Genomic DNA, 89005 nt, shown 5'->3' on the forward strand with positions numbered 1-89005 from the left:
GATCGGGTATTGTTGATATTGCTGATCCCAGGATGAGTGGCGACGGGCAAAGAACTCTAAACGCGCCTGCGGGCTTTTAGCAAACTCGGCATCGTCTTTCAGTTTTTTTTCAAAGATGGATTTGAGTTCAGGGTTAGCCGCCAATTGTTCGCGTGCAACATCTTCCGCGACGTATGCTTCCATATATTCTTTTTTCTCGAAAGCATTATTGAAAAAACCCCATCTGACGAGTGCATCCGGTGCCTGTGGCTCAAATAGCGCGGCGACCAGCGCAGCTTTAGGTTGAGCAGAGGGAATAAATAAAGAACCTTTGCCAAAAGACGCCTGATCGTCAGTCCATTCCCCTTTTAGTTGCAGTGTTTGATGGCTTTCCGTTGACTGTGGTGACAATATCGCTTTCGTCGCGTTGAAGCGTTCTACTGCGATGTTGTTAAGCGCGTTGCCGAGTGATTGAAATTGTATTCCGTGAGTCCTTAATTTATGAATGACGATTCTGGCGTAGGATGCCGGAACAATATATCCCGCTTGCGGCATCGTGATGTAGGTATCAGGGATAATTTCATCGCGCAGTTTGACTTGCCATATTTGTGGCTTGCTTTCGTCGTATCTCGTCATTAATGCACCGGAAATTTCTGATGGCTTTCTGGTGTATGCATAACCCCGGAAATCAATCAGGTGAGATTTATCCGTCGTCTTGTAAGTGACAGGGACAGGTTTGCCTGCCATTTTTATTGAGCGTAAATCTGCTTCCGACGCGATTTTTTCCCATTCATTACCGTATCGTGCAACTTGTTCCAGAATGGAGGTGATCGTATTTTTGGTAATTCTGACCCGGGTCGCGTAATTTCTCCAGGAATGGGTTTCTACCAGTATGCCAAAGCGATTTCTTAATTGAAAATAGCCGTGTGAAAAGCGCGGTGCGGGTACTCCGTCAACAAATCCAGACGCTGGATCATCTTCCTTGTCAAACGACATGTAAAACGGTTGAGGCAAAGAGCCCGTTTTGCTGAGATCGGCCAGTACATTTTCCTGCAATTTTTTGCCTGCTGCTTTTAAGCCTTCATCTCCGGCGTGCAGCGGTTCCACCTGAACGGAAATGTCATGCTCAAATTTTGCCCCGTCAGTGACATGCAGATCAACGTTAACCAAAGGGTCCCAGTGATTGATCAGGCGCAGCATAGATTGCATTTCAACGGTATCTGCTTTGACGTAATCACGATTCAGATTGTAGTTCTGTGCCGTGGTACGCCATCCCATTTCTTCAGGCCCGCGCTGGTTTGGTCGATTCCAGCGACCAAACCTTTCATGTCCGTCAACGTTGAACACAGGAATGAAAATAAACACCTGTTTATCTAAAATGTCGTTTGTTGCCGTGTTGTCCAGTAACTCTCTTAAAGCAAGAAATCCAGCGTCCTTTCCATCAATTTCGCCTGCGTGAATTCCTCCCTGAATCAAGGTAACGGGAATATGCTTTTCTTTTGCAAGATAGGGGGTGAACGCATTTGTCCTGGTGGTGATGAGCGCCAGCATCGGACGGCCTTCTGGTGTTCGTCCGAATTCCTGACAACGGACTAGCTTAGGGTAATTTTTCTGGAAATTACGGCAGAGGGTTTCGACTTCATCGTAACGCCCGGTCTTTTGAAAGTTACTCTGTTCGGCAATCGTACTAAGATTTTCCGCTGCCAGGCAGATACTGCTGCTGAATAAAAATGTTAAATAAAATGGTAAACGTTTCATTGTGAACGAGAGTAAAAAATGGTCGGAACGATCTCTGCGCAAATACATGCAGGTGTCTGTTTCCTGAAAATCGGACAAACATGATGCTTGTACAGGTCTTTGCCCTTCGCAATCGCAAACCGACACGCAGGCTTCAACTGGCACCAGATACCTGGTCAATCATTGACAATACGTGCCTGCCACCACTTTGCTTTTGCAAGCAAATTCGGTTCAACTAAAGTTGTTAACCGGCGATTTTCCATTAAGCATTGCCCATTGACCCAGACATGACTGACTTGTTCCCGGCCCGCTGCATAAATAATCTGAGATACGGGATCGAAAACAGGTTGAGTTTCAATGGCGGAAAGATCGATAGCAATAATATCGGCCTGTTTTCCTGCAATCAGGCTACCTATCTGATCTTCCAGCCCCAGCGCTCTGGCACCTGACAACGTTGCCATCTCTAATGCTGAGTGCGCATCCAGCGCGGTGGGGTCATTTGACTGCGCTTTTGCGAGCAAAGCTGCTAAACGAAGATCACCCAGTAAGTCGAGTTTGTTATTACTTGCGGCACCATCAGTGCCTATACCGACATTGATGCCCGCCGCCTGCATTGCATGGATACGGGCGAAGCCTGAAGCGAGCTTCAAATTGCTGGCTGGATTGTGCGCAATGTGTACACCGGTACGGGACAACAGGGAAATGTCGTTATCGTCAGCATGCACCATATGCGCGGCGATCAGGCGATTGCTTAATAATCCTAGTTGATGCAGACGTTGCAGCGGCCTTATGCCGTGTTGTTTCAGGCTGTCACTCACTTCCTCTGCGGTTTCATGAATATGGCAGTGAATTCCCATGCCATGTTTTTCTGATAGTTCAATAATTTTTCTGAACGTATCATCTGCAACGGTATAAGGCGCATGGGGCGCGAGTCTGAATCCAACACCTTCCTGATTCGCAAATGCGGTTGATGCTTCAATCGCCTTATCCAGATATTCGCTCGCATTTTGTGCGAATCCGGTCGGAAATTCCAGAATACTGCAGCCGACTATTGTACGCATTCCTGCTTGAAGTCCCGCTTTCGCCACCGCCTGATGATGAAAATACATATCATTGACTGTGGTTGTTCCGCCACGGATCATCTCAGCCATTGCATACAGAGTTCCATCAAGTACAAATTCATCTGACACATGTTTCTTTTCTGCTGGCCAGATGTGGTGATTCAGCCAATCCATCAGAGCCAGATCATCTGCCAGACCACGCAACAGGCTCATGGCAGAATGGGCATGGAGATTGATAAAGCCAGGGGTCAGCGCATGCTCTTTCAATTCAATGTGCGTGGCGTCCTGATAACGCAGGCGTACATCTGATTCTGGGAGAACGGCTATGATTTTTCCGTTCTGCATTACCAGTGAATGGGCAAGCAACACAGTCGCTTTGGGTTCAACGGGAATCAGGTATTTGGGATGTAGGCAGGTAATTGATTTCATGGCATTCCTCTGAACGGGAAGGCCATTATATCGGGCGGATGAGCTTCGCTCAATTTACCGAGAGACGATCTGTTTTAGCTGCGTAAATAATGCAGTGAATGCCACTATGGCGAAGACTAACATCATTTCGCTGAATGGCGGTTCATAAAAAATACCGTCAGCAGAGCGGTATTTTTACTATGAGCATGTTTAATTCGGTAATTGTTTCGACAGCGCCTTCGTATTCGTCAGCGTATCGTTCAACACAGAAATCAGAAGCGAACGGGTTAATTGTGATTTAGTTGTGTAGCCATCTATTGCAAACTGGCTGCTGACTTTTTCTTCCGGCGCATAGCCCGGTTGACCAGTGCGTAAGATAATCCGGATGTCATTTTTCCCTAATTTGCCACGAACAACTTTGACCAGTTCCAGTCCCGCATCCACTGTTTCCATGACGACATCGAGTAAGATCAGAGACAGGTCGTCATTCTGAACAATCAGTTCTTCTGCCTCTTTGGCAGAGTAAGCATGCAGGAATTCCAGCGGACGACCATGAATACGAACACCATTTAACGCAAGTACGGTTGTTTCGTGAACGTTACTATCGTCGTCTGTAATCAGGATTTTCCATGGATGAACAGCAGTTCCCAGAGAAAAATTCGGTTCATCTTCTTCGAGAAAGTCGATGATGTCGTCTTGCGTCTCATCTGGCGACGAGGCATTTTTTCGACGGCAATAAGAAATAAAAAAATCAATATTGCATAGCGAGAGACGATCTTTCGTCTGTCTGTTGCCCATACCGTAATCGGTGCTTTCTTTTCGCAAGCCGGGCATGTGACTGTGTTGTTGTTCCATCAGTGCTCTCCCTGGTGCTTGAAAATATTCGTTTTCAGTTCTTATCTTATGTGAAGTGCCAATCTTTATCAATACTCTGATTGGCTGATGTTATTTGAGCCGAAACTTGTTGTAATAAGTCATTTATTTTTCTGATGTTGTTTGGCAAATGTTAGTATTCAACAGATTTAATACTGATTGAATGCAGGAATCATGACACGCTGCTGCGGTCATCGGGAAGCGAAAAATCCACCTTCTTGATTTGTATTAAAGGGGCGTGACGATTTCGGAGGATATTTAGTATTTTATGTTGCCGACAAACATGTTCTCCTTCAATGGCTTGTCAATCATTTTGTTTTTGTTGACGTCGCTGGCTCTGATTTTCCTGAAACCACCTTTTAAATTGCCACACCCCTTATCGCATTGGTGTGCAGCATATCTGTGTCTGGCTTGTGCTCAGGCACTGAGTTTCTCTCGCGTCTGGCCAGTGCTCACCATCGTACTTGAGAAAATTTTTCTATTCGGTTTTTCATTTCTTTTTTATCTTGGCCTGCGTACTTTTACGCAGAAAAAAAATGATCTGAAACCGCTCCTGATTGTATTTTTCTTTGCCAGTTACTGCCTTTTTTTCACGCATTTCTATCAGGCATCGCCATTGTTGGTATCACTGTCAGAAACGATTTTCCCTGTTTTGCTAATGTGTCTGTCAGCATTAACGGTACTGTCAATGCGCTTCCGCTTCGAGCAAGAGTATGGTCAGGGAAAGCACATCGCCTATTTGCTGTCTGGATTGTTATTTGCAGAGGCAATGTTGTTGCTCGGTTCTGTTTTTTATTCCGGACCGGCAGCAGAGCAGCTTGTTGTCGAGAATGTATTGCTTTGCATTCAGCTCGTATTAGCGTTTTCGACGATGGCGCTGATGTTGCGTCAATCAAACCAAGCTAGCAGCGGTCTCACAGGTTCGCAGCCTGAAACACAAAACCGTTTCAAAGAAGTGGCCGGATCTGAGGATCGTGTCGCTCTGTTTGAAACGGTATTTCAATTGGTTCCCGACACCGTAACAATTACCAGACTCGATACTGGTCAATATCTCGATGTTAATCGTAATTGGGAGCCAATGTCAGGGTATTCACGTGAGGAGGCCATTGGTCGTACCTCGACTGAATTGAATTTATGGGTCAATCCGGAACAAAGACGAGAACTCGTCTCACGTGTTGCACATGAGGCCGAAGTGAGAAATGTGCAAGCGGCATTTCGCCACAAGGATGGGCGCATATTTCAGTGCCGTATTTCAGGTACGCGTTTCAGCTTAAACGGATGTGAATATCTGATGCTGACTTCACGCAATATTGATACGGAAATAGCGACAGAAAATGCGCGCCAGATAGCTGAGACAATGTTGCGGGAAAATGAAAAAAAATATACCACGCTGTTTCAGTTGTCGCCCCTGCCTTTGGGATTAATTGATGTCAGTTCGCATCAAATGATCGAAGTCAATGACGCATGGTCGACGCAGTTTAAATTTGATCGTCGTCACGTCATCACAGATGTGCAGATGTGTGATTTCTGGGTGACTCCGGAGCAGCCTGATGCCGCTATCCGGTCTTTGTTGAATCATAAAGAGATAAATCAGATCGAAGTTGTGGTGAGAAACAGCGTTGGCGTTGATGTCATTTGCCTCATGTCTGCACGCCTGCTGGATATGAATTCAAAGACTGTATTTATTTTTTCTTTAATGGATGTGACGCGGCAATATCAGGTGGAAAAAGAAATTCGGGAGATGTCAGCGGAGTTAGAAATTCGCGTCAGGCAGAGGACTCAGAATCTGGAGGATGCGAACGCGGAATTGGCTTCCGTAGTGGAGTCATTGCGTCGGGCGCAGGAAAAATTGATACGCTCAGAAAAAATGGCGGCGTTAGGCTCGTTAGTCGCAGGCATTGCGCATGAACTGAATACACCCTTAGGGAATAGTGTGACGGTCGCCAGTACCTTGCAAGATCAGACCATGGAGTTTTCACAGACGCTGAGTAATGGGCAATTGAAGCGCTCGGCACTGAATCAGTACATTGAGGTAGCGACGCATGGAACTGAATTATTGATGCGGAATTTAAGTATTGCGCGCGACCTGATCGCCAGTTTCAAGCAGGTTGCCGTTGATCAATCCAGCAGTCAGCGCAGGGTTTTTGATCTTGCCACGGTACTCAATGAGATCATTGCGACGCTGTCTCCTATGTATAAAAAGGGACCGTACATTTTAAAAACGAATTTTGCTGAAAAAATCGAAATGGATAGTTACCCGGGGCCCTTAGGACAGATTCTGACTAATTTCGTGACAAATGCATTGATACACGCGTTTGACGGCAGAGATGATGGCGAAATGTCGGTGAATAGTCGCTTGCTGAATGAAAAACAGGTTGAGATTGTCTTTGCGGATAACGGCGTGGGTATTAGCGAAGCGGATCAAAAGCGAGTTTTTGATCCATTTTTTACTACCAGACTCGGACAAGGCGGATCAGGTCTGGGTATGCACATTGTCTATAATCTCGTGACGGATGTCTTAGGGGGAGAAATTCGTCTGCAAAGCAGACCTGGTGCCGGTACCAGTTTTACTTTATTGTTGCCTCTGGTCGCTCCTCACATATCACTTGAATCACTTGAAAGTGATGTCATCGCAATCCAATAGAGTCAGTCTTCCATTCTTATCAGTCCACCGGTCAAGGTTACGGCTGGATTTTTCTTTCTGGTGAACTTTATTTATTGCTATCGGTCTGAGGGAGGCAATTTTTATTAATCGCTTCATCTTTTCATTCCCTTATTTCTATGCGTACACCTGGCTTTCCATTAAGTGTTATTGCTGTCTCTATTCTGCTTGGATTCAATACTATCGCCATTGCTCAGGAGAGTAAAAATGCGTCTTCTGAGTCTGACTCTTCTAAGCTGCACAAAAAAGCGCCAGTAAAAGCTTTGGAAACACCGATGCAGAAGGTGGAAGTGCAGGGGGCCAAAAATTATGATGAACGTCGTCAGGACACTGCAACCAAGATCGTCGTGACACAGGAAGACATCGTTCGTTACGGCGATACTACGGTCGGTGACGTATTGAAGCGATTGCCGGGTATTACCATGGGCGGCGTGCAGGGGCGTGGTGGCGAGATCCGCATGCGTGGCCTGGGATCAGGTTATACGCAGATTATGCTAAACGGTGAGCCGAGTCCGCCGGGCTTTTCTCTGGATTCTATCTCGCCGGATCTGATTGAACGCATAGAGATTATCCGTGCCGCAACAGCAGAGCTAAGCACTCAGGCGATTGCGGGGGCAATCAACATTGTGCTGAAGCGCGCAGTGCAGACTGCACAGCGCGAGGTCAAGGTTGGCGCATCTGAAGACGGCGGTAAGTTTTCCGAGAATGTGAATCTGCAAATTTCAGATAAAGCAGGGCGTTATTCTTATTCTGTCTCCGGTAACTTCAATCATGGTCAATATGAACGGCCATCGACGATCGTTGAATCAGGGGCAGATGTCAGCGGCAAGCCGAATAAGCAAACCAGAACCGATCAGTTGGGCTGGGGGACATTTAACGGCATAGGCCTGTCACCGAGAGTGAATATCTCTTTGGCGAACGGTGATACGTTGACCAGCCAGAGCTTTGTGAATGCCAATCGCTTTGCCGGCTATACGAGCGAGACAAGCCTGCCATTACTCGAAAAATTACCGACCTATTTCAGTGATTTGCAGCGCATAGAATCTGATTTTGCGATGGTGCGTAGCGATCTTAATTGGATACATAAACTGGCTGACAGTGCCAAACTGGAAGTCAAATTCGGCCTGAATTTTAATCGCCGTAATTCAGATGTTGGCTTGCTGGGGTACGGTAAGGAAAAGAATCAGATATTGGACAGGAAAAGCACGTCTGACGCATCAGATAAAGGCTTTACCTCGACGGGTAAGTATTCAGCGCCGTTCGTAGAAGACCATGCCTTTGTTTTTGGTTGGGATGGCGCGTACAGCAAGCGTAATGAGCATCGCCTGCAGACGGATATCGTTGCTCCTGGCAGCAATCTGATTGCTTTGCCGCTCAATGAAACTTATGACGCAGACGTGACACGCGTCGCTTTGTTTGCGCAGGATGAATGGAATGTGACTAAGCAATGGTCGGTCTATGCCGGTTTGCGCTGGGAGGCAATTGAAACACGTAATCAGGGAACGGGCTATGATGAAGTTACCAATAAATCGAGTGTGCTGAGTCCGATATTACAGACGCTCTGGAAGATTCCCGGTAGTAAAAATGATCAGGTACGTCTTGGTCTGACACGTACTTACAAGGCACCAAGCAGCGGGCAGCTAATTCCTCGTCGCTACCAGTCGAATAATAATAGCGAGACGAGTCCTGACAGCATTGGTAACCCGAATCTGAAACCTGAGCTGGCATGGGGTATTGACGCGGCATTTGAACATTATCTTGCAGATGGTGGAACGCTGAGCGCCAGCGTTTACGTCAGAAAAATTGACGATATCATCCGTACTAAACTGGATCAGATCAACGGCATCTGGTTTACTACTCCAGCCAATGATGGTCAGGCAACGACAAAAGGGATAGAGTTGGATGGGAAATTTCCGTTGCGTTCAATCATGAGTGATGCGCCAGCGATCGATTTTCGTGCCAATCTCTCGTTGAACTGGTCTGATCTGAAAACGGTGCCGGGACCGAATAATCGCCTGGATTCACAAACACCAGTCAGTGCAAATATCGGGATGGATTACAAATTATCGCAAGTACCCCTGACCATCGGTGGCAATGCCAGTTATCAGAGTGGCGGTTTAGTACGGATATCTGCTGAACAAACCACGTATTCTGTTCCGAAACGGGTGTTGGATTTGTACGCACTGTGGAAATTTGATTCTAAGACCAATTTAAGAATTTCAGTGGCGAATTTGCTGCATCAGGATAATGTCTCATCCAATACCGTGGTTAACCAGTTGAATGGAACATCTCAACAAATTCGTTACACTCCAACCACGGTGGCTGTCAGGGCGATGCTGGAACATAAATTCTGAGGGCGCTAAAGACCTGAATTTGCTTTTGTGAAGAAAAACGCCGACGTTATCAGTCGGCGTTTTTTATTTCGCTTTACTGCGGCAAATGAAGGGCAGGTACTGGGTAGGCAGCGTTGTTTTATCTGCGCCTTTGATTGTCATTTTGTCCGGTGCCTGCGCATTAGCGCAGACCCAGGTTACCGGGACAACATGCGCATCTTCAACGACGGCCGGACGTAAAGAAAGCACTTTGCCTTTTATCGAATTACTGGCGCGATTACCGAAGGTAATATGAACGACACCTTCTTCCACGCTGACGTCGCTGACGAAATTATTGACGATTTTGTCGGAAGAGGGTAATCCTGCAGCAGCATTGTCAGTCGGGAATTTCTGCCCTGCGAGCCAGGCCATTTCTACCGGCTTCTTCGCCACATCAGCCAACGGCATCGCCGCTTCGATTTGTTCGCGGATGACTTTGTATAAATACGATGGGGCAGCCATCGCAGCAAGTATGCCGATGATCGCAATTACTGCCAGAATTTCTAATAGAGTGAAGCCAGATTGTTTTTTCATATTGCACGAAGACGACGGGGAATTTTCAGCAATATAAAGGAAAAACGCAGACTCGCGTAACGAATTCATGTGCGGCATCGGTTTTTTCCTGTTTTCAACTGATCTGCATGACACAATTTTTTCTATCGTTGATAATGCGTGCACTCTTTAATTGCGCTGATTTTTGTGCCTGCTTATGAATGATACCGTTCAATTTTTCGGTTTTACGACGACCTTGCTCGAATTACTGTCGTTTATTTTGTCGGTGGTAACCGTTGCGCTGAACATTCGCCAGATACATTGGGCCTGGTTATTCTCGATATTGTCTTCCGGTCTGTATGCCAGCGTATTTTTTGAGGCGCGGTTATATGGTGATATGGGACTGCAATGGGTCTTTATTATTGTTTCTCTGTGGGGCTGGTTTCTGTGGTGGCGAGGTATTGATGGAAGTAGCCAATTGCCGGTATCTGCACTCGGCTTTCGCGAGAGGGGGCTTGCCGTCATCGCATGGGGTCTGGGATTTGCGGCGTTGGCATGGTTTTTAAAGAGTTATACCGATACCGATGTTCCTCTGGCGGATGGCTTTCTGACCGCTGGCAGCTTGCTCGGGCAGGTTTTGTTGTCCAGAAAAAAAATTGAAAACTGGCTTATCTGGATTGTCGTTGATGTCCTGTATGTCGGTTTGTATATTTATAAAAACCTGATGCTGACCGCGGCCTTGTATGCGGTGTTTGTCATCATGGCGATCATAGGGCTACGCGCCTGGAGTAAAACATGTCAGCAGTAAAATCGAATGTTCAGCGTATCGCTATTTTAGGTGCGGAATCATCTGGTAAGTCTGTGCTTGCAGAGGCGCTTGCTCAGCGCTATCAGACTTTATGGGTACCCGAGTATTTGCGTGAATTTGTCGAAATGCAACAGCGCGTTCCGCGTGAAAGTGAGCAAGTGATGATTGCACGCACGCAGCTAGAGCGTGAGGATGCAATGGCGCCGAAGGCGAATGAATGGTTATTTTGCGATACCACACCATTGATGACTGCAATTTATAGCGACTATTATTTTTCTTCAGCTGGTGATGAGCTGATGGCGTTGGCAGATCAGCATCATTATGACTTCACCGTGGTGACGGCACCTGATCTGCCTTGGGTTGCAGATGGCCTGCAAAGAGAGTCACCTGCAGTGCGACAGGCAATTCATGAGCGCGTGTTGGCGGAACTTGAAGAGCGTGAAATTCCTCATTTACTGATAGAGGGAAGTCTTGCACAGCGAGTAGAACAGGTAGAGTTTGCCTTAACATTTCTCATGACATAAAAAATGCCGCTGAGACCAGCGGCATTTTTCTGTGTGATGCAAACAGCATCGGCATCGAAGCTTGATTCTGCTTACTGATTCTCCATCAGACCTTTCAGATGATCAGCTTTACCTGGGTGACGTAATTTCTTCATTGCTTTCGCTTCGATCTGGCGTATCCGTTCGCGCGTGACTTCAAATTGCTTGCCAACTTCTTCCAGTGTAAATTCGCTCGCGGTTTCAAGACCGAAACGCATGCGCAATACTTTCGCTTCGCGCGGGCTTAATGAATCGAGTGCTTCTTTCAGTTTTTGCTGTACCGAGGCTTGCATGGCGGCAGCCATCGGCGACATTGTCATACTGTCTTCAATGAAGTCACCGAGCTGCGAGTCACCATCGTCACCGATAGGTACATCCAGAGAAACTGGTTCTTTTGCGATCTTCAGAATCTCGCGTACTTTCACTTCCGGTAAGCCCATTTTTTCGGCAATCGCGGCTGGCTCAGGTTCGAGACCACTTGCTTGCAGGAGTTGGCGCTTGACGCGGTTCATCTTGTTGATGGTTTCTATCATGTGTACCGGCACGCGTATCGTCCGCGCCTGATCCGCGATAGCGCGGGCAATCGCCTGACGTATCCACCATGTTGCGTAGGTAGAGAATTTATAGCCGCGACGGTATTCGAATTTATCTACCGCTTTCAGCAGTCCGATATTACCTTCCTGAATCAGATCCAGGAATTGTAAGCCACGGTTCACATATTTTTTTGCAATGGAAATCACCAGACGCAAGTTCGCTTCCGTCATCGCGCGCTTTGCTTCGCTGGAACGTTTTTCACCGGCGATCATTTGCTTATTGATGTCGCGCAAAGCACTTAACGGCAGCTCAACACGTTCTTCCAGTTGGATGAATTTCTGTTGTAGTTCCCGTGCCGCGTGAATCTGGCGTGACAGGACTGCTGCATAAGGCTGAACCGATTGCATTTCATGTTCCAGCCACGCCGTATTGGTTGCATGTGTGCGCAGCATATCCACGAAATAGGCGCGTGGCATACCGCATTTATTCACCAATAGTTCCAGCATCTGCTTTTCAGTGTTGCGCAAATCCTTCATTTGTTTGCGCAAAGTATCGCAAAGCTTTTCTGCCGTCTTTACCGTGAAACGCATGCCTTGCAATTCGCGGGAAATCGCTTGCTGTGCAGCCACATAGGCGGTTGAGCCATAGCCATCCTTGGCTCGTGCAGCTTGCATGTCATTAAAACGCTTGGCGACAACCGCAAATTTTTGCAGCGACCCTGTCTTTAACTGTTGTAATTGTTCATCACTGATGCCGCCGACGTTATCGCTGACAGCGTCATCGTCGTCGTCAACCTCATCCGTGTCGTCGCCATCAGTTAGCAATAATGCCGACACATCATTTTCTTCATGATTGAGAAGACCATCAATGATGTCATCAATGCGTACTTCATCTTTTTCAATTTTTTCTGCGATCAGCAGAATTTCCCTGATCGTACCAGGACATGCGGAGATCGCTTGTACCATGTCTTTCAGGCCGTCTTCTATGCGTTTGGCGATTTCGATTTCACCAGTTCTGGTCAGCAGTTCGACGCCACCCATTTCACGCATATACATGCGCACAGGGTCGGTCGTGCGACCGAAATCAGAGTCAACAGTTGCCAGTGCCGCCGCTGCAACGGATTCGGCTTCATCATCGCTGACGACAATCGTAACATTATCTGTCAGCAACATCATTTCAGCATCGGGCGCTTTATCGTACACCGCAATGCCCATGTCATTGAGCGTGCTGATAACGTCCTGAATCATTTCCGGGTCAGCGACTTCTTCCGGCAAGTGATCGTTAATTTCAGCATGGGTCAGATACGAACGGTCTTTACCGAGGCGGATTAACTTTGTTAATTGTTTGCGATATTGTTCCAGTTGCTCTTCATTGAGCGCGCCGCTTGATTTTTTACTTTTTGCTCTGGCTGCCCGTTTCAGTTCTGCAGATTCAGCGGCATTCAGCGCTTGTATTTCGTCGTTTTCAAACTGAAATTCCGATGGTTTCCGACCACGTTTTGCAGGTTCCTTGCTACCGGATAAGACATAGTTTGACGTATCGATATTGCTGAACGCGGCTGCAGTATTCGCTACCGGCTCTGACTTAACCGGCGTTGCAACGATCGTCGTGGCTTTTGCCTGAATCGGAGTGGTTGATACTGGCGTCACATGTGTTGACAGTGCGGGTGCTCGCGGCGCGTCTGCAAATGCAGGTTTGTCAGCAATGCTGGCAGTGCGCAACGTAGCACTGATTGGAGCAGCAACTGGAGTTACTGGTTTTAGTGTTGTGACGGGTGCTGCCGGTGCAAATTTACCTGAGCCTATGCGTGCTTCGCGTTTTACCGTCGTCGGTGCCGGTTTCGCGCCAGGCTGATCTGACAGAAGCAATTTTTTTGCGACTTTGGGTTCTGTTTTGCGGATAACGGCGGCACGCGGCTTTGCAATGTCTGCGCCGGATAAAGTTTGCAATCCGGCTTTCAGATCAGCGCGAATTTCTGTTTTTAATTCTGGCTTTGCAGGCACTTCAGCTGTTTGCTCGGCGCGTGCTTCTGCATTGTCAGTAGTGGGCGGCAGTGTTTCTGCCGCGATGCTGGAGCTATCGACGACTACCAGTTCGGTTTCATCAAAAGGCATACTGCTCATTGCTTCGATGTCTTCCGCTGTTAACGCTTTTGCCGGCGCAATGATCGCTTCAGCCATGACGGGCTGCATGCGTGAACGGCGTTTCGTCACGACCATGACGGGTGCTGCTGGTGTGCTAATTTGAGGTTCTTCCATTTTTTCCGCTGTTGGCGTTGCAGGCGTTTCTGCGTTGGATGGCGCAGCTGCCGCAGCACGATTCAACTGCAGGGTTTTTTTACCCAGAGTGAGTGTGGCGCCAGTTTTTTGAGCGGGAATAGTTGAGTCAGTTAAGCTGGTTTTCATGTAACAAAGTCGAGTGCGACAACAAAGTCTTGTCAATAGTGTATGGCGATGGCAATGGTGATAATCTGTTGGTCGTCTGCACTGGCGATCAACGGTATCACGGATGAAAAAGCCCGCTGGTAAAAGCGGGCTACGCTGGTGAAAGCGATTCAATCATTTTTTGCTCAAACTGGTTCTCGGAAAGAGACGCGAGGGCGAGATTATCCTCGGCTTGGCACCGCTTGACAAGTTTTGTATGCGTTTCCTGAAAATAAAAATGAGGTGCGCATTGTAGCGTTTAATTCGCACCTCATGGGAGAACCTTGTGTTTAAAGGCTTTGCGGGCGGACGAGTAAAATCGGAATGGAAAAATTGTGCATATTTTTTAATTAATACCGATAATAGATGGAAAGAGAACCGCGCAGTGCTTGAGCTGAAATGAGATGTCGCAGGCATTCGGCTTTTATAAAAAAGATGGCTAATTTATTCTGAGACGCACCATGCTCAATCATCGTAATTTTTTAAACTGTATTTTGCTGGCGGGGGGAGTATTTGCTTTGCCTTCGCTGGCGCAGAATATTCCCGATACGCTGGCGCAGCGTTTGAAAGCATGCACCTCATGTCATGGTGCGCAGGGCAGGGCGGCGAGCGATGGCTATTACCCTCGCCTCGCCGGAAAACCAGAAGGATACTTATTACATCAGCTGAAAAATTTCAGGGACGGTCAACGCCGGTATCCACTGATGAATTCTCTGCTCAGTAACTTAAGTGATGTCTATCTTCAGGAAATTGCGGCTTTTTTTGCTGATCAGCACCCCCCTTATGCGTCTCCGCAGCCAACTGAGGCTAGCCTGGCAATAATGGTGCGTGGGCGAGAGCTGGTGATGGAGGGGGATCAGCAGAAAAAAATACCGGCATGTATTTCTTGTCACGGCGAAAAAATGACCGGAGTTGCTCCCTTTATTCCGGGCGTACTCGGTTTGCCACGAGACTATATTGTTGCACAACTGGGTGCCTGGCAGACCGGCAGCCGGCGCGCGCATGCGCCTGACTGTATGCGGCAGGTCGCGCAAAAGCTGGCACCTGCGGATATTGCTGCCGCATCCGCCTGGCTGGCCTCACAAACGGTGCCGGACAACGGGATTGCTGTCAGCGCTAAGGATATTCCTCGCTTTCGCTTACCTCTGCAATGCGGCAGCGTTTCTGAGGATAAGCAAATTAAATAGATAACAGAACCTGGTTATCTGGACTTGTGGATTTTGATGGCTATCGGTCTGGCCCTTTCATACATCATTGAAACGACGCAAGTAAAGTTTTACCACTTTGAATATCACAAGATGCGACAAGCTGATCGGAAAATGATGAATGCGATGCGAGTTGTTCTGGAGACGACCTCTGTATGAAGAAAATGCTTATCCGTTTTTTTGTTGTCGTGCTGTTCCTGCTGACGGGTATCAGTGTGTACGCTTACTTTGTCGGTTACAGGGTTGATGGGAATGCGTCTTTGGTGTCTGTCGGTACGTCGACCGACAGGGCGCTACTCATCCGTCGCGGTGAGTATCTGACAAGGGCGGGTAACTGTTTTGGGTGCCATACGGTCAAGGGCGGTGCTGCCTACGCTGGCGGCAGGATATTGCGTTCGGAATATGGTAATTTTGTTTCACCAAACATTACCCCGGATAGTCTCACCGGTATTGGGAGCTGGACTTTCAATGACTTCTGGCTTGCCTTGCATTTTGGTAAGGCAAAGGATGGACGGCTCTTATATCCTGCTTTCCCGTATCCTAATTACTCTCAGATAAGCAGAGCGGATGCAGAGGCGATGTTTGCCTTTCTGAAGACGATACCAGCGATCTCTCAGAAAAATCCGGATCATGAATTACGCTTTCCTTATAACCAGCGGCGTTTGCTGGCATTCTGGCGTGCCATGTATTTCAAACCTGCTGTATTTGCAGAAGATAAAACAAAATCTCCTGAGTGGAATCGAGGTGCATATCTGGTAAAGGGTTTGGGACATTGCAGTGCGTGTCATAGTCAGCGTAATGTTTTCGGTGCGAATGATGGGGTAAGTGATTTTTCTGGCGGGGAACTTCCGCAGAGTCAATGGTATGCGCCGTCCTTGTTGCATGCCAATGAAGCGCACTTGCAGAACTGGACGCAAAATGAGGCCGCGACTTTGCTCAAAACGGGCGTTAACCACAAATCTGTCATGAGCGGGCCGATGGCAGAAGTGGTCTTTGATAGCCTGCAATATCTGACCGATGCTGATATCAGTGCAATGACCACCTATTTACAGGCCATTCCAGTAACGAAAGCGGATAGCGTCAGTGCGCTTGATCAGGCGTTGAGCGAGCCTGATCGCAATGAACAAACGAAAAAGCAAATGATGCAGCAAGGCGCTGTACTGTATAGAACTCATTGCATGGATTGCCACGGTACTCAGGGCGAAGGATTTGCCTCTGTATACCCGGCGCTCAAAGGGAATCCTGGCTTGCAGATGAATTCACTTGCTAATCCTTTACTGGTAATACTTGCGGGAGGTTTTTCTCCTGTAACGCAATTAAATCCCCGACCTTACAGCATGCCACCATTTGGACCCGTATTAAGTGACGGCGAGGTTGCTATCTTGCTTAGCTACATCAGAAACAGTTGGGGGAACAAAGCTGCATTCGTGACTGCTGCAGAGGTCAATCATTACAGAACTGTGCCGATGGATTGACGTATGCCAAGCATCTTATCAACCTTAATATCTGGCGATGTAAAATAATGAATCTTATATCTTCGCCTGCAACCTTGACAGAAAAATGAGTATGCGGCGTTCATTGTTTACCCCAGCAATAGTGGTGATCGTGGCGACCAGCTTCAGCCCCTGTCTGCACGCGGAAAGCGCTGATCAGGTCGGCGTAATGCATTCCAGTGCTAGCGGTAAGGAAATCAGACTTGATACAACGCTGAATGCACGCCAGATTGTCAGTGCGATTCCCGCAGAATTTCTGCGCGAACGCTTTGAAGCCAGTGATACGAAAGGCCGTACGATTGCATATATGGCTTTCACCGAAGGTGATATCGGCGGTTTGATTTTTGTCGAAAATAAACTGACTGCACAAGTGTCAAAACAAGATGCGATGGCATTTTACAGTTGCCGAGGTTATGCAACTGCGGTGCAGCATCATTGGGCCAAGGATGCTGATATCTGGACAGAAACCTTGTTGGACGCCAGTGTTCCGATAAGCGACGTTGATCTGCACTTCACTGGCAAGTCGGGTTTGCGTAGCATTGTTGAAGTAGTCAATGATCCTACGTTGTCACAGGTCAGTTCTCTGGTCGATATGGGGACGAACCCTTTGAATATTTTTAGAAAACTGAGTTCTGCCTGGGACTCTTCGGTTGACCGGGATCATTTCCAAAAAACCTTGTTACGTTTAAAAAATGTGCTGACTGGCGCAAGTGAAGCTGAGGTTGCAGAGATTATCAAGCCAGAAGACGTGTCATTTGTGAGTGGTGGCTTAGTGATGGCTTATCCACGATTTTCTCTGGAATATTTTGTCAGTAACGGTGTGGTGAAGGTGGTTCAGCAACCATCTTTTTATCATCTGTCCAGAACTCAGGCGGCGTTGTTTTATGCGCCGAATGTCAGATGGGAGTTGTGTACACCGTCAGAATGGCGGAAGGCCATGCCCGAGGTGATCATGACGGATAGCCCTACGAAGAAATAGCCAGACAACCCCTGGAGAATTCTCTTTTTCAGCCTGAATCTGCATTCTCAATAAATAAAAATTGGCCTGATATCGACAGAATTGATTTAACACGGTTGATTGTGGTGATCGATTAAAGAGAATAGGGCGGATGTTTGCTTTGTTGCGTATTGGTAATGCCCTTGTCATGTCTTGAAGTTATTCTTTACCTTTGTTGTTTAACGATATATTGTTTATATTATTTTTAAGTTTTTTAATTGGGGGCTGAAATGGCTACGGTTACACCTAAAAAAGTAGTAAGTACTCCGCGAACGTCTGTTACTAAGAAAGTCCCGGTACAAAAGGTCGCTGCTGCATCAGCAGCAAAGAAAACGGTGGGTGTAAAAACAGTCGCCAAAGTGGAAGCTGTAGTAACACCATCGGCAAGAAAACCATCAACCGCGAAATCGCTTCCGCAGTCGGAAGAGAAGTTGAAAAAGCCGAAATTGGTACGTGACAGCTTTACCATGCCTGAAGCGGAATACGCCGTGCTTGGTCAGGTAAAAAAAGCTTGCCTGAAGGCTGGTATCGAAGTCAAAAAGAGTCAGTTATTGAGAATAGGCCTGGTTTTGCTCAATAACACAGATATTCCCAATCTCAGAAAGCTGATCAACGATTTATCTCCGCTGAAGGCTGGACGCCCTAAAAAAGAGAAGTAATTCCTGCTCCAGGCAGACGATTTCCTCTTCGTTCTGACTTATTGCGGCGCTGAAGACCGTTCCCGGATCTTCAGCGCCGTTGTATTTTTGTCTGTCATAAAACCGACATCTAACTGTCATCTTGTTGAAGTAATCGTCCTCTATTCTTCGTTCGTCGAATGAATGACATCTTGAGACTACACAAGGACGAGGAATGCGATTACTCACGATACCAGCGGATGCTAATCCCAGTTTTTCTAAACTCAATCTGAGTTTGGCGACGACCACAGAAGAGGTCAAAGAAGTTCAACGTTTGCGTTATAAGGTGTTCATAGAAAGTATGGGCCTGTCGGCGCTGTCCAATCCTGAGGGGCTGGATAAAGATGAGTTCGACACCTATTGTGATCACCTGATTGTTCGTGACAGCAAGACGCTGAAAGTCGTCGGTACCTACAGAATTCTTGGCCCAAATGCTGCGCGCGAGATGGGACGTTATTACTCAGAGACTGAATTTGATTTATCCCGGTTACAGAATATTCGAGGTAGTGTTGCCGAAGCCGGACGTGCCTGTATCCACCCTGATTATCGCAGTGGCGCCGTCATTATGCTGCTGTGGGCTGGCCTGGCCGCTTACATGCGTCGTGAACGTTGTTCGCACCTGATTGGCTGTGCCAGTATCAGTCTGACTGATGGTGGTCAGAATGCTGCGGCAATTTATCGTAGTTTATCGGCGAGTGATTTTTGTCCGCTGGAATATCGTGTGACACCGCACGTACCTTTTCCCCTAGACGAAATCGATACCAGCAATGTTGTTGCCAGAATTCCTCCTTTGCTCAAAGGGTACCTGCGGGCAGGCGCATGGGTGTGCGGAGACCCCGCCTGGGATCCTGACTTCCATAGTGCGGATTTGTTTGTGATGCTGCCATTGTCCAATCTGGATAATCGCTATGCACGTCATTACGGCACTGAGGAGTAAGCAGATTGAAGCCCGCTGACCAGTTCCTGAATAAGAAATTACATCATACGAAAAAGCGTGATATCACGCATTTCCGGACGATATGGATTTCAGATCTGCATTTGGGAACCAGCGGCTGCCAGGCGGCAAAACTGTTGGAATTTTTAAAAGCGACAGAATCGGAAACACTCTATCTGGTTGGCGATATTATCGACGGCTGGCAGCTCAAACGGCGCTGGTATTGGGATCAGACTCATAATAATGTAGTGCAGACAGTATTGAAAAAAGCGCGCAAGGGGACAAATGTCATTTTTGTTCCCGGGAATCATGACGAATCGATCCGCCAGTTCATCGACCTGGATTTTGGCGGTATCAAAGTGCGCGACGAACTGGTACATACAACCGCAAACGGTAAACGTATGCTGGTATTGCATGGTGACAGATTTGATGGTGTGATCGCCTGCGCCAAATGGCTAGCTTATGTTGGGGATAGTTTGTACACCGTGATTTTGAAATTCAATCAGGTGTTTAATAACTGGCGCGCCAGAGCCGGATTGCCGTATTGGTCGCTGTCGCAATACCTGAAATTAAAGGTAAAAAATGCGGTCAGTTATATCACTCAGTTTGAAGATGCGCTGGCCGAAGAGGCGCGTAGAAACGGGGTTGATGGCATTATTTGCGGGCATATTCACAAACCAGAAATACGTGATATCGGCGGTATCCTGTATTGCAATGACGGTGACTGGGTTGAGAGCTTATCGGCTTTAGTCGAAGATGCAAAAGGTGAATTACGTCTGATCACCTGGCATGACGTGATACATCCGACTGATAATGATGCGGCTGACAATATCGCTGATATTCAACTTGATGTCAGCGCAACGAGTGTCACGGTTTGATTTTTGCAAAGCCACGCCTTGCTGATTGTTTCTGGACTTTATAGCCGGGAGCCGGGCTTTACTGGAAATGTTCTCTCCTTCGTAATTGCCGTTATCTGACAACCAGATCAGGTGACATCACCGCTTTAAGATAGGTTGTTACCTCTTCCGCCTCGCGTTGTTTCTGCGATAGCCACCATACATTTCCTTTTCGTATGCTGTATCCCTGCGAGACGTGACCCAGTAAGTGTCCGGCGACCTGTCCCAGGCATGGCTGATGACCTACGATGACGACCGGCTCGCGGTTATTTGGCCAGTTGGCAATCCGCAGAATGTCTTGCGCTGATGCCTGTGGTCCCAGTTCAGGAACAATTTTGACTTTTCTGCCGCAAGCAACAAGGGCATCGGCAGTATCTCTGGTGCGTATCGTCGGGCTGACAAGAATACGGCATGTTTCAGGCAGCGTACTATCCAGCCAGTACGCTATTTTGCCAGCCTGTTTAACCCCTTTGCCTGTCAGCTTTCTGAATTCATCTGCTATTTCTTCGGTTGCCGGTTCAGCTTCCGCGTGGCGCCAGAGTATTAAATCCATTATTCGTCTTCCGAAGCTGACAATGATCCAAGTTGTTGCATCAGATATTGTTGTGCACAGAAGTTGGCCTGTTTGCTACGCGCTTTTTTGCGTTCATATTGACCATCAGAGCCAAGTACCCAAGCGTTGACATTGTCTTTCAAATAGGGATCCAGCCCTTCAGAAATGATGCGTTTCTTGAGGGATTTCTCCAATACCGGAAAAGCAACTTCGATCCGTCGGAATAAATTGCGATTCATCCAATCGGCGCTGGCGAGATGCACGTCATGCGCGAGGTCGTTGCGGAAATAATAAATCCGGCTATGTTCGAGAAAACGACCAATGACCGAGCGGACGCGTATGTTTTCTGATAAGCCGGGTACGCCGGGACGCAAGGCACATGCACCACGGATAATCAGATCAATTTTTACGCCATCTGCAGACGCTGCATACAGAGCGCGAATCACCGATTCATCCAGTAGTGCATTCATTTTTGCAATAATGCGGCCAGGCCGGCCTTCGCGTGCAATACGAGCCTCGTTACGAATGGCTTTGATGATTTGCGGTTGCAATGCAAATGGCGCCAGCCACAGGTATTCCAGTTTTTTTGGCTTGGTCAGACCTGTCAGGTGAATAAAGACTTCGTTCACCTCCGCCGCGATACCGGGATGAGCGGTTAGCAGGCCGAAATCTGTATAAAAACGGGTAGTCGATGGATGGTAATTGCCTGTTCCTAAGTGGGCATAATGTCTGAGAACGCCCGCTTCTTCACGCCGTATCACCAATGCAAGCTTTGCGTGTGTTTTTAATCCCACTACGCCATAGACGACTTGTGCGCCGGCACGTTGCAGTTTATCTGCCCAGTTGATGTTGGCTTCTTCGTCAAAACGCGCCATTAACTCGACGATGACGGTGACTTCCTTACCTAAGCGGGCAGCGGTAATCAGTGACTCCATCAGATCAGAGTTCATGCCGGTGCGGTAAATGGTTTGCTTGATCGCAACCACGTTTGGATCCAGCGATGCTGAGCGGATAAAGTCGATGACGGTCTGGAAAGGCTGAAACGGATGGTGCAGCAAGATATCTTGCTTGCGTAACAAGGTGAAGATGTCGGTGTGTGAATATTTTCCGATCGCTTTCGCCGAGAATGGCGGGAAGCGCAGACTCGGCTGTTTAACATGATCGACAATTTCGCTGAGGCGCACCATATTGACGGGACCATCTACGGGATACAGTCGGTCCTGATCGAGAGAAAATTGCTCCAATAAGAAGCGCGACAAATCTTCTGGACAGTTCTTTGCCACCTCCAGCCGTACTGCGGCTCCGAATTGTCTTGTTTGTAATTCGCCTTGCAATGCCTGACGCAGGTTTTTTACCTCTTCCTCGTCAACCCACAAATCGCTGTCGCGGGTGACGCGGAATTGCGAATAATTGATGACATCTCTGCCATTAAATAAATCTGCAATGTGGGAGTGAATCACCGATGAAAGTAAGCAAAAAGACTGACCGTCTACTGATAATTCATCTGGAAGTTTAATGATGCGGGGTAAAACCCGGGGTGCTTTAACAATCGCGATTGCAGTGCCGCGACCAAACGCGTCTTTTCCTGCCAGTGATACGATGAAATTAAGACTCTTATTAACGACTTGCGGGAAAGGATGTGCAGGGTCCAAACCGATTGGCGTCAGTAAAGGCCGCACCTCTCGTTCAAAATAAGATTTCACCCAGGCTCTTTGTGCGTCATTCCGCTCAGAGTGACGCAGCAGATGCACCCCTTTTTTGGATAGCTGCGGCAGAATTTCTTGATTCAGCAGTTCATATTGACGTTCAGTTAACTGGTGACATTCAGAGCTGATACGTTTCAGTGTTGACAGAAAAGCAGGGTGCTGAACCAGCTCTCCGTCAATTGTATTCTGTGCCAATAGACTGGCGACCCTGACTTCAAAGAATTCATCTAAGTTGCTGCCAACAATACATAAATACTTAAGCCGCTCAAGTAATGGAATGCTTTTGTCTTCAGCCTGAGCCAGCACACGCCAGTTAAATGCGATCTGCGACATTTCCCGGTCAAGAAAAATGGCGGCTCTGGAAGGTTCTGTGGAACTTGCTTTACTCGAACTGGCGCCCCGGGTCTGCTTGGTGTTCTGGGTGGCATCTTTAGGCGTGTCGCCTAAGCTATCCTCTTTGGCGTCACTGTCAGTTGTAGAGTTCATTACATCTTGATTCGGCATATGTGTTTGCGTGTCATAAAGACTGTCATATATATGTAACTCACTATTCTAGTGATATGGTGTGACAAGTTTATGACAAAAAATCATTATGAAATTAAATATTTCAGGGTTGTTTTGGTAAGTCATTATCTTGTCATAATTCGATTGTAAAGTCCGTCTCGTAGTAACGAATACCTGTTATTTAACCTTAGAGGTGAACATGCAAATCAATCGTGTCATTAAATCCCTGGTCGCAGCAGTTGGTGTGGCTGCTACATTCTCTGTTGCTCACGCAGCAGACATTACTGGTGCTGGCGCTACATTTCCTTACCCAATTTACGCAAAATGGGCTGAAGCTTACAAAAAAGCTACTGGCAACGGTCTGAATTATCAGTCCATCGGTTCCGGTGGCGGTATCAAGCAAATCAAGGCGAAAACTGTTGATTTCGGTGCTTCTGATATGCCTTTGAAAATCGAAGAGTTGGATGCTGAAGGGTTGATGCAGTTTCCTGCGATTATCGGTGGTGTTGTTCCTGTCGTGAATATCGAAGGTATCGCTCCAGGTAAATTGAAGATGACCGGGGATCTTCTCGCAGGCATCTACATGGGTAAGATTACTAAATGGAATGCAGCGGAAATCGTCGCGATTAACCCAGGCGTAAAATTGCCAGCGGAAGATATTACTGTTGTTCATCGCTCTGATGGTTCTGGTACCACATTCTTGTGGACAGATTTCCTGAGTAAAGTGAATGCAGAGTTTAAAACAGCAGTGGGCTCTTCTACTGCGGTTAAATGGCCTGTAGGCTTGGGCGGTAAAGGCAATGAAGGCGTTGCTGCCAACGTTCAACGTATTAAAAACTCAATCGGTTACGTTGAGTATGCCTACGTTAAAAAGAACAAAATGACTTACACCACATTGAAAAATGCGGATGGACAGTTTGCTGAACCTGATGATGAAAACTTCAAAGCAGCGGCTGCTGGCGCTGATTGGAATAAAGCGCCTGGCATGTATCTGGTATTGACAAATCAACCAGGTAAAATCACATGGCCTATCACTGGTGCATCCTTCATTCTGATGCACAAAACTCAGGCTGATTCTGCAAAGGGTAAGGAAGTTCTGAAATTTTTCGACTGGTCATTTAAAAATGGCGGTGCAATGGCTGCTGAATTGGAATACGTTTCTTTGCCAGCACCGGTTGTTAAGTTGATTGAAGAAAGCTGGAAAGCAAAAATCAAAGACGCGTCTGCAAAAGCGATTTGGTAATTGAAGTAATAAATGAAGTAAATGCGAAGTAAATACGGTTCACTGATTCGATTGATGAATTAGCAGAGCTATTTTAAGTGAGGCGATTCAGGCGTGTCCTGAGTCGCCTTTCGGTGGAAAGACACCTATGCCTACACCAACGTTTTCCGTCAATATGACAGCACCATCATCAAGCCAGAATATATCGAACGCTGAGAACACTCAGCCCGCACAACTGAGTGCCGCAAGAATGGCGGCAGTGATGCGTCGTCAACGCTGGCAAGATTTTTTCTTTCACAAGCTGACTCTGAGTTTCGCAGCGCTTGTTTTAGTTGTACTACTGGGTATTATTGCCTCGTTATTCCTGCGCGCGATTCCTGCGATGCAAGAATTTGGTTTTGCATTCATTACCACAATAGAGTGGGACCCGGTGAATGATAAATACGGCGGTCTGATCGCGATCGTCGGAACGCTCGCTACTTCTGTAATTGCTTTGCTGATTGCTTTTCCCGTCAGTTTTGGCATTGCCCTGTTTCTTACTGAAATTTGCCCGGCTTGGCTGAAGCGTCCGCTGGGAACTTCCATCGAGCTTTTGGCGGGGGTGCCGAGCATTATTTACGGCATGTGGGGTTTGTTTGTTTTTGCTCCGTTATTTTCCGAATATATCCAACCGGCTCTGGCCTCTACACTGGGTAAATTGCCAGTGATAGGCATTTTGTTTTCCGGTCCTATGATAGGGCTGGGCATTTTATCGGCGGGTGTGATTCTCGCGATTATGATTATTCCTTTCATTTCTTCCGTGATGCGGGATGTTTTTGAAGTCGTGCCACCAGTGCTGAAAGAGTCGGCGTACGGTCTGGGATGTACTAAGTGGGAAGTTGTCAGAAAAATCGTTTTGCCATACACAAAAATCGGCGTCGTTGGTGGTGTTATGTTGGGCCTGGGGCGTGCATTGGGTGAGACGATGGCGGTGACCTTTCTGATTGGTAACGCACATAAACTGTCTTGGTCCTTATTTGCTGCGGGTAATAGTATTGCCTCCACGCTTGCGAACGAATTCGCGGAAGCTGAAACAGTTTTGCATACATCATCTTTATTCCTGTTAGGTTTAATTTTGTTTGTGATCACCTTCATAGTGTTATCTGCCGCTAAATTGATGTTGCTCGGTTTGAGCAGAAAAGAAGGTACAAAATAATGGATATTTCTAAAGCTCAGGCAGCGCAAAATCCAGTGTATCGCCGCCGTTTGCTGGTACACCGGCTTGGCATCGCCTTATCCTCAATTGCGATGGTGTTTGGCGTATTTTTTCTGATGTGGATCCTCTTTACCTTGTTAATTAAAGGGTTTTCTGCGATTAATCTTGCCATGTTTGTTGAATCAACGCCGGCTCCGGGCAGTGATGGCGGTGGTTTGATGAATGCGATCGTCGGTAGTTTTCTGATGGTTGGTTCCGCAACATTGATTTCTACTCCGGTCGGGATTCTGGCGGGCATTTATCTTGCTGAATACGGCGATAAGAGCTGGTTCGGCGGTATCACCCGGTTTGTGACGGACATTATGTTGTCCGCACCTTCCATCGTGATCGGCTTGTTTGTATATGCCATTTATGTGGCTAACGTCAAACATTTTTCCGGTTGGGCAGGCAGCGTGGCGATTTCATTAATTGCGATTCCTGTCGTTGTCCGTACTACCGATAATATGTTGGGGCTGGTTCCTGCAAGTCTGCGCGAAGCTGCATTTGCATTGGGTGCACCTCGCTGGAAAGTTGCACTGCTGGTGAGATTGCGCGCAGTCAAAGCCGGTGTGGTGACAGGTATTTTGCTTGCTGTGGCCAGGATTTCCGGTGAGACAGCACCTTTGCTTTTCACCGCATTGAACAACCAGTTTTTCAGTGCCAACATGAATAGTCCGATGGCAAATCTTCCTGTCGTCATTTATTCGTATGCGATGAGTCCTTACGATAACTGGCGTGAACTGGCATGGGGCGGTGCATTACTGATTACCTTCAGTGTTCTGCTTCTGAATATTTTGTCGCGTACCTTGTTTAACCAAAAAACACAGCATTAATTCGAGCATCGATATGACTACTACTCCAGCAAATACACAGAAAAAAGCGATCGAGATCGACGGGCTGAATTTTTTCTACGGTACTACCCGTAGCCTGCGCGATATCAAATTGAATATTTTCGATAAAAAAGTCACTGCTTTTATTGGTCCTTCAGGTTGTGGTAAATCAACCTTGTTGCGCACCTTAAATCGTATGTACGATTTATATCCTGGCCAACGTGCAGAAGGTAAGATTATTTACAACGGCAAAAATATTCTCGATGCCGATCAGGATATTAATTTACTACGTGCCAAAGTCGGTATGGTATTTCAGAAGCCGACGCCTTTCCCTATGTCCGTTTATGACAACATCGCATTCGGTGTGCGTTTGTATGAAAATCTTTCTAAGGGCGAGATGGATGAGCGAGTTGAATGGGCTCTGAAAAAAGCGGCGATCTGGACTGAAGTCAAAGATAAACTAAATAAAAGTGGCTTAAGTTTGTCTGGCGGTCAGCAACAGCGCCTCTGTATCGCTCGCGGTGTGTCAGTGAAACCGGATGTGCTTTTGCTGGATGAGCCAACTTCTGCGCTGGATCCGATTTCGACCGTAAAAATCGAAGAGCTGATTAATGAATTGAAAGAGGAATACACGATCGCCATCGTTACGCATAACATGCAACAGGCGGCACGTTGTTCCGACTATACCGCCTATATGTATCTTGGTGAGTTGGTCGAGTTTGGCGAGACGGATCATATTTTCATGAATCCGGTCAAAAAAGAAACACAAGACTACATTACCGGTCGTTTCGGTTAATTATATTTATCGCGATTACAAGAATTCAGGAGAAACCTGTGACAGGCGAACACTCTTCAAAACAATACGACAGTGATCTGGAAACGATACGTTCCAAGGTCTTGTTGATGGGCGGTTTGGTAGAAAGCCATTTCCATGATGCGATGTCCTGTTTTCGTACAGGCAATGCAGAACAGGCTGAAATCGTCATTCAGTCTGATCTGGAAGTGAACCGGTTAGAGGTTGCACTCGATGACATGTGCAGCCAGTTGATTGTGAAACGTCAGCCAGCCGCAAATGATTTGCGTACCGTTGTCGCGACTGGCAAAGTGATTACCGACCTTGAGCGTATTGGTGATGAATCAACCAAAATTGCCCGTATTGCGAAAGAGGGCCAACTCAATCGGCGCAGCATCCCTATGTTTAACGGCCATGACACCGTTCGTGTATTGGCTGCCAGCGTCGCTGATATGCTGCACCAGGCATTGGATGTTTTTGCCCGGCTCGATGGTGAAAGAGCCGTTCAGCTGATTGCCCAGGACGAAATTATTGACAATGATTTCCGCTCCATTATGCGTAATCTGATTACCTTTATGATGGAAGATCCGAGCACGATTTCGTCAGCACTCGACACCTTATGGGTCGCAAAAGCGATAGAACGAATAGCTGATCACGCGAAAAATATTGCCGAATATACGGTTTACATTGTTGAAGGCAAAGATATCCGTCATTCGGATTATGTCGCTGTCAAACAAGATCAGAAACACTGAGAAATCAAATACAGATAATGGCTGCTGATACCACAATATTAATTGTCGAAGACGAACCAGCGATTGTTGAATTAGTCAGTTTTACCCTGCGTGCAGCAGGTTGGAATACTTTCGCCGTCAATAATACTGCCGAGGCGTGGGATTTTATTCAACGTCGCACTCCGCAGTTGATTCTGCTCGACTGGATGCTGCCTGACCAGAGCGGATTACGATTGCTTTCCAAAATCCGCTCTGACCGCCAGTTCAATGAAATTCCTGTCATTATGCTGACCGCGAAAAGTATGGAGGAAGATAAAATTGCTGGTTTGGATCATGGTGCAGATGATTACATCACAAAGCCATTTTCTCCTCGTGAATTGACTGCGCGGATGAAGGCTTTACTCCGCCGCAAGAGTCCTGAACACGCACAGACCGCACTGGCGGCAGGTAATGTCGTACTTGATCCGATTAGCTGTACCGTCAAAATTGATGATCAGAAAGTCGATATTGGCCATGCAGAATATAAATTACTGAAGTTTTTCATGGCACACCCCGAGCGCGTTTTTTCACGTAGCCAATTGCTTGATAAAGTCTGGGGTGATCACGTCGTGATTGAGGAGCGTACCGTTGACGTGCACGTTCTGCGTCTGCGTAAAGTCTTGAAATCTGCAGAGTCTCTGATTAAAACAGTGCGTAGCGTTGGTTATATGCTGTCTGAAAAGTAATGGGCTCTCGTTGTGGGCAGCCACTGAAATATGAAAAACAACCACATTCAACATAGTATGAATGTGGTTGTTTTTTATATTTGAAAGTAGTGTTATCAGTATCGGTACTTGTTTTGATCGGCATTGAATATTGTTTCTCAGTCAATCCGGTTTTGTGTACCATCATTTCTACCCAAAATTAAAAAAATATCAGGGATTTTCATGTCTCCACGTCTTGTTTTCTGGGTTTCCAGCTCTATTCGCGCCTTGCTTATTATCATTGCTACCGGTATCGCCGCATATCTGTGGGGGGCTGTAACCGGACTATTGCTTGGTTTTATAGCGATGTCGGGGCTGGTTCTGTTACAGCTTTTTTATCTGCAAAGACTGGCGGACTGGCTGGATAATCCCGCCAGTTCACGCTTGCCGGATGGCTGGGGCGCATGGACCGATATTTTTTCCCGGCTTTATAAATCGCGCAGGGGAGATGAAAAAAATCAGGCAGAGCTGACTGAATGGCTGGCACGTTTTCGCCAGGCAATGACGTTGTTACCTGATGGCGTCGTCATCATGGATGACGTCTTATTTCTTGAATGGTGTAATCCCGCTGCTGAAAGTCATCTGGGGCTGAGTCTGGCAAAAGACAAAGGAATGCGCGTCACAAACCTGGTGCGCACGCCCGAGTTTATGGACTACATTATTCTGGGACGCTATGAAACGCCACTGACGCTGTCATTTCGTGACCGTAAGCTGATCGCACATATTATTCCGTTTGAAAACCGGCGTCAGATTCTGGTGACGCACGACATTACAGAATCTGAACGTATTGATATGATGCGTCGCGACTTTATCGCGAATGCATCCCATGAGTTACGCACTCCTTTGACGGTCATTAACGGCTTTTTGGAAATTGCTTCTTTACAGCCGGATTTGGATATCACAATCCGCCATTCGCATCTGAAACTGATGACGGAGCAAGGCGAGCGTATGCAGCGCCTGGTGGAGGATATGCTGACATTGACACGCCTCGAATCCATGGATCACTTGTTACGTGTTGAAACCGTTGATATGCGCGGCTTGCTGGAGCAAATTTTGCAGGAAGCAGAGGCGCTTTCCGCCGGACGCCACCTGATTACACTGGAAATCGATGGTCCCGACATCCGTGGCAGCAAGGATGAAATACGCAGTGCACTGACTAATCTGGTGACAAACGCTATCCGCTATACACCAGAAGAAGGAAAAATTCATATCAGCTGGATCAACACTCCGCAAGGGGCGAAATTTTCTGTCACGGATAACGGTATAGGCATCAGTCCTGAGCACATCTCCCGTCTGACGGAGCGTTTTTACCGGGTCGATAAAAGTCGCTCGCGTGAAACACAGGGAACCGGCTTGGGATTGGCTATTGTTAAACATGTACTGTTGCGACATAAAGCGCAACTGCTGATCGACTCGACCCCCGGCGTTGGCAGCAAATTCACCGTGCAATTCCCCGCAAATATCGCTATCGAAGAGTAGTGGTCTGCTTGCTTTTGTCTATGACATTATTTATCCGGTGAAAGGATAAATTTTGTTATTCCCTATTTCTCCTGAATACAGATAAGTTAAACTCAAAACCGTTGCTGCCGACAGAAGTTGTGCAGAGGTTTTGCTGACCAGATGTACTCTGGGGGGATGTTTAATGGAAATGAACGTATTGGTGCTGGATGACGCACAAATCAACGTTACATTGCTGTGTTTGCTATTAAAGAAAATAGATAAATGTAAGTCGGTAAGTTTCAGTGAGCCGGGGGCAGCGCTCGCATGGTGCGCCAACAATGTACCCGACCTGATTATGGTCGACTACATGATGCCGGCAATGAATGGCATTGAATTTATCCGGCGTTTTCGTGAGCTGGAAGGGTGTCACGACATTCCCGTTCTGATGATCACCGCCAACAATGAACTCGAATTACGTTACCAGGCACTTGATGCCGGGGTGAATGATTTTCTGATCAAGCCTATCGATAAAATTGAGTTTCTCGCAAGAACCCGGAATATGCTGGCTTTGCGTAAAAGCCAGCGTTTTCTGGAGGACAAGGCGATGTGGCTTGATGAATCAGTAAAAAAGGCGACTACTGAAATTTTAGAGCGGGAAAGAGAAACTGTTTTTCGCTTGTCAAAAGCCGCCGAGTCACGAGATCCGGAAACCGGTGCCCATATTCTCCGCATGGCCAACTATTCGAAAATTATCGCCGAGCAATTAGGTTTGTCGTCAGAGGATCAACGCTTAATTCTGGAGGCAGCACCGATGCACGATGTCGGTAAAGTGGGTATCCCGGACAGCATTTTATTAAAGCCTGGCAAGTTGACACCAGATGAATTTTCTGTGATGAAGCAGCATACCCTGCTTGGCTATGAAATCCTGGCGGGTAGCTCGTCCAACCTGCTGACGACGGGTGCGGAGATCGCTTTGGCACACCATGAAAAGTTCGATGGTAGCGGTTATCCGAATGGGTTGGTTGGTGAAAAAATTCCCTTGTTTGCGAGAATCGTCGCCGTTGCCGACGTTTTTGATGCCCTGACATCTGAACGTCCGTATAAAAAAGCATGGAATAACGAAGATGCGCTTGCCCATTTACGTGATGGATCTGGCCAGCACTTTGACCCCTTATGCGTCGATGCCTTCTTTGCCGGGTTGGATAGGATATTGGCGGTCAAAAATCTGTACAAGGATGATTAGAATTAATAAAAAATGATTTTTTTCATAGCGGTCTGGCATGTTTGCGTACAAAAAACAGATATTATTTTTCGTATGAAACGTGCTGCTGTTCCCCTTCAATCAAAACCCTGCCGATAGATAATCAGATCATGATCAATACCGCGACTGCAAAGAGTATTTGATGCGACATATATTATCTTTGCTTCAAAACAGTAACTCGCTTGGTATACACAGTGAGGAGCAGCTAGAAACTGTGCTGGGAGAGCTGGAGCAATTGACGCAACTGTCAGACATGCCAGCGATGAGCGACAGTACGAGACAGGTGCTACGTGGCATGCGGCATTTTTTTGCCCAGATCGATCTGGACTACCAGCGATCAGATAGTGAATTGGCTGAGTGCAGGCAGCGTCTCAGGCCAAATTCAGATGCGTTATCGCACGCAAATGCCAGTTTGCAGCAGGAGTGTGAAAGCGGCAATCAAATTCCGCCGACCTTGAAAGCGACGAACGATCAATTATTTTTTTCATCGGGAAAAAGTTCTGATGAAAATATCAGTTCGGATAAGCTGAAGTCAGCGTTGACGGCGCTACAAAAACAGCAGTTTGCATTAGATCAGCATGCCATTGTCAGTGTGGCAGATTCCAGTGGTACGATCATTTATGTCAATGAAAAATTTTGCGAGATCAGTAAGTACGGTTCCGCTGAACTCATAGGGCAAAACCATCGTATCGTTAATTCCGGATTACATACGCTGGCTTTTTTTCAGAATATGTGGAGCACGATTACCAGTGGTCATGTCTGGCACGGGGAAATTCGTAATAAGGCAAAGGATGGTAGCTACTATTGGACAAATGCGACTATCGTTCCTTTTCTGGATAATCATCAGCGACCATATCAATATATTTCCATTCGCACTGATATCACGGAACAGTGGCGCTTACGTGAAAAGATAGAATCCAATCAGACGCTGATGCAAAACATGATGCATAACCTTGGACAAGGTGTGTACACGCTGGATGCACAAGGGGTATGTACGTTTCTTAACCCTGAGGCAGAGCGAATTCTGGGGCGGAGTCTGGTTGATTTGAAAGGGAAAATACTTCACGATCTGGTGCACTCTATACGTCCGGATGGTGCGCATGTTCAGAATCAGGATTGTCCGATACATCAAACAATCATGTCCGGTGAAGTATTTCGTTCTGATCTCGAATACTTCCAGCATCAGTCCGGCAGTCTTTTTCCTGTGTCGATAGTCGCATCGCCAATTATTGATCATGGCAAGATAGTTGGTTCCGTCGCTGTCTTTAAAGATATTTCAGACCGTTTAGCAACAGACCGGGCGCTTCGGGACAGTGAGGCAAGACAAAGGATGTTGCTCGACAATGCTGCTGACGCGGTGTTTGTTGCGAACACGAGTCAGCAATTGGTTTATGTGAATGATCTTGCCGCGAATATGCTGGGTTACTCCAGAGTCGGGCTGCTTGGCAGCAGTATGTATAACTTATTGCCGTTAGCAGACCGGGAGCTGGCGATACGCAATTTTTTGTGTCATATCTTGGAGGAGAAGCATCTCCGTGCCGAGATTACCTTGCTGAAAAAAGATGGGGATACCATCCCGGTTGAATTGAATGCCGCGCTTTTGCCTGATGGCAGCATCTATGGATCGTGCAGGGACATCACTGAGCGACTCCGGTTTGAGGCTGATCTGCTTCAGGCAAAAAATGATGCTGAGGCAGCGAATAAAGCAAAAAGCGAGTTTCTGGCGACAATGAGCCATGAAATCAGAACGCCGATGAATGGCATCATCGGAATGACGGAGTTGGCACTGGACACTGATCTCAGTGGTGAACAACGCGAATATCTTGAACTGGTTAAATTATCTTCCCAATCTTTAATGAGTATCATCAACGATATTCTGGATTTTTCGAAAATTGAGTCCGGAAAGATAGAGCTGGAAAGAATCGAGTTTTCTTTACGGGAATTGGTTGCTTCGTGTTTGAGGGCGTTGTCGCTCAGAGCGTCGGAAAAAGGCATAGAACTGGTCTATAAAATAGATGCGGCTATTCCGGAAATCGTGATCGGTGATCCTGGGCGCCTGCGTCAGATCATGACGAATCTCGTTGGTAACGCGATTAAATTCAGTGAAAAAGGTGAGGTGATTGTTGATGTCCAACTGGCACATGAAAACACGTCACGACTCGATATTTATTTTGCGGTCACGGATCACGGCATCGGTATTCCGGAAGCAAAACAAAGCAGTATTTTTGATGCATTCAGTCAGGCGGACACGTCAACGACGCGTAAATATGGGGGGACTGGCCTTGGCCTGACAATTTCATCCCGCCTTGTTCATTGTATGAACGGCTTGCTCGCGCTCAATAGCGAACCGGGGAAAGGGAGCACGTTTTACTTTACGATCAGCTTGGCAAAAGCTGAAAAAGATCGTGCTTCAAAACGAGTGGTGGATTTTGCTGGCATGACTGCGCTGATTGTTGACGACAATGCTGTTAATCGCTTATTTTTTTCCGATACGCTGAGAAAATGGAAGATAAAGCCCGTTGCTGCTACATCTGCAGACGAGGCGCTACGGTTGCTAACGCAGATGCAATCTGATGGGCAACATATCGATGTGATTCTGCTTGATGTCTGTATGCCCGGTATGAGCGGCTTCGAATTTTTGACCCGGCTTGCTTCAGAATATGAAGAATTAAAGTCTAAAACAGTGTTGCTTTCATCCGCAGGCTCGCGTGAGGGTTTCTTGGATTGCCAGGGATTAGGCATGACAAACTACGTTTTAAAACCTGTGAGTCAGTCCGAGCTTTACGATGCCATCAGTACCGTCGTGAAAGGTGAGAATAAAAAAACGACGGCGGGTGTTCAGGATCAATTGGATAGTACGCAATATTCTTCTCCGCCATTACGCATTCTGGTTGTCGAGGATAATCCGGTGAATCAGAAACTGATTCTCGCGCTCTTGAATAAATGGAGTCATATTGCTACTGTGGCAGAAAATGGTCTGGATGCGCTGTCGCAGTTTTCACGGCAACAGTTTGATGCCATTCTTATGGATATGCAGATGCCGAAAATGGGAGGTGTCGAGGCAACGCAACGTATCCGCGAAGCAGAACACTCGCATGACGATGGCCGACATACCCCTATCATTGCAATGACGGCCAACGCCATGCCCGGCGACTGGGAAAGATGTCATGAAGCGGGTATGGATTATTATTTATCCAAGCCCATCAAGGCGGAATTGTTAAGAGAATTACTGAAACAATTGGCGCAGAATACCAACGTGACCGCAGAGCAGGCACTGCAAAGTGCGAAAACTGACATGAATAACCTACCTTCAAACACAGATATGCCGACAGAAAACACATCATTTGATTATGAGGCGGCTTTACTGAATGCTGACACAGAGATCGTCAACATTATCGCCCATTCTTTTCTTGACGCCTGTGATCAGTACAAGGCAGAAATTACCGATGCCGTGGCGCGACAAGACAGCGAGTTACTGTATCGTTCTGCACACACACTGAAGGGGCTGGTTGGTAATTTTTGCGCGGTTCCGGTTGAGTCGCTGGCGAGGGAATTAGAGCATTTTGGTAAGACGAATGATTTGAGTATGGCCGCGGCAAAGCAAGTGGAATTGTTTACTCAACTGGATCAGATGAATACTGCCTTGAAAAAGTTTTTGGCGACAAACTGATGCAAAAGCTGAACATTATTTACACACATAGTTGATTGCAGCCCCGCCAAAGATCAGCCACAGCCACAAGCTCATGGCGAGCAATACTGGTTTTATTCCTGCTTGTCGCAAGGTACTGATTTTTGTACTTAAGCCCAAAGCAACCATAGACATACAGAGAATAAAATTATCGGTGTTCGTCAACACGGTTCTGATTCCAGTTGGAATGATCAATACGGAGTTGATTGCAGCAACGCCGATAAACATGAAAGCAAACCAGGGAATTTCTATTCTGCTTTCGCTGGCATCAGTTGGTGGTATTGCCTTCGTATTGCGTTTTTTAAGTATGCGCAATACGAATGGCAGCAGGAGCAGAAATGGTGCCAGCATCATGACCCTGAGCATTTTCGTGATGACAGCAGCATCGCCCGCCGAGTCACTCACGGCCTTGCCGGCAACAATGACTTGCGCAACTTCATGCATGGTCGAACCTACGTAAATACCAAAGCCAGATGTCGAAAGCGGAATGACCTGGACATGCCTGTTCCACTCAAAAACAAGTGGATACATCAACATGCTGAGGGTACCAAATATCATCACGCCAGAGATCGCAATACTGGCATCATCTGATTCTCCTTTAATCACTGGGCTCGTCGCCATGATTGCGGCCGCACCGCAGACAGAACTTCCCGCCCCAATCAAGACCGTTAATTTGTCGTCCAGCGCAAAGACTTTTTTTCCGAGAAATAAAGCGATGGCGAACGTTGTACCAAGGACGAGCGCGTCAATAGCGAATGCTGTGCCGCCGAGCTGTTGAATGTCCCTGAAACTCAGGCGTAATCCGTACATAATAATCCCGGCGCGCAACAATGTTTGTTTGGAAATCATCATGCCGTGATCCAACCCGCGATGCTGAAATATGGCATGGCTATTGCCCGCGATCATACCCAACAATATTGCGGTGGTCAGATTACTTAAACCATGGTTTTGCACCCAGACTAACTTGCTGAGCGACATAGCGATTGTCGCCAGTGTTGCGCATAACAGTAAGCCGGGAGCATATCTTCCCAGAGAAATCTTTTTGGGTGAGTTGGTTGAATCGGTGCGAATCATAATGATCTGTTTTTTTGTGAATGAGCGCAGAATATCGTTTTTTATTAAACTAATAAAACGAATTAATTTTGTATAATTAAACTAAAAAATAGGTTAATTTATGAAAATCAGTCTGCGTCAATTGCAAGTATTCGTTTCAGTGGCAGAGCAGGGCAGCACTATGGCTGCGGCGAATGCTGTCGCACTCTCACAATCGGCTGCCAGTGCGGCACTGAATGAGCTGGAACATATGCTCAACACGCAGTTATTTGACCGTGTCGGTAAGCGTTTGCTGTTAAACGACAATGGTCGTCTATTAATGCCGCAGGCGCGCCTGATACTCGATGCTGCAAATTCGATAGAACTGCAGTTTTCGTCGGGGGATGCCAACTGGTCGTGTATCCGGATCGGTGCCAGTACAACGATAGGCAGTTATTGCTTGCCGGCTTTGCTTGCTGCCAGTCCAGTAACTGATTCACAACTGACTGCTTTTGCTCGGCACACCATGTCTCATCCGCAGATGACCATCGCGAATACGGCCGATATTGTCAGTGCTGTCGCGAATTACGAAGTCGATTTTGGTTTCATTGAGGGGCCTTGCCATCGCGCGGATTTACTGGTTGAACCGTGGTTTGAGGATGAAATGGTCGTTGTTTGCTCACCGGAACATCCGTATGCGGCACAAAAGAATGGCAGCATCGGTATCAGGGAGTTGCGTTCTGCGTCCTGGTTGTTACGGGAGCACGGTTCCGGTACACGAGAAAATGTCGAGCAAGTGTTGTTGCCACATCTGAAAAACTTAAAACTGGCGGGCGAGTTCGGTACATCGGAAGCGATTATGCACGCGGCTGCTGCGGGTCTTGGGATCGCTTGCCTGTCACGTGTGGTAGTTGCTGATTTGCTGGCGCTGGGGAAATTACATGAACTGGAAACAAAACTTCCGCCACTGAAGCGTCATTTTTATCTGATATATAGTCCGCATAAACTATTGTCCCGGCATATACAGGATTTTTTGCAGTTTTGTCGTGGATGGCGACCCGAATAAAACGAAGCCACATCGTGATTGGATGTGGCTTCGTTTAATCATTCCTACAGATTGCGGCTTTGTTATTTGCTGATTGCTTTTGTGCGTTCCTGCAACCAGCTCAGCGCTGCGCCAGTGACTCTTGGTGTCAGTCGTGCCAGTACCGTTGAATGGTAAGTATTCAGCCAGTCAATTTCGTCATCACGTAACAAATTAACCAGGATGCAGCGTGTATCGATAGGGCATAAAGTCAGCGTTTCAAATTTCAGATAGTCACCGAACTCCGTTGTCACTGCAGGCACGGTCAACAGCAGATTTTCGATACGCACGCCCCATTGATCGGGACGATAAATACCAGGTTCATTGGACGTAATCATTCCTGCTTCCATTGCAGTATGGGCTTCCGCTAGTGCTCCTGAGATCGACTGTGGGCCTTCATGCACATTCAGGAAGTAACCAACGCCGTGGCCCGTTCCGTGACCGTAATTGATACCTTCCCGCCATATCGGTGCGCGCGCCACGGTATCCAGCATAGGTGATGGCGTACCGCGCGGAAACTGCATCTGCGACAGATTGATCATACCTTTGAGCACCAGCGTGAAATCACGTTTTTGCGCTTCAGACACCGTTCCTATCGGCATCACCCGGGTGATATCCGTGGTGCCATTCAGATATTGCCCGCCAGAGTCAATCAGTAACAGGCCGTCGCCTTCAATAGCGGCGTGGGATTCTGGTGTCGCGCGATAATGTGGCATCGCGCCATTACCATTAAATCCGGCAATCGTGCCAAAGCTGGGTGAGATGAAATGCGGCTGACGAGCACGTGCTGCGCAGATTTGCTCATCAATCGTGATTTCTGTGATCGTTTGTTTGCCCAGACTGGCTTCGAGCCAACTGAAAAATTCACACAAAGCGGCACCGTCCTGCTCCATCGCTTCCCGCACGAATTGGGCTTCTTCCGCCGTTTTTCGCGATTTGGCAAACACGGATGGATTGATCGCCTCAACGACGCGGACTGAAGCAGGAATAGCGTCACGAAAGCCGTAAGTAATGCGGCGTGGATCAATTAATATGCTGTCTGTTGCCGGTAAATGTCGCAGAGCACTTTGCGCCTCTGAATAATCCGCAATTTCTATTTTATCCAGAGCCAGAACCGCAGCGAGATCCTGGTCAATTTTTCCTTTGGAAACAAACAGCGTCGCTTTGTCTGCGCTGATCAGCGCATGTGCGACAAACACCGGGTTGTAACTGACATCGGCACCACGCAAATTGAATATCCAGGCGATATCATCCACCGTGGAGACAAAATGCCAATCTGCATCCTTTGATCGCATTTGTTCGCGTACCTGCGTCAACTTATCTTTGCGACTGATGACAGCAAATGGTGCTTTGTGTTCGTATACCTGAGAGAGTGGCAAGCCAGGGCGATCCGGCCAGATATCTTGCAGCAGATCTTTGCTGGTATCGAGCCTGACAGACTTTGCTTGCAGCGCAGATGTCAGTGCGCGGGCGGTTGCCAGACCGAGTACGAAGCCATCGGCACCGACGGTTTGTCCGCTCGTCAGATGTTGTGCCAGCCAGTCGATATGTAAGGTCGCGGCAGCAGAAGCGATTTTCATCATCTGTATGCCCGTTGGTGCCAGCTCTTTTTCGGCCTGACTCCAGTAACGGCTGTCCACCCACAAACCAGCGAAATCAGCCGTCACCACCAGCGTGCCGACCGAACCTGTAAAGCCTGACAGATACGTACGTCCTTGCCAGTGTTCAGGCAGATATTCGGATAAATGCGGATCAGCGGACGGGATGATGTAAGCATCCAGACTATGCTCTTTCATGGCTGCACGAAGTTGCTGTAGCCGGGCTGGAATAGGGGAAATCATTGCGGACGCTGCGTCGGTGTTGCTTGTGCTGATTATGCTGTTCATGAAGTTATTTCCGGATAGGGAGAGTATCAAGACATCAGATTTTGGTAAAAGTTCTTTGTCTGCATAGTGCAATGCGATCAGAAGAGGAGGATCAACGGACAGGTCAGTTTTTCAGAAAGCGACGCATGACATAAGGCGCTGGTTCGTGGGGATTGGCGTGAGCGTAGTCGAGTTCCGGAGCCAGTTCAAATTCGTATGCGGTGTATAAATCTAACAAGCGCGGCTGATCGGTTCTGACGCCTAGCCTGAGTTCCGTGATGCCAGCATTCTGTGCTGCATGGATGACTGCTTCCAGCAGATGTTGCGATAGCGACTGATTGCGAAAGGCCGGCAGTATGCCCATGCGCCGTATTTCCCACACATTCGTATCGGTGTCGAGAGCAGTCCAGCGGACTGAGCCAGCAGGCATATCATCGATCAACAGCACAAAGCCCCCGCCCTGGCATAAGTCGGCAATAACATCGTCCGCATTTTCATGGTGCCCGGCAGAGCTGGCGGCAACTTTATTTGCCCAGCAACTGCGGGTCAGATGCGCAATCAGTTGCGCATCTTCGGGGACTGCTTCGCGTAGAGCTATATTCATGCTGGCAGAAAAATTAACGGACGCGCATTCCTGGTTGAGCACCTGGCCAGGCTTCAAGAATGTACAGGCCGGGATTGGCTTTTTCGTCGGCCGCTGAGGCTGCCAGTACCATACCTTCGGACATGCCGAATTTCATTTTTCTTGGCGCAAGATTGGCCACCATCACCGTGAATTTTCCTATCAGCTGTTCTGGCTGATAAGCTGATTTGATGCCGGAAAACACATTGCGGGTGCGGCCTTCGCCTACATCCAGCGTCAGACGCAGTAATTTATCTGAACCATCGACGTGCTCGCAATTGATGATTTTCGCAATACGCAGATCCACTTTGGCGAAGTCATCAATTTTGATTTCTTCTGCGAGTGCTTCTATGTCGCTGGCTTTTTCTTCTGTAGCGGGGGCCGCATCTGCCACTGGAGCATCAAATAACTGATCAAAAATCTTGATATCGACACGTTGCATCAGATGTGCGTACGGATGAATTTTATGTTGATGCGGAATCGGGGTATTGACGTCTGCCCATTGCAAAGGCGCGATATCCAATTGCGCCTCTACCTGCTCTGCCAGTTGCGGCAGTACTGGTTTCAGGAAGATCGTCAGAATGCGGAAGGCTTCCAGCAAGCGGCTGCAGACTTCCTGTAATTTTGCATCGTTCTCTGGTTTCTTTGCCAGTTCCCAAGGCTTGTTTGCATCGACATACGCGTTAACCAAATCGGCTTGTTCCATCGCAGCACGCAGTGCTTTACCATATTCGCGGGACTCAAACAGCGCTTTGATTTCTGGCGCAGCATTGCGCAGATGCTGAATAAACGCGTCATCTGCTGTCGCCCAGTCGCTGGTAACAACACCGTCAAAACGCTTGGTGATAAAGCCTGCAGCGCGGCTGGCGATATTGATGTATTTGCCGATCAGATCAGAATTCACGCGTGCCACAAAATCATCCGGATTCAAATCCAGATCTTCTACTTTTGCATTCAGTTTGGCGGCGAAATAGTAACGCAGCCATTCAGGATTCATGCCGATTTCCAGATAACGCAGCGGCGAAATACCTGTGCCGCGCGATTTCGACATTTTTTCGCCGGAAACGGTGACGAAGCCGTGGGCATACACATTGTCCGGCGTTTTGTAGCCAGAAAATTTCAGCATCGCAGGCCAGAACAGGGTGTGGAAATAAGTAATGTCTTTACCGATGAAATGAATTTGTTCGGTGGTCGGATCCGCCATGAACGCATCGAAATCGCGACCGGTTTTATTGAAATAATTTTTCAGCGATGCCAGATAGCCGACTGGCGCATCCAGCCATACATAGAAATATTTGCCCGGTTGATCAGGAATTTCAATGCCAAAATAAGGTGCGTCACGGCTGATATCCCAGTCACCTAAACCGCCGTCGCCTTCCAGCCATTCTTTACATTTATTGGCGACTTCCGATTGCAGGCGATTGTCTTGCAGTGCCCAGCCACGCAGGAAGTCCACACATTTTTGATTCGATAACTGGAAGAAAAAATGCTCGGATGACTTCATCACCGGCGTAGCACCGGTAAGTGTTGAATACGGGTTTTTCAATTCAGTTGGTGCATAGACGGCACTGCAGACTTCGCAGGAATCGCCATACTGATCTTTGGCGCCACACTTAGGACATTCGCCTTTGATGTAGCGATCCGGCAAAAACATGTTTTTGACCGGATCATAGAATTGCTCGATGGTCTTGCTGGTGATGAAGCCCGCTGTTTTGAGTTTACGGTAGATATCCTGCGACAAGGCATGATTTTCTGGGCCATCGGTCGAATGCCAGTTGTCAAACTGAATATGAAAGCCATCGAGATATTGCTTGCGACCAGCTGCTATTTTCCCCACGAACTCTTGTGGAGAAATGCCAGCTTTTTCTGCCGCAATCATAATCGGCGCGCCGTGCGCATCGTCCGCACCGACGAAATGTACTTCGTTACCCGACATTCGCTGATGCCTTACCCAGATATCAGCCTGGATGTATTCCATGATGTGACCGAGGTGGAACGGAGCATTTGCGTAAGGAAGGGCGGTGGTAACGAAGAGCTTGCGGGTCATGGTTGATGCACTTTTTTATTTACGGACAAGGGCATTATTCTACCAGCGAAACTCTGGCTGAAAGTGTGTTTGCTGGAATGAGTGCTGAGCGAGCAGGCATTTTCGCGGTCTTTTACCTTGCCCTGCACAGTAACGTCGCCCTGAGTCAGATAACTGCCCCAGGGCTGGCCGGATTTTTGTTGTTAATAGAGTGTTAATCGAGTATTGTCTGTGTCAGACGACCCATGCGCCATCACGATAGACTTCCTCGTCATCAAGTCTGACTGATTCAGTGATGGCAAAGACGTCGACGTGGTGTCGACCTTCGCCCCGTTTGATATGCGGTTTCGCATAACTGCCATGTTTTGATCCTAATGACAGATGAATGCCGCACATACGTTCATAGGTGCCAATGTCACGTACGGTACGGTCTTTGGAAAACGCGGGATTCATTCCCAGCCCCAGCTCTCTGACCCAGATCACGCCATCATCCGCACGGATATTGGCCAGCACGCGGTCAAATTCCGGCGTGGAATCAAGCGCATCGACGACCTGGCCTTTACTGACAATCAGTGTGATCGGTTTTTCCGGTCGATTGACAGTAAATGTGGTGTCGCCAAACACAAAAATCCGCACGCGTCCGTTCACCGCTTCGAGATCAACGGATTCGGTGAACACTTCACCAATAGGAAATTGGCCACCGACGTTTTTCATTTCACGATAGTCGCCGATGTTCATCTTGGCGGATTCAAACTTGCCGCCGAAAATAAGCTGTTCGCCGCCGCTGTCAATAATACCGCTGCTGGCCTTGTCGATTTTCTCTTTGAGCGCGGGCCCCACAACCCGGTAGTACCCTGGGTCGTATGCCAGAGAGTCGATGTAATAATCCACTTCCTTGCCATCCATACGGCCAAGATGCGGATGCTCTATCACTTTCAGCCCTTTTTTAAACAGCTCCACACGCAAACGGTAAGCTTCAAGCCGGAAATTCGTCGATTGAATCAGTATGACCAGATCTGATGCTTGCAATTGCTCCAGCGTTTGTAAAATGAATACCGGTGCAACCGCGTCAAAGTCTATGTAGGTGGCCGTTGGCAGGCAGGCGCGGTAAGCCGCCGTCAATATCGTTGCCAGAGGTGAGTTCTGATCGTAAACGATGACGGCAGTTTTTTCCGGACTATGCTCAAACGCTGTGAGCAGTACGTTTTTTAAATGACTTGCAGCCGTATCAACGATGGTAGGCAGGGAGGGCGACAGGTTGGAAGGCGTAGACATAGATTGGTAGCGACCACCAGGTACGTATTCATGCGCCTGGTGGACTAAATGCGAAGGAAGGCTGTATTTTAACAAGCTGCCTGAGTCCGGGCCGTTTTTTCCTTTGCTTTGGGACAAATCGATGTAAAGTTTTTCAGTGGAAGAAAAAAATGGCAGTTTTTTTTCCAGGAGCAATATTGCAGCCTCTGTGACAAGGTATGATCACGTCTCTCATGTGCCGAGAGATCGGTGATAGCCCGGTGACGCTAATCTTAATAATGACATCGATAACAAAAAATATTCTTTACCTCGTTTTTGTACAGGGCCTGATTTATTTGGCACCACTGGTGACTCTCCCTTATCTGACGCGGGTGTTAAGTGTGCCGGACTTTGCCGCTCTGGGTTTTGCCCAGGCAGTGATACAGTATTTTATTTTGATTACAGATTATGGTTTCGGGATTACGGCAACCAGACTGATTGCGATTAGTAGTAGAGATAAGCTTGCTGTTTCCGGCGTCGTTGCGAATACGCTGGCCGTGAAATTGATTTTGTCTGCCGCAGGTGGCTTGGCTTGTCTGCTGCTGATTACCGTTTTTGCAGATGTGCAGCAGCACGCAGTGTTGTTCCTCGCATGCTTTATCGGCGTTTTAGGCAATGCGCTTTTTCCGACCTGGTTATTTCAGGGCTTAGAGAGAATGCGGGCGCTCGCCCTGATTACAGCCGCATCGCGCCTGCTGCCTTTGCCGCTGGTTTTTGTTCTGGTTAAAACGACAGATGATCTGGTGATGGCAGCGGTGCTACAAAACATCCCGGGTGTTGTCGCCGCTGTGATGTCCTTTTACTACGCGAGGCAAACTAAGATACTGGTACGTGCCAGTATCAGTTTGCGCAGCATATGGGGGATGTTAAAAGAGGGATGGCCAGTCTTTTTGTCGAATATTTCCACCAGTTTTTACACGACGATCAATATCATTTTATTGAAGCTATTTGCCGGTGCCGATCAGGTCGCCTATTTTGCTGCGACCGATAAAATCCGCGTCGCTGCTCAAGGTTTCATTCAGCCTATCGCCGCCGCCTTGTTTCCCCGTATCGCCGCACTACATAAAGAGTCCGATAAAAGCGAAGAGTCACGCTCGCTGATCCGGCGTGGTTCCTACATACTGTTAGGTGTGCAGTTAGCGGGTGGTCTCTTCCTGTTTTGTTTTGCCGACGTCATTGCATTGCGCTACCTTGGCGCAAATTTTGCACCGGCAGCAATGTATCTGAAGGCGCTTGCTTTTCTGCCGCTGGTGATTGGCTTTGCGACGATTATTTCTCAGTGGCGTTTTCTTGCGGTTGGTGAAAGCAGGATACTGAGTAAAATCTATCTGGTTGCCGGGCCGCTGCACGCGCTGTATGCCTGCTATCTGACGTATCGTTATCAATCGACAGGTTTGATCATTAGTCTGTATTTAACGGAAATGCTGATTACCGTTGCAATGATTATCGCAGCAAGAAAAAAAGGTATTGTTTTATGGTGATTTTTTTAAGTATTCCTTCACCGTAGTCTGTACCGTTACTTGTTGATCTTACTTTTTTCCGTACCAGCCCATGCCGACGATAGATATTGCTTTAGCTTCATATAATGGAGAAAAATACATCTCCGCTCAGATCGATTCGATTTTTGCCAATGACGTGTCTGCTGTTGGTGCCTCGCTCGGTAAGCTGATTGTTTCCGACAACGTTTCAACAGATGCGACTGCAAAGATCGTGAGAAATATATGCAACACACATACTCAGGTGCAATTGCACATCAATCACCAGCGTGGTGTCATTCACAATTTTAATCATGCGCTGGCGCACACGGATGCTGCCTACGTCATGCTGGCTGATCAGGATGATGTCTGGCACAACAATAAAATCGTCCTGAGTTTTCAGAAAATGCAGGAGCTCGAACGCCAATTCGGGACGGAAGTGCCACTGCTGGTGTTAACCGATCTGGCGGTTACGGATCATCAGCTCAACGTGATTTCTCCTTCTTTTTTTGCGTATCAGAAAATTGATCCGGTCGGCTATGTCCGCCCGGAGTCCATGTTTCTGTATAACGTTGCGCCCGGTTGCACGATGATGTTGAATCGTCGCTTGTTGGAAATGGCAACGCCGGTGCCTGATGGCGCTGTGATGCATGACTGGTGGCTGATGCTGGTGGCCGGTGTTTTCGGGCATATCGGCCATGTCGGGCAGGCGACCATGTTTTATCGCCAGCATGACAATAACCAGATCGGTGCCAGTGTCAGCAGTTTTTGGGAGAAGCTATTTTCTCCACGCAGAAAATTACAGCTGGCCCGTAAAAATTTACAGGATGCGATACGCCAGGCAAAACTGTTCACCGCACAATTTCCAGTTATTCCTGCAAAGTTTTCATCGACGCTCACCTATCTGACCGAGTTTGATCATCTGTCACGCTGGCAGCGTGTCAGAGGGCTGATGCGCCAAAAAATTATTGGCCCGACGTTCTGGGGTCGCGTGTTGCTGTATGCGGTGGCGGTTTTTTCGCCGGTTCTCCGTCGTACGCCTGGCTGTTGATGTCCGTGTGGATCAATGTTCCTGGCCTTGAATTTGTGTTGTCATCGCTAGCACTATTTCACAGAGCATTGATCATCTTTGCATCTGCGGCTGCGTTTTTCCGCGCGTTTCGCTGCCACCTCGAATAAGTATCCGGTCACGCGGCTTGACAGGCGGTAGCGGTTGTCAGCAACGCGAATGTAAAGCCAGTCAAACAAGGGCTTTAGCAGCGGCCATCCGGTTGGCGCTGTGATCCAGCCTAGTCCGATGGCTTCATAAGCCAGCCGGAAAACGGCGACACCTGTGACGATACTGTTATCGGGTTTGATTGCATGGATGATGCGCATCAGTTCTGCCTGCGGTATGCCGTAGGGGCTGGTGTCGAAGTCTTTGCCAGAGATATCAACAAATTTCAGCAAATTTTTATCATTGCGTGCCTTCAGGTTATCGATTTCAAGTTTGCATAGCGGGCAGGATTCATCGTATAGCAAGGTCAGCGGGTAATTGCTCATAAGGTTTTCTTTGAAAACAATGAAATGCGTGGAATGCTCTCAGCATACCTGTGATCGGCGATATCTGCAGGCATCGTTCGTCCTTGAGATGAGTTCCAGCCTTGTCTTTTCTTTTTTGATTTTTTTTCAGACTTTCATCATCAGAATTGCATTTGAAGTGCGGGCTAAAACTCAGTCTTTGCGCAGGGCTATCCGCAGTCTTTTCACGTTTTGCGCTAGACTTGCGGACATTGAATGGAGAATGACATGACACTGACCGTTGACGATATTAAAAATGCTTTATCAAAAGTGATTGATCCTAATACCCAGCTTGACCTGATTAAGAGCAAGTCTGCGAAAAACATCAAGCTCGATGGCGACGATGTGAGCCTCGATGTGGAGTTGGGTTATCCAGCAAAAAGTCAGTTTGACCTGATACGTAAGAGTGTGATTGCCGCTGTGCGTGCATTACCGGGTGTCGGTAATGTCAGCGTTAATGTGACATCGAAAATTGTCGCGCATGCGGTTCAGCGCGGCATCAAACTGATGCCGAACGTGAAGAATATTATTGCGGTAGCGTCAGGTAAGGGCGGTGTCGGCAAATCGACGACAGCGGTGAATCTGGCGCTGGCACTGGCTGCGGAAGGCGCAGCAGTCGGTATTCTGGATGCTGATATTTATGGGCCGTCGCAACCAATGATGATGGGGATTAATGGTCGCCCTGAGACTGTGGATGGTAAAACGATGGAGCCGCTTGAGAATCATGGGCTGCAGGTTTCATCCATCGGTTTCATGATTGATCCGGATGAGCCTATGGTCTGGCGCGGCCCGATCGTCACGCAGGCCTTGCAGCAATTGCTGGAACAGACAAACTGGCGCGATCTGGATTATCTGATTGTCGATATGCCGCCTGGTACTGGTGACGTGCAACTGACCTTGTCGCAGAAAGTGCCGGTGACTGGTGCCGTGATAGTGACGACGCCGCAGGACATTGCGTTGCTCGATGCGCGCAAAGGTTTGAAAATGTTCGAAAAAGTCGGCATTCCTATTCTTGGCATCATTGAAAATATGAGTACGCATATCTGCTCGAATTGCGGACATGCGGAAGCGATTTTCGGTGAGGGTGGCGGCCAGAAAATGTGCGCGGATTACGGCGTCGATTTTCTTGGCGGTTTGCCATTGACGATGGCGATACGTGAACAGGCCGATTCCGGAAAGCCAACCGTGGTTGCTGATCCAGATGGAAAAATTGCACAAATCTACAAAGAAATTGCCCGCAAACTGGCTGTAAAAGTCGCTGAAAAGGCGAAAGACATGACCAGTAAATTTCCGAGCATCAGTATTCAGCACACCTGATCACATTGGTGGATATGGATGTCTTGCGTAGATAAACAAACTAAACAAACAGATCGTCATTGGCTGGAGGTGGCGCTGGAGTTCGCCTCCCGCGCTACCATCGAGACTTCACCGAACCCTAAAGTCGGCTGCGTTATTGTGCGTGATGGTGTTGCCATCGGGTGCGGCTGGACCCAACCGGTGGGGCAGGCGCATGCAGAAGTTCAGGCGCTGCGCGATGCGGCTGCCAATGGTATGGATGTCCGGGGTGCAACTGCGTACGTGACGTTGGAGCCTTGCAGTCACTATGGGCGCACGCCGCCATGTGCAAACGCACTGGTCGATGCCGGGCTGGCGCGGGTTGTGGCGGCTGTTGGTGATGCCAATCCACAAGTCGCCGGACGTGGATTGGCGATATTGCAGGCGGCAGGTATCGAAGTGGAGTGTGCGACTCACGCTGATCTGGCGGATCGCGCCCGCGAGATGAATATCGGTTTTTTTACGCGCATGGAAACTGGCAAGCCGTGGGTGCGCATGAAAGCAGCGGCGAGTCTTGATGGAAAAACCGCATTACCAAATGGTCAGAGCCAGTGGATAACCGGCGCAGAGGCCAGACACGATGGTCACGCCTGGCGCGCCCGCGCAGATGCGATACTGACTGGTATAGGCACGGTATTGGCAGATGATCCTTTGCTGAATGTGCGCGGCATTGATACGCCGCGTCAGCCCTTACGCATCGTGCTGGATTCGCATTTAAGAATCCCCGTATCTGCAAAAATACTGCAAGGCGGTGGTGCTTTAGTGATCTGTGCGGTTGACGACCTGCCAAAGCGTCTGGCGCTGGAGGCGTTGGGGGTGGAAGTGCTATGTTTGCCTGATGCAAGTGAGCGGGTTAGCTTGCCATCATTGCTGCTTGAGTTGGGGCGACGACAAATCAATGAATTGCATGTGGAAGCTGGTGCGACACTCAATGGCGCATTGATTGCTGCCGGTTGTGTAGATGAATTGCTGGTCTATTTTGCTCCCAAATTACTCGGTGACGGAGTCGGGATGTTTGCTCTGCCAATGTTGACGCATGTTGACGAGGCGCCGCAACTGCTGTTTCACGATGTGGCGAAAGTAGGTGGTGATGTACGACTGCTGGTCAGATTTCCCAAATAGCCGCAGACTTATTTTGTTTCTGCTTTATCCGGCAAGTAAATTGCCGAGCGGGGATATGTGGCAATTGATATATAAGCTGACGCAAAAAGAAAAAAGGATCGTTGAAAATCAACGATCCTTTTAAACTGGTCGGAGTACAAGGATTCGAACCTTGGACCCCCTGGTCCCAAACCAGGTGCGCTACCGGACTGCGCCACACTCCGAAAAACTAAACTGCATTTATCTTTTCACTGATACTTAAATAGTATCGCTTCAAGATGAAAAATCAATTATATGATTTTTAAAATTCTGGTCGGAGTACAAGGATTCGAACCTTGGACCCCCTGGTCCCAAACCAGGTGCGCTACCGGACTGCGCCACACTCCGAAGACCGACATATTAGCCTTATGACGCTTTGATGTCAATAGATTTGTCCCTGAGCGACTATTCGTTGCATGCTTAAAGTTCGCGATGACTTGAGAATGCCCGACGTTCGCCGGTCAGTGGATCATCAAAAGCGATGCTCTTCGCCAGTAATTGCAAAGGTGTGCTGAAGTCGTCGCCTTTGCAAGCTTGTGCGATGGGATAAAAGCTGTCGTTTACTATCGGCGCTCCCAGACTTGCCATATGTACCCGCAGTTGGTGCTTTTTCCCTGTAACGGGTGTTAATCGATACAGATTCATATCGCCGCGTTGTTCCGCAATCTCAATCAGGGTTTCGGAGTTGATTACGCCATCGCTTTCACGCATCGTAAAAAAACGCTCACCTTCGGTCATACAACTTCGGTGGATAAGAGGAAATGTTTGCGCGGGTAAGGCCGGTGCCAGAGCATGATAGGTCTTTGTTATGCTGCGTTTCTGGAATAGCGCCTGATATTTGCCACGGGTTTCAGGATTGTGTGAGAACAGGATCACGCCCGCTGTTTCCCGGTCTAAGCGGTGTATCGGGGTTAGCTGTTGCAAGCCGGTTTTCTTTTTTAGACGGACTAACAGCGTTTCCTGCAAAAAGCGTCCGCCCGGCGTGACCGGTAAAAAATGCGGTTTGTCGACGACCAGTAAGTGATCATCCTGATGCAGGATGTGCGCTTCAAATGGAATAATGGTTTCACTATCGATTTCGCGATAGTAAAAAATACACATTCCACGCTTGGCTAAACTGTTCTTTTGTAATGGGTTACCATGCGCATCGACTACTTCATTTCTTTCCATGCGAGAAAGCCAGGTCGTTTCTCCTACATCTGGGAAATGCGAGGTCAGGAAGCTGATCATGTTGCTCCACTGGCCTTCAGGTAACCATAAATAACTTGGCGCGATGCCATCGCGCACGGGGAGGGGGGCTTGCATGGGAGATGGTGGATTCTTATTCTCGAAACTTAACTCTGTTTCTCTATAATACCAGCACGATGGAAAAAAATACCGAGCTACCCTTTACGCTGAGTGTAATCATGCAGCGTATGCCGATGAATAATCGGTGGCAGCCATTTCAATGGAAGCCACTGGAAATTCTGGCGGATACCCCTGATGCCAAAATACATCAGTTGATGAATGGTGATGGTGAGCAGCGCTGGCTGTTTCCCGGCTTTTCAGCGACCTTGCATGTTGATGAAACACCTGGTTATTTTCTGAATCTCAGCTCTGAAACACCATGCTGGTTTGTCATGTGGCGGGTGGAAGAGGTTGATGGCGTCGAGTTGGCCGTACCTAAATCTGTCTCCCTCTCTTATGACGAGGCGGCGCGGCAAATAGACGGCGGTGAACAAGTGGATATTTTGCCTTTATCGACAGACGTTGCCGCCTGGCTTGCCGAATACACGCAGCAGTATTTCCGTTATGAGGGTAAAAAGCCTCGCAAGCGTCCATCCTTCGAGGGTGGCGAAGGCGTTCAGAAAATGGCGCTTGCTGAAGCATCCGTCAACAGGAAGGCAAGCTGATATGGCGGCCAGCGATTTTTTCAGCCGCTGGAGTAAGCGTGGCGCTGAAAAGGAGATGACTCAGGAAGCCGTATCTGATGCGCGCCCGGAGCAATTGGCTGTCGTGACCACTGCTGACGCAAGCGACCCAAGAAAAACACCGGAACAAGTCGCAGAAAGAGCGCCGGATAAGGCGCCTGATATGGCTGATGTGGCAGCGTTGCGCGATGAATCTGATTTTTCACGCTTTATGGCGAAAGATGTCGATGAGTCAGTGCGTCGCTCTGCGATGAAAAAGTTGTTTTCCAATCCGCACTTCAACATCATGGATGGTCTGGATATTTATATTGATGATTACGGTAAAGCCGACCCATTACCGCCTGGAATGCTGGAGTCTTTGTTGCATGCAAAGACCTTGCTGAATCCGCTGGCACATCTGGAACAAGGTTTGCAGCGTTTGCTCGATCCTGATCCTGTTGCGGATGAAGTGACGAGCATTGACAGCGAAGCGGAACCAAGAGCGTTGGCTGCAGAACTTGTGGCTGAGCCTGCGCTAGTCGAATTGCCGTTGTCAGATCTGGTATCACCAGTCCCGCAGAGTACCGAATTGGCCAGCAAAATAATGCAGCAAAATAATGATGAAAGCGATCAGAATGAATCCGCAAATAAAAATTTGTAGTTGTAATAAAACTCTGCCTTTAAATGCTGCTGCAGCCGCGCAATTAGCGCAGGCAATTGGTGCGGAACATGTGCAAGTCAGTGACATGTTATGTCGCCGCGAAGTGGGAAATTTTTTAAGCGCAGTGCAAGGCGTTGATGACGTGATCGTCGGTTGTACCCAGGAGCGTGCTTTGTTTTCTGAGTTGGCGCAAACCAGTGTTGCACCGATAAAATTTGTGAATTTACGTGAGAGTGCCGGATGGTCCGAGGAGAGTAAGCAAAGCCTGCCAAAAATGGCCGCCTTGCTGGCAGCGGCCAGCTTACCTGCGCCCGAGCCAGTACCCACTGTCAATTATGCGTCGCAGGGGAATCTGTTGATTATCGGTTCAGCAGATGTTGCCCTGCCGTGGGCGCATCGCTTGTCTGCGCAAATGGCGGTGAGCGTTTTACTGACAGAGGGCGCGGCACACGGTGAGCGACTGGCAGACCGGACGTTCCCGGTCTGGTCTGGTAGTGCGATCAAGTTGCGCGGCTTCCTCGGGCAGTTTGAAGTGAGCTGGCAGCAAAGCAATCCGATTGATCTGGAAACCTGCACCCGTTGTAACGCCTGTATTGATGTTTGTCCGGAAAATGCGATTGACTTCAGTTATCAGATCGATCTGGATAAATGCAGTAATCACCGTGATTGCGTCAAGGCTTGCGGTGTGATCGGCGCGATTGATTTTGAGCGTATAACGGTTGTTCGTGATACGGCGTGTGATCTGATATTAGATTTGTCACGACAAGCCTTGTTCTCTATGTCTGATAAGCCTCAGGGATATTTTGCGCCGGGCAATGATGTGGCAGCACAGTTTGATGCGGTGTTGAAATTGTCACAGTTGATCGGTGAGTTTGAGAAGCCTAAGTTTTTTGGCTACAAAGAAAAACTCTGCGCCCATAGTCGCAGCGGCAAGTTGGGATGCAATGCCTGTCTGGATGTTTGCTCTACGGACGCAATATCGGCTGCGGGCGACAAGGTATCGGTCAATCCTAATTTATGTGCCGGATGCGGCGCTTGCACCACGGTCTGTCCTACCGGTGCGATGAGCTACGCCTATATGCGTGCGCCCGACACAGGCCTGCATATCAAAACAATGTTGTCGGCGTATGCTAAAGCGGGTGGTAATGCACCGGCAATTCTTTTTCATAGTAAAGAAGCTGGTGCTGCTTTAATTCAGCAGAGCGGGCAGTCCGCGCAAGCGGGTGGGCGTGGCTTGCCTGCGCGATTGATTCCGATGGCGCTGCATCATACGGCATCGACAGGCATAGAAATCTGGTTGTCAGCGATTTGTTATGGCGCTGCTTCTGTCGCGATTTTATTGACGGATGAAGAGGCGCCAGAATATCGCCTTGCTCTGCAAAAACAGATACAGATAACGCAAGCGATTTTGTCCGGACTTGGTTATCAGGGGCAGCATATTCATTTGTTGGAAACAGGTTCATCCGCTGAATTGTCGTCGTTTTTGTATGCATTAAAGCCTGCGCAAGTGCCACCGCCAGCATTGTTTAATGTCGCGCAAGATAAGCGCGTCAGCATGGACTTTGCGCTCGATCATCTGCTCAGGCATGCACCGGCCGCGGTCGATGAAGTTGCTTTGCCTGCCGGATCTTTGTATGGATCAGTGGCGATCAATAAGGATGCCTGTACTTTGTGTATGTCGTGCGTAGGTGCGTGTCCAAGTTCAGCTTTGATGGACAATGCTAATTCTCCACAGATACGTTTTATCGAGCGCAATTGTGTGCAATGTGGTTTGTGTGAGGATACTTGCCCGGAACATGCAATAACACTGACCCCAAGGTTATTGCTGAACGATGCTGCCAAACAGGTACGTGTGTTAAATGAAGCGCAGCCATTTCACTGCATACGCTGCAGTAAGCCGTTTGCGACAGCACAAATGATCGAAACCATGCTGCAAAAACTTGGCGCGCATAGTGCGTTTGCTGGGCATCTCGATCGCATTCGTATGTGCCCTGATTGTCGCGTTGTCGATATGATGAGTGCTGCTGATTTGCAGCGTCCGCACTAAGACGATTACCGGAAATACAGAAAAATGGAAACACAGATTAAATTTGAAACTGCCGATCAGGGCGAAGAAACGGCGCGCGCGGATTTATACGGCCTGCTTGCTACCCTGATGTATGCGCCGCCATCGAAAGATTTGCTGCAAGTGCTGAGCAGCGCAGAAACCAATGGCGAGGGTGTGTTGGGTGAGGCCTGGACGCATTTCATAGAGAAAGCAAGAAAGTCCGACGCAGAATCGGTTCGGGATGAATATGAACAGCTTTTTGTCGGCACCGGTAAGCCTGAGGTTTTGCTGTACGGTTCGTATTACCTCAGTGGTTTTCTGATGGAAAAGCCGCTGGCCGCATTGCGGACCGATTTGCAGAATCTGGGGCTGGAACGTGCGGAACATATTGTTGAGTCTGAGGATCATATTGCCTCGCTGTGTGAGGTGATGCGTTACCTGATCGCATCGGACGACATTTTGCAAGCTAATCTGGCAACACAAAAACAGTTCTTTGCGACACACATGCAAAGCTGGGTGGGAACGATGTGTGACGCGATTATCGCGCATCCGCAGGCTTCTTTTTATGCAAGCCTGGCACAGTTGGCAAAAGTTTTCTTTGATGTGGAAATGCAATCTTTTGATATGGAATAAGGGTTACTACTTATTTTTTTGTTGTAATCAAAAGTTTTTGTTCTGCAAATGTTAAATAGTATTAAATATTGATTTTCCTGTCGGGAATCTTTTTTTTGAATGGAGTAGACTGCTGAAAGTTCGGAGACGCGCGCACTTGCTTTCCTCCTTTTTAGAGAGGAAATAAGCTGCGAAACTGGTTTGAGTGTTTTTACCATACTTACCATACCGGTTTCAGCGATCAATCCTTGATCGCTTTTCAATCAGTCTCCAGGTTTAGTTGTCGACATCGGAGACGAACATGGATCAAAAAATTAAACGCCGTAGCTTGCTGGGTGGTTTAGGTGTGGCCGCTGCAGGCTTGTTTGCGCTGAAAGCGGCGCCTGTGGTGCAGGATAAAATTGAAACGCTGGCAGCTCCAGCAGAGCCTGAGGGCACTGGTTATCGCCTGACTGAGCACGTGAAGAAATACTACCGTACCACCACTATTTAATTCTGAGGTGAAGATATGTTGTTAACTCGTAAAGGTGACGCTGCGTCGCGTGCACAAACACGTTTTTCATCCGGACTTGCGGAGTCGCTCGCACGTGCACTGCCGACCATGGACAGACGTGGCTTTTTGAAACGCTCTGGTATTGGTGTTGGCGCTGGTATCGCGGCATCGCAATTAGGGCTGATTAAAAAAGCAAAAGCTTCCGTGTCCGGTGCTGCAACTGGTGGAAAAATTGAAGTACGCCGTACTGTTTGCACCCACTGTTCCGTTGGTTGTGCAGTCGATGCCGTTGTTGAGAATGGCGTCTGGGTCAGACAAAACCCGGTTTTTGATTCACCAATCAATCTTGGCGCGCATTGCGCGAAAGGTGCTGCTTTGCGTGAGCATGGTCACGGTGAATATCGTCTGAAATACCCGATGAAACTGGTCAACGGCAAGTATCAGCGTATCAGCTGGGATCAGGCCTTGACTGAGATTGCCGATAAACTGCTTGATATCAAAAAGACGTCTGGCCCTGATTCGACGTTCTTCGTCGGTTCATCGAAACACAATAATGAGCAGGCGATGTTGTTGCGTAAGTTTGTGTCTTTTTACGGCACAAATAATACCGATCATCAGGCGCGTATCTGTCACTCCACCACTGTTGCCGGTGTTTCGAATACCTGGGGCTACGGTGCGATGACCAATAGCTACAACGATATGCAAAATGCGAAAGCAGCGCTGTATATTGGCTCGAACGCTGCGGAAGCGCATCCGGTGTCGATGCTGCATTTGTTGCACGCCAAAGAAAACGGCTGCAAAGTGATTGTGGTCGATCCGCGTTATACACGTACTGCGGCAAAGTCGAATCAATATATCCGCATCCGTTCTGGCTCAGACATTCCGTTTTTGTACGGCATGATGTATCACATCTTCAAAAATGGCTGGGAAGATAAGCAATACATCCATGACCGTGTTTACGGCATGGAAAAAATCAAAGAAGAAGCGCTGAAGTGGACGCCGGAAAAAGTAGAAGAGGCTTGCGGTGTGCCTGAAGACCAAGTCTACAAAGCGGCTGAAACAATGGCTTTGAATCGCCCATCGACAGTGGTCTGGTGCATGGGGCAGACCCAGCACACGATAGGTAATGCGATCGTGCGTGCTTCGTGTCTGCTGCAGCTGGTGCTCGGTAATATCGGTAAATCCGGTGGTGGTACGAACATTTTCCGTGGTCATGATAACGTGCAGGGCGCAACTGACGTAGGGCCGAACCCTGATTCATTACCGGGTTATTTTGGTCTGGCAACGGGTGCCTGGAAGCACTGGTGTAATGTCTGGGGCGTCGATTACGAATGGGTCAAGAAGCAATTCGCTTCCCAGGCCATGATGGAAAAATCAGGCACGACAGTATCGCGCTGGATTGACGCTGTGCTGGAAAAGAATGAACTGATCGATCAGGAAAACAACGTCAAGGCGATGGTGTTCTGGGGGCATGCGCCGAACTCGCAGACCCGTGGCCTGGAAATGAAAAAGGCATTCGATAAGCTCGATATGCTGGTGGTGATTGATCCTTATCCATCGGCGACAGCTGCGATGGCAGCGATGAAAACGGAAGATCAGCAACTCAATCCTAAGCGTCAGGTGTACCTGTTGCCTGCCGCAACGCAGTTTGAAACATCGGGCTCGGTTACTGCGTCGAACCGTTCAATTCAATGGCGTGAAAAAGTCATTGAGCCCTTATTTGAATCCCGCACTGACCACATGATCATGTATCAATTGGCAGAAAAACTCGGGTTTGCCAAAGAGCTGGTGGCAAAGCTGAAAATGGTGCCGGGCAAAGGCGGCATGATGGAACCAGAACCAGAATCCATGCTGCAAGAGATTAATCGCGGTACCTGGACGATAGGTTATACCGGTCAATCTCCTGAGCGTTTGAAAGCGCATATGCGCAACATGCATTTGTTTGATGTGAAAACGCTCAAATGCAAAGGCGGCAAAGATCCTGTCAGTGGTTACGATATGACGGGTGATTACTTTGGTCTGCCATGGCCTTGTTATGGCACGCCAGAACTCAAGCATCCGGGTTCTCCTAATCTGTACGATACATCTAAGCACGTCATGGACGGCGGTGGTAATTTCCGCGCGAACTTCGGCGTCGAACGTGAGGGTGTCAGTTTGCTGGCAGAAGATGGTTCCCATTCTCTCGGCGCTGATATCACCACTGGCTATCCTGAATTTGACCACGTTTTACTGAAAAAGTTAGGCTGGTGGGATGATCTGACCGAGGCAGAAAAGAAAGCCGCAGAAGGTAAAAACTGGAAAACCGACTTGTCTGGCGGTATTCAGCGAGTGGTCATGAAAGTGCACGGTTGCCATCCTTTTGGTAATGCAAAGGCACGTGCAATCGTCTGGAATTTCCCTGATCCTGTTCCTCAGCACCGTGAACCTTTGTTTGGTACACGCCCTGATCTGGTCGCGAAATATCCTACCCACGATGACAAAAAAGCGTTCTGGCGTATGCCTACGCTGTACAAGTCAGTGCAGCAGAAAAACATCGAAGCAAAACTGTACGAAAAATTCCCTATCATCCTTACTTCCGGACGTCTGGTGGAATACGAAGGTGGTGGTGAGGAAACCCGTTCCAACCCGTGGCTCGCGGAATTGCAACAGGAAAACTTTGTTGAACTCAATCCGAAAGCGGCGGCAGACCGCGGTATCCGTAATGGTGAATATGTGATTGTTTCTACGCCGACTGGTGCGCGCATCAAAGTCAGAGCATTGGTGACACCGCGTGTAGCGGAAGATACCGCGTTTATTCCTTTCCACTTCTCAGGCTGGTGGCAGGGCAAGGATATGAAAGAGTTTTATCCGGAAGGTGCGATGCCTATCGTGCGCGGTGAGGCAGTAAATACAGCAACCACTTATGGCTACGATTCGGTCACGATGATGCAGGAAACCAAGACCACGATTTGTAATATCGAACGGTTCTCAGCGTAATTTCACAGGAGAAGAAAATGGCAAGAATGAAATTTATCTGTGATGCAGAGCGCTGTATCGAATGCAACAGCTGCGTAACAGCATGTAAGAACGAACATGAAGTGCCGTGGGGCGTTAATCGCCGCCGCGTGGTGACCGTCAATGATGGCGTGATCGGACAGGAAAAATCGATTTCCGTCGCGTGTATGCATTGCTCTGATGCGCCTTGTATGGCGGTCTGTCCGGTCGATTGTTTTTACCGTACCGATGAAGGCGTGGTTTTGCACAATAAGGATATCTGCATCGGTTGCGGTTACTGTTCTTATGCCTGCCCATTTGGCGCGCCGCAGTTCCCTTCGAACGGAACTTTTGGTTTGCGCGGCAAAATGGACAAATGTACTTTCTGTTCCGGTGGGCCAGAAGAAGATGGCTCTGAAAAAGAGTTTGAAAAATATGGACGCAATCGCCTTGCCGAAGGTAAGTTGCCTTTGTGCGCTGAGATGTGCTCGACCAAAGCGCTGCTCGGTGGCGATGGTGATGTGATTGCCGATATTTTCCGTACCCGCGTGGTCAAGCGTGGTAAGGGCAGTGAAGTCTGGGGTTGGGGCACTGCCTACGGCAAGGGAAACAATCCAGAGGCTAAGCCTGAGTTGCAGCCAGCCACGGAGAAATAAATCATGAAAAAGACAATGTGGATTATTTCAGGTTTGCTTGCGCTGATGAGTTTGTCCGCCTGTGGCGAACGTGATCAGGCAACCACGACCAAACGTGGTCTGGTCGATGAAAAAGCATGGAAGGGTGCGCACAACGGTTTCGTTGTGAAAGAGTGGACTCCCGGCGATAAAACGGCATGGGAAAATCAGATCCGCGCCCGTAATCAATACCAGAACGAGTATGTCAAAACCAATTAAACGAAGGAGTTGACATGAGATCTTTGATTCTTTCGCTGACCTTGGCACTGACAGCAGCAGTAGCATCTGCCCAGGCTGCCGGGCAGGCTACAGCACCTGCAAATGCGGCGGCAACTACGGCACCGGCAGAAAAACTGCCGGGCGTTGAGTCGGTCGATATCCTGAAACAAAATCAGGCCGAGCGCACGCAAACACAACCCGGCAATCTGGCACCGACATATCGTCTGGTGGCGGACGGCACCAAGCATTATTCGAGCTTGCCAGCGCTGGAGGCGGGTGTGCTGATACAGGGGAAAACGCAATTTCCCGGTCAGGCACGCGCGACGACAGCAGGTGAGGCATGGCGTCAATATCGGAATGGCCCGCTGACGATGATCGGCGGTGGCATTTTGCTGGCGGCGTTAGCCGCAGTGGCGGCGATGTATCTGATTCGCGGTCAGATTCGTCTCGATGGTCCGCGCACTGGCCGTCTGATTGAGCGTTTCACGCCGACTGAACGAACGCTGCACTGGAGTATGGCGTTGAGCTTCGTTGCTCTGGCAAGCTCCGGTATTGTGATGTTGTTCGGTAAGCACATACTGTTGCCATTCTTCGGTCTGACGCTGTTCGGCTGGCTGGCATTTTTATGCAAGAACATTCATAACTTTGTCGGCCCGATATTCACGGTGTCTATCATTCTGTTCTTTATCAAATTTGCCCGCGATAATTTACCGTCGGCATCGGATATTAAATGGATGGCGAAATTGGGTGGGTTACTCAGTGGTGCCCACGTGAGTTCGCATCGCTTCAACGCTGGTGAAAAAATTATTTTCTGGGGTGGCGTCGTTGGCCTGGGTCTGATTGTCAGTGCATCGGGTTTCGTACTTGATAAACTGGTGCCGGGGTTCGAATACAGCCGTGCTTACATGCAGATTGCCAGTATTGTGCATATTGCTGCTGCGATGCTGGCAGCGGGTATGGTGATTGGTCATATCTATCTTGGTACGATAGGGATGGAAGGCGCTTATGAATCCATGCGTACCGGCTATGTTGATGACGTCTGGGCGAAAGAGCATCACGATCTCTGGTATGCCGATATCGAGCAAGGAAAAATTCCGCGTGTGCGCAGTGCGACGGCGACAGCGGAGTCCAAAGTAGCCGTGGTCAACGCCTAGTTGAGTTGGAGAAAAAAATGAAATCTAAAAATTTATGGTCGGTGACATCGGTGTGCGTAGCGTTGCTGTCGGGCTTGTTTGCAACGGCCAGCTTCGCTAAATTGCCGGAACCGACACCAGAAGCAAAAGCAAAGGCGGCTGAAGCCAAAGCAAAAACAGCTTGGTCAGATAAAGTGGCAGCGTATCAGCTATGCAAATCGCAAGACAAAGTGGCGGCAGCTTATCTGAAGGGAAAAGACGCTAAAGCGGTGGTGGCAACACCGGCATGCACCGACCCAGGCCCTTATGTGCCGGAAGTCGCTGCGGCTCCGGCCAGTGCTTCGGCGACGTCCGCTGTTGCAGCGACAACGCCTGCAAGCAATACGCCTGTCGCGATTAAGAAGTAAGTCCTGTCCCGTAAAATACACATACTCCCCCCTTAAAATGGCATTTCACCCTTAATCTCCTTGTAGATATTGGGCTGCCAGATATACTCCGGGGGAGTATATTTTCACCGATTTGTGCCCTCCTGGCCGGAAAAAATAATGCCTGACTCTCCGTATATGCCAGAGCTGTCCAGATCCACCGTCGCGCTGACCAAAGAAGTGCAGGTCACCGATGAGCGTGGTCGCGTTAATCTGATCTCCATTCCTGCAGAGCGCCCATTAACCGTTTATCTTGATAAGCGTGAATTGGTGACGCTGATGACCATGGGTGGCAACCCGGAAGCATTGGTACTTGGCTACCTACGCAATCAGCGTCTGCTGCGCCAGATCACTGATATCGCTTCGGTACAGGTGGATTGGGAAGTGTCTGCGGCCGCGGTCGTCACGCATACCGGTGTGACGGACATTGAAGAGCGCACATCAAAACGTGTTGTGACGACGGGTTGTGGTCAGGGCACTGTGTTTGGCGGGCTGATGGATGAAGTCGATCAGATTGTGTTGCCAGACAGCGCGCGCATCCGCCAGTCTTCTCTGTATAAAATCATCGACACCATCCGCACTCAGCAGTCGGTGTATAAAAAAGCCGGCTCGGTTCACGGCTGCGCTTTATTTTCAAATCAGGGTGAACTTTTATATTTTGTTGAAGATGTCGGTCGTCACAACGCCGTAGATGCAATCGCCGGAAAAATGTGGCTGGATCGCGTTGATGGTGGCGACAAAATTTTTTACAGTACCGGTCGCCTGACTTCTGAAATGGTGATTAAAGGGGCGCAGATGGGCATTCCCATTTTATTGTCGCGCTCAGGTACTACCGAGATGGGGCATCAGGTTGCATCGCAGATAGGCATGAGTCTGTTTTCCCGTTGCACAGGGCGACATTTCCTGTTGCTGACACATCCGCAGCGTCTTGAGTTCGAACCAGAGTTGTTTGCTGAAACAACGCCAGCTTCGGTTTCTGTCTGACTCTCACTTCTTATTCAGCTTTTTTACAGTGCAGGCGTAGTCGGTATCCTCGTCGCGCTGAAAACGGTAAAATGCTGGTTTTAACTTTACCCGCATACTGGTGTTGCTTCTGCTACAGGCTGACGCAGCACGCGGTGCAATTCATCTCATGACTGTCGTCCGTACCCGTTTTGCTCCCAGCCCGACTGGCTATCTTCACGTTGGCGGTGCCCGTACCGCTTTGTTCAGCTGGGCGTTTGCGCGCCATCATGGCGGCACATTTGTTTTACGTATTGAGGATACCGATCTTGAACGCTCCACCCCGGAAGCGGTGCAAGCCATTCTGGATGGTATGAACTGGTTGGGTTTGCAGCATGATGAGGGCCCGTTTTATCAGATGCAGCGTATGGAACGTTATCGTTCAGTGCTGGCGGAAATGCTGGCTAATGGCAGTGCCTATCATTGCTATTCATCACCTGAGGAAGTCGAGGCGATGCGCGAGCGTCAACGTGCTGCCGGCGATAAGCCGCGTTACGACGGTACATGGCGCCCGGAAGCCGGCAAAACACTGCCAGCAGTACCTGCAGATCGTAAGCCAGTGATCCGTTTTAAAAATCCTCTGGATGGCGACGTTAGTTGGAATGATGTCGTCAAAGGGGCGATCACGATCAGCAATAAAGAACTCGATGATCTGGTCATTGCGCGTCCGGATGGCACGCCAACTTACAATTTCTGCGTCGCGGTGGATGACTGGGATATGCAGATTACCCACGTCATTCGTGGTGACGACCACGTGAATAACACACCGCGTCAGATCAATATTCTGAATGCGCTTGGCGCAACGCTGCCGCAATACGGACATGTTCCTATGATTCTGGGCACCGATGGGCAAAAGCTCTCCAAACGCCGCGATGCTGTCAGCGTGATGGATTATTTCGACAAAGGTTATCTGCCAGAGGCTATGCTGAACTATCTTGCGCGCCTGGGCTGGAGTCACGGCGACGATGAATTGTTCTCTATGGAGCAGATGTGCAGCTGGTTTGATCTGACCCATTTATCCGGTTCTGCGGCGCAATTTAATCCTGAAAAACTGGCCTGGATTAATAACCACTACATCAAAGCTGCTGATAATCAGCGTCTTGCCGATTTAATCCGTGTGCAGATGGAAAAAGATGGCGCCGTATTCACCGACGCGCCAGCTTTGCCTGCAGTGATTGCTTTGCTGAAAGAGCGCGCAAATACGACGGTGGAGCTGGGGCAGGCGGCCATGTTGTTTTATCGTCAGCCAGCGGCAGATGCTGCTTTGCTGACGCAACATGTGACTGCTGCGGTATTGCCTGCATTGCGCCAATACGCAGAAGCTTGCAAAACAGTCGAATGGAATAAAGTTGCTTTGTCTGCTGCGCTGAAGCAGGTGCTGGCAGATCATACGTTGAAGATGCCACAACTTGCGATGCCATTACGTCTGCTGTTAACCGGGCAGTTGCAGACGCCATCAATTGATGCTGTTGTCGAATTGTTTGGGCGCGAAGTTGTTTTGCAGCGTCTGGCAGTAATCGCAGCTGATTAATCGAGAGCGGGTGAGGGCTTTACAATAAAGCGTTCATCCCCTATAATCTCGCTTCTATTCTGTGTCGGGGGTATAGCTCAGCTGGGAGAGCGCTTGCATGGCATGCAAGAGGTCAGCGGTTCGATCCCGCTTACCTCCACCAAAAAAGTGCACTGCCATTAGGCAGTATGCGAAACAGAAAATACTTGCTGTCCCCATCGTCTAGAGGCCTAGGACATCACCCTTTCACGGTGAGTACAGGGGTTCGAATCCCCTTGGGGACGCCAATAAATTTAGTATGTTTATTGTGGGCGGCAAGTAAAGCAGTATCAGGTCAGTAACAAGGACAGAATATGTCCCCATCGTCTAGAGGCCTAGGACATCACCCTTTCACGGTGAGTACAGGGGTTCGAATCCCCTTGGGGACGCCAGCTTTAAATCCACTTCCTCTTGTCAGGTAAGTGCGGGTCAGTAACAAGGACAGAATATGTCCCCATCGTCTAGAGGCCTAGGACATCACCCTTTCACGGTGAGTACAGGGGTTCGAATCCCCTTGGGGACGCCAGGTAAAAGCCAGCTTAATCAATTAAGCTGGCTTTTTTTATTGTGATGTCGGTTTTGCTCGTTGAAGTCCGGATACATTCATGAGCTGCATTATTCTTTTGTTCTCCCTTATCACTCAATGAAAAATTATCGGTAAGGTTGCGCCCCCCCAGCTCGCATATTGGTAAGCAACACAGCGAGCCCCTCTTCATCTGATTTGAGCAGCGTGATGTTGCCGCTTGCTCACCTGCGCATAGCCATGTTTACTGTGGGTGAAAATCTCCATCTTGATAAAACAATCTCTGCGTAGTTCGATGAATTGTCTGGAGTAGTTCTATTGATGTATATCATGCGCAATCTCGCCCCATTAAAATCGCCTGTGTAGTATTGAGAGTTTTGCCGTGAAGCTATCTGGAAAAAAGGAGATGAGCGATGCACGCATTTGCAAATTTAAAGATAGGCGTTCGTTTGTCGATCGGTTTTGGTATTTTGATTTTAATGACGCTGGGCATGGGTGGCGCAGGGCTGCAACGTTTTGCGGAAGTGAATGCCGTGAACAGCAGAATCATTGAAAAGGATTGGGTAAAAGCCGAGGCAGCGAATGTTATTAACGCCACTACCCGGGCCAATGCGCGGAATACGATGGAGCTTCTGATTGTGGATGATGCCACTCAGGCGGGCAGAGTCAAGCAATCGATTGAGGCGAATAAGCAGGTCATCAGTGCGGCCTTAGACACTCTGAAGCAACTGATTTATTTACCTGAAGGTCAGGCCTTGCTGGCGACATTGACCGAACGACGGACAGCGTATGTCGCTTCGTTTTCAAAAGTGCTGAAACAGATAGATGCCGGAGACAAAACCGGTGCAATTCAGACGATGAACACTGAGACATTACCGGCGTTGGATGCGCTGCAAGAACCTATCGTTGCCCTGACAAATTTACAGAAAAAAATTGTTGTTAACAGTAGTGGGGAAGTGCGGGATCGTATTGCTTCTGCCACTGCATTGCTGATTGTGCTGACTATCGCAGGTTTATTCGTTGGTGTCGGGCTGACGTGGTTTATTTCGCGCTCAATTACGCGACCACTCAGTGAGGCTGTGCATATTGCCCGTACCGTTGCTTCGGGTGATTTGACGACGAAAGCACAGATCACCACGAAAGATGAGTGCGGTCAGTTATTGCAGTCCATGCAGGAAATGAACGACAGCCTTGTGCATATCGTAAATCAGGTGCGTGGCGGTACAGACCTGATGGCTGCAGCCACACATGAAATCGCAGACGGCAATATGGAGCTTTCCTCTCGTACCGAAGAGCAAGCCAGCGCGCTTGAGCAAACTGCGGCCTCGATGGAGCAACTGGCATCGGCGGTGAGGGATAACTTTGAGTCGGGTATGCATGCCAACCGGCTTGCCGAATCAGCGGCTCAGGTCGCTGCTAAAGGTGGTGCCGTCGTCGGTGAGGTTGTGCAGACGATGGAAGCAATCAATGTTTCCTCGCGCAAGATTGCGGACATTATCGGCGTCATTGATGGCATTGCGTTCCAGACTAATATACTGGCGCTCAACGCGGCAGTTGAGGCCGCCCGCGCGGGTGAGCAGGGGCGCGGCTTTGCGGTTGTGGCATCCGAGGTTCGTTCGCTTGCCGGGCGATCTGCGAATGCCGCGAAGGAAATCAAAACGCTGATTTCTGATTCGGTAGGTAATGTGAGTGATGGTTGCCGACTGGTGGAGCAGGCAGGTAGCACCATGGATGAGATCGTGGTACACGTGCGTCGTGTGGCGGACCTGATGGGAGAAATTACGACCGCAAGTAAAGAGCAGACGACTGGCATTGAACAGGTGAATCAAGCGGTCGCTCAAATGGATACGGTAACGCAGCAAAATGCCGCATTAGTAGAAGAGGCCGCGGCCGCAACCCAGTCTCTCGATCATCAGGCAAACTCTCTGGTGCAGGCGGTCAGTATTTTTAAGTTAGGTACGCCACATTCATCAATTGGTTTCTCACGCGCCTCGCCTGCGTTACTCAACGTTTAATCTGGATACGGACATGGCATATTTTGAGTGGGCCGACGACATGGTGATCGATAACGGGCCGATTGATGAAGATCACAAAAAATTAGTCAATCTGGTCAATGAGTTGCATACAGCGACCAGTGTCGGGCGCGGTCAGGAAGTGATTGAGGCAATCATGAGTGAACTGATCACCTACACAAAAGATCATCTTCTTCGTGAAGAGCAAGCGATGGCGGCACTGAAATTTCCAAATCTGGAGCGGCATAAAGAGGGACATCATCAATTTACGGAACGACTGAATACATTACAGAGCCAGTACGAAGCGGGAAGCATTACCGTAGCATCGCAGCTTTCGTCTGTTTTACGGGATTGGTTGTCTTTGCATATCCGCCGCTCCGATAAAGAAATTAAAGTGTATCTGCAAAAGAAGTGACACTTTTCAGCGGCATTTCATCAATAAAAAAAGCCCTGTTTGTATCAACAGGGCTTTTTTACATGGCGAGTTTTATTTATTTTTTGGCTTGATATAGTTTGTCGAATTCACCGCCATCATCAAAATGCTTTTTCTGTGCTTGTTTCCAGCCACCGAAAACTTCATCGACAGTGAAGAGGTTGATCGCTTTGAAGTTGGCGGCATATTTTTTAGATGCGACTTCCGAGCGCGGGCGGAAGAAGTGTTTGGCGGCAATTTCCTGGCCCTGTTCGCTGTACAAAAATTGCAGATACGCCGTTGCTACTTTGCGTGTGCCGAGTTTATCAACAACTTTATCGACAACGGCGACCGGTGATTCTGCGAGTATTGATGTTTTCGGATAAACGACATCGTAGTGATCGCCAAATTCCTGTTTGACCAGTTGCACTTCATTCTCAAAAGTGACTAAGACGTCGCCAATTTCTCTTTGCGTAAAAGTAGTGGTCGCACCGCGTCCGCCGGCATCGAGTACCGGAACATTTTTAAACAGACGATCAACCAATTGTCGCGCTTGTGCTTCGTTGCCACCGCCCTTAATAACCGAGCCCCACGCAGCGAGGTAGGAATAGCGTCCGTTACCGGAAGTCTTGGGATTGGGAATGATCACTTTGACGCCAGGTTTGCCAAGATCATCCCAACTGGCGATGCGTTTTGGATTCCCTTTGCGCGTCAGGAACACCATGGTCGAATAAAATGGCGCAGAGTTGTTTGGGAATGATTTCGCCCAGTCTTGCGGAACCAGACCTTTCTCCGCAAGGATATCGATATCGTTTGCCTGATTCATCGTGACTACTGATGCTGCCAGACCATCGATGACAGAGCGTGCCTGCTTGCTGGAGCCGCCATGTGACTGATTAATCGTAATGGATTCTCCGGATTTCTTTTTCCATTCTGCGATGAAAGCCGGATTTACTTCTTTGAATAATTCACGCGTGACATCATAAGACGCATTCAGCAGCGGCTCGGCAGCCTGAGCGGTGAGCGAGGGGGTAAGCAGGCTGGCACCAATCAGTGCAACGACACCGGCAATGCTTAAGCGACGGTGCGCTTGCAAACCTGAGTTTGTTTTCATGTGCGATCTCCCAAATATAAGTTACCGTTATCTTCCATAAATTAAGCGCAGAAGGAAACGATAGTATTCTTCTTTACTTAGATGAAAAATGCATTTGTCGAATATGAAACAATAATTTTTCTGTATATCGTTGCGTGAAAACAATCTAAGTGATGTGCTCCCGAAGGCGTATTCGCAGACATAATTTTGCTACACTCAATCCCTTGTTTGTATTTTTACTTACTCTATGAAAACAAATGCTTCTTTCTCTGCGAGCCTGCTGGTAACGCTGCTAGTGGGTACGTTGGCCGCACCGTTGGCCGTCGCGCTGGATAAAACTGCGAGTGCTTCTGCACATGCTACGCAAGCGGGTGGTATCGAATGGCGCAAAGATAATAATGTGGATGCGGCTTTCTCCTTGGCAAAGTCTACCAATAAACCGTTATTTCTTTACTGGGGAGCGGTTTGGTGCCCGCCTTGCAATCAAGTCAAGGCAACGATATTCAATCGTCAGGAATTCATTGATAAGTCACGGCATTTTATTCCTGTGTATCTGGATGGCGATAGCCCGGGGGCGCAGAAATTTGCGGCGCAATTCAAAGTGCGTGGTTACCCGACGATGATATTGTTCAAGCCGGATGGAACTGAAATTACCCGCTTGCCTGGCGAGGTGGATTCTGAGCGCTATCTGCAGGTGCTGACGCTGGCATTGAATACCTCGGCATCGGCGGCTGATTCCTTAAAACTGGCATTAGCGGGGAATAAGTCGCTGAAGCAGGATGACTGGAGCCTGTTGGCGGATTATTCATGGGATGATCCTCAGCAAAAGCTGGTGAACAACAAAGATTTGCCAGCGACGTTATTGCGTTTGTCCGAGTTAAGTCCAGCTGGATTAAATGCAACGCGTCTGTATTTGAAAGCCTTATTTGCGGCTGCCAATGCCAGACCGGGGCAGACAGTTCCTGCCATTGACAAACAGCAGGCCACCGAGCGCTTAATCAAGTCACTTGCAGATGCGAAAGTTGCGCGTGACAACCTTGATCTCGTGGCTGGTTCTGCGGCGGAGCTGACGGAATTTTTAACTTCCGCAAAATCAGAGCAGCGTGGCAAACTCACTGCAGCATGGAATGTCGCCCTGAGTAAGCTCGCTGACGATAACAGCATATCGAAAACAGACAGACTGAGTGCCATCATTGCGCAGATCGCGCTGGCTAAGCTTGATAATGCTAAACCGTCGGCAGCCTTGCAAAAAGACGTGCAGAAGCGTGTGTCGCAAATCGAGCAGGCTACTGGCGACGCGTATGAGCGGCAATCGGTGGTAAGTTCCGCTGCCTATGCATTAGGAAATGCGGATTTGCTGGATGCGTCAGATACCTTGCTGAAAGCAGAATTAAAACGCTCGCATTCGCCGTATTATTTCATGTCAACCTTGGGCTCGAACGCGAAGAAGCGTGGCGATAAACTGGCTGCAGTGAATTGGTATCAACAGGCATATAACGCAGCAAAAGGTCCTGCAACCCGCTTGCAATGGGGTTCGAATTATGTGGTCGGTCTGATCGAACTGACGCCAGAAGACGATGCGCGTATTGAAAAAGCAGTTTCAGGTGTCTTTGCTGAATTGTCGAAAACAGAAAATGCTTTTTATCAGCGCAATCATGCTTATCTTGAAAAGATGGGCAAGAAATTAGGCGAGTGGAACAAAGATAAAAAGCATCAGGTGACTTTCCAGAAAGTGCATGCACAGCTGGATAGCATATGTGCAAAATTACCGGCAAACGATGGCCAGAAAGCGACTTGTCAGGGTGTCTTGTCGAAATCCTGATTCTCGTTAATCGAAGAAAAAATGCGGCTGAGGCCGCATTTTTTTTGCCCCGACAATCATGAATGAGAATTTCTGAAGTACTGGAAACACGCATTGCATCGCTTATACGAATTTTTGTATATACAAGTTACTTTATATGATTGGAACGAATTTGGTATCTTCGATAAAATCCATTATTCGTTATTTATTGGTTTGAGATTCAGTGATTCATATTGAGCAATTAGAAAAGCATTATCAGGTTGGCGGGCGTGAAGTACATGCGCTGCGCAACATACATCTGACTGTTCGCAAGGGGCAGATTTTCGGCATCATCGGACGCTCAGGAGCCGGTAAAAGTACTTTGCTGAGAGCGTTGAATTTACTTGAGCGCCCAAGCAGCGGCAAGGTTCTGATTGAAGGTGAAGACATCACCCGGTTTAATTCAGAACAGTTGCACAGCTTGCGGCAACGTATCGGCATGGTGTTTCAACATTTTAATTTGTTGAACGCAAAAACTATTGCTGAAAATATAGATTTCCCTCTCAAGCTCGCCGGTACTTACAGTAAAGATGCACGTCAGCAGCGCGTCGATGAGTTACTGGAATTGGTCGGACTGAGTGATCAACGACATAAATTTCCATCGCAATTGTCGGGTGGGCAAAAGCAACGGGTAGGTATTGCTCGCGCGCTGGCAAATTACCCTCATCTTTTGTTGTGTGACGAGGCAACGTCAGCACTTGACCCTGAAACGACGCAGGCAATTCTGCGCTTGCTGTCAGACATCAATCAGAAACTGGGATTAACGATCGTACTGATCACGCATGAGATGCAGGTGATACGCACAATCTGCGATCAGGTTGCGGTGATCGACGCTGGCGAGATTGTTGAGAGTGGCGATGTTGCCGATGTATTCCTGCATCCACAACATGCGGTAACGCAAAGTCTGGTCGCAGAAAATCAGGCGCTTGATCTCGATCTGTTGCAGAGAATTCAGCGTCATGAAAACAGTCAGTTGCTGCGTCTGACCTATGTCGGCGCGGCGACGCATGAACCGATACTGAGTCGTATCGCGGCGCAGACTAAAGCGGATATCACGATTTTGCAGGGAACAATTTCCCGCATCAAGAACACGCCGTATGGTCAACTGTTAGTGGAATTGTCGGGAGCGCCGGATCAAATTGCGGTGGTATTGAATTTGTTGCGCGACCTCGATGTGCGTACAGAAATCATTGAAGGAGCGCACTGATGGATTTTTCAAACATAGACTGGGAAGACATCGCGCAGGCGACACTGGATACCTTGACGATGACGGGTTTCTCTTTATTTTTTACCGTGCTGCTGGGTTTGCCTTTGGGTGTATTGCTATTCCTTACCGGTAAAAATCAGCTGTTAGAGCAACGCGGTATTTATGCGTTGTTATCTTTTGTGGTGAATATTCTTCGCTCGGTTCCTTTCATTATTTTGCTGATTGTCCTGATTCCGTTCACCTTGTTGCTGGTGGGTACCTCACTGGGTGTGGCTGGCACTATCCCGCCGCTGGTCATCGGGACGACGCCTTTTTTTGCGCGTCTGGTGGAAAACGTTTTACGTGAAGTGGATCGCGGCATCATTGAAGCCTGCCAGGCGATGGGGGCGAAAACGCATCAGATCATTATTCACGCCTTGCTACCTGAAGCCTTGCCTGGCCTGCTGGCGGCGGGAACTGTAACGACAATCGCCTTGGTGTCGTATGCCGCGATGTCGGGTGTGATAGGCGGTGGCGGCCTTGGTGATCTGGCGCTGCGTTTTGGATATCAACGATTTCAGACGGACGTCATGGTCGTGACGGTAACGATACTGATAGTGCTGGTGCAGTTATTACAATTCTTCGGAGACAAGTTGGTGTTGCGATTTACCCGTAAGTAATTTCATTTATATAAATTTAAGGATAATAAATTATGGCTCTCTCTTTTAAACGTCACTTAGCTAGCTTGTTGGTAAGCACTTTCAGCGCAGCAGCTTTGCTTGCTTCCGGCGCAGCATCTGCTGCCGATACCTTGACTATCGCAGCAACGCCGGTTCCGCACGCGGAAATTCTAGAGTTTGTGAAGCCGCTGCTGGCGAAAGAAGGTGTGGACTTAAAAATTAAAGTATTCACTGATTATGTTCAGCCTGCCGTTCAGGTCAACGAAAAACATCTGGATGGGAATTTCTTTTTGCATCAGCCCTATCTGAATGAATTTAAAAAGAGCCATAAAAACGATATCGAAGTGCCCGTCGCTAAAGTGCACGTTGAGCCATTCGCGGCCTATTCTTCTAAATACAAAAAAGTAGCGGATATTCCGAATGGTGCGACTGTCGCGATTCCAAATGACCCGTCAAATTCGGGGCGTGCTTTGTTGTTACTGGCGAAACAGGGACTGTTGAAATTAAAAGATCCAAGTAATATTTCTTCAACCAAAAAAGATATTATTGAGAATCCGAAAAATCTGAAATTCAAAGAACTGGAAGCGGCGACCTTGCCACGCGTTTTGAACCAGGTCGATCTGGCATTGATCAATACAAATTACGCTATCGAAGCAAAGCTGAATCCGGTGAAAGATTCTTTGTTTATTGAAGATGCCAATTCTCCGTATGCAAATTTGCTGGTGGCACGTGACGATAATAAAAACAGCCCGGCATTTAAAAAGCTGATCACAGCTGTGAACTCTCCTGAAGTGAAGAAATTCATTGAAGAAAAATACAAAGGTGCTGTTGTTCCTGCATTCTGATTTGTTGCCTCCACTTCCTCGTTCACATGCTTAAATTGGTCGGACGAGGATGCTGAAGTCAGTTAAAACAGGCGAAAAAAAAGCTACTCATTGAGTAGCTTTTTTTGATTCTGATGAAATCAGTTGCGAACGATACGTTTGTATTCGTTTGTGCGTGTATCGATCTCGATCACGTCATCCTGGCTGACGAACAGCGGAACTTGTACGGTATGTTGATGCGCTTCGATCGCATTTTCGATCTTCGCTTCTTTCAATACGTTACCGGAAGTATTGCCTTTAACTGCAGGTTCAGAGTACACAACCTGACGCGCAATCGTTGTTGGCAATTCAACAGAGATCGCTTTGCCATCATAGAAAACAGCTTCGCATTCCATGCCGTCTTTTAGGTAATGCAATGCATCGCCCAGATTTTCTTCTTCGATTTCATACTGTTCGTAGTCTGCATCCATGAATACAAACAATGGATCAGCGAAGTAAGAATAAGTTACTGGCTTTTTGTCGAGGACAACAACGTCAAATTTGTCATCGCCACGGAAAACGCTTTCCTGTGGGCTGTTTGTCAGAAGATTTTTCATCTTCCATTTGTAGGTGAAGCCTGTGCGGCTTGAACCGTTGACATCAGAGCGCAAGACGATCATAGGCTTGCTATCGACCATAATAATGTTGCCAACACGAATTTCTTTTGCAGGTTTCATAGCGAATAATTATAAAAAGTAGGTTGCATAAAAATCATCTGTCGCCTACTGGCAGAACGCCCCGCAAGCCCGTTTGATTCAATTTGAAAAACACATTAAAAATTAACCGTGTATTTTACCTTATTTTTATTCATTATTTACACTTTGCTGATGAACTGTGTGAGCAAACTTCAGTAAATTTGATGTCATATCGCCATTGGCAATCAGTTGCTGCTGCCATTGCAATGCCAGATCAGTCATTTGTTGCATGTCTGCTGTTAATTCTTGCCACACAGTGTCCCACTGAATAGGGGCGGGCGTCACACCATTCCAGGCGAGCATCATCGCCGCAAGCTTGTTGCTATTAACTCCGTAACATTGCAAGAACGCGTTCAGCTTTACGTGATGCAAATTTTCATCTTGCGGATAGATATGCCAGATAAATGGTTTGCCTGCCCATTGCGCACGGACAAACGAATCTTCTCCGCGGACAAAATTCAGATCGCACGCCCACAGCAGTTTGTCATAGTCAGGTTGCGGTACAAACGGCAGTACGCGAATCGTTAGAGCACCGATGGTGGCAACGCTGCCAGCTGTTGCGGGTTGGCCTGTGAACGCCTGAACCGCTTCCACAGCAACACCTTCCGGTACCAGGCAGATGATGGGCGTTGCATTGTTTTTCCATGCCTCAAACAAGGCAGCTGCCGGAGCATGTGGGTAGCAGAACAATGAAATTTTCAGCGCGTCAATTTCATTTCTGCTTAATCCTAAACCGGATAGAAACTCAGCGATTGTCGCCGGGTCTGATATAAATTGCTGACGCTGCTGCTCTAATTCTGACTCTATCAGGAGTCCGCCGGTTTTGCTGTTAAATCCCGGGAAGAAAAAATATTTTGTGAGTGGCAGTGAACCGTGAGGCGATGACAGCGTATGGCAGCCTTCCACCCATGCTTCCGCACTTAAACCTTCCAGATTCAGCCACACCGCACGAGGCTTGCGTTGCGCCATCGCTTGAATGTAGGAGGGTGGAATGTCGCAGGCAAAAAATTCAATGACGATGTCGCTGACATCTTCCGGCGTAAATGTACCGTTCTGGTCGCGCCAGTGATGTACGGTGACTCCGGCGATGTTCTGCGTATCGATATTCAGTTTTACGTCAGGACAAATCCGCTGAAAGCTGCGCAGATCATCTACCCACAAGTGAACGTTGATGTGATGTTCGCGCTCCAGTTGTCTTGCCAGACGCCAGCAGATACCGATGTCGCCGTAGTTGTCGACGACCTTACAAAATAAGGTCAGGGATTTTAAGGATTGAACTTGTTCAGACATGAAAAATCAGTAACGTTGTTGAAGCCGTGCTGAGTGTCAGATGCGGCTTCTCGATATTATCGGTAATTGTTTTTCCACTCGCGCAATGCGGCAAAAGTGGAAGCATCATCTTGATGTGCAGATATTTTTCCGGTACTCAGTAAGCGTTCAATAACAGCAGGTTCGCGGCTGCGCAAAAATGGATTGCTATGCTTTTCCAGTCCTATCTGTCCCGGCACTGTCGGTATGCCTTCATCTCTTTTGCGTTGCTCGCGGAGTAAACGTTCTGCGATGGCCTGATTATCGGGTTCAACTTCTTTGGCAAAGCGCAAATTAGACAGCGTGTATTCATGCGCGCAATAGACCGCCGTATCGTCGGGCAGGGCAGCAAGTTTATCAAGTGAAGACAACATTTGTGCGGGCGTTCCTTCAAACACGCGCCCGCAACCACCAGCGAAGAGTGTATCGCCGGAAAATAACCAGTGCTGCACTGACGCAAAATAGGCGATATGGCCCAGCGTGTGTCCAGGCACTGCGATCACTTGCAGCGTCCAGCGCATCTCAGGGATATCAACGATGTCGCCTTCTGCTAAGGGATGGCTGACCGCCTGAATACCATCATTTAGAGGGCCATATACTGGCACGTTAAAGTGCTGCAATAACGCCGGAACGCCGCCGATATGATCACTATGGTGATGCGTCAGTAAAATGGCTGACAATGTCAGTTGATGTGCTTCAAGTGCCTTTAAGATAGGGGGCGCATCTCCTGGGTCTACGACTGCCGCATGTTTGCCGTCGTGGATGACCCACAGATAATTGTCGTCAAAAGCGGGCACAGTCAATATACTCAGAGAATTCGTCATAGACACGTATGGAAGCTGTGGAAAAGAACATTATAGACCTCGATACCTGGCTGGAGTTACCTGCGGGACGGTATATTCGCGACTGGGAAGAAGCCTTGCTGGCGAAGATCACGGTCGATATATTCGGTTTTAATGCATTGCAGATCGGCTTGCCGCAGATTAACGCACTGGCGGCGAGTCGTATGCCGCATCGATGGTGTTCAAATCCGGATTTGACGAATTTGACGGAAGAAAGTGCGAGCAGGGTCGTGGTGACGCATGATTTTTCTGAGCTGCCTTTTGAAACGCAGAGCATAGACCTGATCGTTTTGCCGCATGTACTGGAATTTGCTGTGGAACCGCATCAGATGTTGCGCGAAGTAGAACGGGTGTTGATTCCTGAAGGCAGGTTGATCGTGACGGGTTTCAATCAGACCAGTTTGTGGGGCGCAAGACAATTTGTCGGGCGTCTGAATAAAAACTATTATCTGCCGCATGAAGGCGAGTTCATCAACCCGGCCCGTTTGAAAGACTGGCTGAAATTACTGAATATGGAAATCGGACCGGTTCATTTTGGTTGTTACGCGCCGTCGTGTCGTTCAGAAAAATGGTTGCATCGTCTTCAATTCATGGAAAAGGCCGGACAACGATGGTGGCCGTATTTCGGTTCTGTCTACGTTATGCAGGCAATTAAACGGGTGCGTGGCATGCGCATGATAGGGCCTGCATTGAAGCAGAAGCGCGTTGTACGCGGTGCCGCTATTCCGGTCGCAAATAAAGCAAAAAAATAAATATGGATAAGATAGAAATTTATACAGATGGTGCTTGTAAGGGCAATCCTGGTGTCGGTGGTTGGGGCGCTTTGTTGGTTGCAGGAACGAAAGAAAAAGAGTTATTCGGCGGCGAACGGGAAACCACCAATAATCGCATGGAGTTGATGGCGGTGATCCGCGCGCTGGGTGCACTGAAGCGACCATGTCATATCGTTTTGCATACCGATAGCCAGTATGTACTGAAGGGGATTACTGAGTGGATCACCGGCTGGAAAGCCAAAGGCTGGAAAACGGCATCTAAGGCCCCGGTCAAGAATGTCGATCTCTGGCAGGAACTTGATGCGGCACAGTTGACGCATCAGATTGAATGGCGCTGGGTACGTGGACATACCGGTCATCCCGGCAATGAACGCGCTGATCAGTTAGCCAATCGCGGCGTTGATCTGGTCTTGTCTGGCGGGGCTTGAGGGTATTTCACCTTCAAACTATTCTATGCTGCAGTGTTGACGCTGGTGTTGGTGGGGGCTGGTTTGTGCCTTGCCAGCCCGCATGGAATATAGGCTGTGGGGCATGCCTGAATTATGCTTCTGGTAGTTCGCTCATGCCCTTTTGCAACCGGCTCAGAAATTGATGGATGTGGTAAGCATCAACCAGTCCGTGATGAACGAAGCTGGCGACAGGTAACTGCATTTTTCCATTTTCCATATGACATTTTCCTGCTGATATTTTCGGTACGCTATCCATGCCATCATGACGGCGTGCATGCGTGATACCTGTAAAATTAATCCACGGCATCGCAGAAAAATGAATGGCATCATTGCGTTTGCATTCATCTGTAAAGCACAGACCTGTGTCATTTTTTACTTTGTCCATCGCACTGTTCGCATCTGTTGAAAATACAGCGAAATCCTCGTGAAACGGTATCGGGCAGAAGCCAAAGGTGTTATCTACGCGGCTAATAGTGGCGTTCGCGTGTATCCGTGCATATTCAACGACCAGACCATTTTCGATGCGATAGCGCATTGCTTCAGTATCGTTAATTGCCTGTAAAACGCGTTGCAGATAAAACAGAAAGAAAGACGTTTTGGTTTGCTTGCAATAGTGATAGGCGGCGTCACAGTCTATATTGGCGACGATGCCGTGAAATGGTTCGTCGCATTGGGAAAAGAAAGCGAAGTGTTCGCGTCGGTTCCAGCTTGTCAGATCAATGACTTTTTTCATACGGATGTCGATATAAAAACAGGGATAGAAAATTCTATCCCTGCGATGGTTTTGTTGCTGTGCTGTAGATCAAAAATGAACAACAGCGCTACCGCAATTGTTCAGCAATCGTGCAGCCGTTGTGCGTGCAATACGATTGAATACGCTGACGTGTTCAGTGACACTTATTTTAGTGCTGCAATCATTTGTTCCAGCTTCACCGTATCTGCGCAGAATGCACGTATGCCTTCCGCCAGTTTTTCGGTTGCCATCGCATCTTCGTTAAGTTGGAAACGGAATATTTTTTCATTCATGCTGATTTTTTCCAGATCAGAAGAGGCCGCCACTTCTGCGCTCAGCTTTTGTGTGATTACTGAGTTGGTATCAGCAAGCTTTTGCAGTAAATCCGGGCTGATCGTCAATAAGTCGCAACCCGCCAGTTCGAGAATTTGCGAGGTGTTGCGGAAGCTGGCACCCATGACTTCGGTTTTGTAGCCAAATTTGCGATAGTAGGTGTAGATTTTTTTGACGGATAACACACCCGGATCATCGGCACCAAAAATTTCCTGACCGGTTTTTGCTTTGTACCAGTCGTAGATACGCCCGACAAATGGTGAAATCAGTTGCGCGCCAGCTTCTGCACAGGCAATCGCTTGTGCCAGTGAAAACAGCAGGGTCATATTGCAACGGATGCCTTCTTTTTCGAGTATTTCTGCGGCGCGTATGCCTTCCCAGGTCGAGGCAATTTTAATCAGTATGCGTTCGCGTGATACGCCAGCGGCTTCATACATCGCGATCAACTGGCGGCCTTTAGCGACGGTTGCTTCGGTGTCAAAAGAGAGGCGGGCATCGGTTTCAGTTGAAACACGACCAGGAATTTCGTTCAGAATTTGCAAACCGAAAGCGATCAGCAGATGATCGATCGTCTCATCGATGGATTTGCCCGCAGTATCTTTGACTGCTTTTTCCAGCAAGTGTTTATATTCTGCTTTTTGAACAGCCTTCAGAATCAGCGATGGATTAGTAGTGGCATCGCGCGGTGTGTAGGCCTTGATTGCCTGAAAATCGCCGGTATCGGCAACGACAGTCGTATATTGCTTCAGTTGTTCTAATTGATTCATATCTTCGGGCTATTCAAAAAAATCAGGGGTTAACTTCAACTGCAGGTAAGCCTGCAACAATATCACCAATGACGGCCGCTTCAAAGAAGCCACCTTCACGGAAAATCGTTAAAACAGCGTCTGTTGCTGACGCATCACAGGAAACTAATAATCCGCCGGATGTCTGCGGATCGGTCAGCAATGCCTGTTGCGCAGCGCTGATACCGGCATTCAGTCTGACCTCATTTCCGTAGGCTGCCCAGTTTCTGGCGGAGGCGCCAGTGATAAAACCCTCCGTTGCGAGCTGCTCTACTTTGTCCAGCAAAGGAATGTCCTGCATGCTGAGTCTGGCGGTGACATTGGCACCGCGGCAGACTTCCAATAAATGCCCGAGCAGACCGAAGCCGGTGACATCTGTCATCGCATGCACATCGTCGAGTTGGGATAGCTGTTGTCCCGGGCGATTCAGCTTGGTCGTGCTGTTGATCATGCTGGCGTAACCTGCGTCATCCAGCGCTTGTTTTTTGAGCGCGGCAGACAAGATGCCCACGCCAAGAGGTTTACCAAGGATAAGCTTATCGCCAGCTTTGGCATCCGCATTGCGTTTCACTTTTGAGGGATGTATCAGGCCCATGACGACCAGACCATAAATCGGCTCAACCGAATCTATCGTATGGCCACCTGCAATCGGAATGCCGGCTTCGGCGCAAATGGATTCTCCGCCCTGAATGATTTTTCCTATGACATCAAGCGGCAGTTGATTGACTGGCATGCCTACCAGTGCCAGCGCCATGATGGGCGTGCCACCCATGGCATAGACATCGGAAATAGCATTGGTGGCGGCGATGCGCCCGAAATCGAATGGATCATCGACGATGGGCATAAAAAAGTCGGTGGTGGCGATCAACGCCTGCTCGTCATTGAGTTTATACACCGCAGCATCATCGGCCGTTTCTATGCCGACCATTAAAGCAGGCGGCACTGGAAAGCCACTGGATTTTTTGAGAATTTCAGCGAGGACGCCGGGAGCGATTTTGCAGCCACAACCGCCACCATGGGAAAACGATGTCAGGCGAACAGCAGGTTCAATGTTGGTGGTCATAGATCATCAGGAGAGTGCGTTCATCAAGCTGATGATTATACGCCGGGGACATCAGTATAAAAAAAGCGACCACCGTAGTGATCGCTTTTTTGTGATATTGCTTATCTGGCAAAAGCTATATCGACGTACTATGCAGCAGAATGAAGCCGCACCGTCCGTTGTTCAGCTTCGTCCAGCAGACGATTAATAGTCGCCAAATGAACGACGTGCGCCACCTTCGCTGGAACGATTGCCTTTATAGCCGCCGCTGCCTTCTTTACGTGGCGCAGCGCCTGTGCCTGCACCAGCTGGTTTGCTGAATGAGCGTTGACCTGGTTTGCTGTTACCAAAGCCGCCACCGCCTGGTTTGCGGTTGTCGCCTGGCTTCCAGCCACCTGGTTTGCGCGCGGCAGAGCGCGGTGCAGATGCTGTTTTCTTCGGTTCAAAACCTTCGATCACATCGACCGGGATCAATTGTTTGGTGAAGCGCTCGATGCGTTTGACATGCATACCTTCTGCGTGATTGACCAGCGATACTGCCAGACCTTTACGACCTGCGCGACCCGTACGGCCAATGCGGTGTACGTAATCTTCAGGGAATTTAGGTAAGTCGTAATTGAATACGTGGGTGATGCCTGGTACGTCGATACCACGGGCAGCAACATCAGTTGCGACCAATACGCGGATCTGACCACGACGCAAACCGTCCAGCGTGCGGTTACGCGCGCCCTGATGCATGTCGCCATGCAGTGCAGCAGCGGCAAAGCCAGCGATATTCAGGCGATCTGCAATCGTATCTGCATCACGTTTAGTCGCAGTAAATACTACGGCCTGATCCATGGATTCGTCGCGCAACAAATGGTCGAGCATACGGTTTTTATGGGACAGATCATCCACGAAGTGAACTTTTTGCTGGATGTTTTCATGTTTGCTGGCAGAGCCTGCAATCTGAATCACCATAGGATCTGTCGTGATGCGTTTTGCCATGTTGCCGACAACGCCATCAAGCGTCGCAGAGAACAGCATGGTTTGACGTGTGGCTGGTGTCGCGGCAACGATTTTTTCGATGTCATCAATGAAGCCCATGTCCAGCATACGATCTGCTTCATCGAGTACCAGCATTTGCAATTCAGAGAAGTCGATTTTGCCGGAATCCATATGGTCGATCAGACGACCTGGAGTCGCGACCAGAATTTCAGGATTGCGCGACAACAACTGCATCTGTTTTGGGTAAGGCATGCCACCCAGAATCGATACGGCTTTGATACGGCGTGAATAGGCGCTGTATTTGTCGGTTGCGGTTGTGACTTGCAACGCGAGTTCGCGTGTTGGAGTCAATACCAGCATTTTTGGTTTTGCTGCGACGAAACGAGGACGGTCGCCACGTGAGCGGGCGGATTGACGTTCCTGATTTGGTGTTTTGCTGTTGTCGTAAGTAACGACTTCAGCGGAAATTAATTTATGCAAGGCTGGCAGCATGAATGCCGCAGTTTTGCCGGAGCCGGTCTGGGAAGAGACCATCAGGTCACGTCCATTGATCGCTGCGGGAACGGCTTGTTCCTGTACTGGTGTTGGCTTGGTGTAGCCGGAATCTGTCAGGGCGCGGATCAGGTTGGCGTGGAGGCCTAGTGCTTCAAAACTCATGGAATACTTTCGTAAAAATTTAGCGCGATGAGAAACTAACGCGCGCAAAAATGCAGCGCCAACCAAACGAAATAAACACAGAGAATCCAACAACGGACGACAATGAGATTTCGGCACAAAAGCTTTGCGCCAGGATGATGTCTTTGGTGTAACCAGACATGCAGGGCGGGAGGGCTTTTACATGCTAACTCCGGTACGGAGATGCACAGGCTTGCGATGCTACAGTTTTCTTTTCTGCGTTTTATTGCAGTGCAAAAACGAAATGATACATGATTTTACGAAAATAAGCACCAGTTTTTAACAATTGCAGCGGCCTGTCTTAGCTGAAAGGGCGAGTTGCATCGCGTGCGGGAGGCTTATCTGATTTTTTTGCAGCTCTTCTGCCAGGCCATTTCTGCTTTTCCTTTTGCAGAAAATGCATAACGCTTTTCGCGCCAGCCGAGGGCGAATAAGGATAAGACCTGATCGTAATACGCATCGGCCTTGATGGCTTGTGCTTCCAATCGCAATTCCTGCTGTTGCAGCGCTTTACTTGCTTTGCCGGCCTGCAGGAAGGGTATCAGCGCGACAGAAAATCCGGATGAGCCCGGGCTTTTCACTTCGCCGGTCATGACGTTGACGAATTCCGGTGGATAGCCTTTCATCTCGGTTAGTTTTGCCATTGGTGACAATGCCTTGATTAAGGTGGCGCGATCAGGGTCGTGCTCGTTCATCATTCCGGCCCATAAGTACACACGGATGGCGTTGTAACCGCCATCGCCTTTTTCTGCGCCGTTAATATCAGCGGTGAAGCCTTTTTCGGGATGAAACAATATCCAGTCTGCGGTATACCCTTTTGGTGACGAACCAAGAATGATCTGCATGGATGAAGCCAGCAGTTGCTTCCAGCGTGGATCTTTATCTGTGCTGTCAAACCAGCGTAAAAGTTGGATGGGCAGGTAACTGGCATTGAGCTTCCAGGACTTATCTGCTAACGCAAATCCTGTTGGTGCTGGTAACAGCGTCAAGCCCAGTTTGGGGATGTCCGCCGTTTCTTCGTTCAGGATGCGTTGCGCAAGTAATTTTGAGAGCGCCGTGTAGCGCTTTTCATTCCAGGCATCGCCCGCGAGGCCAAGCGTGTAGGCGATCCATAGATCGGCGTCGGATGCCGCATTTTTATCAATGATGCCCCAAGTTTCATCGGCACGTTTGCCCCATTGCCAGGCGGGTAGGTGGGCGGTCAGATCACCGTAGGCGAGATTATTTTCGGTCCAGCGCAGGAGTGTGTCAAAACTTTCCCTGTCGTTGGCGATCAGAGCGAAGAACAGTGCATAAGCCTGGGCTTCGGAAACAGTCGGTTTGATACTGCCGCTGTGATCGATTACGCGACCATCGGCGGTGACAAATGTTTGTTTGAAATTCGACCAGGCCAGCCATGCGGAATGGCATCCGTCATTCTCTGCCCATACATGATTGCTGCTGGCAAGGCCGATCAGACAAATCATCAGGACGATCAGTTGCTGAGTCAGTTTTGTGGGGAGCTGAAAAACGGCGCGCATAGTGTTGAGTGAATTCGTGGCGTATGACGAAGGGTGGTGCTGCGTTGATTTTGTCCAAGTGTAATCGATTGCAAAACGATCACGAGATTCTTGTTGAAATTGATGGCGTACGACAATACGACAGGCGATAAAAAAGGTGCAGCCAGTGCACCTTTTTAAATGCCAGTATGTAGCGCTTCTTAATGGTTGTAAGAATCGGCATTCAGACCCATCACATGCGAGAAGCCACCGTCAACATAAGTGATTTCGCCGGTGATGCCGTTGGCCAGATTCGACAACAGGAATGCTGCGGTATTGCCGACATCTTCGATAGTCACATTGCGACGCAGTGGTGCATGGTCAGCCACGAAGCCCAGCAGTTTACCGAAGTCTTTGATGCCAGATGCTGCCAGTGTTTTGATCGGACCAGCAGAAATACCATTGACGCGTATGCCTTTTTTGCCGAGGTCTTCTGCGAGGTAACGTACAGATGCTTCCAGCGATGCTTTGGCCAGACCCATCGTGTTGTAATGTGGGATCGCACGAATCGCGCCGAGGTAAGACAGCGTCAGCAAGGCAGAATCTTCGCGTAACAGAGGCAGGGCCGCTTTTGCCATGGCCGGGAAACTGTAGGCAGAGATGTCATGTGCAATGCGGAAAGCTTCGCGTGAAAAGCCGTCGAGGAATTCACCGGCAATCGCTTCGCGTGGGGCAAAGCCGATCGCATGAACCAGGCCATCAAGACGATCCCAGTGCTGCGCCAGATCTTTGAAGGTAGCGTCGATTTGTTCGTCGCTGGAGACGTCGCAATCGAAAATCAGTTTGCTGTCAAATTCTGCTGCGAATTCGGTAATTCTGTCTTTAAAACGATCGCCGACATAGGTAAATGCGAGTTCAGCACCTTCGCGTTTGCATGCCTGTGCGATGCCGTAAGCGATAGAGCGATTCGACAGTAAGCCGGTGATCAGAATTTTTTTGCCTTGCAGAAATGCCATGTTGACTCCAGGTATTGTCGTAATGCGGATGCGGCTGTTAGCCGAAAATGCCTTGAAAGGCCGCATCAATATTACGATGTGGTTTTCGGTCATTTTTAAAAGCCTGTTTTACTTTCAAGCAGGTTTTTAAAAATTTTCCTTTACTGATTACTTTCACCAGCTTCTTATTAAGCCGGTTTTCGTTGCTTTCCGGATAGCGGGGTGGCAACAACAGGTCGGAATTGTAGATGCTTCGCGCAAATCGGGCAAATACTAACTTTCAATCAAATGATGGCAGCTGGACGATCAGTCGGGGACAAGTGCAAGCCCGGATGTTTTAATGCTGCACCGGCGGGCGGCCTTTGTTTCTGATCGCGATCGCAACATCCCGTATCCATGCTTCTTTATTGCGAAAGACTGGCTTAACTTCGCCTAACATGCATACCTCGATTTCGTTTCTCACAGCTGATGTGCACAGAAAAATAAGCGTGATCAACTGGTATTTTTACTCTAAATATACTCCCCCCAGTATATTTTTAATGCCCAATGTTTATTCGGACTATTCAGCTGTTTTTAAACATACTCCCCGAAAAAGATTATTTGCAGAGGGCCGGGCCAGATTCGCCCGGCACCATTACTTCATCGTCTGCTCAGATGCCGCCGTTAACATGCGCTGCTTGCAGCCCGCGCGGTATCGCTTGCAACAGAGTTTGGGTATATGGTTGTTGCGGATGCAGATAAAGCTCATCCGAATTCGCCAGTTCAACCACTTTGCCTTTATTCATTACCATGACCTGATCGGCGATGTATTTAACGACCGCCAGATCATGCGAAATGAAGATATAAGATAGGCCGAATTCTTCCTGCAAATCCTGCAGCAGATTGAGCACCTGCGCCTGCACCGAGACATCGAGGGCTGATACCGATTCATCGCAGATCAGCACTTCCGGTTTCATCGTCAGGCAGCGCGCAATTGCAATCCGCTGGCGCTGGCCGCCGGAAAACTCATGCGGATAACGATGGAAAGCGGCGGCAGGTAAGCCGACCTTATCGAGTAACTGCATTGCCATCGCCACTCTTTCATTATTGCTGGCACCGATCTGGTGTATCAGCATAGGCTCCATCAGGATCTGGCCAATGGTGAAACGTGGATTGAGCGACGCGTAAGGGTTCTGGAAGATGATCTGGATCCGGCGCTTGTACGGTAAAAACGCTTTGTCCGTCATCGACAGGATATCTTTGCCGTCAAACATCGCTTGTCCGCTGGTGGCCTGATGCAGGCGCATCAGCGTTAAGCCCACTGTGGTTTTGCCGGAACCTGATTCGCCGACCACGCCCAGCGTTTTACCACGGGCGAGTTTGAAGGAAACATTCTCGACCGCTTTGAATTCTTTTTTGCCGAAAAAACCATCGCGGGTAAAAAAACTTTTCCCCAGATGATTGACTTCGAGGATGATTTCTTCATCGCCGCGAATGCCGCGCTGTCTTTCATTCTGCGCGGGCAGGGCACCTTGATGATGGATGAAATCGGCGATAACGGGCAAGCGCCACGGGCGGGTATCAAGCGAAGGGCGGCAATGCAGCAGCGCCTGTGTGTAAGTGTCTTTCGGTTGCTCGAAAATCTGTTGCACCGTGCCGGCTTCGCGGATCACGCCATGCTGCATGACGATGACATGATCGGCAATTTCACCGACCAGTGCCAGGTCGTGCGTAATGAACAGCACCGACATTTTGTGTTTCACACGCAGGGCATCAATCAGATCGATGATTTGCTTTTGTATCGTCACATCCAGCGCAGTGGTTGGTTCATCGGCGATCAGTAATTTCGGCTCGCAGGCAATCGCCATTGCGATCATCACGCGTTGTTGCTGACCACCGGACATCTGGCTGGGATACGCATCCACCTTCGATTGCGGGTCTGGAATACCGACTTCTTCCAGCAGCGCAATTGCTCTGGCACGTGCCTGTTTGGCATTCATGCCCATGTGCAGACGCAGGACTTCGGCAATCTGAAAGCCGACCGTGAAGACCGGATTCAGGGACGTCATCGGCTCCTGAAAAATCATGGAGATGTCTTTGCCGCACAGCTCGCGCCGTTGTTCTGTGCTGAGTTCCAGCAGGCAGCGGCCTTCAAACAGAATTTTGCTGTCAGGTGCAATGCTGGAGGTGTCCTGTGGCAGCAAGCCCATCACGGCCAGTGAGCTGACCGATTTGCCGCTGCCCGATTCACCTACCAATGCGACTGTAGCGTTATGCGGAATCGTGAAGGACACGCCTTTGACGGTTTCAACACTGTCTTTTTTATTGATGCGAAAAGAAACGCGTAAATTATCGACCTGAAGTAATGGAGAAGTAGAGTGAGTCATGGTGCTTCCTTATTTCAGCTTAGGATCAAGCGCATCGCGCAGGGCGTCGGTGAACATAGAAAATGCCGTCACCAGCACCGCCATGGCGGTGGTCGCCGCCACTAGTTGCCACCATTTACCAAGGATCAGTTCATTCTGGGCTTCGTTCAGCATGCTGCCCCACGACACGGTGCCGACCGGAACGCCGAAGCCGAGGAAGCTCAGTATCACTTCTGATTTGATGAAGCCGACTACCAGTATTGATACCTGCACCAGCGCGACGTGGCTGACATTCGGGAAAATATGAATGAACATCTTGCGGAAATGCGTCGCGCCGATGGCATCGGCGGCCCACACGTATTCACGCGCTTTGTGCTTCATGTATTCGGCACGCATCAGCCGGAACGGGCCAGTCCAGCCGGTGAAGGCCAGAATCAGGATGATGGTGGAAACGCCTTTTTGCTGCAAAACCGCGGCGACGGACAGCACCAGCAGCAAGTAAGGGATAGACGTGAAGATGCTGTAAAACCAGTTAAAGAAATCATCGGTGCGACCACCGAAATAACCGGCAAATGCGCCGAATAAAGTGCCCAGCAATGTCGCCAGTACTGCGGCAACCAGACCTACCACAATCGAGGTTTCTGCGCCTTTAATCGTTTTCTTGATAATGTCATGCCCCCATTTGTCGGCACCAAAAGGGAGGGTGCTTGCACGTTCTGCGACGATGGCTTTGCCAGACTTTGCCAGTGCGGCATTGATGTCGGCCATCTCTTTTGCCAGCGGATCACTGATGCCATAAAAATCCAGTGACTCAGTTTGGGCGGAAGTCTTTTGACGCAATTCGCGCAAGACATCTTTCAAAGGATCGAGCGGATTTTCTGCTGTGTTTGCCTGAGCTGACTGAGCAGCATCCATTTTTTCTGGTGGCGCATCCGCGCCGATAAAGTGTGGCGGTGCGTAAGTGACGCCTGTTTCTTGTTCCCAGTCGGCGGCAATCATGCCGCTGGCGGACAGGATGAGCATCAGCAAAAATGCCGTGACGATCGCCAGAGAAACCATGGCAATTTTGTCGGCACGCAAGCGACGCCATGCGAGCGTCCATAATCCCGGTGAGGTGTGTGGTTGCATAGTCATCTTGTGCGATCCTTATTTCAACTGCACGCGTGGATCAACCGCCTGGTACAGCAGATCAGTCAATAGGTTAAATATCATGGTGGCTGCGGCGACATAAACGGTAATTGCTTTGATGACAGGAAAGTCGCTGCGTTCGACCGCCAGTATCACTTCGCGGCCTATGCCCGGAATCGAGAAAAAGCGTTCAATCAAAAATGCACCGATCAGCAGGGCAGGTAAGTTCGACATCACATGTGTGATGATAGGAATGGAGGCATTGCGCAGTACGTGTACCCATTTCACGCGCCGTTCAGGCACGCCCTTGGCGCGCGCTGTGCGTACATAATCCTGATTCACTTCGTCGAGAACAAAACTGCGGAATAAGCGCAGATTCGGCGCGACACCAACGACCAGCGCAATCAGAATCGGCAGGGCGGAATATTTGAATAAATTTTCGCCAAAGCTGTTACCCCATCCTTGCACCGGAAACAGACTTAACTGATACGCGAAGAAATACTGGCCGACGATGATGTACACCAGAATGCTGATGGACATACCTACCGTGCACGCAATCATGACAGTACGGTCAGTCAGCGAGCCGCGTTTAAATGCAATGGCCAGCGCGAGCGCAATGGCGATCAGTGTTTCCAAGATCGTCAGTGGAATCAGCACCGTCAATGACGGACCGAGACGGCTGCCGATAATCGACGATACCGCTTCACCGGTACTCCAGCTATTGCCGAAATTAAAGGTCAGAATCTGCTTGATAAAAATCCAAAGCTGAACATAGTAAGGCTGGTCTATGCCAAGCTGGGTGCGGATATTCGCAATTTGTTCGACGTTAGACATTTTGCCTGCCAGCAGGTAGGCCGGATCGCCGCCGACCCAGTTAAACAGAAAAAATACCAGCAGAATCACACCCAGCATGGTGGGTGCCATTTGCCACAAGCGGCGCAAGATATAAGCGGTCATGAGATGTCCTGGTAAATCGGAAGAAGATGGTGCATTACTTGTTTTTATCGATGTCGATATACTTCCACTCGATCAGCATGACGGCGTGTTTTTTATAGCCCATCACCCGCGCTTGCGAAAGCATATTGCGATAGCGTGCATAACCGATTCTTTGCGCCGAATAGACTTCCATTACCCGCGCCATTTTGTGATACAGCGCGTCACGTTCTTCGCCCGCAGGCAATTTTTGCGATGCTTCATACAGTTTGTCGTATTCAGGAATCGCAACGCAGCCATTGTTATTCATATGAATATTCTTGCTGTAAAACAGCTGCATAAAATTGTCGCCGTCGGGATAATCGGCAATCCACGGCGAAATACGTTGTGTCAACTGGCATTGCTTTTCTGCTTTTAGAATTTCAGCAAAAGGACGGAAATCCACTTTCATACGAATGCCGACGCTGTCGTAAGTTTTTTTCCAGACTTCTGCCTGTAATTTGCCGCGTGATTCGGTTTGCGCCGTATAGGTGATTTCCAGTGGCTGGCCATCTGGCAGGGTGCGGTAGCCGTCTTTTCCTTTTTTGTAGCCGAACTGATCAAGCAGCGCGTTTGCCGCCGCCGGGTTGTATTGAATGCTGCTGCGGTATTTTGGATCATGTCCAACCACGCTGGGAGGAATGGGAAATTCAAGCGGAACCGCTTCACCGTTATCGACAATCCGGATTTCATCCTCGACTTTATGCGCCATGGCGACCGCACGGCGCAGTGCGACTTTTTCTTTACTCAGGCCACCCCAGACAGGGTCTTGCATATTCCAGTAATAAATCGTTAGCTCAGGATCGATAATGCGTGAGAGCTGTACGCCCTTTTTTTCGAATTCCGGTTTCAGCTTGCCGTTTTTCATGACTTGCGGGGCGAGTCCGCCGTAAAGCTGAAATAAGTCGACTTCGTCTTTTTGAAACGCTAGCAAGCGAGACTGATCTTCGAGGATGACGTTGACGATGACTTTGCCGATTTGCGGCATGCGTTTGCCTTTCATCGCCTTAACAATCTGCTGGTCCGCTGGATCTGCGCTGGCGGCATAATCCCAATAGACGGGACGATAGTCTGGATTTGCTTCCAGTACCATTTTCGATCCACGTACCCACTCTGTTAACTTATAAGGGCCGGTGCCGACTGGATTCGCCATCGCCAAGCCCTGTAAGTCCTGATATTTTTCTATGACTTCCCGTGCGACTGCCGACATCGCGGCATACGATAAAATCATCGGTAAATTGAAATCAGGGCGGCTGAGATGTATACGTAAGGTGTACTTATCGACGATTTCCAGTCCCGGAATTTTGACGTCGTAGTCGAATTTTCCGGTTTTCTTCGCTTTGGCGGCATAAGCATCCAGACCAATAATCTTATCTTCCAGCAACCAGCGGTGGCTTGATGCGATTTTCGGATCCATTAAGCGCTTGAAAGAGTAAACATAATCTTCCACCGTCAGTTCACGTTTTTTTCCTTTGAACGCGTCATCGGGAGTGAAGTAAATGCCTTTCTTGAGGCGTATCGTGTAGTTTTTTCCATCCGCAGAGACTTCTGGTAATTCTGCAGCAGTCTCAGGAACGACTCTAGCTGGGCTGGCGAGATAGTCGTAGCTGAATAGGCGCTCGAAGACAACGACGTTAATTGTATTGGAATATAAGTCGCGCGTTGCAGCGGGATCGAACCCGGTTTCCGCAACTGGAAAAATTGTTCTTAGGACTTTTGTCGGATCAGCAAAGCCGTCGTCTTTGCCAGCCGGAGTTGCCATACTTATTCCACAGCACAAAGTGACAAGGAAAAAACTACCGATGGTGCAAATTCGTTTGTATTTGCGAAGAAGGGCGAATCCTGCAGATTTGTTTTTTGCGAACTTAAAATTCATATAGCAATGTCTCCAACTTCCAGATATGACCAACCTCAGTGGCACTGATTCCGGCCACCTGATGCAGTCATTTGTTAATCTGATGAAAAGGCGGAGGAATTTCTTAGTAGTGCGCCGTAACCTTATCTTAAGTTTCTGGAAATAAGGAGATAGGAAGAAAATTTTTATTGCTTTTGATTGCACTTAAATGGTGCGATTTTGCGCATTTATAGGACGTGATCACGGTTTAAGTGACAGATGATAAAAAATTTTTGCTGTCATGCATTAAAAAACAAAGAAAAATTGGCGCAACTTTTGTGGGATTTCAGTCGATATTTCTATTGAAAGTAAATTTTATTCAGTCCTGAGTATTCAGTAACGAATAATTTTATGAAAGTTTTTCATAGAGGGGGGCATGCACTAATTTTATGCTGCAAGGCACAAATTAATGCATTTCCTTTATTTTTCTTTTTTTGGCAGAATAATCGTTGTTGTTTTTCTGTGGAATACTATTTGCTAGCTATTGACAGTTGATGGCGAGAAATGGTTTTATGCGCCTTCGGAAAAATTTGGCAGATAAATTTACATATTTTTCTGTAGAATATAAGTTTATTTACATCAAGTTACTTTGGACAAAAATATTTACACGAAGTTGGTTTTTTTACTTCGCAGTCTGATAAATTGATTCGTGTAAATGTGTAATGTTTTGAGCAACCGATGCTCGGATATATTCAGATCTCGGTAATCCGCTTGGATTAAATGCGAATTTGCGATTGCAGAATTGATCGTCGTTGCTGCGGTAGTTAAAGCTGAATAACGGATTGAAATTCTGGTCTCTATTTTGCTTAAGAAAAACCGGTGCGTTCTGTGTAGGAAACTACTGACCGCATAGCGTATTTATAATTGTTTTTGTTTGAACCGTTTTGACGTGAGTCAATAGTAGACCTTGTGGGGTTGGAGGAGTATTAATGGATTTTTCAGATCGCCAGCAAGAGCCGGGCAAGAAGTTCCTGGGCATAGGGCTGGTCATAGCGTTTCACGTAGTGCTGGTGTATGCACTGCTCAATGGCTTGGGCACCAAGCTCATCGAAATC

General features: G+C 48.5%; 72 protein-coding genes and 6 tRNA genes (1 of these 78 cut by a window edge). 48 read left to right on the forward strand and 30 right to left on the reverse strand.

Features of this window, described 5'->3' with window-relative positions:
• The 3 genes from H8K29_RS13600 to H8K29_RS13610 all read right to left on the reverse strand — a co-directional run.
• On the reverse strand, window positions 1-1737 hold the 5' portion of the coding sequence (locus tag H8K29_RS13600) for a M14 family metallopeptidase (protein WP_186898008.1). 27 nt of this gene lie to the left of the window's left edge; the window shows 1737 of its 1764 coding nt (coding positions 1-1737); it begins with the start codon at window positions 1735-1737; the stop codon falls past the left edge of the window.
• A 155-nt stretch (window positions 1738-1892) separates the two neighbouring features.
• Window positions 1893-3206 (reverse strand): TRZ/ATZ family hydrolase, encoded by a 1314-nt coding sequence (locus tag H8K29_RS13605; protein ID WP_186898009.1) that lies wholly within the window; start codon window positions 3204-3206, stop codon window positions 1893-1895.
• Window positions 3207-3395: 189 nt separating this feature from the next.
• Complete coding sequence (locus tag H8K29_RS13610; protein WP_186898010.1) at window positions 3396-4040, reverse strand: hypothetical protein; 645 nt, start codon at window positions 4038-4040, stop codon at window positions 3396-3398.
• 286 nt (window positions 4041-4326) lie between these two features.
• Between H8K29_RS13610 and H8K29_RS13615 the strand changes: the two genes are divergently transcribed.
• Both H8K29_RS13615 and H8K29_RS13620 read left to right on the forward strand, forming a co-directional pair.
• Window positions 4327-6702, forward strand: a complete 2376-nt coding sequence (locus tag H8K29_RS13615) for an ATP-binding protein (RefSeq protein WP_186898011.1) — start codon at window positions 4327-4329, stop codon at window positions 6700-6702.
• 137 nt (window positions 6703-6839) lie between these two features.
• Window positions 6840-9074, forward strand: a complete 2235-nt coding sequence (locus H8K29_RS13620) for a TonB-dependent siderophore receptor (RefSeq protein ID WP_186898012.1) — start codon at window positions 6840-6842, stop codon at window positions 9072-9074.
• 63 nt (window positions 9075-9137) lie between these two features.
• Here the strand turns inward: H8K29_RS13620 and H8K29_RS18025 are convergent, their stop codons facing one another.
• Window positions 9138-9626 carry a pilin gene (locus tag H8K29_RS18025; protein ID WP_186885213.1) on the reverse strand — a complete coding sequence of 163 codons (489 nt, stop codon included), beginning with the start codon at window positions 9624-9626 and terminating at the stop codon, window positions 9138-9140.
• A 175-nt stretch (window positions 9627-9801) separates the two neighbouring features.
• Here H8K29_RS18025 and pnuC point away from each other — a divergent pair, with 175 nt between their 5' ends.
• Both pnuC and H8K29_RS13635 read left to right on the forward strand, forming a co-directional pair.
• Window positions 9802-10392, forward strand: a complete 591-nt coding sequence (pnuC, locus tag H8K29_RS13630; RefSeq protein WP_186898013.1) for a nicotinamide riboside transporter PnuC — start codon at window positions 9802-9804, stop codon at window positions 10390-10392.
• The gene (locus H8K29_RS13635; RefSeq protein WP_186898014.1) at window positions 10380-10916 is read left to right on the forward strand and encodes an AAA family ATPase; all 537 of its coding nucleotides are present in this window, start codon (window positions 10380-10382) and stop codon (window positions 10914-10916) included. Before pnuC ends, H8K29_RS13635 begins: the two co-directional genes overlap by 13 nt.
• A gap of 71 nt (window positions 10917-10987) precedes the next feature.
• On the opposite strand, the gene rpoD is transcribed toward H8K29_RS13635, so the two are convergent.
• Complete coding sequence (gene rpoD / locus H8K29_RS13640; RefSeq protein WP_370527194.1) at window positions 10988-13873, reverse strand: RNA polymerase sigma factor RpoD; 2886 nt, start codon at window positions 13871-13873, stop codon at window positions 10988-10990.
• 479 nt (window positions 13874-14352) lie between these two features.
• Between rpoD and H8K29_RS13645 the strand changes: the two genes are divergently transcribed.
• From H8K29_RS13645 to H8K29_RS13670, 6 genes are all read left to right on the forward strand, one after another.
• The gene (locus tag H8K29_RS13645) at window positions 14353-15078 is read left to right on the forward strand and encodes a cytochrome c (RefSeq protein ID WP_186898015.1); all 726 of its coding nucleotides are present in this window, start codon (window positions 14353-14355) and stop codon (window positions 15076-15078) included.
• 173 nt (window positions 15079-15251) lie between these two features.
• Window positions 15252-16571, forward strand: a complete 1320-nt coding sequence (locus H8K29_RS13650; protein ID WP_186898016.1) for a cytochrome c — start codon at window positions 15252-15254, stop codon at window positions 16569-16571.
• A 91-nt stretch (window positions 16572-16662) separates the two neighbouring features.
• Window positions 16663-17568, forward strand: a complete 906-nt coding sequence (locus H8K29_RS13655) for a hypothetical protein (protein WP_186898017.1) — start codon at window positions 16663-16665, stop codon at window positions 17566-17568.
• A 248-nt stretch (window positions 17569-17816) separates the two neighbouring features.
• Window positions 17817-18245, forward strand: a complete 429-nt coding sequence (locus tag H8K29_RS13660) for a hypothetical protein (protein WP_186898018.1) — start codon at window positions 17817-17819, stop codon at window positions 18243-18245.
• Window positions 18246-18438: 193 nt separating this feature from the next.
• Window positions 18439-19200 (forward strand): GNAT family N-acetyltransferase, encoded by a 762-nt coding sequence (locus tag H8K29_RS13665; RefSeq protein ID WP_186898019.1) that lies wholly within the window; start codon window positions 18439-18441, stop codon window positions 19198-19200.
• Window positions 19201-19205: 5 nt separating this feature from the next.
• On the forward strand, window positions 19206-20075 hold the full coding sequence (locus tag H8K29_RS13670) for a UDP-2,3-diacylglucosamine diphosphatase (RefSeq protein ID WP_186898020.1): 870 nt from the start codon (window positions 19206-19208) through the stop codon (window positions 20073-20075).
• A gap of 91 nt (window positions 20076-20166) precedes the next feature.
• Here H8K29_RS13670 and H8K29_RS13675 read toward each other — a convergent pair whose 3' ends face one another.
• The gene (locus H8K29_RS13675; RefSeq protein WP_186885222.1) at window positions 20167-20646 is read right to left on the reverse strand and encodes a histidine phosphatase family protein; all 480 of its coding nucleotides are present in this window, start codon (window positions 20644-20646) and stop codon (window positions 20167-20169) included.
• Window positions 20646-22838 carry a polyphosphate kinase 1 gene (gene ppk1 / locus H8K29_RS13680; RefSeq protein WP_186898021.1) on the reverse strand — a complete coding sequence of 731 codons (2193 nt, stop codon included), beginning with the start codon at window positions 22836-22838 and terminating at the stop codon, window positions 20646-20648. The genes H8K29_RS13675 and ppk1 overlap by 1 nt, the downstream gene beginning before the upstream one ends.
• Window positions 22839-23055: 217 nt before the next feature.
• Between ppk1 and pstS the strand changes: the two genes are divergently transcribed.
• From pstS to H8K29_RS13725, 9 genes are all read left to right on the forward strand, one after another.
• Window positions 23056-24099, forward strand: a complete 1044-nt coding sequence (gene pstS, locus H8K29_RS13685; protein ID WP_186885224.1) for a phosphate ABC transporter substrate-binding protein PstS — start codon at window positions 23056-23058, stop codon at window positions 24097-24099.
• Between the two features lie 154 nt (window positions 24100-24253).
• Complete coding sequence (gene pstC, locus H8K29_RS13690) at window positions 24254-25273, forward strand: phosphate ABC transporter permease subunit PstC (RefSeq protein WP_186898084.1); 1020 nt, start codon at window positions 24254-24256, stop codon at window positions 25271-25273.
• Entirely contained in the window at window positions 25273-26145 is an 873-nt protein-coding gene (gene pstA, locus H8K29_RS13695; RefSeq protein WP_186885225.1) for a phosphate ABC transporter permease PstA, read from the forward strand. The genes pstC and pstA overlap by 1 nt, the downstream gene beginning before the upstream one ends.
• 13 nt (window positions 26146-26158) lie before the next feature.
• Window positions 26159-26938: a phosphate ABC transporter ATP-binding protein PstB gene (pstB, locus tag H8K29_RS13700; protein ID WP_186885226.1), complete on the forward strand. Its 780-nt coding sequence runs from the start codon at window positions 26159-26161 to the stop codon at window positions 26936-26938.
• A 38-nt stretch (window positions 26939-26976) separates the two neighbouring features.
• Window positions 26977-27687 (forward strand): phosphate signaling complex protein PhoU, encoded by a 711-nt coding sequence (gene phoU / locus H8K29_RS13705; RefSeq protein WP_186885227.1) that lies wholly within the window; start codon window positions 26977-26979, stop codon window positions 27685-27687.
• Window positions 27688-27704: 17 nt separating this feature from the next.
• Window positions 27705-28391, forward strand: coding sequence for a phosphate regulon transcriptional regulator PhoB (gene phoB / locus H8K29_RS13710; RefSeq protein WP_186885228.1), 687 nt, complete (start codon window positions 27705-27707; stop codon window positions 28389-28391).
• A gap of 201 nt (window positions 28392-28592) precedes the next feature.
• Window positions 28593-29888 (forward strand): phosphate regulon sensor histidine kinase PhoR, encoded by a 1296-nt coding sequence (gene phoR, locus H8K29_RS13715; protein ID WP_186898022.1) that lies wholly within the window; start codon window positions 28593-28595, stop codon window positions 29886-29888.
• A gap of 163 nt (window positions 29889-30051) precedes the next feature.
• Complete coding sequence (locus H8K29_RS13720; RefSeq protein WP_370527195.1) at window positions 30052-31092, forward strand: HD domain-containing phosphohydrolase; 1041 nt, start codon at window positions 30052-30054, stop codon at window positions 31090-31092.
• A 160-nt stretch (window positions 31093-31252) separates the two neighbouring features.
• Window positions 31253-34780: a PAS domain-containing hybrid sensor histidine kinase/response regulator gene (locus H8K29_RS13725; RefSeq protein WP_186898023.1), complete on the forward strand. Its 3528-nt coding sequence runs from the start codon at window positions 31253-31255 to the stop codon at window positions 34778-34780.
• 15 nt (window positions 34781-34795) lie between these two features.
• Here H8K29_RS13725 and H8K29_RS13730 read toward each other — a convergent pair whose 3' ends face one another.
• Window positions 34796-35872 (reverse strand): YeiH family protein, encoded by a 1077-nt coding sequence (locus H8K29_RS13730; RefSeq protein WP_222611486.1) that lies wholly within the window; start codon window positions 35870-35872, stop codon window positions 34796-34798.
• Window positions 35873-35972: 100 nt separating this feature from the next.
• On the opposite strand from H8K29_RS13730, the gene H8K29_RS13735 reads away from it, so the two are divergent.
• A complete protein-coding gene (locus H8K29_RS13735) occupies window positions 35973-36896 on the forward strand; it encodes a LysR family transcriptional regulator (RefSeq protein WP_186898024.1) in 924 nt (307 codons plus the stop codon).
• Window positions 36897-36958: 62 nt separating this feature from the next.
• Here the strand turns inward: H8K29_RS13735 and H8K29_RS13740 are convergent, their stop codons facing one another.
• From H8K29_RS13740 to H8K29_RS13755, 4 genes are all read right to left on the reverse strand, one after another.
• A complete protein-coding gene (locus H8K29_RS13740) occupies window positions 36959-38800 on the reverse strand; it encodes an aminopeptidase P family protein (protein ID WP_255423379.1) in 1842 nt (613 codons plus the stop codon).
• 103 nt (window positions 38801-38903) lie between these two features.
• Entirely contained in the window at window positions 38904-39383 is a 480-nt protein-coding gene (locus tag H8K29_RS13745) for a GNAT family N-acetyltransferase (protein WP_186898025.1), read from the reverse strand.
• A 13-nt stretch (window positions 39384-39396) separates the two neighbouring features.
• Window positions 39397-41448 carry a methionine--tRNA ligase gene (metG, locus tag H8K29_RS13750; RefSeq protein WP_186898026.1) on the reverse strand — a complete coding sequence of 684 codons (2052 nt, stop codon included), beginning with the start codon at window positions 41446-41448 and terminating at the stop codon, window positions 39397-39399.
• A gap of 213 nt (window positions 41449-41661) precedes the next feature.
• Complete coding sequence (locus H8K29_RS13755) at window positions 41662-42702, reverse strand: hypothetical protein (RefSeq protein WP_186898027.1); 1041 nt, start codon at window positions 42700-42702, stop codon at window positions 41662-41664.
• A 257-nt stretch (window positions 42703-42959) separates the two neighbouring features.
• Between H8K29_RS13755 and H8K29_RS13760 the strand changes: the two genes are divergently transcribed.
• Together H8K29_RS13760 and H8K29_RS13765 are read left to right on the forward strand one after the other, a co-directional pair.
• Window positions 42960-44201: a flippase gene (locus tag H8K29_RS13760; protein WP_186898028.1), complete on the forward strand. Its 1242-nt coding sequence runs from the start codon at window positions 42960-42962 to the stop codon at window positions 44199-44201.
• A 70-nt stretch (window positions 44202-44271) separates the two neighbouring features.
• Window positions 44272-45246 (forward strand): glycosyltransferase family 2 protein, encoded by a 975-nt coding sequence (locus tag H8K29_RS13765; RefSeq protein WP_186898029.1) that lies wholly within the window; start codon window positions 44272-44274, stop codon window positions 45244-45246.
• Window positions 45247-45299: 53 nt separating this feature from the next.
• Here H8K29_RS13765 and H8K29_RS13770 read toward each other — a convergent pair whose 3' ends face one another.
• On the reverse strand, window positions 45300-45737 hold the full coding sequence (locus H8K29_RS13770; RefSeq protein WP_186898030.1) for a thiol-disulfide oxidoreductase DCC family protein: 438 nt from the start codon (window positions 45735-45737) through the stop codon (window positions 45300-45302).
• A 246-nt stretch (window positions 45738-45983) separates the two neighbouring features.
• Here H8K29_RS13770 and apbC point away from each other — a divergent pair, with 246 nt between their 5' ends.
• On the forward strand, window positions 45984-47072 hold the full coding sequence (gene apbC, locus H8K29_RS13775; RefSeq protein ID WP_186898031.1) for an iron-sulfur cluster carrier protein ApbC: 1089 nt from the start codon (window positions 45984-45986) through the stop codon (window positions 47070-47072).
• An 18-nt stretch (window positions 47073-47090) separates the two neighbouring features.
• Window positions 47091-48212, forward strand: coding sequence for a bifunctional diaminohydroxyphosphoribosylaminopyrimidine deaminase/5-amino-6-(5-phosphoribosylamino)uracil reductase RibD (gene ribD, locus H8K29_RS13780; RefSeq protein WP_186898032.1), 1122 nt, complete (start codon window positions 47091-47093; stop codon window positions 48210-48212).
• A 126-nt stretch (window positions 48213-48338) separates the two neighbouring features.
• On the opposite strand, the gene H8K29_RS13785 is transcribed toward ribD, so the two are convergent.
• From H8K29_RS13785 to H8K29_RS13795, 3 genes are all read right to left on the reverse strand, one after another.
• Window positions 48339-48415 (reverse strand) — tRNA-Pro (locus H8K29_RS13785).
• 86 nt (window positions 48416-48501) lie between these two features.
• Window positions 48502-48578: transfer RNA gene (locus H8K29_RS13790), tRNA-Pro, on the reverse strand.
• 72 nt (window positions 48579-48650) lie between these two features.
• The gene (locus tag H8K29_RS13795) at window positions 48651-49535 is read right to left on the reverse strand and encodes an RluA family pseudouridine synthase (RefSeq protein ID WP_186898033.1); all 885 of its coding nucleotides are present in this window, start codon (window positions 49533-49535) and stop codon (window positions 48651-48653) included.
• Window positions 49536-49636: 101 nt separating this feature from the next.
• Between H8K29_RS13795 and H8K29_RS13800 the strand changes: the two genes are divergently transcribed.
• The 18 genes from H8K29_RS13800 (at window position 49637) to H8K29_RS13885 (ending at window position 64857) form a co-directional block, all read left to right on the forward strand.
• Window positions 49637-50122 carry a DUF3305 domain-containing protein gene (locus tag H8K29_RS13800; RefSeq protein ID WP_255423388.1) on the forward strand — a complete coding sequence of 162 codons (486 nt, stop codon included), beginning with the start codon at window positions 49637-49639 and terminating at the stop codon, window positions 50120-50122.
• 1 nt (window position 50123) lies between these two features.
• Window positions 50124-50780, forward strand: a complete 657-nt coding sequence (locus H8K29_RS13805; RefSeq protein WP_186898035.1) for a DUF3306 domain-containing protein — start codon at window positions 50124-50126, stop codon at window positions 50778-50780.
• Entirely contained in the window at window positions 50755-52827 is a 2073-nt protein-coding gene (locus H8K29_RS13810) for a 4Fe-4S binding protein (protein WP_186898036.1), read from the forward strand. Before H8K29_RS13805 ends, H8K29_RS13810 begins: the two co-directional genes overlap by 26 nt.
• A 24-nt stretch (window positions 52828-52851) precedes the next feature.
• The gene (locus tag H8K29_RS13815; RefSeq protein WP_186898037.1) at window positions 52852-53460 is read left to right on the forward strand and encodes a molecular chaperone; all 609 of its coding nucleotides are present in this window, start codon (window positions 52852-52854) and stop codon (window positions 53458-53460) included.
• Window positions 53461-53740: 280 nt separating this feature from the next.
• Window positions 53741-53932 carry a hypothetical protein gene (locus H8K29_RS13820; RefSeq protein WP_186898038.1) on the forward strand — a complete coding sequence of 64 codons (192 nt, stop codon included), beginning with the start codon at window positions 53741-53743 and terminating at the stop codon, window positions 53930-53932.
• Between the two features lie 15 nt (window positions 53933-53947).
• Entirely contained in the window at window positions 53948-56908 is a 2961-nt protein-coding gene (locus tag H8K29_RS13825) for a formate dehydrogenase subunit alpha (RefSeq protein ID WP_186885248.1), read from the forward strand.
• A gap of 17 nt (window positions 56909-56925) precedes the next feature.
• Complete coding sequence (fdh3B, locus tag H8K29_RS13830) at window positions 56926-57561, forward strand: formate dehydrogenase FDH3 subunit beta (protein WP_186898039.1); 636 nt, start codon at window positions 56926-56928, stop codon at window positions 57559-57561.
• A gap of 3 nt (window positions 57562-57564) precedes the next feature.
• Entirely contained in the window at window positions 57565-57798 is a 234-nt protein-coding gene (locus H8K29_RS13835) for a hypothetical protein (RefSeq protein ID WP_186898040.1), read from the forward strand.
• A gap of 14 nt (window positions 57799-57812) precedes the next feature.
• Window positions 57813-58952, forward strand: a complete 1140-nt coding sequence (locus tag H8K29_RS13840; RefSeq protein ID WP_186898041.1) for a formate dehydrogenase subunit gamma — start codon at window positions 57813-57815, stop codon at window positions 58950-58952.
• 17 nt (window positions 58953-58969) lie between these two features.
• On the forward strand, window positions 58970-59338 hold the full coding sequence (locus tag H8K29_RS13845; protein ID WP_186898042.1) for a hypothetical protein: 369 nt from the start codon (window positions 58970-58972) through the stop codon (window positions 59336-59338).
• A gap of 138 nt (window positions 59339-59476) precedes the next feature.
• Entirely contained in the window at window positions 59477-60340 is an 864-nt protein-coding gene (locus tag H8K29_RS13850) for a formate dehydrogenase accessory sulfurtransferase FdhD (RefSeq protein WP_234030525.1), read from the forward strand.
• 148 nt (window positions 60341-60488) lie between these two features.
• On the forward strand, window positions 60489-61889 hold the full coding sequence (gltX, locus tag H8K29_RS13855) for a glutamate--tRNA ligase (protein ID WP_186898043.1): 1401 nt from the start codon (window positions 60489-60491) through the stop codon (window positions 61887-61889).
• A 66-nt stretch (window positions 61890-61955) separates the two neighbouring features.
• A tRNA-Ala gene (locus tag H8K29_RS13860) sits at window positions 61956-62031 on the forward strand.
• 48 nt (window positions 62032-62079) lie between these two features.
• Window positions 62080-62155, forward strand: a tRNA-Glu gene (locus H8K29_RS13865).
• A 68-nt stretch (window positions 62156-62223) separates the two neighbouring features.
• Window positions 62224-62299, forward strand: a tRNA-Glu gene (locus H8K29_RS13870).
• A gap of 58 nt (window positions 62300-62357) precedes the next feature.
• Window positions 62358-62433, forward strand: a tRNA-Glu gene (locus tag H8K29_RS13875).
• A 410-nt stretch (window positions 62434-62843) separates the two neighbouring features.
• Window positions 62844-64445, forward strand: a complete 1602-nt coding sequence (locus tag H8K29_RS18140; RefSeq protein WP_186898044.1) for a methyl-accepting chemotaxis protein — start codon at window positions 62844-62846, stop codon at window positions 64443-64445.
• 13 nt (window positions 64446-64458) lie between these two features.
• Complete coding sequence (locus H8K29_RS13885; protein ID WP_186898045.1) at window positions 64459-64857, forward strand: bacteriohemerythrin; 399 nt, start codon at window positions 64459-64461, stop codon at window positions 64855-64857.
• Between the two features lie 76 nt (window positions 64858-64933).
• On the opposite strand, the gene H8K29_RS13890 is transcribed toward H8K29_RS13885, so the two are convergent.
• The gene (locus H8K29_RS13890) at window positions 64934-65968 is read right to left on the reverse strand and encodes a sulfate ABC transporter substrate-binding protein (protein ID WP_186898046.1); all 1035 of its coding nucleotides are present in this window, start codon (window positions 65966-65968) and stop codon (window positions 64934-64936) included.
• Window positions 65969-66194: 226 nt separating this feature from the next.
• Between H8K29_RS13890 and H8K29_RS13895 the strand changes: the two genes are divergently transcribed.
• From H8K29_RS13895 to H8K29_RS13910, 4 genes are all read left to right on the forward strand, one after another.
• On the forward strand, window positions 66195-67769 hold the full coding sequence (locus tag H8K29_RS13895) for a thioredoxin fold domain-containing protein (RefSeq protein ID WP_186898047.1): 1575 nt from the start codon (window positions 66195-66197) through the stop codon (window positions 67767-67769).
• A gap of 202 nt (window positions 67770-67971) precedes the next feature.
• A complete protein-coding gene (locus H8K29_RS13900) occupies window positions 67972-68994 on the forward strand; it encodes a methionine ABC transporter ATP-binding protein (RefSeq protein WP_186898048.1) in 1023 nt (340 codons plus the stop codon).
• Entirely contained in the window at window positions 68994-69653 is a 660-nt protein-coding gene (locus H8K29_RS13905) for a methionine ABC transporter permease (protein ID WP_186885259.1), read from the forward strand. The genes H8K29_RS13900 and H8K29_RS13905 overlap by 1 nt, the downstream gene beginning before the upstream one ends.
• A gap of 32 nt (window positions 69654-69685) precedes the next feature.
• A complete protein-coding gene (locus H8K29_RS13910; RefSeq protein ID WP_186898049.1) occupies window positions 69686-70498 on the forward strand; it encodes a MetQ/NlpA family ABC transporter substrate-binding protein in 813 nt (270 codons plus the stop codon).
• 119 nt (window positions 70499-70617) lie between these two features.
• Here the strand turns inward: H8K29_RS13910 and H8K29_RS13915 are convergent, their stop codons facing one another.
• From H8K29_RS13915 to gloB, 3 genes are all read right to left on the reverse strand, one after another.
• Window positions 70618-71193, reverse strand: coding sequence for an elongation factor P (locus H8K29_RS13915; RefSeq protein WP_186885261.1), 576 nt, complete (start codon window positions 71191-71193; stop codon window positions 70618-70620).
• A 126-nt stretch (window positions 71194-71319) separates the two neighbouring features.
• Window positions 71320-72501: an elongation factor P maturation arginine rhamnosyltransferase EarP gene (earP, locus tag H8K29_RS13920; RefSeq protein WP_186898050.1), complete on the reverse strand. Its 1182-nt coding sequence runs from the start codon at window positions 72499-72501 to the stop codon at window positions 71320-71322.
• A 56-nt stretch (window positions 72502-72557) separates the two neighbouring features.
• Entirely contained in the window at window positions 72558-73343 is a 786-nt protein-coding gene (gloB, locus tag H8K29_RS13925; RefSeq protein WP_186898051.1) for a hydroxyacylglutathione hydrolase, read from the reverse strand.
• A gap of 8 nt (window positions 73344-73351) precedes the next feature.
• On the opposite strand from gloB, the gene H8K29_RS13930 reads away from it, so the two are divergent.
• Window positions 73352-74113, forward strand: coding sequence for a class I SAM-dependent methyltransferase (locus H8K29_RS13930; protein ID WP_186898052.1), 762 nt, complete (start codon window positions 73352-73354; stop codon window positions 74111-74113).
• 2 nt (window positions 74114-74115) lie between these two features.
• The gene (gene rnhA, locus H8K29_RS13935) at window positions 74116-74562 is read left to right on the forward strand and encodes a ribonuclease HI (RefSeq protein ID WP_186885265.1); all 447 of its coding nucleotides are present in this window, start codon (window positions 74116-74118) and stop codon (window positions 74560-74562) included.
• A gap of 112 nt (window positions 74563-74674) precedes the next feature.
• Here rnhA and H8K29_RS13940 read toward each other — a convergent pair whose 3' ends face one another.
• The 10 genes from H8K29_RS13940 to H8K29_RS13985 form a co-directional block, all read right to left on the reverse strand.
• Window positions 74675-75316 carry a CatA-like O-acetyltransferase gene (locus H8K29_RS13940; RefSeq protein WP_186898053.1) on the reverse strand — a complete coding sequence of 214 codons (642 nt, stop codon included), beginning with the start codon at window positions 75314-75316 and terminating at the stop codon, window positions 74675-74677.
• A 164-nt stretch (window positions 75317-75480) separates the two neighbouring features.
• Window positions 75481-76416 (reverse strand): transaldolase, encoded by a 936-nt coding sequence (gene tal / locus H8K29_RS13945; RefSeq protein WP_186898054.1) that lies wholly within the window; start codon window positions 76414-76416, stop codon window positions 75481-75483.
• A 22-nt stretch (window positions 76417-76438) separates the two neighbouring features.
• Window positions 76439-77497, reverse strand: a complete 1059-nt coding sequence (gene selD / locus H8K29_RS13950; protein WP_186898055.1) for a selenide, water dikinase SelD — start codon at window positions 77495-77497, stop codon at window positions 76439-76441.
• A gap of 183 nt (window positions 77498-77680) precedes the next feature.
• Window positions 77681-79120, reverse strand: a complete 1440-nt coding sequence (locus tag H8K29_RS13955) for a DEAD/DEAH box helicase (protein WP_186898056.1) — start codon at window positions 79118-79120, stop codon at window positions 77681-77683.
• 356 nt (window positions 79121-79476) lie between these two features.
• On the reverse strand, window positions 79477-80658 hold the full coding sequence (gene bcsZ / locus H8K29_RS13960) for a cellulose synthase complex periplasmic endoglucanase BcsZ (RefSeq protein WP_255423381.1): 1182 nt from the start codon (window positions 80656-80658) through the stop codon (window positions 79477-79479).
• A gap of 179 nt (window positions 80659-80837) precedes the next feature.
• Complete coding sequence (gene fabI, locus H8K29_RS13965) at window positions 80838-81632, reverse strand: enoyl-ACP reductase FabI (RefSeq protein ID WP_186898057.1); 795 nt, start codon at window positions 81630-81632, stop codon at window positions 80838-80840.
• A 629-nt stretch (window positions 81633-82261) separates the two neighbouring features.
• Window positions 82262-83977, reverse strand: coding sequence for an ABC transporter ATP-binding protein (locus tag H8K29_RS13970; RefSeq protein WP_186898058.1), 1716 nt, complete (start codon window positions 83975-83977; stop codon window positions 82262-82264).
• A 9-nt stretch (window positions 83978-83986) separates the two neighbouring features.
• Complete coding sequence (locus H8K29_RS13975) at window positions 83987-85090, reverse strand: ABC transporter permease (protein WP_186898059.1); 1104 nt, start codon at window positions 85088-85090, stop codon at window positions 83987-83989.
• A gap of 12 nt (window positions 85091-85102) precedes the next feature.
• A complete protein-coding gene (locus tag H8K29_RS13980; protein ID WP_186898060.1) occupies window positions 85103-86041 on the reverse strand; it encodes an ABC transporter permease in 939 nt (312 codons plus the stop codon).
• A gap of 34 nt (window positions 86042-86075) precedes the next feature.
• On the reverse strand, window positions 86076-87818 hold the full coding sequence (locus H8K29_RS13985) for an ABC transporter substrate-binding protein (RefSeq protein ID WP_222611487.1): 1743 nt from the start codon (window positions 87816-87818) through the stop codon (window positions 86076-86078).
• Window positions 87819-89005 lie beyond the last annotated feature (1187 nt).

Origin of the sequence: Undibacterium sp. CY21W, assembly GCF_014284265.1 — a bacterium.
In the GTDB taxonomy this organism is placed as follows: domain Bacteria; phylum Pseudomonadota; class Gammaproteobacteria; order Burkholderiales; family Burkholderiaceae_D; genus Undibacterium; species Undibacterium aquatile.

Bases quoted from the DNA above. Each gene is read 5' to 3' on its own strand.
- H8K29_RS13605 (WP_186898009.1), bottom strand. From the start codon at position 3,206: ATGAAATCAATTACCTGCCTACATCCCAAATACCTGATTCCCGTTGAA.
- H8K29_RS13610 (WP_186898010.1), bottom strand. From the start codon at position 4,040: ATGGAACAACAACACAGTCACATGCCCGGCTTGCGAAAAGAAAGCACC.
- H8K29_RS13615 (WP_186898011.1), top strand. From the start codon at position 4,327: ATGTTGCCGACAAACATGTTCTCCTTCAATGGCTTGTCAATCATTTTG.
- H8K29_RS13620 (WP_186898012.1), top strand. From the start codon at position 6,840: ATGCGTACACCTGGCTTTCCATTAAGTGTTATTGCTGTCTCTATTCTG.
- H8K29_RS18025 (WP_186885213.1), bottom strand. From the start codon at position 9,626: ATGAAAAAACAATCTGGCTTCACTCTATTAGAAATTCTGGCAGTAATT.
- pnuC (WP_186898013.1), top strand. From the start codon at position 9,802: ATGAATGATACCGTTCAATTTTTCGGTTTTACGACGACCTTGCTCGAA.
- H8K29_RS13635 (WP_186898014.1), top strand. From the start codon at position 10,380: ATGTCAGCAGTAAAATCGAATGTTCAGCGTATCGCTATTTTAGGTGCG.
- rpoD (WP_370527194.1), bottom strand. From the start codon at position 13,873: ATGAAAACCAGCTTAACTGACTCAACTATTCCCGCTCAAAAAACTGGC.
- H8K29_RS13645 (WP_186898015.1), top strand. From the start codon at position 14,353: ATGCTCAATCATCGTAATTTTTTAAACTGTATTTTGCTGGCGGGGGGA.
- H8K29_RS13650 (WP_186898016.1), top strand. From the start codon at position 15,252: ATGAAGAAAATGCTTATCCGTTTTTTTGTTGTCGTGCTGTTCCTGCTG.
- H8K29_RS13655 (WP_186898017.1), top strand. From the start codon at position 16,663: ATGCGGCGTTCATTGTTTACCCCAGCAATAGTGGTGATCGTGGCGACC.
- H8K29_RS13660 (WP_186898018.1), top strand. From the start codon at position 17,817: ATGGCTACGGTTACACCTAAAAAAGTAGTAAGTACTCCGCGAACGTCT.
- H8K29_RS13665 (WP_186898019.1), top strand. From the start codon at position 18,439: ATGCGATTACTCACGATACCAGCGGATGCTAATCCCAGTTTTTCTAAA.
- H8K29_RS13675 (WP_186885222.1), bottom strand. From the start codon at position 20,646: ATGGATTTAATACTCTGGCGCCACGCGGAAGCTGAACCGGCAACCGAA.
- ppk1 (WP_186898021.1), bottom strand. From the start codon at position 22,838: ATGAACTCTACAACTGACAGTGACGCCAAAGAGGATAGCTTAGGCGAC.
- pstS (WP_186885224.1), top strand. From the start codon at position 23,056: ATGCAAATCAATCGTGTCATTAAATCCCTGGTCGCAGCAGTTGGTGTG.
- pstC (WP_186898084.1), top strand. From the start codon at position 24,254: ATGACAGCACCATCATCAAGCCAGAATATATCGAACGCTGAGAACACT.
- pstA (WP_186885225.1), top strand. From the start codon at position 25,273: ATGGATATTTCTAAAGCTCAGGCAGCGCAAAATCCAGTGTATCGCCGC.
- pstB (WP_186885226.1), top strand. From the start codon at position 26,159: ATGACTACTACTCCAGCAAATACACAGAAAAAAGCGATCGAGATCGAC.
- phoB (WP_186885228.1), top strand. From the start codon at position 27,705: ATGGCTGCTGATACCACAATATTAATTGTCGAAGACGAACCAGCGATT.
- phoR (WP_186898022.1), top strand. From the start codon at position 28,593: ATGTCTCCACGTCTTGTTTTCTGGGTTTCCAGCTCTATTCGCGCCTTG.
- H8K29_RS13720 (WP_370527195.1), top strand. From the start codon at position 30,052: ATGGAAATGAACGTATTGGTGCTGGATGACGCACAAATCAACGTTACA.
- H8K29_RS13725 (WP_186898023.1), top strand. From the start codon at position 31,253: ATGCGACATATATTATCTTTGCTTCAAAACAGTAACTCGCTTGGTATA.
- H8K29_RS13730 (WP_222611486.1), bottom strand. From the start codon at position 35,872: ATGATTCGCACCGATTCAACCAACTCACCCAAAAAGATTTCTCTGGGA.
- H8K29_RS13735 (WP_186898024.1), top strand. From the start codon at position 35,973: ATGAAAATCAGTCTGCGTCAATTGCAAGTATTCGTTTCAGTGGCAGAG.
- H8K29_RS13740 (WP_255423379.1), bottom strand. From the start codon at position 38,800: ATGAACAGCATAATCAGCACAAGCAACACCGACGCAGCGTCCGCAATG.
- H8K29_RS13745 (WP_186898025.1), bottom strand. From the start codon at position 39,383: ATGAATATAGCTCTACGCGAAGCAGTCCCCGAAGATGCGCAACTGATT.
- metG (WP_186898026.1), bottom strand. From the start codon at position 41,448: ATGACCCGCAAGCTCTTCGTTACCACCGCCCTTCCTTACGCAAATGCT.
- H8K29_RS13755 (WP_186898027.1), bottom strand. From the start codon at position 42,702: ATGTCTACGCCTTCCAACCTGTCGCCCTCCCTGCCTACCATCGTTGAT.
- H8K29_RS13760 (WP_186898028.1), top strand. From the start codon at position 42,960: ATGACATCGATAACAAAAAATATTCTTTACCTCGTTTTTGTACAGGGC.
- H8K29_RS13765 (WP_186898029.1), top strand. From the start codon at position 44,272: ATGCCGACGATAGATATTGCTTTAGCTTCATATAATGGAGAAAAATAC.
- H8K29_RS13770 (WP_186898030.1), bottom strand. From the start codon at position 45,737: ATGAGCAATTACCCGCTGACCTTGCTATACGATGAATCCTGCCCGCTA.
- apbC (WP_186898031.1), top strand. From the start codon at position 45,984: ATGACACTGACCGTTGACGATATTAAAAATGCTTTATCAAAAGTGATT.
- ribD (WP_186898032.1), top strand. From the start codon at position 47,091: ATGTCTTGCGTAGATAAACAAACTAAACAAACAGATCGTCATTGGCTG.
- H8K29_RS13795 (WP_186898033.1), bottom strand. From the start codon at position 49,535: ATGCAAGCCCCCCTCCCCGTGCGCGATGGCATCGCGCCAAGTTATTTA.
- H8K29_RS13800 (WP_255423388.1), top strand. From the start codon at position 49,637: ATGCAGCGTATGCCGATGAATAATCGGTGGCAGCCATTTCAATGGAAG.
- H8K29_RS13805 (WP_186898035.1), top strand. From the start codon at position 50,124: ATGGCGGCCAGCGATTTTTTCAGCCGCTGGAGTAAGCGTGGCGCTGAA.
- H8K29_RS13810 (WP_186898036.1), top strand. From the start codon at position 50,755: ATGAATCCGCAAATAAAAATTTGTAGTTGTAATAAAACTCTGCCTTTA.
- H8K29_RS13815 (WP_186898037.1), top strand. From the start codon at position 52,852: ATGGAAACACAGATTAAATTTGAAACTGCCGATCAGGGCGAAGAAACG.
- H8K29_RS13820 (WP_186898038.1), top strand. From the start codon at position 53,741: ATGGATCAAAAAATTAAACGCCGTAGCTTGCTGGGTGGTTTAGGTGTG.
- H8K29_RS13825 (WP_186885248.1), top strand. From the start codon at position 53,948: ATGTTGTTAACTCGTAAAGGTGACGCTGCGTCGCGTGCACAAACACGT.
- fdh3B (WP_186898039.1), top strand. From the start codon at position 56,926: ATGGCAAGAATGAAATTTATCTGTGATGCAGAGCGCTGTATCGAATGC.
- H8K29_RS13835 (WP_186898040.1), top strand. From the start codon at position 57,565: ATGAAAAAGACAATGTGGATTATTTCAGGTTTGCTTGCGCTGATGAGT.
- H8K29_RS13840 (WP_186898041.1), top strand. From the start codon at position 57,813: ATGAGATCTTTGATTCTTTCGCTGACCTTGGCACTGACAGCAGCAGTA.
- H8K29_RS13845 (WP_186898042.1), top strand. From the start codon at position 58,970: ATGAAATCTAAAAATTTATGGTCGGTGACATCGGTGTGCGTAGCGTTG.
- H8K29_RS13850 (WP_234030525.1), top strand. From the start codon at position 59,477: ATGCCTGACTCTCCGTATATGCCAGAGCTGTCCAGATCCACCGTCGCG.
- gltX (WP_186898043.1), top strand. From the start codon at position 60,489: ATGACTGTCGTCCGTACCCGTTTTGCTCCCAGCCCGACTGGCTATCTT.
- H8K29_RS18140 (WP_186898044.1), top strand. From the start codon at position 62,844: ATGCACGCATTTGCAAATTTAAAGATAGGCGTTCGTTTGTCGATCGGT.
- H8K29_RS13885 (WP_186898045.1), top strand. From the start codon at position 64,459: ATGGCATATTTTGAGTGGGCCGACGACATGGTGATCGATAACGGGCCG.
- H8K29_RS13890 (WP_186898046.1), bottom strand. From the start codon at position 65,968: ATGAAAACAAACTCAGGTTTGCAAGCGCACCGTCGCTTAAGCATTGCC.
- H8K29_RS13895 (WP_186898047.1), top strand. From the start codon at position 66,195: ATGAAAACAAATGCTTCTTTCTCTGCGAGCCTGCTGGTAACGCTGCTA.
- H8K29_RS13905 (WP_186885259.1), top strand. From the start codon at position 68,994: ATGGATTTTTCAAACATAGACTGGGAAGACATCGCGCAGGCGACACTG.
- H8K29_RS13910 (WP_186898049.1), top strand. From the start codon at position 69,686: ATGGCTCTCTCTTTTAAACGTCACTTAGCTAGCTTGTTGGTAAGCACT.
- H8K29_RS13915 (WP_186885261.1), bottom strand. From the start codon at position 71,193: ATGAAACCTGCAAAAGAAATTCGTGTTGGCAACATTATTATGGTCGAT.
- earP (WP_186898050.1), bottom strand. From the start codon at position 72,501: ATGTCTGAACAAGTTCAATCCTTAAAATCCCTGACCTTATTTTGTAAG.
- gloB (WP_186898051.1), bottom strand. From the start codon at position 73,343: ATGACGAATTCTCTGAGTATATTGACTGTGCCCGCTTTTGACGACAAT.
- H8K29_RS13930 (WP_186898052.1), top strand. From the start codon at position 73,352: ATGGAAGCTGTGGAAAAGAACATTATAGACCTCGATACCTGGCTGGAG.
- rnhA (WP_186885265.1), top strand. From the start codon at position 74,116: ATGGATAAGATAGAAATTTATACAGATGGTGCTTGTAAGGGCAATCCT.
- H8K29_RS13940 (WP_186898053.1), bottom strand. From the start codon at position 75,316: ATGAAAAAAGTCATTGATCTGACAAGCTGGAACCGACGCGAACACTTC.
- tal (WP_186898054.1), bottom strand. From the start codon at position 76,416: ATGAATCAATTAGAACAACTGAAGCAATATACGACTGTCGTTGCCGAT.
- selD (WP_186898055.1), bottom strand. From the start codon at position 77,497: ATGACCACCAACATTGAACCTGCTGTTCGCCTGACATCGTTTTCCCAT.
- H8K29_RS13955 (WP_186898056.1), bottom strand. From the start codon at position 79,120: ATGAGTTTTGAAGCACTAGGCCTCCACGCCAACCTGATCCGCGCCCTG.
- bcsZ (WP_255423381.1), bottom strand. From the start codon at position 80,658: ATGCGCGCCGTTTTTCAGCTCCCCACAAAACTGACTCAGCAACTGATC.
- fabI (WP_186898057.1), bottom strand. From the start codon at position 81,632: ATGGCATTTCTGCAAGGCAAAAAAATTCTGATCACCGGCTTACTGTCG.
- H8K29_RS13970 (WP_186898058.1), bottom strand. From the start codon at position 83,977: ATGACTCACTCTACTTCTCCATTACTTCAGGTCGATAATTTACGCGTT.
- H8K29_RS13975 (WP_186898059.1), bottom strand. From the start codon at position 85,090: ATGACTATGCAACCACACACCTCACCGGGATTATGGACGCTCGCATGG.
- H8K29_RS13980 (WP_186898060.1), bottom strand. From the start codon at position 86,041: ATGACCGCTTATATCTTGCGCCGCTTGTGGCAAATGGCACCCACCATG.
- H8K29_RS13985 (WP_222611487.1), bottom strand. From the start codon at position 87,818: ATGGCAACTCCGGCTGGCAAAGACGACGGCTTTGCTGATCCGACAAAA.